The organism is Lacrimispora brassicae, assembly GCF_054772055.1.
On sequence record NZ_BRYH01000020.1, the window covers coordinates 1 to 115,343 of the forward strand.

A 115,343-nucleotide genomic window follows, 5' to 3' on the forward strand; every position below is an offset into this window, starting at 1 on the left:
ATCTGCATTAACGGTTATAACTGTGTGTCTGTGTCAAATCCAATTTTCCCTGTAGTTTTGGGGGTCTCATGAAATTAAAATGTATGTTTCTGTCTCTGCTACTTTCCTTCTGCCTGGTGCTATCTGTTACCTTTCCTTCTCGTGCTGAATCATTACCATACTTTTATGTTCAGGCGATTGCTTCTGATGGTACCTGGGTCTTGTTGCCTTATAATGCTTCTACTGGTCTTTAGGCAACAAATAAATTATCTGGATATAGTGATAAAAAATGGATTCAATTGTCGTTTTCATTTACAAGGGCTGGTATTCCTAAGTCTGGTACATATGGTGTTTGGTTTAATGCTTTTGGTGATTTGTTCTCCTGGTTTAGTGATCGGCTTGGTTTTCTCTCTTTTCCTATTGATCTGCTGGCTCAGCTTGTGGAAATGTTTCTTGGCCTCCTCTTCCACTGATTTTGTTGTCACACTCCCCTCTTTTGAAATCATGGGGGAGCCACTGCTCCAGGAAGCCAGCTTCAACTTTTTGGATTTATAAAGCTCTGTGAACGTAAATGGGAGGAGGTTATGATGAATTGATTATTGAAAGTATTTTAAACTCGTTCTCTTCTGCCCTGAAGCTTATCTTTGGCTGGATTAATCTCCCGGATGTACCTCCTGAAATTGCGGATGTTATTAACCAGTTATTTGGTTATACGCATTCAGGAATTGGTCTTGTATTTCTCTTTGTCCCCATGCCATTGGTTCGGATCCTGTTGCCTTTGGTTGTTGTGGTCGTGAATTATTCAATATACTCTCCCCATTTATTTTTCTTTGTAAACCATTGCGCCGGAAAAAACATAATTTTGATCCTCAGCATGCTGTGTGTCAATTATTTCAAAGGTGGCGATATCAGCGGATAGTTTTTTTCCAGTATAAAATACGTCCATTCCATCCGTAAAATAACCACTCAGGCCAAATTGCTGAAAGGAAAGAGGATGCTCAGAAAGTATTTTTCCCTTGTAATAAACAAAATGCCTGTCCAATGCATAGCCTGTTTCCACAGGGTAAACAATACCGCTGGATTTCTTTATATTTTCATAAAAAATTTGAAGTTGGTAAGCAGAGGGGCTCTGGATACTGCGGTTTGTGTAAAAGTAGACGCGCTTTTCATCGCAAGCATATTCCTCTCCAACGGTTTTAAAAGAGGGCATATCTACATTTTTCAACGGCATAAATACAGGGTATAAGTCTCTGCAACTCTTTTGTTTTTGCACAAAAACATTTTTCTTGTCTGTCAAATAATGACGGTTCAGCACTTTGAATTGACTGAGATCAATAGGATGTATTTCTTCGTTCTTTTTGTTTTTTATGATTTCACCACAACAGTACAAATGATGATCATCGTGGGAGAACATACAGGCAGATAACCATGGATGACGAGCGATGAATGTTGCCTTCCAAGGAACATTTTGAAATATTCCAATATAGGGATTTTCAAAAATACGCTTTTGAATTTTTCTCGAAAAAGATGATATTGTATCTGTTGGACTCATCAACTCATGATATTCTTCTTCAAAAAAATACAAGTGTGATTGCAATTGGTTGTCCAATTTTTCTATCCCGAAAGGTTTTAGATCATATTTGTATTTGGTGAAATATTCATCCAGTACATAAAAGTAATTATATTGTTGAGAATAAAAGTTCCATTCTTGTATACTCAAACCAAGTTGCTTTATGATTTCATAATAATTTTGGCCAGTGTTAGCAAAGAAGTACGCAGATTGCCATAAGGCGTATTGTATTTTAGGTTCCTTCATTTCTATACAAAACCTTTCTATGTGATAGATGAGGTTCATACGATTCTCATACTATACTCGAAATTAAAAACATTTGCCGGGAATTAAGCCACGTTTTTCTTGCCGCGTTTGTTACATAAAGGCATAGCAGAACAATTAATTGTTTCTATATATAACGCAGTTTTCTCTCCGTGGCTAACCTTAACTAACAAAACCTTACATTTTTTCATTCTGCCTAATTACGCAGTAGAAATCGTTTTCCGGTGGTAGCCCAGGCTAGGGCAAGATCAATGCACCAGGGAGCAACTTGATAGGCAACATCCGTAAAAATACCTGAAGTATTCTGTGTATCGATACATTCCAGCTAATACTATGTACTTATTTTTCATAAATATAATACTCCTTTTGATGTTTTCTATGCTTTGGACCGAATGATCACAAAAATAAATATTATCTTCCTGAACAAAATTTGATTTTTATAATACTTCTGCACCCTAATTATATCATAACTTGGTGCCGGTTAATATACTGAATATTCATTTTTAGAATTTCCAGAATTAAAAAAGTAAATTCCACTCCTTCTCAAGCCTTGAATGAAAATCGAGATTCCACCCCATAGCTGGGATGTATTTTCTAGCAGTTATCGCTATTTTAGTGGATTTTAGCCTTCCATTTTCACTTAAAATCATCTATACTTTATTCATACTTGAGCTGTTATGCAGATTTTTTTACATAATAACAAGACATCTGGAAAATCTCTTGATAAAAGTAAATTCCACATGTCTGATTTTACCTTTTCACAAAAATGACACTGTCTGCAAGCTTAAAATCAACTTTTTCTTATTTCAGTAGTTGCGGTTTTAGGATTATTTTATCCGGATGGATGGCTTTTAAATCCAGACCTTCCAATAGTTCCTGAGCATTCAGCAATTGAGCCAGTTCAAATGGATTGCGGCCATTTAAACTGGCTCTTGTTGTACTATTGATATGATTGGTCAGTTCCGTCATATCTTTTTGGATATAGCCCTCCAGGGATCGACCTTTTGGAATCACTTTGCGTATGTATTCATGGTTCTTTTCTAATCGGGCTTTCTGCCAGGATGCCAGCGGTTCACAGTAATAGATTTTAGTCCTATTCTCTCCCAATAGTGTTTTCTCAAGAGCAAGTGGATTTTTGAACTCTGATCCATTATCAGTGAGTATGATCGGAAAGCTTTTTCTGAATCCCTCTACCCCTAAAAATTCTGTTAGACTGTCAAACACTTCAACCACACACTTCTGACTACATTCTTCCAGAAGAAAAATCAACATCAGGCTGCTGTTTCGGAAAAGCATGGTCAGCATTACTTTGCCACTTACCCTATTTCCATGCACAGTATCCATCTCAACCACATTTCCATCACCGAATTCTGCCAAATACATTTGGAAGTCCTTATAGGTTCTTCCTTCACGGTAAGCATAATCAATCCCCGGTTCTTTCCTGCGTCTCTTCCGTGCTTTATATTTCACTTTTATAGTTGGCTACTTCCATGTTACGTCTAAGATCGTATTCTTTTATTGATAATCCTTTTTCTTCAAGATATGAGGCTATCATTACATATTTTAGCTTTTATGGATTTCTATCACATCGTTCAATCCAGTATTCATCAATTATTGGTATTATATTTTCATTGATTTTCTTTGAACGTGCCATGGTTACTACTCCTCTCCTCTTCCCAGTCTTTTACCAATTTCTGCGTATAATAAGATTCGTACTGATTAGTACTGGCTTCTAAACGCATATAAGCTGATTTTACATCTTCTTCATATCCCATGTTTTCCGGTACTTTTCAAGGCTGTTGATAAAAAATGAAGTTCTTTATCTATTTTAGATTTGTAAATATCATCGTTATCCAAAAAGTATGACATATGATTTTTGCGATAATATGAGCAATTATAACAATAACCAATTTCTCCGTTGTTCCCTACTACTTTTTTACAATCAGAGATATCAGAATTGGCAAGTGAAATTAGAGATCCTGTTATTGTGTTTTGGCTATAATCTAAACAAACTGCATACAAAAATCCAGAGAGAACGATTAGATCATTTCCTGTTTGAAGCGAAAACAGCATAGAATTTCTTGCCTAGAAGGGGGAGGCTGTTAAAGTACGCAAAAAATGATGAGAAGCACTGATAAAATCGGTGTACTCGTCATTTTTTTTAGATTAGGGAGCACCGCTCTTAACTAGGGCTTTTTTGCAACACTCCCTCGCGCCGAAACGCAGTCGCTTTAGCGGCCATACTACCTTAGCGCGGAGTGCGTATCCCCCGGAAGGTTTTTGTATCATAGGTCGGAAAATGATGCAAGGGAAATCTGCGGGTTCTGCACTTTCTTCTTTGCGGTACTATGAGCAGCGCTGTCCTACCGCTCCCTATTCTTCTTAAACTGATAAGGAGTAATCCGATAGGCTTCCTTAAATACCTTGATGAAATACTGAGAAGAGCTGTATCCCAGCTGTTCTGCAATCTCTTTTACACTGCAGCCCTCATCCATCAGCTTGATTGCTCTGCTTAGTTTCTGTTCTTTGATATATTCTGCATATCCCTTTCCCATCAGCTGCTTAAACATACGGCTGACAGCATCCGGGCGCATGTGCAGCTCATCTGCAAGATAATCCAGAGAGATGCAGGTTTCCAGGTTCTCATCGATGATTCCGATAATCCTATCCTTTAAGTCTACATCCACCGATTCTTTCTGATGCCTGATATTTCGGATAATGCTTTCACACAGATAATTTGCCCATTGGTGGAACTCATCAATATCAGGAATCTGCTTAGAGTGTTCCCTAATGTCATAACCAAACACCACCCACATATCCAGCTGGTACTGCTGCATCATCTGATTAAGCATGGCAACCAAATCCCGAAGGGTGGAGTTGCAGTAGATAATATCATAGTTTCCGCTCTTAAGAGATACAACCATGCCTTCCATACGGGTTTTAAAATCCAGGAAGTCCTCGTTGGCAATATCCAGTTCCATAATCTCAAACAGCTTCAAATGACTGCCGGAATGCTTGCGGCTTTCCAGATGCAGCATCTCAAAGGACAGGTACAATTCTTCAGGATAGATATAACGGTATTTTGCAGTCTCCACTGCGGTCCGGTAGCTTTCCTTCACACCTTCTTTTTTCATGGAACAGTTTTGGCCTGAAACTATGTGGAAGGTATCCCACCTGGCTTTCATTTCCTTCAGGAAGCTTTTCCGGACTTCTGCCATATCCTGCTCCCAGGCTGTCACAACCCCAATCAGTCCGTCGTTCTCCATGGTAGTGAACAAGACCTCATAGGGCCTGCTTCCATTGGTATATTCTCCCTGCAGGCTTTCCACAGACAGGTGGGCGCCATATTTCTCGGGGAGATAGAAAAAAAACGTACATACACAGTCTCCCTTGAGGTAGGGCTCCAGCTTTTCGTAGCCTATCTCCGGGTTTTTGCTGAGAATAACCGACCGGACAGCACTTTGGAACAACAAGGAGTTCGAAGAGTCTATGGACTGATGAAGGGAACTAATTTCCTTAGCAAGCACCTGCAGCGAACCTTCAAAGCCTTTGGTGTCGTTCTGGATAAGGATTCCGGCTCCCGCCGACACCTGCAGAACCCGCTTCCGGTAAACAGTATTATTATAATAAGTGATGATACCCAATATCAGCAGGTTAAAGCCGATGGATACCAGATAGCCGATAATCAACATCCGTTTTGTCACGTTATAGTCCTGATAAAAATGACCGTCATCCACCCAGTACATATATAACAGTCCTGTACTGCCAGATTTTTTATAAAATAACGTCAGAGGGGTACCTGCCACATCCAGAGACAAAGGCTGCCCGCCCTCGTCAAAGACAACACCTTCTCTTTCTGCTACAGCCAATACGGCAGAGGCCGACATCCTCTCTCCTTCATAGAGAGGCGTATCATAGATAACACCGTCCTCTTTCCCGATAATAGCCAGGGAACCGTCCTTCTCACTGATATATTCTCCAAATGCAGATTCTGCAATATGAATTCCCAGATAGACGGACTGTCCATTCCAATTATACTGAGTCAGCTTTGCCACGTAAGTCATCACCGGCTCATTCACGGAATACACCTTTACGGGCCGGTCTATGAAGCCATTGACCTCTCCGCTCTTTCTCCACACCTCAAACCAAGGCAGATACTGTGCAAACCGTTCTTCGGTATTGGGAAAATGGACCTTGTCAAAGCTGGTCACCACGGTGCCAGTGCCTTCATAATAGATATCTATGCTTCTTACGTAGGGATAAACCTTCTGCATCTGGCGCATCCCCTCTGTCAGCTGCCGGATCTTCTCGGGCGAACCGGAGATGTCCTTTTCCTGAGGATAGAGACGGTCGTCATTCTCCGTCACAGGAGAAAAGTAGTACTGAGGAATATGATAGACGAACATCATAATCTGCTTATCAATATTTCCAAAAGCCAAATCCGTCACCTGCTTGTTGTTCTCAATAAAGCTTTTCAAAAACGCATCATTGCTCATTCTGTGAAATACAAAATAATTAAAAAGAGAGACCACTGCAATGCTGAACAGATTGAGCCATAGAATCACAACAAATACTGACGATTTCAGATACTTCCCTTTGACAGTAAATTTGTGTTTCATAACCCACCTCCGATACAGACACCTGGCGGTCTCCTTTTTTATCTAATACTTAGTATATCATAAATATTTAACCTTTAACAGATCCAACCATCATACCTTTTACAAAATATTTCTGAAGGAATGGATAAGTACACATAATTGGTATCAGTGACAATACCAAAGCAGCCATCTTCATGGTCTCTGTATGCACCAGCACGTCTGCTGCTGCCTCCATATCGGCAGTCTGGCCGTTGGCCAGTATGGTCTGAAGTACATATTGAAGAACATAGAGTCCCTTTTTTGATACATATAACATGTTGTCCATCCATGCGTTCCAGTGCTGTACGCAGTACCACAGTGAAATCGTGGCCATAACCGGAGTGGACAGAGGAAGAAACACCTTGAATAGTACCTGTACATTGGTAGCACCGTCAAGCTTTGCTGATTCCTCCAGCTCTGCTGGAATTCCCATAAAGAAATTCCTTGTGATAATCAGAGCAAAGCCTGTAATCAGGCAGGGCAGGATATACACCAAAAAGTTATTGGTCAGATGCAGTCCCTTAATTAATAAATACTTCGGTATCATACCACCAGAGAAGTACATGGTGAATACTACAAACATCATTAATTGCTTACGGTAAGGCAGATTTGGTTTTGCCAGAGGATAGGCTGTCAGTACCGTCACCAGCACACCAGCCGCTGTACCTGCTGCAGTTCTCAATATGGTAATCAAGTAGCTGTTCCAGAAATTAGGGTCTGTGGAAATCTGCTTATAACCTGAAAAGTTAAACTTGGTTGGGAACAAGTGAAACCCTGTTGCATTTACTACGGATGCCGGACTCATGGATATGGTGATAACCTGCATAAAGGGCAGCAGAATCGATACCATCAGCACAAGGGCTAACCCGTAGGCCAGACCATCTATCAGCCAGTCTTCGGCAGATCTTTTTCTTTTTCCACGCATGGAATTCATTACCTGGCCCCCTTTACCATAAAGCATAATCATTGGTTCTACGTGCAATATAATTCGTCAAAAGCACAAGACCAAAGGATATGATATTTTTAAATAAGTCTACTGCTGTTGTGAAGCTGTACTGCATGTTCTGAATACCCATACGGTATACGAAGGTGGAGATTACATCACCCACCCCATATGTAGTTGGAGTCAGGAAGTTATATACCTGTTCGAAGCTGTCATTTAAGATCTTACCTGATTCCATAATCAGCATAACTGTGACAATCGGTGCCAGGGCAGGAAGAGTAATATGCAGTATCTTCTGAATTCTTCCTGCTCCATCCATATCTGCCGCCTCATACAGTGACAAATCCACGCCTGTAACAGCTGCCAGATATACGATAGAGCCCCAGCCGATTCCCTTCCACATATCGGAAAGAACCAGCACACCACGGAAATACTTTGCGTCTCCTACAAAGAATATGGGATCAAATCCCAGGTTCTGCAGCAGAATGTTCACAGGACCTCTGGATGGAGATAAAAACTCAATGATAATACCGGAAACCACAACCCAGGAAACAAAATGAGGCAGGTATGAAACAGATTGGGCTACCTTTTTAAATTTAACACTTTTAATCTCGTTCAATATCAGACACAGAATAATTGGTGCCGGAAAGCATATAAGTAATTTCAATAAACTAAGGACTAATGTGTTTTTCAACACGGACAGGAAGAATGGATTTGTAAACAAGCTCTTAAAATGCTTTAAACCCACAAATGCACTTCCATCAATTCCTTTTAAAGGATAATAATCCTGAAATGCGATAATGAGACCATACATAGGTCCATAACAGAACACAAGGAAAAATAATATTCCAGGAATCAGCATAATATAATACTCTTTATATTGTGACAGATTGCTCCAAAAGCCTTTTCCTTTGCGGGCCGTTTTTATCTGAGATTCCGCCATAGTTACCTCCCAAATGATTTTTCAGTTATTTCTGTACTGCTGCCAGCTGCTCTGCGTAAGCCTTCTGAATCGCCTGCTCTGCTGCTTCTCCTCCGGCTGCCTTAAAATCTGCCACGAAGGTATCGAAATAATCCAGCGGTTTCGCACCTGTAATCATGTCATAATATGCCTGTTCTGTCAGTGTCTTAAGAGTTGCACTTACATTGGAGAATTCCTCTGTTGCCGGAGCATTAAAGCGGTAGTAACCATTTCCTGTAAGAGCTAATCCATTTTTCACTTTTGCAGCGTTTAAGGTCTGGCCGTAGAGAATTGTATCACCAAAATCGACCTGCATAACGCCCTGCTTACGAAGTTCTACGCCATCACCGATACGAACTCTTGCTTCCCCAACCTTATTAAACTGTTTTCCTTCCAGACCAAAGTTGGATAACTCCATAAAGGCTGGGTCTGAATAATATGCATCGAGAATAGCCAGGAATGCGTCTACCTTTCTTGGATCAGAAGCGCCCTGAGTGGTTAAACAGGTGAAACGGCCTACTTTAGACCATGCTTCTGTACCTGAATCGCCGTTTGGACCTACCGGTGCAGGACCTGCTACGATTTTTGCGTCTGGATCTACAGCCTTCATCTCTTTCAGACAGATTGCCTGGTTGTTCACATCATCCACATCTGTGCTGAAGTTTAAGTAATGATAAGGCATAGCAGATGTCAGACCAATCTGTCCGTTCATAAAGGAATGGGATAACCAGGCATAACCGCCATGATTCTCACCTGTGATAAACTCTTTATCAATAATACCCTTCTGATACCAACGGTTGAGCACTTCCAAAGCCTGCTTTGCTTCCGGACGTATATATGGGAAGAAAGGAACATTATCCTCACCCAGCTGAAGCTCATGAACCAGGAATCCAGGGGTACCGCCTGTCATACAGCGAAGACCAAAAGCACCGAATACTGCACCGATTGCACGTTCTGCCATACCTGCAGTATCCTTTTTACCATTGCCATCTGGATCCTGCTCTACAAAAGCAGTCAGAACCTCTTCGTATTCCTCCAGTGTTTCAGGAACCTCTAAGCCTAATTTATCCAGCCAGTTCTGATTCCAGAACATCGCCATAGGCACTACGCTCATAGGATTGGCAACTCCGTAGTTCTTACCTTTATAAATCATAGAGCTCCACAGTGTACCGTCGTTATTCTCATCTGCACATTTTGCAAAGTTAGGAGCTTTTTCTCTGATCGTTTCAACAGGAAGCTCTGCAATGATACCGCCCTCTACGTATTTTGCCAAGTCAGATGAGGTTCCAACTACCAGAACGTCCGGCATCTCTCCACCGGCAAACTTTACATTTAAATTCTGCTCAAAGTTACTGGAGTCTACATAAAAGCCTTTCAAATCAATATTGAAACGTTCCTCTATCATCTTAACTACTTCTGCATCATCATCTACCTCGGCAGAGGTCTGGCCTGTCAGCCAGGACATCTGAACTGGTTCAGAACCAGCTTCCGTGTTATCTGATACTGTAGTTCCTGCCTGTGTCTGTGTTGTCTCCTTAGAACCGCAGCCTGCCAGTAAGCTTCCTACCATGGCTGTTGCCATCATACAGGCTGTCCATCGTTTCCATCTTCTCATTTCATTGTCCTCCATTAATTGTTTTATGCTTTATCTGTATTCCTGCCAGGTGCCTGTTTGAATCAGTAGGAGGGATACATGAGCTGTAATGAGAGAATAACACAGTTTTTTGCACACAGCAATCTACAATAAATTGTAAAATAACACTTTTTTGTAATAGCAAATCATGTTCTTTTTATTGGCTTTTTAATAGTAAATCAACTGATTTTTTTGTTTTCATGACTATATTTTGCAATAGCAAACAAAAAAATGTTATTTTACAAAAAAAGTATCATTGAAGATGCCGACAGCTTTTCCTATAATGAAACCAAGACTTAAACAGGAGGATTCCCATCTATGATAAACATACCGATAATGGAAACCGATATAACTGATGACGATTTATTTTCTGCCCTCTCACTGGACTACCCCGGGCTGTCTGGTGTACGTGATTCCCTGAAAAAGGGCCATACGGATGTGGCAAAAAAGGAACTGATCCGCTATTTTCAGACGCGGACCAATGTTTCCTATTATTATGATTACCGCAGCCTGCCTTTGCAACCCATTGAGACGGATACCAGCCCCCAGATGTTCCAGTCGGCTATGGGACTGAAGGGAAGTTTAAAGGAGTTTTGTTTGTATGCAGGACAGAAGATGATGGACGGTGTCTATGTCCGTCCGGGAGGAGACGTGGAGATTGCTTTGGGAGATGATTATGAGCATCTTCCTCATTTTAATGTAAAAGAAGATACTGGAAAGAAGCACCGTACGATTTTAGATATCTTTTCACGGGGGCAGTTTTTTGAATATCTTGCTGTGCTCTACCATGAGACGGGAAGTCCTGCCGTAACCGCAAAATTCCAGGAGACGCTTCAGATGTTTTGGGAGCATTACCCCTTGAATCTGGAATTTACCGATGCTGGTATTTCCCACTTCTCTCATACAGAGGACCGGGATGTTATGAGTGCAGGGTTTCTCACCCTGTGTTATCTCAGCTTGTTTTACACAAGACTGCCCTATGAAATTCCTGCCGACATGGCTTTTGAAATCTTAAAACGCATCTGGTTTCTGGGAATTCAGTTCCGAAGATTTGACACAGACACCTACCGGCCCTACAACCATCATATGTGGGAACGCGGGCTGGTACCATTTATACTTGCTACCCTGCTCCCGGAGATTCCGGCATTTGCCCATATGAAAAACAGAGGTATGGAGGTAGTCCGCCGCCATGTTATGGAGGATTTCAACGAAGCGGGAGGCTACAGTGAACATTCGATCGCCTACTGGTCCGGTGCCGCCTTAGGAGAAATGATCAGCAACGGTATCCATCTGGGACACTTAAACAACACAGAGCTGTTGGATGGGGAGAGCAGCGAGCGTATCAAAAAAAGCTACGATATCCTGGCTCAAATCACCCCGCCTCACAGCAATTTCCCGGCTATGGGAGATAACGGAAATCCTCAGGCAAACCGGATCTTATATAACGGCGCTTACCGCACTGGGAATAGAGCCTGCAGGCAGCTGCTGGATTACCGCTTAAAACTGTCCCCCCAGCTTCCCACAGAGCCTCTTGATTACTGCAATGACATCAGCGGATTCTTTTGCTCCCGAAGCAGCTTCTCTGAGGATGCCAACTATGTTCTGATGTCTGCCAAGGTAAATTGTGGTAATACAGGACACAACCATATGGATATGTTATCTCTTTCCGTATCCATGAGAGGCCAGGAGTTGATTGGAGAACCACATTCAAGGCAGCTTTACCACTCTGTAAAGGCAGGCACTCCTCACCGGGGGTATATGTATAATATGACGTCTCACAATACGGTGCTGGTTCATGGAAATCCGGTTCAGGAGGATCGCTTCTATGCTTTGAAATGGGGGGTATACCGTCCTGATTCTCCGGTAGAGCATTACTCATCTCATGAAAACGGCTGCTTTGTCAGTGCATACCATGATGCATATACATTTTGCCGTCATACACGAAAGCTTCTTTCCTGCCGCGAAAAGGGATTTTTGATACATGACTGTATCCGGGGTGGTGACCGTGTTCTGGAACCTCATATACAGCGTTTCCACTTGTATCCTGATGTGAGGTGGAAGCAACTGCATGAACGAAGTGTTCTCCTGGAAAAAAATGGAACAAAAACCCTGCTTTTATGGGGCGGCGAACCTGCGCTGCATATCTGGCAGAAGGAGGATTTGTGCCCGGATATCGTCAAAGACAAGCAGCATCTGTCTACTATCATTGATGCACACTTTGTACCTGCTCTGGACGATGAATCCAGAATTGGTCACGTTATCCAAAATCTTTTGATTCTGGATGTCACAGACAAGCTTCCTGAGCTGTCCCATTGTGATGACCTGTGTGCCAGACTGTTATCCTATGCAGAAGATAATAAGCTGGCAGATGCACTGGATTTATTCAAAGAAATAAAATAGTATGAGTTAAAAACCATTGGAAGCATAAAAAAAGAGCATTCTCACTGAGTACTTTGTGAGAATGCTCTTTTTAGGCTTTGGATAACTTTGCTGCTACTGCTTTTTCTTTCCTTCTTCCCAGATACCTTCCTTATTTAAATAATATTCTCGAACCCAGGTATCTGTAAGCATTGTGCCTTTACTTCCGTTAGACGTTTCGTTTAAATAATACCAAACTCCGTTCCACTTAATCCAGCCTGTGGACATATAACCGTTCTTATCAAAATAATACCATTGATTTGTTCCCAAATAGCTTAATTGGAACCAGCCGTCTTTGGGATAGGATTTGTTGGTATACTGATACCACCAGCCTGTGGCATCCTGAATCCATGCTCCGCTTCCTGCCGGGGCGGTGCCTGGCCGGCTTCCGCCGCCACCGCTGCTGCTTCCGCCACCGCTGCCTGGCTTAGGTGATGAACCGTGCTTGGCAATGCTGAACGTAGAAAAGCTGCTGGTTTCAAACTGTGTTGAATTGTCGGAGCCGTCATAAACGAAATCCAGCCATTCATCAATTCCGTCACCCACATGATGAATCATATAGCCGGGGATTGGGAAAAATTCTGGGGGCAGTTCGATTGTAACTTTTACCGGAACCTTCAAAGCTACGGTGATGTTGTTCACAGCAAGGTCACATTCAAAGGTTACGGCTGCTCCGTCCTGAGGCTGTTTCTGGACTACCCGAAATTCCAGGTTGGTCTCATGTTCTGATTTTGTGGTAATGCCTGCAGCAAGCAAGGCTCCGCTGATTTCAGCCCTCTGTATCTGCTTGTTTCTGGTCATTCCTGATGGAGCACTGATATTCGGAACAGGAACAATTCCGGTTACCGCCTGCAATAGGTCATCCACCTTTTTTATGGTTTCGGTCTTCAGGTTCTTCCGGTCCGCAGAATCCAAGCCTCTGATTTGATTGGCTACTGTGTCAATCAGCTCCGGAGATGAAGTGGAATCAAGTTTTTCCAGAGTGCTTTCTATCTCGTTGACCGTAAGGCTTTTCTCGAATTTCAAGTATTTATAGCTGCTAATGTTCTTTGCCTGATAGTCTGTTGTGGGAGAGCCGCTGGCCTGTTGGCTGGCAGTGACTATAAGGTCGGAATAGCTTTCCGTGTTTGGAGCTTTATTCATGGCTGATCCATATTTGTTGATGGATATCACTGTAGCTGTATCCTGGATTTCAATGGTACCGTTTTGGGCATACAGAGCGGCTTCTGGACTGTCTGCATTGGCTACCACACTTGTTTTTCCACTGATTGTGATACTGTCCTCTGCAGCAATGGAGCCATTGGTAGTTACTGCTGCCGTGTCTCCGATTGTAATGGAACCGTTTTTCCCTTGCAGAGCTGGAGCTGAAGCATTGGCGGAAGCTTCTACTTTGGAAGTTCCATTGATGATGATGCTTTTTGCTGTAATTGGTCCATTTGCTGTCAGTTTAGCATTTTCTGTGGATGTAATCATAAGGTTACCATCCATAGCAATCCCTATGTCTCCGGCATCCGGGGTGATGGCAAGGCTTCTGTTGACTCTGATTGCAGCTGTTTTTACTCCAGGAGCAAATACGATTTGTTTGTTGCCGCGGAACTTATCATTCAAATCCAGGTATGCTCCGTTCCAGTTCCACCCCTGCTCCTTTATACCCCCATTTTCCGTTGAGATTGTCAGGATTCCATCGGATAAGCCAGTTGAGAGTCCACTGCTGCTTCCTTTGGTAAATTTTAAGTATTTATAGCTGCTGATGTTATCTGCCTGATACTTTATTGCAGGAGAACCGCTTGCGTATTCACTCGCGGTGACTGCAAGGTTTTCATAAGTTTCTGTTATGGGCGCAGAACTCATGGCTGCTCCACTTTCGTTTCTTACTGTCACTTCTGCTGTATCTTTTAGTACAATGGAGCCGCTTTTCGCATGTAGTGCTGCGTCTGAAACATCGGCGGCTACTGCTATCTGGAGATTTCCAGTAATTGTAATGTTTTTTGCTGAAATTGGTCCATTTATAATCAGCTTTGGGATCTTTTCGGCTGTGGAGGTAATCGTAAGGTCACCATCCATGGAAATCCCTATGTCTCCAGCATTGGGATCGATGGTGAGACCACTGTTAACTTTGATGGTAGCTTTTTCTATTCCGGGAGCAAATACGATTTGTTTATTTCCGCTGAACTTACCATTTATGTTTAGGATTGCTCCGTTCCAGCCCCAGCCCTCTCCATCTACACTCCTTATTTCCGTTGAAATTGTCAGAATTCCTTCGGATAAGCCGGTTGAGATACTGCCTGAAATACTTCCTTTTTTTGAAAAAACATCTCCAGCTCCCACATAAAGACCCTCTGTGAGCTTGTCTGCTGCAGCAGGAGAGTCTGCGGCGCCTACAGTCACCTGGTCGTTTGAAGCGAGAAGGTTTCCCTGGTCGCTGAGCTTATTAGCCATGCCCTTAACGATAGAGCCATTGCCTAAATATATGCTGCCTCCATCTTCACTGGTGAGTGCACCACCATTGATGATAAGCTGGCTTTCACTTGATGAAAGTTTAATACCAGCGGGATTATCACTCCCGGTTCCAGAAGAGTTAATGGCAATTATACCGCCGGAATTAATTGTTCCCACACTATTAGGTGCATTGTAAATGATTGCGGTATCTTTGAAATTTTTGATTTCAATGCTCCCTCCGTCATTCACATTTAATTTTGAGTTTTTACCTACAGTAATCATTCCGTTGCCTTCAGGGGAATCAATTACAATTTTAGCGCCCTTATTTACATTCAACATATCCGCCCGTACGCATGCACTATGTGATGTCAGATTGACTGTAATTTCATCGTTTTGATTGCCGCCCAAATCTATCTTCCCTCTCAGGGCATCGGTAGCCGCACCAGGAATTGTGACGGTTCCACCTCCTTGAATGGTCAAAATGTACATTTTATTAGTAGTTTTATCATAAGAATTAATGTTCCCGGTAACGGTCAGGATTTTCTCTGTTGGAATACTCAGGGTGTGATTGGCTCCCAGCACAACTGCAGTATCCTTAATTGTAATATCAGACTCTAACAAAATAGTGGATGGAGTGCTATCTGCCAGTGCATTCTTTAGTTTCTCAGCAGTATTGACAGAAGTAGTCCCACTTCCACCATCACTTCCTGCCCTTCTGATAACCACCAGAGAAATATGGTCCATTTCAGCCATTGCCAGGTGTCCGTTTCCTGTGGTTTTTTTCTTTTCCACGGTCTGGTCTTCTTCGTCCATATGATAGATCTGGTAACCAGGTGTATCCATCAGATTCGTATCATCAAGCAGCTCATACATATTTTCAAAGGATATGGTCACATTTCCTTTTTTATTGTCGGGCTGTACTTCCTGTCCGTCTTCGCAAAGGATGGTGACATCAAAGTATGCCAGCTCCTTCTCTGGAATTTCCTCAGCTCCTTCCAGTGCTTCTATCGCCTGCTTAAGAGCCGCTGTGTCCTCATGTCCCATCAGTTCCACAGCTAAGCTTACATCCTCAGGGAAGACCTCTGCATCGGCAGAAACCGTGATCAGATAGTCTCCGGCTTCTGCTGTAAGGGAAATACCCTCTGGCTTCTCCTCGCTCTTCTTATCAGCTTTTAAGAAAGGTTTTGCCTGAGACGGTGTTGCCGGCTCGGGGAGGCGGTCTGGTTTTTCGGCATCTGACGGTGTACTCTCCCTTAATTCCATATCCTCATAATCAGCATCCAGTGATACCTCCTGCTGATTCGCTCTGTCCTTTGCTTCTTCGAAACCAGCCATGGTTTTTTCCGAATAACTATCCACAGCTCCGTAGAGCGGCCCGGTGTTTATGACGGACAACATCAGAACAGCCGACAAGCATACCGATATTTTTTGTTTCCACCATGTTTTGTTATTGTGATTCATCCATATTCTCCCCTCAATTAATCTTTTACTGTAATCTTCTGGATTTTGCTGTTATCTACATAGAAACGGAATCCATCTTCGTCGGTTGCATTTTTCTTGTTCTTAACAATATTTCCGTTCTGATCAATCAGATAATATTTCACCTTAGGCGGCTCATATCTTACGGTCCATACCGTCTCATCCTTTTTTTTATCGTAAATACCGGAATTGCATACCTCGTCCATAAACTCTTCTACATCAATCTTGTGAAGCTCCTTATATTTTACAAGGGACATTCCTACAGTCTCCTCTTTGGATTCCACCTTGACAACCGCATACCGGTGCCCCTCTTCCGGCTTCAGCAGCATACCTGCCTGATATAGCCTGCCATCCTTTTCACCATAGACGCCGCTGCCTTTTAAATAACCACTGTCTTCAAATATAAACTCAAACGTTTCATCCCCCAGCTTTACCGTCTGTTTACCAGTCAGCATCGTGCCGTTTTTCCCACCAAAATAATAGAAACGCATTTTATGACTGTCGAATAAATACCGGTAGCTTTCCACCAGGAAACCCTTGCTGTTGTATCTCTCAAAATCAATTAAGTCGGTGAATTTATTTTCATCTGAAAACTCACGGTCGGTTTTGTCCTGATACCAGGTGGCCTCAATCATGCTGGAGGTTTTTTCATTCTCCATGGTAAGGCATACAAAACCGTTAATCAACCGTCCATAGTTGTCAAAAGCGTACTTTTCACCGTCAATGACACGGATTTCATTGGCATATATGTTTCCGCTTTGGTCGGCATAGTACATATAGGATTCATTGTCTAAATGCTTTGATTCCATCAGGTAACGGCTGGGTCTGGCTCTGAACCAGCCATTGGTGTAGCGCATCCCTGATTCAGGGCTGCCAAAATACATAAATTCCTTTGTATATAGGCGTCCTCCCTGTCGCTGGGTTAAATTTTCCTCAGCACTTACCGTTTTATCATAGGCATTGATGGTAATCAAATCTGGACTGGCATACCAGGAGGATAGCATCCGGCCATATTGATCAAAGCCGTATTTCTGTCCGTTAATGGTCTTTTGAACCAGCCCATCCGGTTTACCTCTTGTTTTTTTACCGGCAGAAGAAAAATAAAACCATCGCTCCTGATCCTCATCTTCCCAGATACCGTCACTTGGCATCATTTCGTCTTCAGGATTTGACTCAATACGGATTCGATCCCAGCCGCGGCGCATTGCTCCATCACCTTCTGGTCCGAAATAGTATTCGCAGTCCTTCCAGGCATCCGCACCCGTCTGGCGTTCTCCCTCAGCGACCCAGCCGTAGAGCATCCTGCCTTCGCTGTCAAAGGAATATTTTTTTTCGCCGATTTCTTTGACAAAGACTGACCCGGAGGATGCATCGTCAGGTCTTTTGTATGCCTTGCCGTTATCCTGAAAGTAGTAAAAATGCTGCTCTGGTTCATCCTCCTGCCCTGCATTTTCATTGTCAACTGAAACCCATTGGTTGCGGGTCATAAGACCGTCCGGATGAAAATAATAATACTGTCCCTGGATTTCTAACAGCTCTCCGGCTGCCTTTTCCCCATCTTCTTCATAATATACCCAGCCATCCTGCTCCTGCATCCAGCCGGTACTTCCAAAGGCAGTCATGGTTATGCCTGCTGACAGTACAGCTGCAGCGGAAAGGCCTACCATTAAATTTGCCTGCTTTTTCATACACAATCTCCATTCTTATATTAATATTTGTTTAGCTGCAAATGATAGGTGCCGGCTGAGCCTGTAAAGTATATGATACCGCCTTCTTTTTTTGCCGTCTTTTTCTGAGAAACACCCTGAGCATCTGTTATCGTCCATTCTCCCTCAGAAATTCCTGCAACGGTCACTGCAACCTGGCCCTCACCCGGAATTGTCACGGAGATATCCTTGGTCAGCCGTTCTTTATTCTTAGCAAACAGGGAAACCTTGTCGAAAATTCTTGCTCCAAGAATATCTTCTGTTTCAATGAGATCTGCCTTGTCTACCGGACTTAAATTATCTGCATCAGATACATACATTACATTTAAGAAGTAATCCGTCTCTGATGGCAGAGAAGGGCTGACTTCGATACGTCCCCACCCGAATTCTGTGCTTGAATAGCTGTCAAAGTTGGTATAGTATTTTCCGCCTATTGGTGGGTAATTCCTGTCCACTACCCAATTTTGCCGTCCGGGACCACCCATCTTTGTAATCTGAGCATTTCTGGGATACAAAGTCTGCATGGTGAGTTTTCCGTTATAACCAATGGTGTCTCTTTTTATTTCTGTCACATTGCCGTCAACCTTTGGTTCCTGAAGGGAATACATCAGGAAGGTTTTCTTAAAGGTTGGTTTCCTGGCAGTGATTTTATCCATAACTACGAAAATTGCCGGTTTCTCTTCTATACCTGTGGGCATAAAGAGCATAGAACGCCTTACCTCTGATACTTTGTCTGAATAGCCCTTTGCTAAATCTCCGCTTATATAGGAATATTCCGGTTCCTTAGGATCTTCGCCGTATTCCATTGAAAGGAGTTCAGCCTTTTGAGATTTCTTATCTGTAAGGTCTGCCAAAACCTTCTGTTCTGCTGCTTCTCTTCGCTGACCTCCAGAGTTTCTGGGAGCCGGTATGGAGGTGGCTGTTGTCATCTTTTCGTCAGGGTCATAAATCAGGAGGGAGTTATGACCTATGGTTTCCTTTGCGAAATTGGAATCGTGAAGACTTCCAAAGCTGTCATAACGTCCGATATCCCAGGCCAGAGGACCTTTATAGTAAATCTGAAAGCTTCCTGAATCCAAATGGGCATGATTTCCCACATAGGTTTCTCCGATTTTAGCCCATGCAATGGCATCGGAAGATTTTACTCCTTCATTTAAACCAGTTCTGGCTACCATAAGGCCATTCGGAGAATCAAAAAGCCTGGTATGAGGCAGCTCTGTTTTAGATTTCGGAACCACATTAGGATCGTTTACAATCAGAAAGTTAACAGGTGTCAGCAATGGATGAAAGCTTATATAAGATAAAAAGTTAAAGTCCTTACTGTAAGTCTTAAATTCACCCTTTAAGTACCCATCATCCCACAGAGAAGAGGCATATAACAGGTGGGGCATATCCTCTCTTACCCAGGTAGGAATCCTTGTTCCAAGAGAATCGCCGTTGGTATCTCCTTCCGGGAAGGAACGGCCATCCGGACGGTTGTTATATAACAGCATATACGGTACTTTTCCCATATCATCACTGTAAACCTTAGTGCCATTCATCCGGTAGAACATGAACTGGGACTGCAGCTCTATACCAAACCTCAAAGCATTGTATCCCAATCCCTGATGATAGGTTCCTGAACGGTACCACCAGTTTTTCGTTTCCACCAGGCCGTTCATAATATATCCGGCTACCAGGTTGTAGATATCAGGGTACTCATCGTAGCTGGCAATGGAAAATGCCAGAAGATCTCTTTGGATATGAGTCTCGGAATTGTGTCCATGAACGGCATAAACCTGGGTCATAGGCCAGCCCCCCATGCCGGTGATGGTAGCTGCCAGGGTTTCGGCATTGTCCACAAACAGCTTCTTGTCTTCCTGTGAAACTAACGGATAGCACCAGTCATAGACCAAGGCAGACAGGTAGATTACCACACCCTTTTCTCGTACAATATCTGATTTCTTTGGATTATATTGGAATGTCTTTACTACATTTCTCGCAGCTTCAACTGCTTTTCTTCCATTTTCAACATTGCCATTCACCGCATAATCAAAGGCATAGGCTTCGATTACTGAAAACGTAGTATAGTCCAGGTTGGAGCCTGTTCCCAGCAGTGTATCTCCTAAGATACCATCCACATCCATTTCCAGCAGCCTTTTTAGCTCTGTCATGGCATAGGCTCCTTCGGAGGTGAGCATATTGGCCCGGATTGCAGGAATGTCCTTTTTGGTAAACATGACCCGGGGATGTGCTCCCTTTACCGGGAATGTTGACGGCATACCAAAGCTTGCAGGAAGTATCTTCCGTTCTGTAGATTCCTCTGCCTCTGTTCCTGCCTCTCTTTGGTTTGTTACATTTGTCGCAAAGCTCGTGTTCGTAGAAGAAATTGTGACAACGGCAATTAATAACAGCGTGCCCACAGCTCTTCCCCATTGTTTTTTCATCTGCGATCCCCTTTCATATATGCAATTTATTTTATCAGCGCAGCAACCCTTTATGATGCTGGTTCAACGCTTAGCTTAGTACGTCTAACTTAACATAGAACATTTCTGATGGCAATTACCATAAAATTGTAAAATAATAACTTTTTGTTTTCGTTATTTTTTCGTTTTTTCTAACATTTTTTTATTTTTACCGTGTATTTTGATGACATGGGCAGAGTGGATTAATCATGAAAAAGCCTGTGAAATACAGAATCTTAGAGCCAAATTCTGAGTGATTGCGAAGAAAGGTAGCAGCCAGATGCTCTATGGTATGCATCTAAGCGGTATTCATCACAGGTTCAAAATTAGGTCGGGTCATACGAATGTCGAAGGTGGTGCGGTGTGCACTGAGCTGGGCGGCAGAATAGAGTGAGTTTAATAGAGAAAACCCATTTTATACATATAAACGGTTGTCCGAAAGGGTAATCTCATATTTTTTTCCTGAAACACAGAAGCTTATCCGTACCGTACCGTCCGCAGATAATGCTTTTGTAATCTCTGTGACCTGCTGCGGTTCCTCTCCTGCTCTTGATGGCATGGCAATGCATACAAAGGCCTGTTGTCCCTCCGATACATGCTCTGCCTCAAAACGGGCAATCACGGTATCATGCCAGACATCGTTTTTCGTAGAGATTTTTGCCGGAACTAAAGATGGCTTTAAATTCTCATCTGAATAAACACTAACGTTTGCCTCCTTGGACAGGGATCTGGCAAAGCAGTTCTCTGTGTTAACCAAAGCCTGCGGCGCATCCATATGGAAGTTTATCTGTACACTGGTGTCCAAAGCAACCTGATCCAGGATATCCAGCACCAGAAGGAATTGCTGATCCACAATGGCAACTGCACGTTTATGCATTGTGGGCATGTAATTGGCATGTTGGGCAATGGAGTAAATCAGGCGGTCTGTGTTTTCCACTGCCAGAATATCTCCGTGCTGCTGTGGACCATACTGCCATGAAGAGATATACTCCCAAGGATTTTCATGATTCAGGGTAAGACAGTTATGCCAATGGGCTGATTTTAAATTCTTTCTATTTTCGTCATCCTTATAATAATAGATGGATGGGTCACCTAACAGGCAGCGGCCGTAAGCAGTGAATTCAAAGCCTGCCGGGTCGATGTGAGCGTGGTTGTTTTGAATTGGGGTACGGCAGGCGAACATGACGTACAGAGCGTCATTTGACCAGTCGGTTCTTAAAAATACCTGCTTTAGCTGTTTCTGCCAGGAAGTCACCGGCAGCTGGGGCATCTTTTTGATATTGGTGATGCGCTCAATCTGGTGATGCAGGTCGTAGAGATCTGGAACCTCCCAGATATGAACTCCCATATCAGCCATCAGCTTTTCCATACTGTAGTAATAATGGGCATTCTCCAGATAGGAAGGATCTTTAAAGACCATATAGTGACAGAAAGCGCCGGCTGCCAGCGTGCTGCTGTAGGTGTGGCTGTCTCCCCAGGAGGAATTACCGCCGCATGGCCGTGTGGCATGTGCCGCATACTCTACCATCCTGCCAAGTCTTTCCTTATATGCCTCAGAGACGGCAAAGCCATATTTCTCCGAAAGGAGCAGAGGAAGACACAGCCAGTAAGCAGAGCCGTTATGGTAAGAAGCACAGCCCTCAATCTGTCCCCCTTCTTCTGTAACCTGTGCCATCATACAGCGGTCCATCTCGTGAAGTGCATGTTTCTGCCACAGCTCTGCATCCTTAAACTCGGGAAACATAGATGCCAGGTATAAGAGTCCGTTATTCTCCATCAGATAGTGGTTATGGTCCGCATCCGGCCAAAGCTTTGGCGCCACCAGATAGAGAATCTGGGCATGCTCATAAGCACTGAGCAAATAGGTTTCCAAAAATTGTTCTGTGATAAAGCCGCCGCTTATCAGATGATGTATCACCAATGGCCAGGTGCGGTACATACGGATTCCCGCTTCCAGAGAACGCCAGATGCCTTGGTTACATGCACAGCCGTCAAAATCTTCTACTGCCAGCTCTCCGTTTTCCCTGTATAGAGGCTGCACTGGGCAGTCGTCAATCCAGTGATAGAATTCAGCAATGATTTTTTCAGCATAACGCCTGTCACCTGTATAAGAATATGCCTCTGCCAGGAAACGCCATTGATCCATACGGTTCAGCTGATATGTATATTCATCATAATCGAAGATGTTTTCATGCCATTTTACCGGTTCTCCGATGAAATGAAGAGAAGAACATCCGGGGAGAATCATCCGGCCCTGAAGGCTATTATCGGCCTGACTGATTTTTTTCTCCACCAGCTGTGGGAAGAGACCTCGGATGATGGTTCCTCTTTCTGCAAATGTCATTCCATTTAAAAATTTCTTTTCCCGCTGTTTCAGATTTCTCAAAACATCACTTACGGTTATCCCGTCTTTTAATATTTCTGTAATATTCATAAATGTTTTTCGGTCTTTCGATTTAAGACCGTCTCCTTTCTACCGGATGTTGAGCCTCCAGCCTGCTTTGTTCTGCAAAAAACATATCATGCCTCTCAGTAAAGTACAATCATCAAATAATTGCAAAATAACAATTTTTTGCAGCCGAGATTTTCCCTTCATTTCCTTGAACTTTATGGGGATTCTGTTTGATGCTCTCTCCCTGCTTTTCAGCATAGGAGCGGCTTTTACAAAAAAATGTTACTTTTCTAAAAACCATCATTGAAGCTTGCTTCACAAGGATTTATAATCCATATAACATAAACGTCAAAGGAGATCTTTATGAAGCTACCAGAAATCTTTAACAGCCTGCCAGAGGCCAGTCCCCAGGAAATCGCAGCAGCACTAGCCACCGCAGCGGCACAGACAAAAAGCTGCCTTCCTGAATTTTCCGGCCAGTTTAAGCATATCTTTTCCAACCAGAATTTCTACTCCCCCGCTCCAAATGATCAATGGACCAACGGCTTTTGGACCGGTGAGCTTTGGCTTGCCTACGAAAATACTGGAGAGGACAGCTTTCGCCAGGCAGCATTAACACAGGTGGACAGTTTTTTAAACAGAATTGAGAAGGGCATCGAAACAGATACTCATGACCTGGGATTCTTGTATTCCCCTTCCTGCGTTGCCGCCTATAAGCTTACGGAAAGTGAAGCAGGAAAAACAGCTGCATTGATGGCTGCAGATAAGCTGGTTTCACGTTTTCACGAAAAAGGACAGTTTCTTCAGGCTTGGGGTTCTATGGATGACCCGAATAACTACCGCTTGATTATTGATTGTCTGCTGAATCTTCCGCTGCTTTACTGGGCCAGCGAGGAAACAAAAAATCCTCATTATGCCCAAATCGCAGACATTCACTTTAAAACTGCTTTAAGTGTTGTCATCCGTCCGGACTACTCTACCTATCATACCTATTATTTTGACAGAGAGACCGGCGCACCACTTCGCGGAGTGACACATCAGGGCTATTCCGCAGATTCAGCCTGGTCCAGAGGACAATCCTGGGGCGTATACGGAATTGCTCTCAGCTACCGGTATACGAAAAATCCTGAATACCTGGATTTGTTTGAACATGTAACCGAATACTTCATCGACCATCTTCCTGAAAATCTGATTCCCTACTGGGATTTTATATTCTCAGACGGAAGCAATGAGCCGAGAGATTCCTCTGCACTGGCAGTTACCGTATGTGGTCTTTTAGAGATGGCAGACTGCCTGCTGGATGGCACACCAGACAGCCAGACACAGGAAAAAGCAGAATACTATATCCATCTGGCCAAACAGCTGGTGAAACCACTGATTGAGCTCTGCGGAGCAAAATCTCCCGACCAGTCCAACGGACAGTTGCTTCACGGGGTATATGGAAGAAAAACACCTTACAATGACTGTATTGACCATGGAATTGATGAATGTAATCTTTGGGGAGATTACTATTATGTAGAAGCACTGACCAGATTGTCCAAGAAATGGAACTCTTACTGGTAAGAGGAGGAAATACTTATGGGAAATTTATTTGCATATGACAGTCCGCTGTGGAGAGGTATGAATCGGGCTGTGCAGTTCTTATGGCTTAGTATTCTGTGGGGAGCTTGCTGTCTCCCCATATTCACAATAGGCGCATCCACTACCGCTTTATATGCTGTCACCTTAAAATGCGTTAAAAATCAGGAAAGCTATTTAACCCCCTCATTTTTCCGTTCATTTAAGCAAAATCTTAAACAGGCAACTATCATTTGGGCTAGATCTCTTTGTCTGGGAATGTTTCTGGGGGTGGGGCTTCTTTACTACTTCCGCCTGGAAGTTTCCGGGACCTTTTTTGTGATAGTAACCACTGCATTTTTCAGCCTGTTTGTATCTTATCTGTTGACGAACCTATTTGTTTACCCGCTGCTGGCGGTTTTTGACAATACCACAAAAAGAACCTTGATAAATGCGGTGATTATGGCCTTAACCCATCTGCCTTCAGGGATTTTAATGCTGTCCCTTTCCCTGATTATACTGGTTGTGGGTGCTTTGCTGTTCCCACCTCTTCTTTTTGTGGCACCGGCTCTGACTGCCTATATAAATTCCCGCTTTTTAACAAAGATATTTGACCCTTATGTTGCCCATGCCAGCGCTGCCTGCGGGGAGGCAGCACTATGAAGAAAACACATGTGATTATGGCAGCCGCAGACTAGCTGCGGTACGACGTGCTGGGAAAGGATATACGCCCAATCTTAATGCGCTGGCGAAAGAAAGCACCTGCTTTTCCGATGCTTACTGTACCAGCCCTCTATGTGTTCCGGCCAGAGGGTCTCTCTTTACAGGTCTGTGCCCAAACTCCACAGGAAGCCTGATTAATCCCTGGGAAAAAGAGGACGAACACGCCGGCTGCGTCAGGGCAGATCTGGATAATCTTTATGAATGATGGAACGAAACGGCTATGAATGTATTCATAGCGGAAAGCAGCACCTATTTACTTCCGGCGAGAAATTGGAACACAGGAAGGCGACAAAGACAACATGGCTCACTACTGAGGAAACTTACCGGGAATTTTTGCAGAAGAACAAGAAACCTTGATGATATAATATAAATCACATATAGAAAAGGACCATATGCTGCTGCGAATGGTCCTTTTCTATATATTTCCATTGACTTATGATATCATTGTGATATCATAATAGTATCTTGATAAAAAGCGGAGGAAACTTAAATGGAAGAAAAAATTTTACTTAATAAAAAAAATGGTATGCTTATGTTGTTTCTATGGTCTTTTCTCTACCTGCTGGGAATCGCTGGTATCATATTTGGCGGGTTCCGGAGCAATGCGGTACTGGTGGTTTCGGGTATTATCTGGACCTGTATTGGCTGGATTCCTTTTTTAGGCTTAAAGGTTTTAAAGCCTCAGGAGGCATTGGTGCTGACGCTGTTCGGCAAATATGTGGGTACTCTGAAGCATGACGGCTTTTATTATGTCAATCCATTCTGCGTTGCTATAAACCCTGCTGCCAAAACAAAGCTAAGTCAAAGCGGTGATGTAGACGCAAGTCTGGGAAAGATGCTGACAGGTTCCACCATGCGTTCCTCCGGTGAACTGGACATAGTGAATAAAAAAATCTCTCTGAAAATTATGACGCTGAATAACAGCCGTCAAAAAGTCAACGACTGTTTAGGAAATCCAGTAGAAATAGGTATTGCAGTTATGTGGCAGGTAACAGACACGGCGAAGGCTGTCTTTACCGTTGATAACTTTAAGGAATATCTCTCCTTACAGTGTGACAGTGCTCTGCGCAACATCGTGCGTATCTACCCCTATGATGTTGCACCTAACGTGGATACTACTGGGGATGGTATGGCTGATGAGGGAAGTCTGCGCGGCTCCAGCGAGGTAGTTGCATCCAGAATTAAAAATGAGATTCAGCAAAAGGTTTCCGAAGCAGGCTTAGAAGTACTTGAGGCACGTATTACCTATCTTGCATACGCTCCCGAGATTGCTGCTGTCATGCTCCAGCGTCAGCAAGCCTCCGCCATCATTGATGCGCGAAAGATGATTGTAGACGGAGCTGTAGGCATGGTGGAGATGGCTCTTGAACGCCTGAACGAAAACAATGTGGTGGAGCTGGATGAAGAACGCAAGGCCTCTATGGTCTCGAACTTGCTAGTAGTCCTCTGCGGCAACCATGATGCTCAGCCTGTTATTAATTCTGGCAGCCTTTACTGATATGGGAGAGCAGTCAAAAAAGCAGGTTCCCCTGAGGATTTCTGCAAAATTATATGATGCAATTACCGGATGGGCAGAGGATGATTTCCGCTCCATCAACGGACAGATTGAATATTTACTTTCCGAATGTGTACGCCAACGGAAAAAGAATGGCAGGTATGTATCAGAGCACCTGGATGAACCTCCGGAATTGGATGTCTGAGAATGAAATTCATGTTATATGCTCGCATCCAAAGCTAGAATGGCTTCCACATAGATCTCAACAGCCCTTATCAGACAATCAACATTCACACAGTAGTCCGGCTGGTGCCCATACCCATATCCCGGAATCCCAGGCCTTGCCTGCCCGGGAATTCCGGGACCATATGCCACCGCACCAGACAGCTTCCGGGTTTCTCTGTAAAGCATGAAGCAGAATTCGTTCTATTTTCTTATTTGCCATATAACTCAACTCCCCCTCCGGATTTCATAGTTTCTATCAGCCATGGATACCACAATTCTGTCTGCATCAATTTCAACCGCCACATCCGGCTCATGCATCTCTGCTTTTTCAGACGCCACCGAAAACCAGGCTGTCATAATATACTCCCCCGGTGGGCAGGGCTTCACGGTCTCATAATAGGGATATCCGGCTATGGGCGCACACAGATGATATCCCGGCTGTATTTCGCGGTAACTAAGTTTTAAATCCAGTTCACTGTATACTTTCATCTGAGATGACAACTGGTCTGATGATACTATGATACTATTTTTCTTTGTCTCTACAGATTTTGAATCATTGTACATGGGAACTGCAAAGCCGCCTTCTCCGATGTAATACTCCTGAGAAAGTGTGATTTTATGAAATCTGATATGCTGTCCCCTTGGCAGAGGAATCATCCAGGTCTTTATGGTTGTCTTCTTATCATTTGCAAAGGGAATCTGTACAGAAGAAAATATCCCCTGGCTTTCACCCGCACTGAGAATTTTATTTTTCGGTGTTTTTCACTGTTTCCAGATACACATGCGTAGACGGAAGTGTATTGCTTTATCTATCTCTCTGCATAAGCACTTCATGCTGCCGATTCGAAAATAGTTTATCCAATCTCTAAATCAACTGGTTCAGCTTTTCTACTTTCATTTTGTTACTAACTCCCCAACTTTGGCTCGTTAGTACTTTCATTTTCATCTTGAACTTCTCCAGCGACTTCATATTTCTCTACTGTAACTTCATTTGTAATAAACCGATATTTAAAACGCACTGCCATATTATCTTTCTCCGTGGTAAAATGTGCCTTATTGCCTGAGCCGCTTCTGGGATATCTGTCTTCCTGATAGGTAGCTGACAACGTTCCGTAAGTCGCTACCGAATAGTCATAAGTACCTGCAAACGGTATCACCACAGACAGTGTATAGGTGTTGCCACCGATGTAATACATCCGGGTCACTTCGCTGTTAGAATCATTCTTCACTGCACCCACATGAGGCTGAAAACTTCCATATACTACAATTTTCTCCGGCAGCTTCATTCCGGTCTTTTCATCATATACTTCTCCGGCTCCATAACGGATGAGCATCTCAGGATTGGCCGTTTTTTTTCTCAATTCATGTCCAGTGTCCCATAACCGCTTCGCTGTCTCCTCCTGACTGAACCCCATGGGGCAATCGGAACTCTTCCGGTTTATCTGATAAAAATTCTTTTTGATATTTTTACATATTGCTTTTCTGCTCAACGAACACCCCCTTGTGCACCAGCAGGCTGGCCAGCGGCTGCTCTCTGCTCCGCCAGCAACAAATCCACCATTCTGCCGTAGCTGGACACACCGTCCGTCTGGTTATTCGCCTTCAGATATATGTCGTTTACAAAGCGGGAAACATTTGAGATTATACCGTCATACCCGGTCCAGAACTGCTCGTGCTGCGCCATGTCGCGCTGCACCCCATGGGACAGGCCGGACATTATCTCTGAGGCCAACTCCGGCTCGACTTCCTCCAGTGCGGCGATGGAATGATAAAACGCTGAAAAAAGCCCGCTGTAAAGCATCATTGGATCATCCGACTGCTTGCATGCCAGATAAGCTATGAAATTCGCCTCATCCTCGCGCATAAAGCCGCACTGATGTGCCAGTTCGTGCGCCATGGTCGAGGGAAGCGCGAAGAAGGGCACGTTGACATTGATATTGGATTCCAAAGTGAGGGGAAAAAACACCCCTCCTATACCTGCATGAGACATCAGCTCCGACATCACCACTGGTTTGGGTGCGGAGTATAGGGACCTGTCCAGCGCGGGATACTGCTCCGCCAGCATTTGCATCGCCAACACTGAGTGCTGCACGTAATAATCCAAGTCCCCCGGCCCTGGAGCGTAAAGGTCAGTATCTTCTCCCAGTTGCTCTCTCACCCGCCCCATGTTGTCGGCGAGGGACGTGCAAAGTTGCTCCAGTTCCTCCACGCTGGACTGTTCCACATCATATCCGGTGTAATATGTAAAGGTATACCGATGATAGTTCAACCCACACAAGGCGGTAAAAACAAAATACACCATGCAGAATATCGCGGCTGCCCCTGCCATGCCACGGTATGCAGTCATGCCACGCCCATCCTTGCTTTTGATGACCTTGCGGACGTAATAAACGATATATCCCAGACAGAACAGCAAAAACAGCACCACCAGCCATTCAGTTACCGAAAAATCCACCAGCGACGGCAAAAATCCTACCGCAGCGGACAGCACCGGATACACTGACCGGCTGTACACCTGTTCTGTCCAGTCAGGATTATACTGTGCATATTTTGTCACTATGTATGCGGTGACTCCAGATAGGATAAACAGCAACCGCTTGAGTAAGAACTTTTTCATATCATGCTCCGCTCCGTATGATAAATTTTTGTGCCCAGTATTCATTATAGACTGAGCCAGGGCGATGTGCGCTCTGGCTTTGCCTCTGTTATTTGTTCTATTTTCTGCATTGCCGTATCAGATAAATAGTCAACGCGGCCCCAGCCAATATGCAGAAGGCCCCTGCGATCAAGTCGGATTTGAATCGCTACGGATTGATCCATGAACTTACCACATCTTTTACAGAATGAATGCCGCAACGATCCGGATAGATTCTATATGCTCCAGCATAGACTGCGCTGGAGAAGATGGAGAAAGTCAGAATTACCAACAGGGAAATTGCAACTATAGACATTTTTTTATGTTCCGCAATTGCTTTAAGCCTATTCTTTATCTGTTTTGCATCGTCGCAGAGCATGAGAGATATTGCATGGTAATTGCTATGCATCCCATTTTCCAGCGAGTTTATTAATGCCGATCCATAGGCTTTTTTTTCGTATTTGTCCAAACGCTTTATTACAGTTTCATCACAAGAAAACTCACAATCCCTGTTTATTACTTTTTGTATTATGTATATTGCTGGGTTAAAAAAGTGCAGACATATTACAATTTGTACCAGCCATTTATAAAGAAAATCCCATCTTTTGTGATGCGCCAATTCATGCAGGAATATAAAACGGAGGTCGTCTATGGAAAGCAACATATTTTCCGGTAATACAATGCAGGGCTTACAGAAACCAATCAAGGAAGGTGAAGTGACTGCTTGAGAGAAATAAAGCTTTGGCGGCTTTTTGACTTTCGCTTCACGGCATGATCGTTGATAAAGATTTATAATGGAATTATCTGTAATGCATCTACATTTAGATTTTATATGGCGGATATAAATATGATAGCTAATGATTTTTTTCAAAAGAAGGACAGCGGCAATGATTAACCAGATACTGTTTATTGCTTCGTTTGTATTTATCAGCGCAAAACCATCTCGAAAGACGTAGTTTATCAAAGTTGCTTCGTGAGCAAAGGGGAACATCATTCTCATAATGACAATACCCCAAATATAATACTGCCACGTTCGTGATAGTTTGGTTTGTATAAACGGTCTGATAGCCAGCAAAGCAAAGGCAATAACGGAACCGGAAACCGACAAGGAAACCATTTTCATTAGCAAGCTGTTCAATAGCAAGCTATTCATTGGGGGTTCCTCCATTCCAGTATCGTCGCAATTCCTCAATATCCTGTGGTTTGATTTTTTTGGTTTCATAAAGAGAAGATATAAGCTGCTTTGCATCACCACCAAACAATTTATCAATCAACTCGTCCGTTTGCTCTTTTGTGTATTCATGCTCCGAGATAAGCGCCGCATAAGAAGATACGGTCTTTTGCTTGTTTTGAAGAAGATACCCCTTTTTTACAAGCCGACTAATCAGCGTGTAAATTGTGGTATCCTCCCAGCCTTTTCTCTGTTTAACCGTTCTCACAATATCCACACTGGTAACAGGCATTACATTCTCCCACACCGTTTTCATTACCTCAAATTCAGCATCAGTTATTTTCTTCTCATTTTTCATACTGATAACTCCTCTACAGTTGTAGCGTACAATTCTATTCTACAACTGTAGAGTGAATATGTCAACTTTTTCCTCGTTCCAACACGGAAGTACCAACGGAAAGTAATCTACATAAGAACCGCTGATCCTACTACTGCCAGCTAATCACTCAAATACCTGGGTTCTTCGCTTTTAGCAGCTTTTTATTTTTTACCTCTGGACCAAAGCAATAAAGAATTTTTAATTCATCAGATTCCTTTAAATCATTTTGAAGCTCCATTTTTCCCACTCCAATAGGGAGAAAATACTGCTCTCCTTTTTGTAATTGCAGCTTATCTGAATCAGTTTTAAATGTGCCGCTTCCGTCAATAACATATAAAATAGCAAATGAATCCTCTTGAATCACATCAAGCCTTTCTTTGATTTCTAGCTCTTCCATCTTAAAGAATGGTGTATCTTGATACGAAATCAGAGAATTAATCTGTCCCCCACTGCTCTCATATAAGCACTTTGTTTGAATAAACCTGCGTTTATATGTTTCATCACGATTCAGTGTTTCATAGTTAAAGCATTCAAACATCCTATCAAATCCTATTCCCTGATGACACATTGAGTCCTCCACCTTAAGTCCTGATGGTGTTATTCGCTCCACTCGTATTGTGTAATCTGTCGGCTCTTGTATTTCTATTAAAAAACAGCCGGATCCAATTGCATGAGGAACGCCGCCGTCAATCAGGACTGTATCCCCGGGTGCTACATCATATCTATGCATACTACTAAGCATACCCTCTATATCCTGTTTTTCAAATAGCTCCTGCCAAAGCTCTCTGGTAACACCTTCTTTAAATCCCACATATATATGAGGAGCCTCTCCATTAATCTCTCGTCCTCCCAAAATGTGCCAGCACTCGGTCTTTCCATAATCAGAATTAAATAGCTTTTTTGCCTGTACTCTATCTGGATGCACCTGTATGCCCAGTCGCTCACTGGAGTCAATTAATTTTACTAAAACACCTAAGGATGCTCCTGCAGCTTCAACATGTGGTTTCCCCAGATATCTTTGCGGATCTGCCTCAATCACATCCTTTAAATATTTTGAAGGATGTGATGCCAGCTTGCTAAGTCCTTCCTCCGTATACTTTTCCCGTCCTGCATTTCGTGCTGCCGTCAAGGATGCTATCCATTCCTCTGGAAAATGTCCATCCTCCTTCCCATTAAAGCCATGCAGCATATCAAGCATACTACCTCCCAGATATGTTCGCCACACTCTCTCATTAGATAGCTTTATAGGCGCTGGATTACTATCCTTCACATTAGCTTCCATATCCGGAAGCTTCCCTTTGTGAATAATATCTGTTAACCTTTTATGCCATTCAGTATCACGCCACATCCCCACAAACTGCGGTCCACAGAAATTACTTGTAGCAATTGCTGCCCATTGACCCGTTTCACTTGCAGCAATAGTCCCTGTTTCACAAAGCTCCTTCACCCATCCCCAGTCAAGAAGTGGCCAGTCTTTATAATCCACAGGTCCCCAGCACTCTGTACTAATAAGCGGCTTATGATTTTTCTTTGCCCATTCAGCCACCATTACAATACCTTCCTTTAATCTTGTATTGAAAAATTCTGTTTTACTTCTGTAATAAGCTTCTCCTTTTTCCGCCAGACGATTAAAGCTGTCTGGAATAAATCTATCGTATTCGTATCCAATTGTTTCATAAAAATCACAAAACTGAACAAACCATAAATGTAATTCAATAAAATCCTGGAAGGAAACATCCTCTCTGTCCAGTCTATAATTTTCAGTTGTTACAATATCTTTATTAATAGATGAATCATATCGCCCGTCACTGGAAACTGTATAGCATAGGCTTGGGTACTTATTTTTAATTATTCCTATAGCTTCTTTCATCCAGCGGAGGCTTTCCTTGTGATACCGGGGAATACTTTTTTCATCCATTCTTTCGTAAAGGAAGCCTGTCCATGGTGGTGCCGGAAATTCATTGCACAAATCCACATATAATATGGTATCCATAAGACCCGCTGACTCCAAAATAGAAATGGTTTTTTCCCATATCAGTGCCAGTTTTGCAGGGCTGTCAATCTCTAAACGAATGTTGTCTGCATCCTCTCTAAACCAGGTTGATAATGCAACATAAATGCCTCTTTCTCTGCACTTATTCATAAACTCTATTAGATTGCCCCTTATATCAGAAATTCTGGTAACTGCCGGTGCACCCCAGGTTTGCTGAGACCATTCGGGATATAGTATCCATTCATCCTGCTCCTCTTTTGTAAGTAAGTGGGGATAGGCATCTATACGTACCGCATCATATCCTCGCCCCTTTAACTCATCAAGTACTAAATCCCAGTCTTCATAACCAGCTCCATCCCAGCGTCGTTCTAGCCAGGAGAAATCCCACATGGTTATGGCCAAAGGTCTTTCAATTTTCAATTTCATATACCGCTCCTTTTGTTTTTAGTCAACCTCTTTTCATTCGCCTTACTCTGCCTGGAGTTTCACCTGTTTGTTTTTTATACAGCCTGTAAAAATAATGCATATTTGATAAACCAATTGCACTGGTAATATCCTCCATGGACAAATCACTATGGCAAAGCAGCATGGTCGCACGTTCAATTCTGATTCGCATAAGATAATCTGAGAAGCTTTCCCCGGTTTCCTTTTTAAACAATTTGCTAAAGTAACTGCTATTCATATTAACAATTTGTGCCATTCCTTCACATGTAATATTTTCTTGCAAATGAGTATTAAGATATCCCTGTACAAAATCAATTTCCTTACGCAGTATCTCCTTTTTCTTACCTGATGTTGCCTCTAAGAAGCAATTAACTGCCTGCTGTGTTAATATACGGTATCCATCATACGTATTTGCTGTCAATAGCTTAGATTCTAATAATTTCATTTCTATTCCCTGCTCCCTAAGCTCTGATTCAAGGAAGTGTACAATATTATGAAAATAGCGAATCATTTTTTCCGGCACCATATGATTAAGATAAAATCCCGAATATATCTTGTCTATTTGCTCCATAATAGCAGAATAATCCAATGCATGAACAGCATCAATGAATTCATAGCTCAGATTACTGTGCTCTTTTGATTTTGCTGATCCCATATTATCCAGATTCCAAATAATACGAGACGCATCAGGATAAAAATAACAAAGCCTCATGTTTAACATACATTCATATATATTCTTAAATTTCCCAATATCTGTATAGCATGAACTTATAACACAGGCGATATCAATCTTTAAAACCTCCAGGATTTTTCTGCGTATTATATCTAATATTTTCATCAAATGCTTTTTTGAAGCATCTTTTTTTAACTGCTGCTTTAATAAAACAACCACCATATCTTCACTTATGGTATATGCCTTTGTCGCATGCTTGCTGAAAGCCTCATCTGCAGATACCAATTCATTAATAATATTCACAACTGCAAACTGTAGTAGCTTCAGATCATTAATAGGAACAATATCTCTAATAATCTCCCAGTTATCAATGCAAAATCCAATTACATGAAATTCACCTAAGGATGATAGTTCGCTCTCCCCCAGTCTTTTTCGAATCAAAAACTCCTCTGAATCTGATGAGCGTATCATATCCTTAAGCAACTGAGTTATCTGAGCTTTTGCATTATTTAGAATAATCCTCTTTTGCTTTTGAATATACTGATTAGCCTGCTGCTCTTTATCCAAAGTATCCTTTATCTTGATAACACATTTTTCAAGCTGTGCCTGATCCAGCATATACTTTACCAGATAATCCTGAACCCCCAGCTCAAGTGCCTCCTGTGCATAGTGAAAGCTTTCGTGACATGTCATAATTATGCTTTTTAAGCTGGTATTTTCTCCCTTTGCGCATCTTACAAGCTCTAAACCTGTAATCCCCGGCATAGTAATATCTGTAATCAGTAAATCAGGTCTTATCTCACCAATCAATTTTAAAGCACTTGCACCATTAGTTGCTGTTGCTCTGACGCAAAATTCCAGCTTTTCCCAATCAAGCAGGTGTTCAATATACTCGAGAATTTCAATATCATCATCTACCAATATTACATTATACATGGTACTCATCACCCCATCCATCCGGTAAATATATAATAACCTGTGTTCCTTTATTAGAAAAATACTGCAAGCTATATTTACTTCCATAATATAACTGAATTCTCTGGGCTACATTACTGACACCAAATCCCGAATCCTTGTCTCCCTTTAGCTCTAAGGGATTTATCACAAAACCACAGCCATTATCGGTTATTGTAATTTTAACTTTTCCATCTTCCTTAACTGCATCAAAAACAATAACTCCTGATTCCTTTGATGCAAATCCATGAACAATAGAGTTTTCAATTAATGGCTGAAAAATTAATTTGGGCACTGGATACTCGTTTAAATCCGGCTCAATATTAGTAATTAGTTCATATGTCTGTGAGCTTCGCATATTTTGAATATACACATAATTCTGAAGATTTTCAATCTCCTGTGATAATGGAATAACCTCATCTATTTTAACAATTGACATTCGCATAAAGCTTGATAATGCCTGCGTCATCTCAACAGCCTTATCGCTGTGTCCATTTTGAATTGCACATCGTATAGACATTAATGTATTAAATAAAAAATGTGGCTTGATCTGAGCCTGAAGAGCAGTCAGCTCTGTTTCTCTTTTGCGCTCCTCAATCTCCTGATTCTGCTTTATCAAGTTAAGTATTTGCACACGCATAATCTCATAGCACTGATAAATCTGACTGATTTCTTTACCACCAAGCTCTGAATTTTTCAACTCGTCCGCAGGCTTTTCCAGCTCTGTATGTGCCATTGTCTCTGCCAGTCTGCGCAGAGGTCTTGAAATATTGCCTGCAATAATGCCTGCAATAAGCAAAAATATCCCTATAAAGGTTAAATTAACCAAAAGAAGCTGCTCGTTGTTTCCCCTAATATCAGCCGCAATCTGCTCATAAGGCTTTACGTCAATAACTATCCAGGGAGAGATTTTAAGCTTCCTGTAAGTAACTAAAACCTCTCCTTGCTTTTCACTGTTAAATACCTGGCTGCCATAATCTTTACCCATGGGAAGATCCTCCAGAATTGAAACAAGCTCTGTATTTAGCACTGCTTTATCATTACTGGATATGATTTCCCCATTTTGATCAACTAAAAAACGCCGATTCTTCAGTTCCTTTCCTGCCAAAAGCTCACTTAATGGTTTTTCCATAATGCTGACCAGCAGGTTTGCACGACGCTCGTTTTTCTCACTAATGTCCATACTCTTTAATAGTGTAATCATAAAAGCATCTTGATTATAGATGGAGTTATCAACATTTTCTGATATTCCCACCCAATCAATTGTCTTTAGTCCAGTTTTCGCCCCTATCATATATTCCGACAATATATATTCGCGCATACGACTGTCATAATTATAGTTTGTAAGAATCATTCCGTTTGATGTAACCAGGGTAACATTACTGCGCATAACAACAGTATTAAATAACAGTCCCTTTAATATTTCCTCCACTCTGTCAGCAAATCTTATATTTAAAATTTTACTTATGTCACTGTCAATGTATTCTAATGGCAGCTCAAGTGTCTCTTGTGCAATTTCCTTAAGCTCTTTATCTTCATATAAAAACAATTGCACAGAGACAATCTTACTTAGTAAGTTTTCAATATTGGAAGCAGCAAGATAAACCGAATCACCGGTTTCTGTCATCACTCGCTCAACAACCATCCGCTCCATGGTTTTGGTAGAATAAATCTGAAAAACCACCATTGGAATAATAACAATCAGAATAGAAGTTCCTAATATTTTCTGGAAAAAAGATGTTTTTCTCAGTCTTTTCATCGCTCATCCTCATTCATTTGCTGTTTCATTTTTAACTTTAGCATTACACCATGATTATATCAAATTTCTCTTATTTATTCCAGATAAGCCTGAAAGCTTTTGTTTCTTTTTCCTTTAAACTGACTTTAAAAGAAATGGCCCTTTCTGCAGCGGATAGCTGCAGCTCCTGATTGCTATACAACTCATATACACGGCAATTTTCACCCTCTATATCCTCCAGGTGAATCGATGTATATGCCTCCTTATTTCCGTAGTTAAATATAAATATAAGCTCTCCATTATCACCCCCGATTCTTCCTGCCTTTATGTCTTTATTATCACTATACTGCTTTCGTAAATGATATTTCTTCTCCAGCATTTCTATTAGAAGCTTGTGGGCTTGTGTATTGCCTGTATCGCAGTGATAGCCGTACCATAAATATGTGGCCATTGAAATAAATTTTCCTTTTCCGTAAGCAGACTCTACTATTGCCGGCATCTGATCATCAAATGTAGCAATTACTTTGGTGATACTGCTGTCCATATTCCAGATTTGCCGCTCATAATAGCCGTTAAGTACAAGATTATCCCAATCATTGTTCATAGAAATAGTGAGATTTCCAGCATCCAAATCAAGGAACTCAATTCCAATTGCCTCATTGCAGGAACCACCCGGTAAATCTGCATAAACATACCCGGTCTCATCCACCATTCCAAATCTTCCATCACAAACAATGCAGCCGCCTTCATCAACAAATTTAAGTATTGCCTGTGACAGCTCTTTTGATAAATAAACCTGACTGGTAATAAAAAGTACTTTATATCCTTTTTTGTTTCCTTCAATTAGATCATTTGCACTTACAAAGTCCGGATAAATTTGTTGTTCCCACAAACAGCGGTATAAACCATCCAGTGAATCTAAATAAATAGAGTCAGACAGCACCTGCCCATGATTTCTTGAATATGCCTTAGTAAAATCGTGATTTAAGGGATCATATAAAATTGCGGCTGATGCTGGTAATGGCTGATACCCGGTAAACTCATTGTTATATTTATTAAGCATATCCGCTATTTCTCCTGCGGCTTTTGCTCTATATGTATAATTTCCCTTTATATCAACTAATCCACGTCCAAGAGTTTGAACTCCTTTTAGGAAGGGATCCCATTTCCAATAAATAATACCTTTAGCTCCCCCTGTGATTGCCTCCATTGTCCACCATCTGATATCCTCAGAGTTAACTGTACTCATAGTATTAAACATGGATACATTATGGCTTTGCAGCTCAGCAATCCAAAAGTTTCCTGTAGGCGATGCACCATGAATTCCGGCAAGCGTCATCCATCTTCGATAAGGAACAAACCCTACAGAATCATTTTTTGGATATAGAGAAATCCCGAATTCATCAACACTGCGTGCAATACTCCAGTCATCCTGTGGCAAATCATAATGCTCATCCTCTGAAACGCTGGAATATACATTATCTGCAATGACAGTGATATTGGGATTTACTTTTTTTATCATTTGCCCCCAATCCTTTAATATAGCAGCCATATGAGCCTTTTTAAATTGATTATAATCCACTACAGGCATAACACTTGCCCACATCCAATGGCAAAATTCAATCTGTGACCAATCATAATATGTACGTTCCCATGCATTATTCAGCTGCTCAATTTTTTTATACTTTTCCTTTAGCCAATCTCTAAAAAAATCCAGTGTATAACTGTCATATGATTCAAATCTCGTCTCATTATAAATATCAAATCCATAAAGTGAATCATATTCCTTATATGCATTGGCTGCATCTGTAAAGCATTTTTCAATTAACCTGCGTACCTGAGGATGGCTGTAATTTATATATTCATAGTTTTTACCCAGATTTTTTTTATTTCCATTTACATCAACCGGATAATATTCCTCCCTCATTAAAAAGTCCGGTGCATATTCTAAACATGTAATTTGCCCTTCCATCTCCATAATCACCTGCATATCAAGCGATTTCGCGTACTCAAGGATTCTTTTTCCAGTTTGAAAAGGATAATCCGGATTAGTACGATCCTCCCACCAATAAACGGCAGGCCATACCACAACCTGGTTCATCCCTAACTTTTTCATAGATGACAGATGCTTATAAATTGTATCTAATGTAAATTCTCGCTGTATTTTTAAAACTGCGCCATATCTAAATTCCTGCTTCATGCCTGCTCTCCCTTATCTTCATAACGCTAAAGGACTGTCGAATAAAAGCTCACAACAGTCCTTTGCAATATTTATATTTTTACATTATTTTTTCATTACTGCATCAGCTCGTTTTATCATGTTATCAATAGCCTCTTCAATCGTCTGACCGCCACTTAGGTACTTATCGCCTTCTTCTTTTAAAATTCCCTGCAGCTCTGCATTACTTGGTGGTGTTGTTACCGCTGTGTGAGAATGTCTCTTATCATATGTGAAATAGTTCATAAGTACTTCTCTGTCAACTAAATCTTCACGATCATTCACAACTATATCTGCAAGCGCCTCATAATCAACATTCTTATATGATGGAAGTGATTTTCTCATAAGCAGACCTTCATTTGTATAAAACTTTATAAACTTATAGGCGGCTTCTTTATTAGCATCACTTGCATTACTATTAATCGCAAGAACCGGGCAGCTGTCTCTTTCCACACCTTCCGGGCTATCCTTCCATCTTGGTGCCATAGTTACAACCGTTTTAAAATCATGAGGATACATCTCTGTGTTTGTAATATATGGCAATGCAAAAATACCGGTTACAAGCATTGCTGAATTTCCATTAAAAAATTCCGCATTATAATTAAGGCTTGAGGTGGTATAGTCAATGTAGGATACTTCTGTTTTATCAATATTCTCTAATTGATTTTTAAATTCCATCCATTCTTTTAAAACAGGATCATCAAAGTTATGTGTATTCTCATCCTTATAAAGCGGATTATCATCCTTACTTTGTGCAACACCTAGATAGTACATAACAGGATCACCCCAAAATGGTGCAACTGATCCATATCTCTTCTTGCCGCCCTCTTCTTTTGTGAGTTTTAGTGCATACTCTCTGTAATCATCCCATGTCCAATTAAGCGGTGGTACTTCAAGTCCCGCCTCATCTAAAGCATCCTTATTGAGGAAGACAATACTTGCGTTGCTTTCTCCAGGCAAACCATAAACATTTCCTTTGTGTGTTGTATCAACTGTATAATCAGAAATAGAAGTACCATCTGCTGCCATAAATTCATCAATTGGCTCAAGCAATCCCTTATCAGCCTTTATTGCATATGAAGCAGGTGACTGACATCCGATAATATCTGTAGTATCTCCTGATAACAATAGCAAATTATACTTTTGCTCGAACTCATCAGATTTATTTGTTGACTGAGCATCAAGTATTACCTCTATATTTGGGTATTGCTCATTAAACTTTGCTACTACCTCGTAGAACTGCTCTTTTGCTACAGTATCATTATCTGCAACCCAATATCCAAAATGTATTGTAACCTTCTCATCCTCACTTGCTTCTGCCTTCTCCACATTAGCCGCCGTATCTGCTGCGCCGCTTTCTTTTACAGGCGCTGCTGTTGTTTCTTGTTTTTGGCTGCTGCCACATCCAGATATGCTTCCTGCTGCAAGAATTAATGCCAAAATAATTCCCATCTTTTGCTTCATTTCAAACATACTTTTACCTCCTGAATTTTTTTATGAATCTAACCCTTCACTGCTCCAACTGCAATTCCGTCAATTACCTGTGTCTGAAACATCATAAATATAACAATCAGCGGAATGGTTGATATAACAGCCCCTGCCATAATCAGCGAATATACAGGTGATAATCCGTCGCTTTGGGCAAACTGCTGAACCGCTAGCTGTACAGTAAATTTATTTGCTGAATTCAGGAACACTAATGGTCCCTGATAATCATTCCATGACCACACTGCTTTTAATATTCCAAGAGTTGCAAATGCGGGTTTTAAAAGCGGAACAACAATCAAGAAAAAGATATGAATATGATTGGCTCCATCTATCTTTGCCGATTCGCAAATTGCATCCGGTATTGAAAGCATAAACTGTCGAAGTAAAAATACTCCATAAATTGACATAGACTCCATAAGTATTAATCCCAGCAATGAATCATAAAGATTCAGCCCCTTGATAATCATAAATCTGGGAATAAGAGTCAGCTGAGTTGGAACCATCATTAAAGACAGGAAAAATAAGAAAATAACATCTCTTCCTTTAAACTTAATCTTACTAAATCCATATGCGCTCATAGAGCACACCATAAAGCTTAGCAAAACAGTTCCGCCTGAATAAATAAAAGAGTTTATATAATTTAAAAAGAACTTATTTTTCAAAAAAACAATAGAATAATTATTTACAGCATTCCATGTTTTTGGAATCCATTGAATCGGATATGTAAATACATCTGCTTCAACCTTAAATGATGCAGAAATCATCCAAAATAGCGGCATAAGCATAAATACAGACAAAAATCCCATGATTACTGTTAATATTATTTTTGTCAGCTTCATTTTCCGAATATAAACTTTTTTCATTGACATCACCCCCTTTCCTTCTGGCAACGCCACTGAATTAATGTTACTGCAAAAATTACAACAAACAGTACCCATGCCATACTACTGGCATATCCCATCTTAAAATACTTAAATGCACTTGTATACATGTAATACACCAATACCGATGAGGATGTTCCCGGTCCGCCTTGAGTAGTTATTGCAATTTGGTCGAAAGCCTTAAACGAACCAATAATACCCATTGTTGTTAAAAAAAACGTAGTTGGAGCTATTGATGGCCACGTGATGTAGCGAAAGTTCTGAATCTCACTTGCTCCGTCAATAGAGGCTGCCTCATAAAGCTCCTCTGGAACACCTTTTAGGCCTGCTATAAAAACAATTACATAATAACCCAGCTCTCGCCATGCTGTAAGTAAAATAACTGCTGCCAGTGACCACTTATAGTCTCCAAACCAGCCTGGAGGATTTTCCATTCCAATAGCACGTAAAAACTGATTTACCGGGCCATAGGTTGGCTGCAGCATAGCTTTAAAAACAATTGAAAGTGCCACTAAGCTCGATATATAGGGAATGAAAAAAGCCACTTTAAAGTACTGTGAAGCAAAAACATATCTATTAATAATAACCGCTATAACCACGCCCAGCCCAATTTGTAAGGCAACAGTAGAGATGGAAAAGATCAATGTATTTTTCAGCGAATCTGTAAAAGCCACATCACTCCACATATCAACATAATTTTTAATACCGATTAAGTTAATATTTTTAAAGCCAGAAATAAAATCCCAATCAGTAAAGCTTAAATACAATGAAAAAACCACTGGTATGACAGAAAACAGCATTATTCCTATCACCTGAGGAAATATAAATAAATATCCCTGAACATTTTCTGATGCATGTCCGCGCTTTTTATTCCCTTTACTCCTTAACATGTTTTACCTCCCGTTCATTTATATGCATAGCTTACTATAACGGGAGGTAAAATTCTTTATCCTATGAGTGCCTTTTTTTTACTTTTCATCGCTTTTTAACATTTCATTCCACTGATTAATCTGCTCTTTGCTGGGATTATCTATGCATAACAGTGGTTCGAGTCCCAGCTTCCTTTCCTTATCCACACCCAAATTATGATATGGCATCAACTGTATATTTATAATATTGGGATATTTTCTCCTTAATGATCTGAGAAATGCAAAATGCTCTTTACTGTCATTTTTAGTAGGAATAATAGGGCAGCGCAATATAATATTCCCATTGCTTTCATATAAATATTGGAGATTTTTAATAATTACATTATTCTCAACTCCTGTTAATTCCTTATGCATTTGTGCCGTGGCTTTAATATCATATAAAAACAGGTCTGTTACCGGCAATATACGTTTAAGCACTTCTTCTGATGTATAGCCGCTTGTTTCAATACAGGTATGAATATCCTCCGCCTTAGCTGATGAGAGCAGCTCATAGAGAAAATCCGGCTGCATAAGCGGTTCTCCCCCCGATACTGTAATGCCGCCACCAGAGGCTTTATAGTATGCCTTATCCAGTCTTACAATTGACATAACCTCCTTGACACTGCAAATGTAACCTACTGTTTTGGTATGATCGATATATTGCTGTATTTCACTGCTTTTTGATTCCGGATTATGGCACCAAATGCATTTAAGCGGACAACCCTTAAAAAAAACCGTTGTTCTTATTCCTGGACCATCGTCAATACATCCTCTTTGAATATCAAATACAATCCCCATAGATCCTCCAGCTAATACATTGTTCGCGACATAATCTCTCGCTGTACATTAGGGCTTAATTCTACAAATCTGGCGCAAAATCCGCCTACTCTAACAATAAGGTTTTTGTACTTTTCTGGTTCCTTTAATGCATTTTCCAAATCCTCACGTCCAAGTACATTCATCATAAGCTGTGAGCCGCCATTTTCAAAGTACACCTTTATCATCATTTTAGTTTTATCATAATAGGTAGTAAACATCTCCTTTGAAAACTTCAAATTCTGAACACTTCCTGCATGAATGTCAGTTCTTAGCTTTACAAGTGAGTTTAACATTGCCGTTAATCCATTAACATCACTTCCGCCTGAAGGATTGTTGGCATTTGCCATTGGTTCCCGTGCCTTTCTTCCATCTGCAGATGCAAGGGTAAATTCTCCTAACTCAGAGTTTGCGGAATTATTAATAATTACCGCCAGGTAGCTATCCAAACCTACCCTTTTAGCCTGTTCTTTAATAAAATTGCATACATGCTCATGAACACGTTTTGCCATAAGGTCTGCTCCGCTATTGTCATTTCCGTATTTGGGAACATTTTTTAGCAGCTCCCATTGCTTCTCATATCCTGCGAAATCATTCCTTATCATCTCAAGTAGTTCTGCTTTGCCAATTTCCTTACGTTCAAAAACCATCTGTTGTATTGCATACAACGAATCTGATGTATTTGTATTCCCGTATAACTCAAGTGTTCCTCCCTTGTATTTGGCTCCACCATCAAAAATTGCTTTTCCTTTTGCAATGCAATCATCAAATAATATACTGCAAAGCAAAAACGGGGAATGCTCCTGTGCCACATTGTACTCAACCATTTGCTGCTCTGCCTCAATGGTGATATAACGCTCCGCCTGTTTACAATAGCTTTCAAAAAAGTCTTCAAAATTATCATATTCTGTAAGCAAACCTGTTTTTAATCCTAATTGCTTTTTACTGACATAATCATAGCCATCAAATAATGTTATCTCCAATGCCTTTAATATGTTTATAATATCACTGGGTGTTCCTACTGATTTATGATAAATCACATATTCACCACACCCAAAAGGCAGGTAGTTTACAGCCTCCTCCTCTGGGATTTGAAATGCCCTTTGCACTGATGAAATATTGATCTCATCATTATATAGCATAGGATATACACACCCTGTCCCAATGGTTTTTAATGCATCTTCCATCAGATGCTCATCCTGGCCACCATAAAACCTAAGAGTAAGCTGCGGCAGTACATCTCGTACTATTGATGCAACCTCTATAATCAACCGTGCACATAAATCGGCATTTCTTTCATTACGCCGGCCTTTCCCCCCAATGATGACTCTGGCATTCCAGGTTGTTTTCCGCTGAATGATCAGGTGCCACAGACAGCACAGTAATTCTTTGGCCTGTGCTCTGGTTATTTTATGTTCTGTTAAGTCATGGGTCAGAAAATCACCTAAATATTCATCCATCCGACCATAATTATAGGTTCCGGATACAATTGCATACAAATACATCAGTTGTACCGCCTCATGGAATGAAAACGGCCGGTTGTCGGCAATATGCGTAAGTACCTCAGTCAGCAGCTTCCTGTGAGGATGATCTGACGCCTGGATCTTGTCACGGTGAAACCGGATCACTGCCTGAAATGCTTTTAATGCCCCAATCATTTCCTGATATAGTTTTATCTTTGAAGCGTCTTTTGTCACCGCTATCTGCTGCTCCAGCTCCGCCGTCAGTCCCGGAATCCCCAGCCTTAGCAGTTTGTCAAAATCAAGCTGGGTACTGCTCATCCGGCACAGCCAAAAGCCCACATTGGACTCCTGTTTAAAGTTGTCATTGGGTATTATGTCCAGAATATGCTTTGGTGTTTTACGGATCAGTTCGGCCCGTCCGGTTTTTGCCTCCCACTGATCCAGATAATCCGTCAGCCGGCTCTTCAAAGGCTCCGCCACATTGGCTAGCACCGCTTTGCACTGTTCCTGATTCTGATAATATCCCATCCCAAAATCCTGCATGGCAAATCCTATCCCGGGTTTCTCATACCGCCCCAGCAAAAGGTCCTGCTTCTCCGGGAATAAAATAGCATACTTATACTGAATTTCCAGACATGCAGCCTCTCTTTCTCCTTTTTCCTTTTCCGGATAACTATAATATCGTTCAAAAAATTCCAACATATAATTGCCTTGTTCTGACAATGTCATTTTCAATTCCTCCTGTTTTTTTAGTTTCTGCGGTGATCTGATTGGATATCAACTTTGATGGATTGTATTTCACTCATGTAGGGTTTTGTGATGAATTCTATTTCAGCAAAATATTCAAAAAGCATGAAGGAATCAGTCCTGTTCTTTTTATAAAAAATTCGCGTTGAAACAGCTTCTCCAATATCTGTTAACCCGTTAGCCAACAGACGGTGGCCGCGCTAAACGCCTGTCCACCGTCTATATCATTCTATTATGACATCAATATAATCTGTTCAGTTCCTTTCTCCAGCCAGACTTTCCTGAATCCAATCAGTTTCCGCCGTTCCTCATTCTCAAACTGCAGCACCGAATACCAGGTATCATAATTGCCGCAATTCATAACCTTCACCGTATTGGAATCCAGCCATTCCTCCTGAATCTCAGAATAAGTCAGCCCATAACCAAACGGATACAGCGGCCGCCCTTCATAAAACCGATAAGTACGGTTTTTCATGGAATAATCTTCAAAAGCAGGAACATCCTCCAGCGTTCGATAAAAGGTGACCGGCAGCCGGGCGCTTGGTGAAACGTCGCCAAACAAAATGTCCGCCAGCGCATTGCCTCCCTCTGCTCCCGGATAGAAGCACTGAATAACGGCTGCACAGTTTTGATCCGGTTCTGACAAATTGATACAGCTGCCCGAGACATTGACAAAAATCACCGGCTTTCCGCATTTCACAATCGCATCCAACAGCTGCTGCTGCGATTTCGGCAATTCGATATCCTTTTTATCACCTCCCCGATCCCCGTTAAAGGCATCGCCTTCCTCCCCCTCCATGGAAGGATTCAGACCCATAAACATAATCACCACGTCACTCCGCCGGGCTGCGAGAACCGCCTCTGCAAGCGGGTGTTCCTCCCAGTCATTTACCTTATCCTTAGAGATATGGCAGCCTTTGGCATAATACACCGCCGCCTCCGTGTGATCCTGAATCCCCTTCAGAAATGTTGTATAGTTGGCTGGGGTGCCATGATAATTACCCAGCAAAACACTCTTATCATCACTATTAGGACCGATGACCGCGATCAATTTGATATCTTTTAACGGCAAAATCCCGTCATTCTTTAATAACACGATGCTTTCCTGAGCCATTTTCCGGTTTAATGCCTGATGCTCCTCGCATTCCACAACGGAATATGGAATCTTGTCATACTCACAATCATCAAACATCCCCAGGCGGAACCGTGCTGTAAACAGGCGCTCCGCTGCTTCTGTAACCGTCTCTTCACCAACCAGCCCCGAACTCACCGCCGTCAGCAGCCAGCGGTAAGCATCGCCGCAGTTTAACTGACATCCGTTATTTAACGCCAGAGCCGCACTTTCCGCTTCATTGTTTGTCACACCATGATTCCGGTTGATATCACAGATTGCACCGCAGTCCGATACCACATAACCGTCAAAACCAAATTCGCCGTATAAAATATCCATCAACAAGGTTTCACTGGCGCAGCAGGGTTCCCCATTGACCCGGTTATAGGCCCCCATCACCGCACTGGGATCTGCGTGTTCGATACAATACCGAAATGCCCACAGATACGTTTCATACAACTCCTTCTCATCCACCCGTGCATCAAAGCTGTGCCGCTCTGCTTCGGGCCCACTGTGAACTGCATAATGCTTGATCGTTGCATCCAGCTTCCGGTGAACGCCATCGCCCTGTAGGCCTTTGATAAATGCCGTCCCAAGAACACCGGTCAGCAAGGGATCTTCGCCATATGTTTCGTGGCCTCGCCCCCATCTGGGATCTCTGAAAATATTGATATTAGGCGACCAGAATGTCAGCCCCTGATACACTTCCGTTTCTCCCATCTTCCTGTACTCATTGTACTTTGCCCGCGCCTCATCTGAGATCGCCTGCGCCACCTCATAAAGCCGGTCTTCATGAAAGGCGGCTGCCATCCCGATCGGCTGGGGAAATACGGTGGCCGCACCAGCTCTGGCAACGCCATGAAGACACTCATTCCACCAATTATAAGCCGGAACCCCCAGCCGTGGAATGGCTGGGGCATCATATTTCAACTGGGCTGTTTTTTCCGCCAATGTCATCTGTGACACCAGCGCCCTGGCCCGCGCTTTAAAATCCAAATCCATATCCATATCTGTCAATTCCCTTTCCACATGTATTGGGTTCACCAAAACAGGAACATTTACCTCCCGTTCGTTTATGCATAGCTTACTATAACGGGAGGTAAAATTCTTTATCCTATGAATGTCTTTTTTTTACTTTTTATTGTTTTATTACATGGGTCATGGCCATATAACCTCGCCATTCTGGTTAATTGTTTTAAGAATTTTCATCAGTTAACTCCTTATCTGTTTTTTAGGATGATTATAAAAAACTTCCTGCCCGGCAGCCTTTTTTCTTTTCTGCTGCCAGGCAGATTAGGATATTCAGAATATTTTTACCGTTATATTTTGTAATGGTATCATTATCTATATCACAAATACGATTTGTGATTTTATCTAAAAAGGCAAAGTCATGTGACACTATCATAAAAGCATTTTCCAATCTTGATAAATAATCGGCAAGCCATGAAATGTGTTCTTTATCCAAAAAGTTTGTTGGTTCATCAAGCAAAAAAACATCGGGTTTTTCCAGAAGTAATTTTGCTAAAATTACCTTGGCACGCTGACCTCCGCTCATTTGCTCAATCGGACGGTCAAGACCAATAGCAAGCAATCCCAATCCGTTTGCTACTTGTTCGATATGTGTATCAATCGAATAAAAATCATGCCTTTCAAGTTCTTCCTGAAGTTTAGCTGCACGTTCCAGGTATCTCATATCGCCGTTTGCGGCCATCTCATATAATACACTCATTTCATTTTCAATTCCATATAGTCTTGAAAAGGCTGATTTCAAAAATTCTTTCATAGTTAAGCTATGGTCTATTTCCGCATACTGGCTGAGATAACCGACAGAGATATTGGACTGCCAGATAATTCGTTAATTTCTAGTAAACTCATGTTAATCAAAATCCTTTCATTTTTGTTGTTAAATTAGCAACCATGTATAAAAACACAAAAAGGCAGAAGACAATACACACAAGTGTATTTGCCTTCTGCCTCTCAGTTCTATATAAACCGATATTTTAAAAGCAAAAGGCTATGGACAAAAACATTGCCTATAGCCTTTTATACGCTAAGTTTACACACGGAAAGAAGCAATAGCATACCAAAATCAGTATGAATATTGCCCTGCTTTCCAATGAAATCTTAATGCGTCATCTATACGCTATACTCTGTACAATGTTTCATCGGTGTGAATTGTACAGAGTTGAGTTTCTTTACAAGTTGATTTGTCAAATAGAAGTTCATATTATTCTCTCCTTTACTGAAACGCAATCGTTATACCACAGCATTTTGGTACTGCCAATTTTCAGTCTGCTAACATCTTTTTTTACGATTTTATTCTATGTCAAATCCAGTTACCCCAAGTCTTTTACACAGCCGCACTGCTATCACTTTACTTGTGCTCTTTTACTCTGCTCTCAATACCGGCATGTATTTATATAAAGCTTCAGCTATTCCATCTTCATCATTCGATGTAGTAACATATTGAGCTATATTTTTCAGTTCCTGGACAGCATTTTCCATTGCAACACCTATTCCAGTGTACTGAATCATAGAGATATCGTTCATTCCATCTCCAAATCCAATCATCTGCTCCTGGACAAATCCCATTGGCTTCAGCACAGTATCCAAAGCCTTGGCTTTATCGATCCCCTTTGCCGTATATTCAAAATAGAAATCTGCTGTAAACATACAACTTAGAGTCTCCTTAAACGGATCCATCATGTCTTTATAATGTTCCTGAAGGTAAGAAGGATCCCCGGCCGTCAATATTTTATTTACTTTATAATCCAGAAATTCAGACAAATCCTCTTTTTCACAAAGCAAATAGCCTCCGCCTCTTGATTCATATTCAATGATGTTAATTAATTTGCCTTTCCATTGTATTGGGTCTGCGTAAACATTATTTACATACATATAATCATCCTTATCTATCATCGGATAAACATTAAATTTCTTTAAGTGTTCTAAAACCGCTTTTCCTTCTGCCAGACTCAATGGTTCATTGAAAAGAGTTTCCATGGTTTCATAATCAATCACTTTGCTGCCATTATAAGCAACAAACAATCCATGGTGCTGATCCATTTCTAACTCTTTTCCTAACCGAAACAATCCTGTTGTGGGTCTTCCGGAAGCAAGAACAAGTTTCACCCCAGCCGACTGTGCCTTTAGTAATGCTTCCTTAGTTTTAACGGTAATCATCTTTTCACTGTTAAATAGTGTTCCATCAACATCCATAATAATTACTTTAATTTCACTCATCCTATTACCCCTCTATTTCGTTTTATGATATAACATAGTAAAAGCGCAAATGAATTACAATAAAAATTGCATATTTCGACATGACAATCGTATTTTATCCAGTAAAAGACGCAATGCATATGACATATATTTGTATACTAAAAAATAAATCCGAATTCGGGAGGCAGGACCTGTAATGCACATCCATATGTCAATAAAATATCAGAAACAGGTAGGCTTATAACCATAAAAATCCGAAAAATAGGGCTGTCATACCACTGATTTTTCATCATTGATGTGACAGCCATTCTCATCATTCTGATTGTTAAAACGTATTTGCATTTGACTGTATCACTTTCTGATACACGGTTTTCTTATTTAAGAAGGATATCCTTCTTATCAAGAATCGCTACTGCAGATGCACAAGCAGGACAATCACAATATTTCGCTCCGGCAGACTTGATTTCCTTTGCATGTGCCGCGATATTCTTAGCAGTGTCCGCTCCGAAAACATGAATTCCAGTATCCGATTCTGCAAAACCGATTAAACCGTCAATCGGTATAATATCTGCCTCCAGTTCATCAATATACTTTTTTGTTTCTGCGGCTTCCTTTTCAGTTCCAATAGCGTCCAACCAGGTTTGGGCTGCTGCTTTTGCCTCACTGCTGCAAGATGACGCATTCATTAATTCGTGTGTTTTTTCAACAGCATAATTTAATACTTCTTTGTCCATAATTGATATACCTTCTTTCTTCTGGAATTTTTCTATATTTTACCATAATCAATCAGACTTTGCAATTTAAAGACACATAACTCTATTTTCATGTACTCAATCATCTATACGAACCACAGTATCAAGCAGTCTGTATTTGGTTTTTCTAACTACCCTCCCAAAGCTTCTCCTTTTACTATCCCACCAATATCTTATCCCCAGAGTACCCCGGCTATTCAGTTCAACCCCCCCCCCGGTCATTAAGTGAAAATAAACTTTATTAATCTCCACTCTCCTGCCCTTTCATGGCTGCTTTATGAACTTTATTCTGCAGGAATGGTTTCATTCATTATGGAGTAAAGTTTATTTTTCAAAATGGTACTAAACCACATAATGCTTATCAATATGCAAAATTGTATTTAAAAGTACATTAGCCCCTTTTAAGCAGTTTTCTACTGGAGTATATTCGATCTCACAATGGCTATGCCCGCCTACACTTGGTACAAATATCATGGTAGTTGGAACCAGATCTATAGCAAACTGCGCATCATGACCAGGACCGCTGTATATTCTCCCATTGGAATAGCCGCATTCCTGTGCACTTATTTCCACATAATCAACCAGTTCGGCAGTAAAGCTCACGGTCTTGCGTGACCATGCTTCCTCATAGGCCACTTTGCATTGCTCCACAACCCTTGGAATTCTTTTAATAACTGCAAGCACCTGTTTGATCACTTCGGGATCCTGATGTCTCGCATCCAGGGTAATTTTTACTTCATCCGGTATTATGGTGTGAATGTTGGGATGGGCAGAAATTTTTCCAGTGGTATAAACCAATTTGCTGTCTAACCGGTCCAGCTCATCATGGAGATATTGAATGGTTTTTACCGCTGCATAAAGAGCATCCTTACGGTATTTCATAGGTGTTGTTCCTGCGTGACCTGCCTGCCCGGTAAATGTAAATTCGAAATTGATCATACCGCAGACACCTTCTACAACTCCAATATCTATTCCTTCTGCTTCCAGTACCGGGCCCTGTTCAATATGAAGTTCCACCAGAGCCTTTGTTTTAGACGGATCCAGCCGGTTTTCTTCCTTTCCTTTAAACCCGCTTTTTTCCAAAGCCTCTCCGAAGGTATACCCTGGAATGTCTTTTGCCTGTGAAGCCAGCATGGTTTCCTTGTTAAATTTTCCACAAATAACACCGGAAGACATCATTGCCGGTTCAAATCTGGCGCCTTCTTCGTTGGTCCATACAATAACCGTAATCGGATGCCTGTGAGGTATTTTTTCTTTTACTATGGTTTCTGCCACTTCCATTGCTGTTAAGACACCCAGAATCCCATCGTAATTCCCGCCCTGCCGTACGGAATCCATATGGGAACCTGAGACAATGGCAGGTAAATCTTCTGTTCCGGCAATGGTTGCATATATATTTGCCATATCGTCTGTTGCGATGGAGGCACCGATTGCCTCCATGCGCTTAACGAATTCTTTTCTTGCGGCTAAAGCTTCTTCCGATAAGGAAAATCTGGTAATTCCACCCTTTCCCGTATCTCCAAACCGGCTGAAAGTTTTAATCTTATCTTCCATTCTTTCATAATTGCACTGAATCATGTTATTTACCTCCTTTTATGTACTTCACAGATTTTATATAACTATATAGAATGCAATCTCGTGCTTCTTTCCAAGTTGATAAGCTGCATAATCTATACTCCGTTTAAAGTTCGGTTTTTCTGCTATTTCAAGATATTTCAGCAAATTAATGAACATGATATACTTCCATTGACAACTTTGAAAAAACCGAAAAAAGTTTCATATTTCATTTGCTCTATTATCTGTTTTTAATTATGAACTCTATTTTCTTTATGCCCACAATTCATAAAGTGCTCATAATATTTTTTAAAGTCATCCCCATATGTTGCCTCTAAATCAGGGTTGTTGTCTTTATATGTCATTACGTCAAAGTCACTACATCCTTTACGTCCTTCTGCCATACCACAAATAACAAAATGCTCCAGTAATTTTTGTTGATCACTTCCCACCGTAGTTTGCACATCCGAATTATTATTATAATAGAATGTTGAATCAAATACCAAATTATAATCTTCAACATTTAAAGATGGCTCTGCTTTCTTTTCCAGTGTTGATGTTGAACCAGAGGTTTGCTTAGAAGAAGATGCTCCATTACCATTTTCATAAGGACACACACCGTTTGAGTGTAAATGAGCTGGATAACCGTGGTGATAATGATAACTGCCCAAACCACTTTTGTTTTTATAATCGTGATGTCCGCCTTGGGAATCTGTTCGTTCCGAATGGGCTTGTGCAATTATAACACCGCCAGAATACCTTGTTTCCGCCGATCCAATTATCAGGATCGCAGCAATAAATAAAGTGATTCTTTTGACTTTCTTTACCCAAAATCCCAGCCTCCTCCTTATAACTTCTGTCTCCATACATTACTTCCCCCGTTTCTATTTTTATAAGTAATATCATAACATAAGGTGGAATATATTACAAATTTTGAATTGAAATTGATTGACCAAAAAGTGTTGGATTCATGTGCTATTCTTTTTTCCTTTACACACTCATTTAATTCCTCTTTATACACGGAAAGCAGAACATAAAATGGGCTGTGGTTTTAAAGAAAGACGGTGAAAAGTACTCAAGAAGCACTCTCCACCGCCACGCTTAAAATAAGCCTTTATTAAATCAATCATCCTATAATCTAATTCCCCGAAAACAATGTGGAGCTCAGTTTCCTGTATTGCCCATAGAACCTGTCATAACATTCATGCTTATTCTCCTCAGGCCTGGCCACACACATCATTCGCCCTTTGAGTTCCTGTTCAAGACAGATTGGGGAGGGAAACACTTCCACTGACATCCCTGCCAAGAGAGCTGCGCCAGCGGCAGCTTGCTGCTCAAACGGGCCAGTATATACAGGAAGCTGTAGGATATCCGCAATTATCTGCATCCAGAACGGACTGGCCGAAGCTCCACCTGAGAGGACTATCATATTACCATCGACTCCCTGTTCCAAAAGCATTTCACGGTACTCTCTGATACGGAAGACAATTCCTTCCAGACAGGCGTGTATTATATCAGCCGCAGTGGTGGTCAGGCGGATTCCATAGAAGTTTCCCTGAAGTTCCTCTCTCCCCCTCTCACCATTCAGAAAAGGAAGGAATGTAACACCGTTGCTGCCTGGTACGGATTTTTCTGCCATATCCGTGAGTGTTCTATAGGGAATCCCGGGATACCAGGTGTTTCTCAACCATTTAAAAACCCCTCCGCCGTTATATCCCGTACCTGTCATGCTGAAATATCCACCCACAGGGTGGGCAAACAGATACAGTTCCCTACAAGAGAATTCAGATGGAACACCCACAACCCCGGATATCTGGCAGGAAGTCCCTATATTCACACTCAGGGTTCCAGGCGAAAATATACCGTTACCCAGTAGCTGCATTCCATGGTCACCGCTCCCGCATATAACCGGTATTCCCTGTTTCAACGTTTCTAACTCCGCCTGCGTGTCTCCGGCAACCTGCTCCGACGGAACTACCGGCGGGAACAGGCCTGCATCAATCCCAAGCCGCTCCAAAAGCTGGAGATCCCATTCCATAGTTTCCAGGTTCAGGGCTCCGCTTCCCACTGCATCTCCTGGTTCCGTACAGAAAACACCTGTCATTTTCCATACCAGATAATCTTTAGGCATCATGACACGGCGTATTCTGTGGAATAGCTCCGGCTGGTTCTGCTTAATCCATAGAAGTGATGCCAGCATGAATCCGCTGGCTGTCCGGTTATATATCCTCCGTCCAAGTTCTTCAATGACAGAACATATTTCATCGGCTTGGGCAGTGCTTCTCTGGTCGCACCAAAGAATAGCCTCATCCAGGACATCCCCATGTTCATCGGCCATCACCAGTCCATGCATCTGCCCTGAAAATCCTACCCCGGCCACCTTGGAGCAATCCAGTCTCCTCAGGCAAGTCTCCATGGTCTTATACCACTCTGCCGGATTCTGTTGAGCAAAGCCTTTTTGAGGAAGATGGATATCATACTCCTCAAGACATTCGTCCACAATCCTCAAACTGCTATCCATTAACGCTGCCTTCATCCCTGAAGTACCAAGGTCAATCCCCAGTGTATACATGTCCGTGCCTCCCATCAATGCCTATAAACCAAACGCCACGGAAAGCGCCGCATAGTATCCGATGGCATTCTTAAGCTTAGCCGGTACAATCTGGCACTGTTCGGCTGAGCGCATCAATGCTTCCTTACGGATAACTACTTCCATCTCCGGGCGGATAAATGCTTCACACCTCTGGAAAATGCTCCCTATTACAATCATTTCCGGGTTCAGTACATCTATTAGAAGTGCCAGCCCCCGTCCCAGATAGTGTGCGCTGGTCTCCAGTATCTCACAGGCCAGAGGATCGCCAGCCTCTGCTGCCAGCCCTATATGCTTTGCAGTCAATTGTTCCAGCCCTCCAGCTTCTTCAAGAAGCTCTGGACGTTCTCCAAGCTGAAGCCTCTCCAGAATTTTTATTTTCCCAAGCTGAAGCAGTCCGCCGCCGCTGCAAAAGCCTTCCAGGGAACCAGACTTGCCGTAACCCACAGGACCGTTCTCTGACATACGGACATGGCCTACTTCACCAGCCATGTCATTGGTTCCGTGATACAGTCTGCCATCCAGAATTAACCCGGCACCCAGCCCTGTTCCGAAGGTAAGGAATATCACATTTCTTTTTCCCCGGGCAGCCCCAAACTTCCACTCTGCCAGGGCGCAGGCATTGGCATCATTCTGAAGATATACAGGCACTTTGAAGCGATTCTTCAATAGCTCCACAATGGGGACCTGATCCCAGCCCACAAGATTAGGCGGACTTAAAATGACTCCCTTCTGATAATCCAGAGGCCCGCCGCAGCTTATTCCGATTCCAATCAGGTTTACAGGTTCTATTCCTCTGTCAGCCAACAGAGTCTCCGTTACGTTTATGATATGATTTATTGTTTCCTGCCAGCTATTGTGGGATTTCGTCTGGAAGCACCGGCGTTCGATAATAAAGTCATCCTCACAGGAATCAGGTATTTCTCCCTTTCCAAGGACAACGGCACATTTAGTGCCCCCGATGTCAATTCCAACTGCGTATCTTTTATCTGTTTTTCTATTCATTCTTATCCCACTCCATGAAATTTACCTTTTTTACCTCACTGCCCTGATCCGCAACATAAAAGCTTTGTATCTCGTAGGGGCTGAATACCAGCTTCTGCGCAAACTTTATCATTGGAATCTCAATCAGTGCTCTGGCCTCCCGGCCCTCTGTCTCATAAAAACGCACCACGGTTCCGCAACCATCCTGGGCCCGTTTAAACGCAGATAATACTACATGGCTGCAGTTGCAGACAATCCCGTTGTAACGCTGTGGGAGATTACCTGGATGACATGACTGGGGAACCAGTGTCATCGGCTGGTTCATCATAAGAGCCTTTCTCACAGCGCTGGACGCCTGCCAATTTTCTTTGTGGGGAGCCATTTCATACGTAAATGTCTGTTTTCCCTGATCCACATAGGATACCTGCTCCCCTTCCTCTATTTGATATGGATGGTGATGTACAAAAGCAGGGCTGCGAAGAACCGTAATATAGTAGCTGGATCCGTCCAGGGCACCACTGCTTTTGCTGTCTGTCAGAAAACACAATCCTGATTCGGTACAGTCCCCCTTCTGTCTTCCGGAAACATCACTCCAAACCAGCATGGGCTGCTCTTCTCCATCGGCTGCCCGTTCCTGAATCCCAAAGGGAACCTGGCAGGTACAGGTGCAGTCCATAAGATTGAGAGGAAACTGCAGCTTCAGGCACTTATTCTGCTCACGCCAGTCCACAGTGCACAGAACCTTCAGGCTGTCACTTCCCTGTTCCAGAGTAAAACGCTGTTCCAGATATGACTTTTCATAACTCCACTGAATGACAAGCGTACTCCGTACCGGTCCGTTTTCCGCATAAAACATCCGGTCTGCATGGTATCTTCCGCACAGATCATCAAATCGAAAGACTCCGTGTCCCCAAGTATCGGATTCATCCGTAAACACAACAGGAGATCCGGCACCGCCTTCCATGTACTCCAAGTTCTGGTTTTTGTCATAAAATGAAACCATGGCGCCTTCCCTGCCGTCAAACACAATGCGCAGCCTGTCATTTTCCAACACAGCCCTTTCCATGCAATTCTCTCCACATACTTTTTTCCACCTGGAAACACCCGGAATTCCCTGCCACTCCCCGCCTTTTTGCACAATACGGTAAGTTTCATAACCAAAAGCCCCCACGGAAGCCTTAAACGCAATCCTGGTCCGGTTGGGAATCTTTGCCTCGGGGTTTATGAACTGATAGTCAGCCAATTCACCTTTGCTGTTTTTTACTTCCAGATACTGATCAAGCGGGTCATTAGAAAAAAATCCGGTTTCAAATTCTACTGTCTGGCAACAGGGAAATGAGTGGGGATTGAACACCACTACAGGAATCATCTTCTCTTCGAAAGGAATATCCACAGCAAAGGATAGCCTTTGGAGCGCCCTGTTCTCATTCCTGGCAGCTATAGAACGGCTTTCACCCAGTTGAATCCACACATCCTCATATGCCCGTTCAATGGCAGAACCTGCCAGGGTGTCATGGAATTGATTGAATAACAGGTTTTTCCATGCCCTGGTAAAATCCTCCTGCCTCGTGGCATCCAGGAGCCCACGTTCCATTTCACAATACTTTTCTGCTCTCAGAAGCTCATGCTCCGTCTTGCGGTTCCATTCCTTCATTTTAGATACCACGCTGTAGCATCCGCTGGCGTGGTGCTGCAATTCACCATGAACCACAGGCCAGTCTTTCTGTTCCTCACGGCATGAATCAAAATAACCCTTGGGGCTGTCAAATACCAGACGTACACGATCTTCATCCTCAGCCTGCTCCATGATGCGGCGGATTGTTTCAATGTTTTCAATCGTAGGACCGCCTCCGTGGTTTCCTACCCCGTAAAAGCATATGCAGTGGTCTGAATAGGAGTCAAATTCTTTTTTACAGTCATCGATATGGCTCTCCAGATTCCCAAAGGTACAGTATGTAAAAGGAATGCGGAATGCCGCCACACGTGATCCATCTTTAGACTCCCATATAAAATTCCTTCCCGGAAGTTCCTTTTCAGAAGGGCCCGGACGCATAAAAACATAGGAATCCATTCCTGCCTGACGCAGCAAGGCCGGCATATTTCCGTTGTGCCCAAAGCTGTCGACATTGTAACCAACCGTGGAGATGGTTCCGAAGCGTGATTTGAAATAATTCTGTGAAATCAAGGCATGGCGGACATAGGACTCACCATCCGGCAGATTACAGTCAGGCTGTACCCACCAGCCTCCACATATGATCCAGCGGCCCTGCTTCACATATTTCCTGATTCGTTCAAACATTTCCGGTTCCATCTCTTCTATCCACTCATAGAACTGTGCTGAACTGGAGGTAAATACCACATCCTCAAATTCCTCCAGACGTTCTATTGCCGAATACAGGGTCGCCATATTTTCATGGCTTCCTTCCCTCCAATCCCAGAGCCATACCGGATCCAAATGGGCATTGCCAATCATGTGCAGTTTCTTCATTTTCGTCCTCCTTAAAACTGTCAATTGTGTTTTAGCCCTTGGCAGCTCCACTCATGGAAAAGCCCTGGGACATATATTTCTGGGACAGCCCATAAAGTATGAATACAGGCATCATATACAATACGGAATAGGCTGCTAACTGGCCATAAACCACTGCACCTCTTTGGCCGAAAAACCGGTAGATATTGACCGCTGCCGGCAGCTTATTATTGGACTGAAGCAGTATAAAAGGAACAAAGAAATTCCCCCAACTGCCAATAAAGGTAAACATGGCAACAGTAAATATTCCCGGAAGCATCAGCGGAATAATTACCTTTACAATACTTGTAATAGCCGAAGCGCCATCCGTCCAGGCTGCTTCTTCCAACTCTATGGGAACATTGTCCAGGAAATTCTTCATCATCCAGATACCGTAGGGAAGAGCGGAGGATGACAGGAATATAATGGCGCCAAGGGTACTGTCTACCAGGCGTATTCCTATGAACAACTGGTACACGGGAACCATCACCGCAGTTATGGGAATGGATGTGAGGAACAGCATGGCCATTGTAATCTTTTGTCCGTGTTTTAACTCATATCTGGACAGAGGATATGCGGCCAGTATAGAACATACAAGCACAATGCATGTCTGTGAAACGGAGATAACCGCACTGTTAAAAAAACTCTGCTGGTTCCTGGTATCCAGAACCACTGCCTTGAAATTCTCAAGGCTGATATGGCCCGGCACCTTAAATGCCTGGGTGGCTGTCAGATCCAGAGAGGCAAACAGAAGCCACAACAGAGGAAGCAGAAAGCATGTCCCTATAAAAATCAATACCAGATAGGGAATCCACTGGTCAATACGTTTCATGATTATCTTCATATGACTTATCCCTCCTTAATTGTTAGCTTTAATCAGCTTTGTGTACACAAGGCTGAAGATTACGCCAATGACAAGAATCAACAGGGCAATTGCCATACCATAGCCAATCTGATACGCACTGAATGCCTTCTGGTACATGTAAATGGATAGTGTGGTACTGGACATGCCCGGCCCGCCTCCTGTCATTCCGAATATAAGGCCAAAAGCCCCCAGGGTAGAAAGGGTTACGATGACAAATGTGGTAGCCATGGTATTCTTGATCATTGGAAGGGTAATCCTCGTTAAAATAGCCCATTTACCTGCCCCATCAATCTTTGCGGCCTCCACCACATCATCTGATATACTGTCAAGGGATGCCTGGAACATCATCATGGAATAGGCGGAACCCTTCCAGATATTTGCAATCACTACGCTGACCATTGGAAAGGAGAACAGCCAAACCACGGGTTTCAGTCCCAATGCCCCAAGCAGATGGTTCGCTGTTCCGCTTTCGTGGAAAAAGGCACTGAACATAAATGCACATACAATTTCCGGAGTAATCCACCCGGCAATTACTGTGAACCCCACAAAGCTGCGGACAAACCTATTTTTCTTTTTCATCAGGTAAGCAATAATAAATCCCAGACATTGCTGCCCGATGATACCGGAAAAAAACAAAAACACGATTGTGTTAAAAAGGATCTTTCCGATTTTTGGGTCCTTGAAAATTTGGGTGAAATTGGAAAATCCAACAAAATGTGTGCTCGCTGCCTGACTTCCGGTCAGTGTCAGATTGGTCATGGAGAACATGACCGTCATAAACATGGGGCCGATAAAAAACATAGCCAGCAGCAAAATCGAAGGGCTGAACATGGCGGCCGCCTTTAACTGCTTTCCCCTGCTTTCCGTTCCTCTCATTTTCCTTGCCATACTTGAAGTCCCTTTCTTCCTGCGCCTCAAAAAGCGCCCTGCATACATTCCGCTATTTTTCAGGGCGGATTTTAATCCGCCCCTCATGCTATCCTTATTTTACAAGAACTTTGTCTTCCCCTACAGTAGCCTTAAGTTGGGTTTCAAAGCTGTTAATGGCATCGTCTACAGACATACCGGTCATAGCCACATTTTCTATCATCTCTGTGTACAGGGGTGTAACAGAAGAATATCCTTCCACTGTGGGGCGAAAATGTCCATACTGCAGCATATCAGTGGTCTCTTTTGGCAGTGCCATCTTCTGGTTCTTGTATTCCTCGCTTTCCAAGACATCCTTCCGGACTGCCAGATCCCCGTTAGTTAAGGAAAATTTGGCCTGCTGTTCCTTGGAGGCGATGAATTTAAGGAATTTCATGGCTCCTTCTTTATTGTTGGCATTTTTCGGAATAGCCCAGGTCCAGCCGCCGCACATGGTAGTGTAGCCCTCCCCGCTTCCAGCCACTGTAGGAAGTTTGGCAAAGCCCAGTTGTTCCAGAGCTTCCGGCCACTCATAATCCTTTCCTTCTCCCCATTTATTCAGGATCCAATGTCCGGAGAAAAGCATTCCCAACTGGTGATTTTTGAACATTTGGCTCTGAAATATGGATTCTACATTGTTGGTAGTCACCAGACTTAAGGAAGGTCCGATCCCGCGCACATGAAACACATCATTTACAAATCCCAGGGTAGTGGTAAGAGCCGTCTTATCAACCACCCACTTTCCTTCTTTCTCATCATAAAGTTCCGCCCCGGTTCCCGAATACAGGCTCTGGAATGTCCTCATAGAAGTTTCTTCCGGTGTTGTTTTAGAAGCATACATAAAAATAGGTGTGATATCATCTCCCAGAGTCTTTATCTTTTCGCCCGCTTCCAGGATTTCGGCCCATGTTTTTGGTTCAAATGGTACAGGAAGTCCTGCCTGCTTAAACAGTTCCTTGTCATACCAGATGCCCTGTGTATCTGTTGAGAATGGCACTGCATACTGTTTTCCGTCACTTCCTTTAGCGCCATCAATAATTGCTTCCTCAAACTGCGACCAATCTTCCCAGTCTTTCAGCCTGTCGTCCAGGGGTTCCAGATAACCGGCCGCCGCATCTGACTTAAGCATAAAACCATCCTCGGAGAAAATGTCCGGAGCTGTCTGGGATGACTGAAGCATCATGGTGATTTTTGTATACATATCTTCACCGCTGGCAATCTCAATCAGCTCCACGTTGGCATCAGGATTAGCCTTTTTGTAATCTGCTACAAGCTGGCTGCCCCAATCCGACCACCAGGCAGGAATAGCAAACTTAACTGTATTCTCCGCAGCCGCCCCTGCGGAGCTATCTTTCTTTGCCCCTCCACATGCAGTCAGACTTGCAGCCATGACTGCCGTACAGGTAAATAACGCCGCTCTTTTTAATAAGTTTCTTCCCTTCATCATCAATATCCTCCTCATTAATATTTGAAAAAATATTCTTCCAGCATCAAACACAGGGTATGGTAAACCGGAAGATGAAGCTCCTGAATCCTATAAGTCTCATTTTCCGGAACAGCCATTGTTACATCAGCCACACGGCTCATAATTCCGCCTTCGCTTCCAGTCATGGCAATGGTTTTCATTCCCTTTGCCTTTGCTACTAACATAGCGTACAGAACGTTAGCTGCATTGCCGGAAGTAGAAATTCCCAGGAAAACATCTTCCCTTTTTCCAAGGACGTAGAGCTGCTGAGCAAACCCCATGGTACCCTCCACATCATTTAAATAGGCTGTTGAAAGGGCAGAGTGCCCTGTAAGCGTCAATGCTGCAAGTCCGCCCTGCAGCCCAGCCGCAAGCTTTTCCCAGTATTCCGGGGCAGCTTCCTTCAACTCCTTCACAAATTCATCTGGTACAGGCCGCCGCTTCACAAACCCTTTCATCAGCTCTCCCACAATGTGTTCACTGTCTGCACAGCTTCCCCCATTTCCGGCTATGAGAAGTTTTCCACCGTTTTCATAGCTGCCTTTTATAGTTGCAAAGGCCGTCAAAAGGGAATCTGTTATATGATCTAACGTCGGATACCTCTCTGCCAATTCCTCAAGATGCTTCAGTACTTCCATTCCATGCCCCCCTTCTTTTATAAAAAGAGTATACCATTCGCCTGTGAGTTGGTCAATTTATTTTACTATCATTTTTTATTTTTGTCATATATCGCTATTTTAAAAATATATTTTTGTGCAATATAGTGTTTTTATACCTGTATTTTAGAGATATAATAAAATCTTTTTATTTTTAAATCTTTTTTTCTGCTTTCTTTTTTCTTTTTTATTTGATATACTAAAAACAATTTACCAATTCATTAAGGCTCTTCCTGCTTTAGTGAATTTGACTATAGAACACAAAAGCACCACGGAAAGGAATAGTCTTATGAAAGCATTTACAGGCACCAGTATTAAAGGCTTGAAAAATAAAAACCGGACACTTATTCTAAAATTAGTGGCAACCTGCTCTCCCATTTCCAGGGTGGAGATTGCCAAGGAGACAGGGCTCACTAAGATGACTGTTGGAAATCTGGTAAATGAGCTGATTGAAAGAGGGTTTATTACAGAATGTGATACCTCCCCGGAAACAGTATCCGTACCAGGAAGGAAACCTTCCATGCTGCGAATCAGTGATCATTCCCCCTGTATCTGCGGGATGTTGATTAAACGTGGATTATGCCAGGTTATACTGGCCGATTTGTCTGGTACCATTATCTCCCAGTCTGAACGGAAGTACCAGCACTCCATTGATGCCGGCTGGCTGGTAGATACCCTGATGGATCTTTTTCTCAACCTGAAACACGGGTTTACCCGGGAAATCCTGGCAATCGGAATTTCCTCCATAGGTCCTCTGAACAGCCATACGGGAACGATCCTGAAGCCGCCTTTTTTTTATCACATTGAAAATCTTCCCCTTACTTCCATTATATCAGAAAAGACAGGACTTCCCTGCTTCTTGATTAATGACGCTAATGCAGGGGCTCTGGCAGAAAAATTGTACGGTCTTGGAAAAAAAAACCCTGATTTTGCCTATCTGCACATCATGAACGGAATAGGCGCAGGGTTTGTATTGGATAATAAGCTGTTTGACGGCCACCGCGGCCAAAGCGGTGAAATCGGCCATACCTCCATCAACTTCAGCGGCCCCAGGTGTGCCTGCGGCAACGTGGGTTGTCTGGAGCTATATGCCAACCTGGATCAGATGCAGCGTCGCATACGGAGCATGTGCTCCTATTTTCCGGGCAGTTCCCTGGCTGCAGCACCGGAATCCGCCACATGGGACGCGATTATCCGGGAAGCAGGAAAAAGAGATCCTCTGGCTCTTGCTGCCATGGAAGAGTTCTGTGATTATATCAGCTATGCCATGATTGATGCACTGAATCTTCTGGATCTCTCTACTGTTATAGTGGGTTATGATGCCCCTGATAATTCCTGGCCAGTGGAACGCTTCCTCTGTGACAAGCTTTCCAATGCCGTAATCGCCGCTCCTTACAGGGAACTTCATATCCTGCACTCCTGCTTTAATGGTAATGCTCCTCTGATTGGAGCTATCGCGGTTGCGGCAGAGCAGATTTTTTCCTTTAACCTGCCTGTATTTGAACCGGAACAAAACGAGAACGAACCCTGCGGCTAATACTGGCCGGCAGGGTTCGTTTGTATATGTTATATTTAATATCCTGATTCTTATTGAATCCATACCCCATTGCTGTCAACCAGCCTGCCATCTGGAGTCACATCATTCATGTATAATGATCCATTGGGGCGGGAATGACCTTCTGGTTTTTTATATTCCCATTTCCCATGATTCAGTGACCAGCCGGAGGGACCTTCTGCCTGCGGGGTTAAATAATACCATTTTTCATCAATGCAGATCCATCCTTGCGCCATTGTCCCGGAAGAATCCAGATAATACCAGCAGCCATCCATCTGATCAAAGATCCAGCCAGTCTGCATGGCTCCGTCCGTACCCAGCCGGAACCATTTTCCGTTGTCGAGAAGCCAGCCGGTTATCTTATTGCCTTTATCATTGAAATAGTACCACTTTCCGTCTGCTTTTTTCCAACCGGAAACTTTTGTGACCGACGTAGAGCTTTCTTCTTCATCCAGGATTATTTTCCGAAATTCACCTGTAATATAAGTATCTTGCTGAAGCAGGAACTCATATTTTCCGGTCTTATCCGGCGACACATTCTTTCCATTAACAGATAGATGTCTCAGATCATACCCAATGTCAGGAACTGCTCTTACAATTACCTTTCTTCCTTTTTTTCCTTCTGAGAGATTTGCAGTAATGCTGCCGCCTTCCAGACTGTCATCAATGGACACTTGAAAGTGCTCTTCTTCTCCTGCGGTGCTGTCCGCTTTTAAAGTCACTGTTCCGTTCTCCGTCATCACAAAAGAAATTTTATCTCCTTTACGATCCGGATATACGGGTATTTGTCTGGATTTTCCATCCAACCCCTTAAATGTCCCAATAATGGAATTCCAGCCTTTTGCCTGATCAGGAATGTCCATCCATACTTTCACCGGAGCATTTAAGGAAATGGGTCTTCTGGTTCCATACTTATCCTCCAACTGAAGCTGAAGATCCAGGGACTTGCTAAATTCTTCTTCTGTTTCCGATACGCTGCCGTCTTTGACCGACATAACTGCCATACGGATTTCCTGATCCTCATCCTCATCTGCAAAGATCCTGAAAGCGGCTGAGGGGGATGCCTTGGCTGCATCGGAGGCAGTCGCTCTGACTGCATTGGAAGGACTTGCAGTGCTTCCTGTGATTTTAATGGGTATGCTTAACGCAGCCCCTGCAATTTCGATACCAGTGATTTCAGTCTCAGTGGTATCAACCATGCTGTCAATAATACAGTCATTTGCGGCCATTGCAGCCTTATACAGTTCTTCTAACGTAATTAGCTGATCCATCATATACTTTGCCAATTCCTCATTGGAAACGGCGGTCAATGCATTAACTGCCGATCTGATGGCTTTCTGTACCTTGTAATTGCTGTAATCATCGTTGTTTAGTGCCTCGGTTACCGCACTTTCAATAAGGGACTGGACTTTTTGAACGTTTTTCGGTAATTCTGTTTCTGCTTTTCCGCCCAAAGAGACAAATGCCTGAAGCGTTGTCCCATTTTCCAGTTCAGCAGTCACTTTTAACCGGCTGTTCTCTTCGTAATCATCAATCTCAAGACAGCCTTCCCCATCGATACCGGTACCTGATTCCAGAGACTTATCTCCTGTTACTTTCCAGGAAATATTCCCTGCATCATTGGTATAATCATTGACTGCAAAGGACATGCTTTGCCCGGGAGCCAGGGTTACGGCCTGGGGATATAAGGAAGCAGCCATCTGCATTGTTGCATAAGAACTGGAACCGTTCGTCCCTTTCGTCTGAATGGTAAGTTTTGCTCCGTATTCTGTCAGTTCTGCCCTTACATTCTCGTCGGATGAAAGAATTTCTGTCACAGGTTTATTTATTTCGATCACAATAGTACCTGTATTTTTCATAGTTGGGTCAGAGGCAGAGACAGTCAGAATTCCATTCTCATCTTCTTTTGCCATCAACGAGGCAGCGCCTTTGACCGATAAGTCTCCAATTTTTGCAGCAGCATCTGTCCAGATATTGGCTCCCAGTATATTTTTAAATCTGCTGTAGACCGCCTGTATCTGGGAAGTGTTGGATAGGACAGTGATTTGTGGTTCCCTGGAATACTGTTCGGTTTCTTCTGAGGTCAGCCCTGGAAGAAGAACATATTCATACGCTGCATTTTCGGGATTTTTTCCATGATCAAACCACATTTCCAGATAATTCTCTTCCGCTTCTCCTTTTGATGTTCCCACCAGTGACCAGTCTCCTGCATTCCTTGCCTTTCTTACGGATATGGTTTGGGAACCGGCAGGGAAATAATAACCAATATCACTTCCGGCCGTATTGCCCTCCAAATGAGCCCAGGAAATATCAGAAAGCGTTGTTCCTGACACATCCACTTTTCCTTCTACAATATCTTCTAAAGATGCGGGCTCTGTCATAAGATCTTTTGTCTTTCCGTTGATGATCAGAGCATTGTCACCTTCCTGTCTCAGACGCCTGTTTTCAATAATGCTTTCCACCGGATATTCTTCATCGGAATTAGAAATGCCGGCGCCAAGACATATGATCTGTTCTCCAAACATAAACCAGGATTTCTTAGCTGACAGATGAGGAGAATAAGTCACGGCAGGTGAACCCTCTCCCTCTTTGACCCGGACTTCTCCGGTTAAGGACATTCCGTTAATTCCGTCATTCTCTATGGAACTGCCTCCGACCCAGGATTCTCTTGAACGGAAATCACCGCCCTGGGCAAAGCCTGAGCTGTCCGGCTGCCCATTACCGATATTCTTGGAAACGAGGGTCGTTCCCGCCAGCCGGAGGGGATTTACAGTATTCCAGAAATTTTCCGTATACTGCATGGTATCCTGATTGTATAAGTAGGTCATACCGCTTCCCTGATGCCAGCCATACCTGTTTTCATGGTTCATGATTTCAGTATTCTGTATACGTTCTGAATACATGGATAATGCCATCAGGAACTTGTCGGTCCGGTGAATCGCCCGGTCCATGAGCGGCAGATTTTTATGTATGGGAGCAATGGAGGAGGTAATGGAATCATCCTCCAGGATTTCCAGGGCTTTTGCCTTTATCATGATATACTCTGCTCCGGTTAGAGTTTCTATAAATCCAGGATCAATTTCCAACCAGGTTTTTAATGAACTCTTTAATTCTTCCTGCACCTCAAGGGAAACCGAGTCCATAAGCTGGATCATAAGAACCATTGCTTCTCTTCCTGCATCCCGGTTACTGCCGGCAGGCCTGGATACAGAACGTCCTTTCAGAGAATCCAGCATCAGACCGTCATACATTCCATTCAAAAACCCTTCTTTCAAATAGAATTCCAGATTTTCCTGGACTTCTCTTGGATATTCCCATGGGGTTCCGGCAAATAGCGGCGGCATTCCTGCTCCGCCTTTAATAAATTCGATTCCATAGGATCCTAAATATGGCACATGGGAATGGTCAAGATAGGAACCATCTTCATAAAAACCGCTGGTATAGCCCTGATCTGCAATTTTGGTACTGTCTTTCAGGCTCTGGATTATGAAAGTCTCCGAAGAAGCTTTTTGAGCCAGGTGAACAAGCTCATTATCTTCTCTGAGAATCCCCAGTCCTAAGGCAATCCTTGAACAGTCAATGATATTGGCTCCCTGGGCCGTCCGGTATCCCTGGGCATGGGTACTTCCGGTTCCAATGATGCCTTCATGATAAGGATCCGGCTGAAAGAAATACAGCCCCTCGGTATAAAGACTGATTTCTTCCTCTGTTAAGTGGTCATATAAAAGGACCAGTATGGGAAGCAGGTCTTTGGGAACGCCGATTTCCCAAGTCCACCAGTTATCTGTCTGGGTCTTTGGTGAGTAACAGCGGGAACAGAGGTAGTTCAGAATCTGCTTCATGTCCTTTAACAGCTCATCATTTTGGTAGTAAAGGTTACCCTTTGCTGCATATGCCTTTGCCATTGCCATCATCTTTTTAAAAGCCGGACGAAACTCTACCGCATCATTCTCATAGGGAACGTCCGGGTTTCCGGCAGCTCCTTCATCCTGGGGCCAGGGGATTCCGGCACAGGAATTCTGTCCTTTATAAGCATATGCTTCCCAGGCAGATTTTGCCTGATCTTCAATATCGCCAAGGATGTCTCCGCCTCCATTAAGTTCAGTTAAATCATTTCCGATGAGGGAATCCTTCCACCGTTTGCGGATTATTTCGTAATCTTCCGGTCCTGCCTGGGGTAGATTTGCCGGATCTTCATATAAGACTGTTACGTTCCACTTTTTTTGTTTTCCGGTTTCATCAGTGGCCAGTACTGTGACAATTCCTTTTTCATTTGCCGTCAGCAGTGCACCTTCACCGGAAAGCTTTCTGACAGAAGCAATGTGGCTTCCATCAGCATCTCCGGCTTTTCTGGTTCCATCGATTTCACCTTCCAGCAATTCCCTCTTGATTTTACTGCTTCCCGCATTGCGTACATAGTTTCCGTCAGCCTTTGGTATTTTCACTTCCCAATTTATGCTGCCGGACAATTCAACCGGTTTTTCGATCCGGCCTTCCTCTCCTCTTACCAAAACAATCTCATCTCCAGTTATTGCTTCAGCAGCCTTTCCTTCAATCGTCAGAACCACAGGCTCTGTTCCCATTTTGGAAGCATCGAATTTAAGGAAAATTTTAGAGTCAAAAGTAGATTCTGACAATGCCATTGGGTTTGAATTTGTTAGTATACCTTTTCCCCGGCTTTCCAATGTCACCTCCAGATAACCATTGTTTTGGCTGTCAGGCTTTGCTATACTTAGGGTTATGTTACCAGTAGAAGGATCTTTTTTTACGGTAAGTGCCATACACTCATTCATTGTTAAAGGCACTACCTGATTATCCAGTCTGATGCTGCCGGAGGACCACTTGTTTACCGATACAATTCCCTCTCCGACGCTGGAAGCAGCCTGTATCTGCGGCGTATTTATGAGTAGTCTTGCATTGGTTCTATAGAGGCTTGAATTTGAATAATCATCGGTTGTTTTACCTGCGACCATGGTATACTGGTATGTCTCCCCGGGAGCAATAAAAAACTCGGCTAACTGAGCTTTATCAGACTCCTTCGTGTTCAGCCGATAGTATACGTTAGAGGCAGACAGATGGGATCCGGTTTCCCCGTCTCCAAATACATAGGACCATTCCAACGCCTTTTTATCTGTCAAGGAAGACGCGCTGAGCCAGTTTCTCTGGGTATGGACGCCTTTTGTCGGTGTATTGATGAGAGGTCCCCATACTACCGGGTTTGCACTTGCTGTCAGTACATTACGGTATCCGTTGCTGGGATTTGTCAAAGCCAGCTTTGTATCATTTGTAACCGGAATATTATCTACAACGGTTATGATTTGCCCCCTGTTTTCTGTTTGTGTCTGGATGCCCGCTCCAGCACAAAGGATTTCGCCACTGAATAAAAACCATGATTTTACGCCGTGAACCTCATTCCCCAGCTTCACTCCTTGTACACCGTAAGTTTTTGAAAGTGACTTCATTGACATTTCTGTTGTGATTTTAGCCCCTTGAAAACGGTTTTCCCCTTCCCAGAACATGGTTGTTCCAGGTATCAGTGCTTCATTCATGGTGTTCCATGGCGAAGTCGTATCACTGTTTTTTGATAGTGACAGGCTTCCCCCTCCCATTGTAGGATTAATGGTTGCAGCGTAATGCCCTGTGTTTACTAATTCTGAGCCGGATATTACCGGTAACGTCTGTCCTGCAGCCGGAACTGTTATGATCATCTGCATTGCCAGACACATACTTGTCACCCGCTTCCACTTGTTCCTAATCTTTTGCTTCACCCCAAATTCCTCCTTTTTATTAAAATAATTATAATAATGATCTTGAACCTGTTGGTAAATCATCCGTGAATTCAGGTTTTTAAAGTGAGGTCCACTTTGCTTGTGGACTCTTTCTGATTTTCTGCCTGTTATCACAGAAAGGTACATATACCATAAAGACAGCCAAAGATATAATATAAAAATTTATTTAAGTATATGGAATTTTTTGACAATAATAAATGAATTATTTTAAAGATAATTGTAATATTTTAATATTTTTAATAATAATAAATTTAATTTTATAATATTTTTGTAAAAGATGTATTATTTGTGGAAAAAGCAAAAGTTTAATATACTTCACAAATCGTATACAACTTTCTATCCCTTATGCTTTTTCGGCGGATCTTCTGGTTGCTTTTTGTTTACTTTATAATTCAAATCGATTAGGGTGATATGATGTTTCAGGAGTAGCTTTTGCCGCTCTTTTAACTGCTTGATTTCTTCCTTGATACTTGTGATCTTTTCAATTTTAGTTTTGGCAATGTGTAAATGCTCCTTTCAGATTTTTATAGTTTTGGTCGTGGAGGTGTGGTATAATTGGGATAGTAAAAATGAATTGACTTTTACGATTGTGTGGGGAAAAGATGAACAATACATTTATTTCTAAAGTTGAACTCTTTGAACGTGAAAAAGGTTGGTACTATGTTTCTGTGCCAATGGAATTAAGCAGACCTCTTGAATATCTTGCAGACCGTGGGTTGATTGCTGTGACAGCCAAAGTGGGTAATTCAATTTGGCAGACATCGTTATTGCCGATGGGTGATGGAACACATTTCATCGCCTTGCCAGCGAAAGTACGTTTAAAAGAAAACATTTCCCTCGGCGCGGATATTAAAGTTTCATTTGAAACAAGGTCGAGAAAAAGTAAATAGAAAATTGGTTTACGCCATTATGAAAGCCGCCATGCTCTTTTCAGCTCTGCGGTGGTCTGATGGGTTGATAGATTGATTTAGCTTGCAACTTTATCAAATTCGTTTTCCTGTGGCTGTATTTCGTAAACTGTGCCTTGCAGTGGTCAGCAGACCTCCATTCTTTAGATGTTATTAAATGATAAGGACACATCGAAAAACATCAATACGTTGCTGTAAAGATAAGCCATCTTGTTTCAGATGGCATCTTTACAGCAACGATTTGGTTTTGTCGGATTCACGATTGTTATTTCATTAACGAGCCTTTTTACATGTTCTGTTCCGTCTTTGCTTATGGAATAATGCATCCATTTTCCTTCTTTACGACCTGACACAATTCCGGAGTTACACAGGATTTTCATATGATGGGACAGAGTTGGTTGTGTAATGTCCATTTTTTCAAGCAATTCGCAGGCACACTTTTCTCCATCCTGAAGCAGTTCCAATATTGCCAGTCTCTTTTCGTCACATAATGCTTTGAACACTCTCGCATTGTCTTTGTGTTTATCCATGATCACTCTCACATTCATTTTTTGATTTATTGTCATGATGTATTCATATTTGAATTTGTCAATATGTCTTTTACAGATGTGATGGATTTTTCTCTTTACTAATATCACAGTTACGCACATATGGTACGGCAAGACATAAAATTGCATCAAATAAGACGATTCCACCTGCAACCAAAAAACATTTTTCAACGCCATAGCTCTCTGCAAAAATTCCGGAAACAGACAACCCTATTGGGCCGCTGATCAATCGTATGCTGCTGGATAGTGACATGATACGTCCTAAATACTTGGCTTCAAAGCTGCTTTGTAATAATGGAGTATACATTCCCCAATAAAATGGGCCGGATATCCCCATGAAACAGGAACACACAACAAACGCCTTAAACCCATTGGGCGGCAAACTCCCGGAGACAAACAAACTGAGACTCATTAGCAGAAAGGAACCGATTATTGTATAGATTCTGTTTTTTGTTCCACCCCATCTGCCTAATATTATAGAGCCTATAAGCAAACCAATAGAAAACACGACTTCAACAATACTTGCATTTGTGCTGGTTCCGTTAAAATATGACATGCTCATTAGTGGAAATAATGCACTGGCCGGCATCAGGGCAAAGGTATAAAGAGAACCAATGAGCACTAAGCCAAGCATCCCTTTATTCGTCCGAAGTATTTGAAAGCCTTCTTTCGCTTCACGTAAAAGCCGTATTTTCCCAGTGTTTTCACTTTGATCTAATTTGGGGATTGCCGTAATTCCTAAAGTAAATACTGCTATTAATGCCCCTATCACATCTAAAAAGATGATTCCGCTTAAACTCCATGACTGATAAAGAACAGCCGCCGCTACCGGACTTAATATTTGTGTAACAGACTCCAGGGCCTGAGAATATCCGGAACATTTGGTTAATTGATCTATTGGTACAATTTGCGGAGTTACTGCCTGTAAACAGGGCGTGTGAAAGGCAGAACCAATTGATCGAATCAGCAAAACCAGCAGAATCAGTTCCGTTGACAGAGTTCCCATCCACCCTGCAATAACCATGATAAAACTGGCCGCTGAAATCAGCAGATCAGAAATTATCATTATTTTCTTTCTGCTGTAGCGATCAATAAATACACCTATTACCGGACCTAAAATTCCCTGTGGCAAGAAGCCCATCAACATGGACGCAGACAATATCAGAGCCGAGCCGGTTTTGTCGGTTAAATACCATATAATCGCAAACTGAAGAACAGAGCTTGAAAAATGGGAAAATGCCTGACCTGTCCATATGATGATAAAATTTTTCTTCCAACTTTCTATACTTCTATCTATGATAATAATCCTCCCCCAATACTTTATAAAATAATATTATATTCGTCATATCGATAAATGTCAATATATAAAAATCAATGCTTAAATATCGTGTATATTAATGATTGGCAGACTAAGGTCTTGTTTTAATGCTTAACAATCTTAATTATTATCCTATTTTACTTTTCTTGTTTTTATGATTGAAGATACAAAGCCCTCTCCACCCTCTGTTTTCAACGGTTTTTGGACCTTTAAAGTTTTGTAGCAAAAAAAACCATTATCCTCCCTTCCTGTCAATCTGCTTTATGAGATAAAGAAATAAAAAAAGAAAAACTGCAGAATATTTCGCTGTCCTGCAGTCTCTCTTATCATAATATCATGATGAAATGATAAATCAAATGACAAAACCTATGAAACACCTATTCAATGCCTGGACCAACTTCTTCTTCAACAGTACCGGGACCGGGCTGGTCCCCCTGATTCCCTTGATCCTCTTTTTCCGGTTTTGTTTCTTTTGGTTTTTCTCCTTGTGTTTCTTTTGTTTCCTTGATAGTGGCGCCCGGACCAACCAGGCTTCCGTCATCGTTGGTAGGCGCTTCCGTACTCTCATGCACGGCTTCGGTGGTCGCCTCTTTCGTGCTTTCTGCAGTGGTCTCTTCCACGGTTGATTCTGTAGAAGGCTCTGTTTGCGCAGGTGCAGTCTCCTTTGGAACAGAAGAATCCCCCTTTTTCTTGCCGCCTGAACCTCCGCCTGATGGAGCATTCTTCCCAGGCTCTGTGATACCGCTTTCCTGAGAGATCTTATCGCTGATTTTTTTTACAGCCGAAGAGGGAGAAAAATCCTCTTTGTTATAAAGAAACTGATGGAGCTGAATAACATTACTCTCCAATGTGGAGGGGATAACACAATCCATTCTTCCGATCTTCATGGTGGTGCGTGAAAATGGGAAACCGGCAGTTTCTCCTATGTGGTATTTGCTGATTCCTTTTGCTATGGACAGGACATCATTCATACCAACACTGGTGGATATTTGGGGAAATACAGTAGAAACCAAGGTGCTGAGGGTACCAAAATCAGCTTTTTTCGCTTTCTCCATAGCAAGGCTCACCACCTTGCGCTGCCGCTCTGTCCGGTTAAAATCCGTATCCATAAGACGGAGTCTGGCATAGGCTACAGCTTGTACCCCATCCAAATGGTTCATCCCGGCCTTCTTTAGCTGATAAGAGCCGATTCCAGTGGAATTCACGGTTTCAGTAATAAAACCATTGATATAAGCAAATTCTGAATCCGTAATTTCCAGATCCACTCCGCCTAGAATATTAATGGCATCAGCAACGGCTTTCCAGTTAAATGTGGCATAATCGTCTATGTTAAGATCCAGATTCTCGTTTAAAGCATCAACAGCCTGTTTATGACCGCCTTTAAAATAGGCCTCGTTGATCTTGTGATAAGTTCCTTTGCTGTTGATCTTTAAATATGTATCCCTGTAAACTGATACCAGTTTTATTTCGCCCGTAGCTTTATCAATGTTGCAGATCATTTCCACATCGGATAAGGAGCCCTTTTCCAGGTTTCCATCTCTGGAATCCACGCCAAAAATTGCAATGGTCCAGAACCCTTTCTCATGGGTGCGCTGCTTTAACAGAAAAAATCCGGCAACCAGCACCAGAGCCAGAATTGCAAGCTCCATGAATATTACCCGCTGCTTGTGCTTGCGTTTCCGCTTTTTATCCGCTTTATGTCGGCCGCTGTTTTGCGGCCCGTTATAACGGACACGCGGGTTCCTTCCGTCACCTGTACTATAATAAGTCCTGTCCCCTTTTGCCGCCTGCTCCGGGTGCTTTCTTGCCGCCGGATGCGCTCTATCTGCGCTCCCTGGTTTTTTGCTTCCCTCCCGCCTTTTGCGGGCCCGCATGCGGTCTAATTCATCCTCATAATCCATGACCGAATAATCAATCCTTTCCAATATTTTCTTTGGCAGATCCTATCTATTCTATCAGAAATCAAACGGTAATGTCTTGCTTTTCTCTTAATATTATCAGTCAATCAGTTTTCTGCAGTATGGCCAGTTTGCATCCATTGTGGAAACCGTAACATTATTGACCAATGCGCTGGACTCGTGTATCACCGTCATGTTTCCGTTGCTTTCCCAGCAGAGAAACATGACCACATGGGCATCATCTCCTGTTTTTAAGATGATATCGCCTGGCTGTAAATCATTTCTCTGGGCAGAGGTTCCACAGGAAACCAGCCCTCCCGTACTCTCCCAGGACAACCGTTTGTTAAGAGCGGACCAGTATACCCAACTGACCCAGCCGGAGCAGTCCAGCCCTTTCATGGATCGGCCTTTTTCATCCGGTGATACCAGGGATCCAAAATAGTTTTTTTCATAGCCGGCAGACCCCGGCTTTCCACCCCAGTAATAGGGAACCCTTCCCACAGAGGAAAGCGCATAATGGATCAGTTTTCTCCGGTCTTCCGAAAGACCTTCAGGAAGCCGGTCCATATAACTGTCAATCTCCTCATAGGAGAGAGGATTCGTAATAAACGAAGGGGAAAGAGTCAGGCCGTAGCATTCCGTCCAGTCCTGTTTTGCCAGTTCCAAAGCATAGATTTTGTTTTCCTCAGTCCACCCCTGCCAGTCTCCTTCTGCCTTTGCCTCATTTCCAAGGGTATCAAGGGCAAATAAGCCCTTTTTGGGATCTGACAGCCCAGAAATCACCGCTTTTACATGAAGATCCACGTGTCCGGGACAGACGGAAGGCAAAGAAGCCTCTGTTTCTGCAGGAGCCTCGGTTTCAGATGCTTCAGCTTCTGCTGCTGCAGCCTCCTGAAGCGCGATGCCAGGACCGATTTCCTTTGAAGGTTCTGTTTCTTTGCTCTTTTCTGTACTACCGGCAGTATCTGTATTGCTTAAGGTGGTCTCCGTAGCTTCAGAGGATTCCGGAATACTCCCTGTTTCTGCCTGGGCCGGTGTGGCTGTCTGTTCTTGTGGGGAGGCGTCCGGCCTCTCTTCCAGAGAGCCGCCGCAATCATAGACCTGGCTGATGGAATACTGGAAGCTGTGAGAACTTTCCCACAGCTTAGCGGCATAATTAATAAAAGCATCGTAATCTTCCGGTGCGGTATAATAAAAATATGTATTGGCCATTGCCATGATTTCCTGAATATTGGACTGTGGAGAAATCTGTTTTCCCTTTTCATCATAAAAGGTGATATCGATTTTATGAAAGGAAAGTCCTTTAAGTGAGTCTGAGGGCAGTCCAAGGCTTTTAGCAACCTGCTCAGGACTTTCATTGGCCAACTGGTAAATGGATGCCAGCCACTCCGAATCCTTGCGTGACAGGGCTTCTGCTGCTTCTGTGCCCAGGCTTTTTTCCTGGCTGTCTCCTTCTCCATAAAGAAATGCAAGATTGAATGCGATAAGAGAAGGAACAAAAGGAGCAGGTGCGTCTGCTGCCACTGCTGCTTCCTCAGAAATTTCCACTGTTTTTGCTATTGCCGGAAGGGTGGTTTCTGCTGCCGGCGAGATCTGAAATCTATCGTAGGGGGAAGGGTAAGATTGGGAATATGTGCAAAGACACACACTCATAAGAGCCATAAATATGGCGGCTAGCATCTGTACTCTGACCGTTTTTTTCAAATTCATGTTATCGTTCCCGTCATTTTTTCTAGAATAGAACTATAGCATAAACCGCAGCCAAAATACAGAGAGAAAGATTTAATAGTTTATTAAGATTGGTGAAAGATTCAACAGATTGCAGCTGCATCAGAAAGGATCAAGGCGTCTATGGCAACAGCAACCCCGTCTTCGTCGTTGCTTCTGGTTATGAGCCGTGCCCTGCGTTTTATCAATTCCGAAGCATTGCCCATGGCAATGGTATATCCTAAGGGAAGGTTAAGCATGGAAAGGTCGTTTTCACTGTCTCCCATGGCAAGGATTTCCCTGGGATGGATTTTGCCATTTACTGCATATTCCATAAGGGCAGCCCCCTTTTGTGCTCCCCTATGGGTCAGCTCTAAATTGGTGGGAGCCGATGAAGCCACAGAGATGCCTTCCTCCTTTTCCAGAGAAAAACGAATCTGTTTTAGGACTTCCGGATTTTCATGAACAACAGACATTTTATAAATATCCCATGAGGAACCCAGAATCACTTCTTCCGTGGCAAAATGAAAACGCGCTGCAATGGTCTCATAAGTATGCTCATCGGAAACCATGGGGAGAAAAATCTTATCTTCAAAACTTTTCCGGAATTCTTCCATGCTTGATGTGGTGTAGCTTCCATTATCTGTCATAAAGTCATAAAGAACCGGAAAGGGACGGCAAATGCTGAGTATGCGTTTTACCTGGCTTTTTAACAGGGGCTGCTTTCGTAAAGGTCTTCCACTGCTGTCAAAAACGGCAGCGCCGTTCATGCAGATGATGTCACAGGAGATTCCGGCTTCCTTTAAAGGCAGGGAAGCATCTGGAAAGCTTCTGCCTGTGCAGACTATAAAATTAATATTTTTCCGCTTAAGAGCCTCAATGGCGGCAATGTTTAGGGAGGATATCTTTCCAAACCGGTTTAAAAGAGTTCCATCCATGTCAGATGCGACTAATCGTATCATGTGATCTTCCTTTCTTATCTACAATTTCTTTTGCAATGTCAGGATAGTTGGTAATTATGGCTTCGATCTCCTGCTCTGCAAAGTATTCCATCATGCCATAGGATCACGGTTCCTTTCTGCATCTCATAAATTCATTTTAATGATCTGATGTAAAATGAAAAAGGAGCTTTTCGTAAAATGATTGTAAATCATGGTATTGACGCACAAACAATCACAGGCTATAATAAACTAGATTTATGAGGGAGGCATAAATGATCATAGCAAAGCTAAGCGCCATGCACCTGTTGATACGATCGTGAACATTTTTCCAATGAAAAATGGTATCAAGGGTTGACGAGGTGAAGGGTTATCGAATTTTCGGCGGATGCCCTTCCATGCCCCTCCGGGCGTGTATCTTACGTGAAATATGCGGGTAACTGCAAAACAAATGCGTTGGAACCGGAGATATAACAGAATGTGATGAAGCAAAAGCTGCCGTTTTTAAAAATTAAAGCCAGACAGCTTCCTTTTTGTTTGCCATTTTTAAGAACAAGTGCAGAAATAAAATGAATATGTAAGGAGATTAGAAAATTATGTGTGGAATTATTGGATATACAGGACCCTTAGATTCTAAGAAAATATTGATTGATGGATTATCCCAGTTGGAATACCGTGGTTACGACAGCGCAGGCATTGCCCTTTTTATGGAGAATTCCCATATCCGTCTGGTCAGACATATAGGAAAAGTATCCAATTTAAGGGAAGAATGCAAAAAGATCACAACAGTATCCCATTGCGGTCTGGGGCACACCAGATGGGCAACCCACGGAGGAGTGACGACCCAGAATACCCATCCCCACCAGGCAGGCCTGATCACACTGGTTCATAACGGCATTATAGAAAATCATCATCAGTTGACCCTGGATTTTCATCTGGAAGGGAAACTTCGCTCTGAAACCGACAGTGAGGTGGCTGCCTGGGTTTTGGAAAGCATTTATCAGGGAGACCCTGTGGAGGCTATTTCAAAGTTTGTCTCCTATTTAAAAGGTTCCTACAGCTTTTGCGTGATGTTTGAAGATCACCCTGGGGAGATCTATGCCATCCGCAACGTCAGCCCCCTGGTAGTGGCTTATACCCGGTCCGGTTCTTTTGTGGCCTCGGACTTAACTGCCCTTATCCCTTATACCAGGCAGTATTTTGTAGTTCCTGAAGATCATATTGTAAAGCTTACCTCCTATAAAGTCCATCTTTATAACCTTAAGCGGCAGGAAGAAGTTCCGGAGCTGATGGAGGTAAACTGGAACATGGATGCTGCCATGAAGAACGGATTTCCTCATTTTATGCTTAAGGAGATCCACGAGCAGCCGGAGGCCCTTAAAAACACCATATTGCCCCGTCTGGTAAAAGGACTTCCGGACTTTGGGGATGACGGCATTCCTGACTCTGTGTTAAAACAGTGCAGCCAGGTTCACATCGTAGCATGCGGGACCGCCATGCACGCGGGGATGGTGGCCAGGGCTCTTATGGAACCCTTACTGAGGATTCCCGTTACGGTTTCCATTGCTTCCGAATTCCGTTATGAGAATCCCCTCATTGATGACAAAACCCTGGTGATCATCATATCCCAGTCAGGGGAAACCATTGATACTCTGGCTGCTTTGCGGCTGGCAAAAGCTTTCGGCGCTTCTACTCTTTCTGTGGTCAATGTAAAAGGCTCTACCATAGCAAGGGAAAGCGACTATGTCCTTTATACCCATGCAGGCCCGGAAATTGCAGTTGCCAGCACCAAGGCATATTCTGTCCAACTGGCTGCCCTTTACATGGTATGCTGCCGGATGGCCTTTGTCCGGGGAAATTATGACCATGAAGAAGCCGAGGATTTCATAAAAAAACTTCTTGATGCCATACCGGCCATGGAAGCCATGATTGAAAAAAAGGATGAAGTAAAGGCTTTGGTAACCCATTTGATCAATAAACCGGACGCCTTTTTTATCGGACGGGGACTGGATTACGCGTTTTCCCTGGAGGGGGCCTTGAAATTAAAGGAGATTTCCTATATCCATGCGGAAGCCTATGCTGCAGGAGAATTGAAACACGGGACCATCGCTCTTATTACGGATCAGGTTCCTGTGATCGCCATCGCAACCCAGGAAAAGATTTTTTCAAAAACCATCTCCAATATCCGGGAAGTGAAGGCAAGAGGTGCATTTGTGATTTTGCTGACAAAGGAACGGGCAAAGGTTGAGCCTGGGATCGCTGATGCCCAGATCAATATCCCGGAAATCGGCGATAAGTTCACCGTATTTCCAATAGCGGTTGTACTGCAGCTCATTGCATATTATGCTTCTGTAGGAAAGGATCTGGATGTGGATCAGCCCAGGAACCTGGCTAAGTCTGTAACGGTTGAGTAATATCATAAGAAAAGAAAAAACATGAGGGGTGCGGCATTGGCCGTTTCTCCTCATGTTTTTTATGGACTTAAGCTTTTTAGCATCAATCTTTTAGAAATGGCAGAAAGGATTCTCCATTTTCCGGAGCATCTGTGTCAAAATAATCACAAACAGTTGCACCTATGTCAGACAGGGTTTTTCTCTTTCCCAGACTTCTTCCTGTAATTCCCTTCTTATAGACCAGAAGGGGGACACATTCCCTGGTATGCTTGCTGTGGCCGATATTGGGGTCATTTCCGTGATCGGCCATGATGACCAGAATGTCCTGGGAAGCCAGCTCCGGTAAAAGCCTGCTGATTCCCTGGTCTGCGATTTCCAGGATCCTTTTATAGGTCATAGTGGACTGGGAATGTCCGGCCAAATCAGTTTCCTGCACATTGGTACACAAAAAGCCATGGTGCAATGCTTTTGTTTTCCGAAGCGTAAGGTCCATCACTTCCTCAGTGGGTACGCAGGAAATGCTTTGCCCCCCATCATTGGCTACAATGTCCGCTACTTTTCCGATCAGGGTACAGTCAAAACCTGCTTTTGTGAGAATCGTGGGTGCCTGCACCTTCTGATCCACTCCGTAGCCCAAGTGTCTGCACTGGTAGCCCTGATCGTAGGATTTGGATTTTGCAGATGCAATACCGATGAAACGGCCCTGCTTTACTTCCTCTGCATTCCAAAGGTCTTCCATGGTATTTCCGGTTCCCCCAAACACAATCACCCGGCCTACGGTTACGACCTCCCGTACCTTTCTGGCGATGGCATATTCCTCTTCAAAGGAGATCACATCCAACGGAGCTGTTACGTTATAGCACATCCCTAAGTCCGCCTCCAGATTATCGGCTACGGTCACATAGTGGTCTACCAGTAAATAGCGCAGTCCCTGCCGTTCTATGAATTGTACCTGATGTCCGTTTGCCTCCAGATGTGCTTTTACTGCGTCTGCTTTTTCCTGAAAGGGATGGACCTCCGGTTCTTTAGGAAGTGTTCCCATAATTTCCTGATGACCCATAAATGTGTCAGCCCCAAAATGCTTAAGCTCACAGCTTCCAAAATTTGCTTCAGGCGAGAATTTCATAAGGGCACTTTCCTCACCATAGGCATTCATAAGCCCCAGCTTTTCCAGCGCCGGAAGCTTTAAATCAGGGTAGTCCCTTAAAATGCTTCTAAGGGTATTGGCCATTTCATCTCCTGGCCTGACAATGGGGGCATCTTCCATGGCTCCGATGCCGAATCCATCCAAAACAATGACAATAAATCTTTTTTTCATTTTTGCCTCCTAATGAATCAAGCAGATATGCGGGCACAGAGTAAAATTTTATGTTTCAATCATTTTCCCCGTGCTGTCATATATTCCAACGATTCGCGGCTTTTTCTTTTTCAACCCTTCCACCAGCACCACATCTGACCGGGTAACAAAGATCTGGTAACGGAATGCCATGACCACAGTATCTCCTACGATTCCTTCTTTTGTCAGACCAAAATGATAATCAATGCTTTCATTGGAAGGGGGAATAACGCCCATTTTTGTGAAATTATCAAAACCGGTTCCAACCAGGGCTGATTTTACGTGGGAGCGCCTGTAATAGCCGCCGCCGAAACAATAGGCCAGCCCTTTGAAATTATGGGATATTTCACTTACATAAGTGACGCATGGGACTTCCGCCAGCACATGGTCTGCATGCATTGGAGTGGTTCCGGTAAGGCCATGGCCCGGTTCGGCGCAGTTTCCTCCCAGCTCCCTGATCTTGCTTAAGGTGTAGGTACAGGATGCAGAAGGCGTATTGATAATGGATAAATCCAACCCCTGCTCCTTTAAAATCGCTGCCGCCCGTTTCACGGTTTCCATGTTTCCGGTAGGGACTAAGTCGCGGGAATCTTCTTCATATAGAAAACAGGGGAAAGAAGTGACACCTGCAATCCTTACACAGGGATACTGTGTTTTGATCCGCTCTGCCAGATCTTTTAATGTTTCAAGATGGAATCCTGCTGTCTGCCCCGAGTAGATTGTATCCAAATCCCCATAAACACGAAGAACGATTTCCTGCAAAAGACCCAGTTTTTTTGCTGCTTCATGAATCTGACGAATCTTTTCTTCAGAATATACTGTGATCATCTGAGGGCGGTATGCTACGATTTCCTCTATCTGGGCAGTAGGAATCTGTACCAGATGTCCTGCGTTTGCAATGGGGATCCGGTGCTCCATCATAACTTTTGCTTCCTTATAATCCACCACAACGGCCCCTTCATAGCCCAGCTCCACCAGCTTCTTTGCCAGATAGGGATTTCTTCCGGCCTGTTTCAGCATAAAAAACAGCCGGATTTCTTTTTCTTTTGCTTCTTTTAACATATAAGATGCATTTTCCAGAAAGGTATCCACGTCTATCACATAAGAATCCGGTTGGATCTGCCCTCTTTGATGAAGGTCAAAGGAGGCTTTGATCAGTTCCGGGTTTCGCTTTATGGTCTGCTCTAAAAACATTTATATCACTCTTTCTATTGATTCTTTAATAATGCGTAAAATGGTATCCGCCCCGGAACGCATGGGGTTGATCCGGATCATGCGGTTTTCCAGTGTGGGATCCGCATTCCGGAAGGTACCGGATATCCGGTAAAACATGGGAACCAGCTCATACTTTGATTCCGCACCCACCGGATTGGGCGCTGCCCCCAGTTTTTCGGCTTCCATAAGTACCTTTTCTGCAATGTTTTCATAAAACTCCACCAAAAGTACCTTTGACTGGGCATTGGCCAGAAATGCCTGTTTCACATGAGGTATTTCGCCTGCATTCAGCCGCTTTACACATTCTTCATTTACCTGGGCCTGGATGGCCAGGGCCACAGGCGCATAAACAAGGCCATGGAGCACATCCAGAGCTTCATGGCCCTGAACCTGCATGCCTCCGGAATAACTTTCCTTCACAAGCTTTTCAATATAGCATGTCTTCCCCACGATAACGCCTACGCCTTCCGGGCCCAGCAGCTTAAATGAGGAAAAACAGGAAAGGTCAGCTCCCCACTGAATACCGATCCTCCTCACTTTCATGGCAGCATAGTTGTCATCGGTCAATATGGGGATTTCCCTGCACTCTTTAATGGTTTTTACCACCTGGGATAAGTCGTAGCTGTCATCCGGCTTTTGCCTGGTGTATTGGATCAGAGCGCCCTTAATATCATTATTTTCCTTCATCACCCGGCGTATATCATCCGGATCATTGTAATCAGCCTCTATTGCCGGAATGTTCAGCATTTCCAAAGATGTGGCAGTGGTGTTGTAAACAGGCGCCTTGTGTACCAGGATCTTTTCGCCTGGCTTTAACATGCTGTGAAGTCCAAACCGTATGGCTCCGCTTCCAGCTCCTCTTACCAGAATACAGGCTTCTCCATCAAATAAATCTGCAATAACCTGCTCGGCTTTTTTTGTGGTTACCGGCTTATTAAGCCCCGGAACAACCCCTAAATCTCCCCGGTTTAAAATTTCACGGCCGCTGAATTCTTTTGTGATACAATCAATTACTTTAAATTGCAGCCTGGCAGCCTCCTCCACGGAGATGCTAGATAAGGGATAAGTCTGCATGTTCCCTTCCTCCTTACTTCAAAATCCGGTCCGGATTGTCAATCAGCAGCATATCAATTTCTTCCTCAGATAAACCATATTCCCGAAGCATGGGAAGAAAGGTTTCAAACAGATAAGCATAACCCAGACCTCCCCATTTTTTCAAATGGGATTTCCTGGTAATATCCATAGATAATACCACCTGTCCCAGATACCCTTCATTTGAGATCCGTTTTAAGGTTTCTGCACGGAACGGGTCAGGACAGTAATTATTTTTTCCCACAGTATCAAATCCAATGTTAACACCTTCCTTCAGAACCGAAAGAATGTAATCCGGATCAAGGGAAAGGTCTAAATGGCCGATGATGATTTTTTCCGGCTTTATCCCGGCTTTTTTTAAATATTGTGCCTGTTCCAGAGCCAGGGTTCCCAGGGTGGTATGGGTGGTGACCACAGCACCGGTACGTACCGCCGCAAGAGCCATGGAATGAAACACCTTTTTTTCCATATCCGTCATGATGCCTTTGCTGGTTCCGAACTCTCCTATGACCTTTGCTTTGATGCCGGAAGCCTCTATTCCTTCCGTCACTTCCTTTTCCACCAGTTCTGCCAGTTCCTTTTCAGACATGGAATACACAAAATCCGGAAGAAACGGCTCTTTGTAAAAACCGGTGGCCTGGAAAATTTGGATTCCGGTAGCTTTCTCCATACGGCTCACGTATTCCGGATTCCTTCCCATACCCATGTTGGTCACATCCAGAATACGCCTGACACCAAGTTGATACAGGCCGCGAAGCTCTTCTTTTGTTTCTTCAAAGCAGTCCAGCCGGCAATCCTGATCTTTTTTGACTCCTGATAAGTCTATAGTAATGTGTTCATGCATCATGGTATAACCTTTTTCCATATTTTGCCTCCCAATGAATCAAGGGGATATGATTGCATATCCAGTTGACGCCCGGTGAAGCGGGGCGCGCTGTTCATAAACTTAAGGTTGAAAGAAAAACGTCTTTCAACCTTTCCTCTTTCTTTTTTCCTGTCAGGAAATTTTATCCCAGGGTGTACAAAAGCTGCACCCCGCTTTTTCTTTCTCTAGAAATACATATCAAAATTCATGAAGTACCGCTGGATCAGCCGTGATCTTTCCCGGGTCAGTGATCTGGCCTTTCGGAACATGGCCTTAATGGCATCTTTTTGACTTTCGCAGATAAGGACGGTACAGCATCCCAGTTCACTGGCTGGAACGGTCAGTGCAGATTTTCCGCACATGTTGACCACCCGCATCAGTCCTTTTCCCGAATGAGCCTGGCACTGTTCTGTTTCCTTATCAAAATGACCGTAAATGCTGTCTCCCATGGCATTCACATCCACAGGCCCTTCCCTTGAAATCAGGATGGTGCCCGGACTTAAGATCCCGTTTAAGTATTGTATCAATGGTCCCCGGCTTCCATAAATATCCGGCTGGCTTCCATTGGGAACCTCTTTCCATTCCCAGCCGGCCTCCCAATCCATGGATTCCTCTGTCATGGTTATTCCAAGCAAGGGGGTTAAAATCTGTTCCAGGGTTTTAAGATCCCTGGTAATGGCCCCAAGGCTGGGAGAAAACAGGATTCCATCCGTGGAAGCCTTTGAATGCTGCCTCATATGATCCTGCTCTATTAAAGGAGAGATGAATCCATAAAGATTGAGGGCAGCGGCAGGTGCCAGGACACTGCCGCCCCCGTCTGTTCCGATTCCCGCATCATTGATCCCATAAAATACATTGAGAGCCGTACCGCTGCTGGAGCCGGTCATCCATTTTCCGGTAATGGGATTGATAAGCTGTAAATCCACGGCTCTTCCGCCCAACGCCATCTTGTCGGCGGTATGAGGCAGAAAGCCATTTTCTTTCAGGCGTTCTTTTAGTATTTCGGGAATGACCGGAGTATCCTTGATTCCGGTATACCAGGCAAACCCATGTTCCTGAAGGGTTGGGGCAACCAGGTCAATGACCCGGGGATCTACTTTGTTTACGGTGCAGTAAGGATTTTTAAGTGCTAAAAAAGTTTTTTTTGCATAATTTTCGATTCGTTCCATAACAGCTCCCGGATTATTTTGGTATCGGGACTGCAATGAGGCCGATTATGAGAAGAAGATTCATCAATACTCCAAAAACGATACATGCTACGGGCCCCACAGCCAGGTCAACAATGGGTTTTTTCGCTTTCTTATTTAAAAGAAAGGCTCCGATTACAAACAGTGCTCCGATTCCGGTGTATCCGGAAGAGGAAGCTGCCATTTTCTCTGCAGCAACAATACCGCCTGCCAGTAATGAAATTTCCAGAACCTTGTTCATGGATGTTCTCACATACTCTCCCATATCCTTGACTCCTGGGAATTTATCCATGTATTTTGCAAAAATGTTAATAAGGAAAATCTCAGCTACCATGACTGCAAATCCCAGCACAAAAGCGAGGAGGGGATTTCCATGGAGGAACAGTCCGACTACAAATACAAAGGTGCAGCCTGCCGCACCGTACACACCTGTAACAATGGCTGTAGTAAATACCAGGGGTATGAAACCAATGGCTCTTGCCAGTGCGGTCAAGCCTGCGTTGCTGTATTCCTGGCTGGCCAAAAGGGCCAGGGAAGCAGGATCACCGGCAATAATAGAAAGGCTGGTTCCGGCTGCAATCAGACCGCCCATAGCGGCAAGTAACAGCCAGTTTTTACGGATGCGTAAAATATTACCCTCAAAGCCTTGAGTCAGTCCCTCATTGGTATGTTCCGTTCCTTTCTGCTGTGCAGCATAAAGAATCATCATAATCATACCAGCCAGCATTGCCATTCCTTCTGCATTTAAAGAAACCTTGCCTGCACCAACAGAAAAAGTACCGAATTTTTTCACAAGAAAATATACCAGTACGGTTACGGCTGCGGCTGTCATGCCCTTTTTAAAACCGTGCTGATAAGCAATGCCCACTGCCGGGAACACAGCAAATGCAACCGTTATATAACCGGAAACGCTTCCTAAGTCACTGGTAAAGTTATATGGCATATAGCTGAACAGTTTTACAACAAACTCCAGACCGGCCAGAATCGCCAAACCATAGACGGCTCCGATGACAGCGGAAAGGATCATTCCGTTCCTGCTGTTATTACAGAAAGAACCGATTATATCCGTAGTAAGCAGCAGACAATGGATCAATATAATGCTTGCTGCGATGGATGTGGGGATGCCAAAACCAATGACCAGGCCAAAACTTATGGCAAAGCTCATGGCTGCCAGTTCTTTCCGGCTGATCTCTCCATTAAAATACTGCCCCACAATTGGCCGGAAACCGTCATTAAATACTGCGATTCCCTGATTGGATAAAACGGAAGCCAGTGCTCCGATTAATGCAATAACTAAGTAGTTCATACCTGTTAAGCCCCCTCTTTCTCAATGATTGCCTGAAGCAGGACCGGAAGGACCTCTTCTTTGTGCTGTGCCGTAAACCCGAATGCTTTTTTGCCCTTATGAACCTCTTCCCTGATAAAATCCCCGCTTTTTATATTTCCTGGCATGGAAATCGTAGAACATAGCCCGGAACCCAGCATGGCCATAGCCATAGCCAGCGCTCCGCCGCCTCCGGTATTACAGGCACCCACATAATAATCATACTTCCCGTTTTTTACGCCCAATGCTGCATCTAAATCCCCCTTGATCTCAATCTCTGCCCTGTCATTCATCTCCAGGGCCACCAGCCTGGCAATTTCTTCCTTGTCAATCTGACCACCAACCACAATCTTCATTGCTGCTATCCTCCTTTTTATCTTTGTATCATTTCTTAATAAAGGCCATTTAGCCCTGATACCCCATTATGAGAGCAGATTGCATAGATGAACGGTCAGGAAATCCCGCTCCACTTCCGGAAACTGGATATCTGTTTCCTTTAGCAGTTCATCTTTTAACGCCTCTGCTCTTTGAAAAACCGGTTCTTTTTTAATTCCATCTAAAAGCGTGTGATCCAAAGGATGTTCCACCACCCCGTCTAAAACCCTTTGCCCTGCCATGGCCAGATGGGTGATGAACATTGCCGCTTTATCCTCTTCTGTGTCAGGCTTTTCTTCCAGGATCCGTTCCACCGCTTTTCTGGAATAATCCGCCACTTTTTTGCAAATCACATGATTTTCCTCCAGAATATCCAGACGCTGGTTTAAAATATCTTTTAATTCCATTGGATTTCCTCCTCCTCAACTCAATATACATTATTTTGTACTTTGATTTAAAAAGATACCCATTAAAAATAGGGCTCTCTTTTCTTCTCTCTTACCTCCCGGATGATATCCACTGCCTTTGGTACACTGACATACTTTTTCAGCAGAGTTTTCAGATACTCATCCTCTTTTCTGATAACCATAACCGCTGTTGAAAACAGATTGTTATAATCAGAATCATCTAAAAATGCTACTTTCAATTGTTCGTGTTTGTGCTCCTGGATATCATCATAGTTCCATACTCCGGCATCAATGATACCATCCATCAAGGCATTGACAGTCTGCTGGGCCCGGATGGGGACCAGGGTAACCTTTTTGCCGTGGATAATATTTCTGGTAATGCAGCTCTGGTCAATGGAGCTGCTGTCATATGCGATCCTCATGCCATCCTGAATGCTGTCATATCCGGGATCTGATAAAAGAAGCACGTGCCTGGAAAGGAAGCTGCCAGGACCAAAGTTTATTGCCGCCTCAATCTGCTTTCCTTCTTTTATGGATTGTTCCGCCGCATACTGGGAACAGACCGCAAAATGATAAGTTCCTGATTCCACCAGTTCAATACGGCCCACTGCGCCTCTGGCGTAAGCCATATTAAAGTTAAGGGGTGCGAACTGAATATACATGGCCGTGGCGAATCCCTCATAAGTCACGGAATAGGGAAGGGGCATAATTCCAAGAATTTCTCTGCGCATACAGTTTTCCTGCAGCTTTTTGTAATCAATCTCTTTGATGCAGGTTCCCTGATGCCCATGATTTTCCAGTGTCACGGCATTGCACTCCTTTAAACAGGCAAATGCGTTCTGAATGGTTCCCCTGGATACTCCGAACTTATCCTGGTACTCTGAGATTGGCAGAATCCGGTCTCCTGCATTCCTGGACATTAGATCCAGTGCCAACAGATTTTTTACCAAGCCTATTTTCTGATATAGGTTTCCGGCCTCTAAACTTTTGTTTTTCATGAAATCACTCGCTTTTACCAATTTACATTATTTTGTATATTCAAACAGTATCACATAACATGTGCAATGTCAACAATATTTTTTTGAATATTGTTATTTTCTGTACAGGAAGTACAAAGACCCAGGCAAAAGACGGACATTTCTTTTATCTCACAGAAATGTCCGTCTTTTCACGATGGGATGAAAATAATATGGTTTTTTAAAGAAAATTCATTTACTGGCGGTTTGCCTTATTCCACTCCATCTTTGCATCTACAAAATTACGGATCAGTTTTACCGTACCATCCACACCTATGGAGCTTCGGTTAATACAAAGATCGTAGCTTCTTACATCTCCCCATTTTTTATTGGAATAGTAATTATAGTAGCTGGAACGCTTTTTATCCGTTTTAACCATAATATCCTTTGCTTTGGGATCATCCACATGATAAAGTTCCTTTAAGGACTTGATCTTGTCTTCTTCATCGGCTGTAATGAACACGGAGACAAGGTTGGGGTAATCTTCCAGCGCATAATCAGCACATCTTCCCACGATCACACAGGACTCTTCATCTGCCAACTGTTTGATGGTATCAAACTGTGCTAAAAAAATCTTATGGTTAATGGGCATATCCATGTAACCAGAGGTGGTAAATCCCATGGAATATGTATCCATTACCAGGGAATACAGAAAACTGTTGGTTGGTTTTTCATCGTGGGTCTGGAATAATTCTTCGCATAACCCGCTTTTTTTTGCTGCAAGTGCCAAAAGCTCCTTGTCATAGCACTTAATACCCAGTTCTTCTGCCAGTTTCTGTCCGATGATCTTTCCAGAACTTCCGCATTGTCTCCCAATCGCAATTACTAAATTTCCACTCATATAGACAGCTCCTTCCAGTGATCTTATAACTACATTATACTTCAAAAATTCTGAAAAATCTATAATTTAATTTTAATTTAACAGTTTTTTAAGAGAAAATCTCTTAGTTGGATTGTTAAGTTGTCCGCAATATTCTTAATAATTCTTCAAAATAATCAGGAAGAGGCGCCGTAAATTCCATGTATTCTCCTGTCCTGGGGTGAATGATTCCCAGAATGCCGGCATGAAGGGTCTGTCCCGTAAGGTGGAAGGGGCATTTTCCAGGGCCATAGACAGAATCGCCTAAAAGGGGATGCCCAATGCTTGCCATATGGACCCGGATCTGATGAGTCCGCCCTGTTTCAAGCTGGCATTCTATATAGGTAAACTGCCTAAACCGTTCCAGGACACGGTAATGGGTCACTGCTTCTCTTCCATTCTTTTCATTGATGCTCATTTTTTTCCGGTCTACGGGATGGCGGCCAATGGGCGCATTGATGGTTCCCTCATCCTCCTTACAGACTCCGTGTACGATTGCCGCGTATTTCCTGGTGATGGAATGCTCCTTTAGCTGTTCAGAAATGGAATTATGAGCCATGTCATTTTTACATACAATAAGAACCCCGGTGGTATCCATATCGATTCGATGGACGATTCCAGGGCGCATAACTCCGTTTATTCCAGATAGCTCACTGCGGCAATGGGACATGAGCCCATTGACCAGGGTTCCGCTGTAATGGCCTGCGGCGGGATGGACTACCATCCCTTTTGGCTTGTTGATAAGAATGACATCCTTATCCTCATAGATGATATCAAGGGGGATTTCCTCCGGCAGGATGTCCGGTTCCGTCATTTCAGGAAGGGACAGGGTGATCCGGTCCCCCGGATTTACTTTATAATTGCTTTTTACTGATTTTTCTTCCACCAGCACGGACTGCTCCTTTAAAAGCTTCTGAAGGTAAGAACGGGAAATGTCCTGGCACCGTTGGGATAAATACAGGTCGATCCGGATTCCGGCTTCTTCCCCAGCCACTACAAACTCTTGCTTCAACCCTGCTCCTCCTTTTTATGAAGAGAAAGACAGGATAAGTCCTCCTCCTTGTAATAAAAAAGAAATAAAAGCATAAAGAGAAACATGGAAACCGTAACATAGCAATCGGCAACATTAAAAATGGGAAAATTGATCAGCTTAAAATAGAGAAAATCCACCACATAGCCTCTGGTAAAGCGGTCGATCATATTCCCAACAGCTCCTGCTGACAGAAACATGGCAACCAGGTGAAGGGGCAGATATTTTCTGTCAGCAGGCATACGGCTGACGGCAAAGGCTGCTCCTGAAAGCACTGCCAAAGCCACCAGCAGGAAAAACACCTGCTTACCCTGAAGCATTCCAAAGGCTGCCCCCCGGTTTTCAGAATAAAAAAATTCAAATACTCCGTCCCAGATTACAAAGGGGGGCCGGTTCATGAGATTCTTAACCGCAAGAAACTTTGTCCATTGATCCAATCCAATGGAAAGAAAAAAGACGATGATCATACCAATGATCAGTTTTATTTTTTGATTCATGAAAGTCTCCTTAAGCTAAGATATGGCGAAGCCCTTCTGTCATTTCAGCTTCGGTAACGGTCTTGTCGACACAGGCTTTTCCGATCTGCTCTAACAGAATAAACCGGACGGTGCCACAATCCATTTTTTTATCACTTTTTGTAGTGAGAACGATATTTTCCGGGGAAAGCCCGCTCACCGTAACAGGCATATCAAACTCCTTCATTACGGTTAAAAGCCTTGGAAGCTCCCCTGACCGGATCATTCCCCGTTTTACGGAAATTGCCATGGCAGCGATGCAGCCAAGCCCTACGCAGTGGCCGTGCACCAGGCGGAAATCCGAAAGCTTTTCAATGGCATGGCCCAGGGTATGTCCCAGATTTAAAAGAGCCCTTTCTCCCTGTTCCGTTGGGTCCTTTTCCACCACATCACGTTTGATCTGGTTGCTTATAAGCACCATTTGGCTTAATGCGGTTAAATCCCTGTTCCGGATTTCAGAGGCGTGTTCCATCAGCCATTCATAATAAGAGGCGTCTTTGATTAATCCATGTTTGATGATCTCTCCCATTCCCGAAGAAAACTGTTCCTCTGAGAGGGTCTTTAAGGAGGCAATATTGGAATAAACCAGCTTGGGCATATGAAAGGCTCCTACCATATTTTTGTAGGAGTCAAAATCAACGCCTGTCTTTCCTCCGATGCTGGAATCTACCTGAGACAGCAATGTGGTAGGTACCTGGATGAAGGATATTCCCCGGAGATAGGTGGCTGCCCCATAGCCGCATAAATCGCCTACTACGCCTCCGCCCAGAGCCAGCAGATAATCATGGCGGTCAAACTGCTTTAAAATAAGGGCCTCATATAGGTTTCTGACTGTATCCAGATTTTTATTTTCTTCGCCTGCAGGAAAGATAAAATGTTCTGTTTTTCTACAGCAGGAAGAAACAATGGTTTCAACTTCCTCAAGGTAAAGGGGGGCCACATTGGAATCCGTAACAATGCAGACCTTGCGCTCTTCCAGATTCAGCTTTTTCAATTCTTCCTTTAGCTTATCAAATCCAGTTTCCATGACAATCTCATAAATTAAGGTACCGTTCATGTGTACCGGAATTCTATTTCCCATGATATTTTCCTCTCTTCTGTCCATGCTTTTTGGACATCAAGGTATGCCCGCAGGGCGTTCCTCTCTTCTGTCCATGCTTTTTGGACATCAAGGTATGCCCGCAGGGCGTTCCTCTTTTCTGTCCATGCTTTTTGGACATCAAGGTATGCCCGCAGAGCGTTCCTCCAACCGATTTATCTATATTCCTATATCATGGAAGAAAGCAAACAATCTTCCTTCCCGTTCCCTCCATTGCAATGCTGCAACGATTTGAGGAAGCGTGTCAAGTGGAAAATCGTCTGCTTGTACCATTCAAAGAAATGTATTGATGTCTTTTACGGAATATCTGTTACAGGCGTAAATTCATTCCGCCCATATCCAGGCTTCCATTATTTAACAGATCCTGAAAATCACCGGAGAGTTCTACGGATTCCGGCGTTGCTATGAATATGTAATTTGATATCTTCTGCAAATTACCATTCATGGAGTAAGTTGCGCCTGAAGTAAAGTCAATGATTCTCTGAGCGACTTCCGTATGAATGCCCTCCATATTAAGGACAACAGCCTTTCCTGCCAGCATATAATCGCAAATTTCCTTTGCATCTTCAATGGAGGTGGGTTTTACCATGGATACTTCCATGGAACGGCTCTGCTTCATAGGTACTACCTTTGGAGAACGGGACAGAAAACGGGGTTTTTGTTCATACTCTTCCTCTTCCTCGTAGTAGTCCTCCTCATTCTTTTTTGAAAAAAGGGCCCTTTTCGCAGGTTTATCGTTTTCATTCTCGTAATCATCGTCTAAATAGTAATCGTCATCATCTGTATCATTTAAGCGCATGCTATCCATCAGTTTGCCTAAAATGCTCATACTTTATTCTCTCCAATCTTATGCCATGATCCCTAAGCCGAAAAAGGCCTTCCCAGGTGTCCTGGCATATATTCTCACTAAATTCATGCCTGATCATGCAAAGCAGGATCTGCTTCGCATCTCTACTCTTGCACTCATTAAGTGTTCATATAATATCTTGTACCGAAAATTCCGGTACCGACTCTTACCAGTGTAGCACCTTCTTCTATAGCGACTTCATAGTCTCCGGTCATACCCATCGAGAGTATATTCATATTAACATTATCAATGTTTTTGCTTTGCATGTCAACATTAAATTGCCTTAATTTTTTAAAAACTGGACGATTTTCTTCAGAATTTTCTACAAAAGGTGCAATAGTCATAAGACCTTTTATCCTTACATGGGGAAGCCTGGCGATTTCATGGATGGCGTTTTCTGCCGCCTCCAGCTTAAATCCGAATTTGCTTTCCTCCTCTGCCACATTCACTTCCAAGAGGATATCCACAACCAGGTTTTTTTTGGCCGCTTCCTCTTCGATCTGCTGGGCCAGCCGGATGGAATCTACGCTGTGGATCAGCACAGCTTTATCAATGACTTGTTTCACTTTATTTCTCTGCAAGTGACCGATCATATGCCACCGGATATCTTCCGGAAGGGCAAGGTGCTTATCCCACAGCTCCTGCACTTTATTTTCTCCAAAATCCCTTATGCCGGCAGAGTATGCCTCTGATATCATGGCAGTGGGTTTTGTTTTGCTTACTGCTATGAGAGTTACTTCTTCCGGATTTCTACCCGCCCTTTTACAGGCGGCTAAAATCCGGTTATTTACTTCTTCCAGATTTTCTTTAATCAAATCAATCACCTCTTATTGATAAATTAATTCCCCTTCACTGACAGCTTCTGCTTTCAAAACGATATGATCGTATACCGCCAGTCCATAGGTCATGTTCTTTTTCACTGTATAATATTCATCATTGGAAGCCAGCACATCAATCTGCTTAAAAACAGCGTACCCTTTGTTTATGTTATATACGCCTTGAAGGGAAGCGCTTGTCCCGATCTGATACCGTTCCGCAGAATTGGGCTTTACAATATAATCTCCGGCTTTAAAGCCGTCCTCCGCTCCCATTTCAATATAGTAATTGTTTCCTTCGGAATAGTAAATCTCCGCAGGAACAAAGACAACGGAGGCTCCGGACTGGGAATACAGTTCCTTGTTGAAACCCGTGGACTGGCTGTCGCCGCCCTGGGTGACATAGTCCATGGGAACCAGATAAAAATCTTTTTTTGTAACTGCTGTTACAGGGATCTTTAATCCGTCTGCCTGATCGGAAACGATTTCAAAATCAACATACCGGTCAGAAGCAAATTGAACCATGTATTTATCAAAATCCAATTTTCCAAAAGGCTTTCCATCGGTACCGGTAAATACGGAAAAGCTTCCGGCGGTCCTTAAATTCCGCCCGGAAAATTCTACGGTAAGACTTGTCTTGTCTCCGTAGGATTTGGTGTCTTCTTCTGTCATGGGGAACACAATTGACCACAAATCAGAAGTGATGATTTTATAAACGGGAGCACCCTTTTCTATGAGTTTTCCGGATTTTGTAATGGTCTTTGTATAACTGCTGCGGTCAAATGCGGTTTCTGAGACCGCTGATTGCTCAAGTCCTTCATAGGAGTCCACTCCATAGGAGACGATGCCAGCCTGGTCCGCTTTTACCTGTTCAAAGCTAATGCCTGCCTTGTCCATCTGATCTCCAAGGTTATCCAGGGCATTAAAATTCATATACTCCATAACTTCGGCTTCCAAAGCGTATTTGGTATCATAGACAGAACGGAACTGGTCGGTGTCATAAGTAAGGCTGAATGAGGTCAACTGCTTTTTCAGCTCAGCAAGATTTTCCGGAGTCAGTGTGACCTTTTCCTCTGAATTCTCTGCAAGAAATGAAGTGAGATTTCCTGTCTCGTCAATGGAATAGACCCGGGTTCCGTTGGAAGCCCGCTTTCCTTCTCTTACATAGTAATTGACATAACCGGAACGGTCTGCATTCTTAACTTGTTCCTGACGGAGGATGATTCCCGTGTAATTCTTGTTATTGACGATGCTGCCTTCCTGCACTTCATAAAACTTTACCTTATCTCTGCGGACATAGGCGGTAACACTGAACACCATATAAACAAAGATCAGCGCAAAGATGATCATGCCGACATTAATATTCAGAGGCCGCCGGTACCGGATGATCTTTTTATTTTTCTTTGGGCGGGCAGCCCGTTTTAATGGCTGCGGTGCCTTTTGTTGTGCCATCCTGGCGCCTCCTTTCATTATTATTGTTCATGCTTTTTGGACATAAAGGTATGCCCGCAGGGCATTCATTATTATTGTCCATGCTTTTTGGACATAAAGGGATCCCCGAAGGGTGTTTTCTTATTCCTGCCCATGCTTTCTGGGCATAAAGGTATGCCCGAAGGGCATTCCTTTCTAGTATTATAAAAGGAAAACCCAAAAAATTCAAGCAAAACAAAGGGGACTGACCGTTCAGTCCCCTTTTCTTTATGTATGATTATAATGAAACAACCACATTGGCCTTGGCATTCTCAGGCATATTCTCTGCATCCATGGAAACGCTGAGAACAAAGGTTACGTGATACTTTTCACCGATTTTTTCCAAAGTTGCAATGGTCTCAGATATGTCTTCCCCTTCCAGGCAAGCCAGCTTCAAAAAGCTGTCAAAAAACATCATTTCCAAATCATGATCCTGAGATATGATACCACAGATAAAACCTATAAATCCTTCACTGGATGTAATCGGATACTCATTGACATTAATGAGGCGGATCTTGTTGCTTAATTCGTACATGTGCTTGGAACTTTTGTCCAGGTAGGCGATAGAACCTGTTGATTCTTTTACAATGGAATTAGCTCTGTCTAACAGATGTTTTGTCTTTCCCTTACCCTTTTTTCCTGCTATTATCTGCACCATAGCAATCTCCTCCTTGAGTTATATAATTTGTATAAAAAGTCTATTCGGATTAATATAATTATAGTACAAATCCATAAGAAAGGCAATGACTATTCTACAATTTTATTTAATATATTTGTCATATTATCGTAGAGACCTGCATGGTTGGGCGCCTTTAAAACTACGGTAACATATTCCCTCTTAGAGGAATCTGAGCTTCCCATGATCAGACAGCTTCCGGCTGCCTTTGTTGTACCTGTTTTTCCGCCCAGGACCGTAAGCCCCTCCGGCATCTGACGCTCTCCTGTCATATACCAGTTGGTGCCTTTCCAGAGTGCATTGACCGGGTTTCCCGCTCCATCCTGATAGGTGGCGGTGTACTCCTTTGTGCCTATGATCTTGCGAAATTCGGGATACTTTAAAGCTTCGTTAAAAATCAGATACAGGTCATAAGCCGTGGTATAGTGATTTTCATCGTTTAAGCCGTGAGGGTTCAGGAAATGAGTGCCTGTAGCCCCGATCCTTGCCGCTTCTTCATTCATCATCTGAGAAAACTGGTCGATTCCTCCGGCCATATGGGTCGCAATAGCAGCCCCGGCATCATTTCCGGAAGGGAGCATCAGGCCATATAGAAGCTGTTCCATGGTAAGCTTGTCTCCTGGCCTTATTCCGCATAAACTGGCTCCGGCTTCCGTAATGACGGCGTCTCCGGTCACTGTGACCTCGTCGGTTAAGTTTCCGTATTTCAAAGCAATAAGAGCCGTCATGGCTTTTGTGATGCTTGCCGGATACAGCCGCTCAAAAGGATTCTTTGCAAACAGGACTTTTTTTTCTGTCAGGTCAAAGACAGCGGCAGCTTCAGCAGTGACCGCATTATCCTGGCTGGAAGTATTCTCTGACACGATACAGAGATCGTGGGCAAAAGGCTCCGACTTGCCGGACACTGCAGCGGACTGGTAAAGGGCGGTCCTTTCTGAAAAAACATAAGGATTATCAAGGCCCTTTAAACCGGCGCAGCCTGTGAGAAATATGGTACATAATGCAATACAGCCTGATTTTACAAAAACTCTTTTCTTCACGGAATCTACCTCTGCTATTTATACATCTCGCGCCATTCCATGTCACCGCGGTCCAGAGATTTGATCAAAAGCTCTGCGGTGGCCAGATTGGTTGCAAGAGGAATGTTGTGCATATCACAGGTACTCATAATATTTACGATATCCGGTTCGTGAGACTTAGGTGTAAGAGGATCTCTTAAAAAGATGACCAAATCAATTTCATTGTGTTCGATCTGGGACCCTAACTGCTGTTCGCCTCCCAGATGTCCGGCCAGATACTTATGAACGTTTAAGTTTGTGACTTCTTCGATCAAACGTCCGGTGGTTCCTGTAGCATATAACATGTGTTTACTTAAAATTCCCCTGTAGGCAATGCAGAAATTCTGCATAAGTTTTTTCTTTGAATCATGTGCAACTAGTCCTATATTCATGACGATATACCTCCTTATTAATTACCGATTTTGCGCTGCAGTCCAACATTAAGCACCAGCCCCATACCCATAAAGATGCTGATGAGCGAACTGACTCCCGAGCTGATAAAGGGGAGAGGAAGGCCTGTATTGGGAAATATCTGTGTTGCCACGGCGATATTGGCAAAGGCCTGGAAGCCGATCAGGGCTGCCATACCAGTACAAATCAGTTTTCCTGACATATCCTTGGATTTGGATGCCAAATAAAGACATTCAAATACAACCAAACCAATAAGAACAATGACGATAACGCTGCCTCGAAATCCCATCTCTTCGCCGATGATGGCAAAAATAAAGTCGGTTTCTCCGGCTGATAAGAAGTTTCCATCTTTCACCGATGCAATGGTTGTATTAAAAAGTCCCTTTCCTTGGAGCTGTCCGGAACTGATTGCCATAATTGAATTTTTTTGCTGATACAGATTTTCTGCATATTGCTCTGCATGAGGGTAAATCCATGCAAGAATACGCCGTGCCTGATAATCGTGGATAAAAGGGATCAGCCCCTTGGTCAGCAAAAATATGAAAAGTGCTCCTGCCGGTATTGTCACGGCAAGGACGCCGCCAATCCAGCGATAGCTGATTCCTGCGGAAAATACCATGCACAGGATGATGATGATGACCACAAGGCTGGTAGACAGATTGGGTTCCGCAAAAATAAGGCCGATGGGAATGGCCGCAAGTAAGGCGGCCAAGCCGATCATAATCGGCGTGTTCAGCCTTTCCTGGTATTTACTCCAATACCAGGAAAAGAACACGATTAATCCGATTTTTACAAATTCAGACGGCTGTATCCGTCCAATCCCCGGAAGGTTGATCCACCTGGTGGCCCCTCCGGCCGTATGTCCCATGACAAGAACAGCACCCAGCAAAAGGATGCAGGCCGCGTAATCGAGAGCATATAGCTTAATAAGTTTATGATAATCTATGATGGAAAGCCCGATAGCCAGGGCAAATCCCACCATTACGCCGATAATCTGTTTTGTCACTGTGCCCGAATCCTGGTTGGAGGCGCTGGCCACCACAAGAATTCCAATGACGGACAGTGACAGCATGTACAAAACTAACCGGTAATTATAGTATTTAAAATTGTAGTCAAAAAGCATAATTAGTATATCCCCTTGTCAGGTACATCGCGAATAGGTATGTTTGCATAAAGCACCGGAATAAAGCGTTCGCAATCCGGCTGTTTCAGCTTTTTCATCTGTATCTCTATTCTGTCCGAATCTATATCCATGTATCTTGAAACAACACGGACCATATCGTCTTTTATCATCTGCATGATCTCAGGAGAACAGTCAGCCTTGTCCGCAACCAGCAAAAGTTTCAGACGATTTCTTGCAATTTCTCCTGAATTCTTCTTACGGAATACAGGAAACAGACTCATATCACACCCTCCTATGCTCTTTTTAAGAGATGGGAGAGTTTAAAGAACAGGCCTTCACGTACTGCCGGATTATGAAGCGGCACGTTTTCCCCGGTAATCCGCCTGCAGACATCCATATAGGCTTGTCCGGCCGGGGTTCCCATGCCAACAAGAGGCTCCCCCTGGTTTGAGGAAATAACGATATCCTCGTCATCCGGCACGGCACCGATAATATCTACGGCAAGGATGTCCATGACATCGTCCAAAGACATCATGTCTCCTCTTTTCACCATATCCGCCCGAATCCGGTTTACGATGAGTTCAATGGTTCCCATGTCGGCAGCCTCTAAAAGCCCGATGATCCGGTCTGCATCCCGGATGGCGGAAACCTCAGGAGTGGTAACAACAATGGCTCTGTCAGCGCCTGCAATGGCGTTTTGAAAGCCCTGCTCAATACCTGCGGGACAATCCAGAAGGATATAATCAAACTCGTCCCTCAAATCATCCACCAGCTTCACCATCTGTCCGGGGGTGACTGCCGTCTTGTCCCTGGTCTGAGCCGAGGGAAGTAAAAATAAATTCGGGTATCTTTTGTCTTTTATCAGGGCCTGCTTCATACGGCAGTTACCTTCTACCACGTCCACTAAATTGTAGACAATGCGGTTTTCCAGACCCATGACAACATCCAGGTTCCGAAGTCCGATATCTGTATCGATCAGGACTACTTTTTTTCCCAGAATTGCCAGTCCGGTACCAACATTGGCAGAGGTTGTCGTTTTACCTACCCCGCCTTTTCCAGAAGTGATTACGATGATTTCGCTCATATCATATCCTCCTGATTTTTAGGTATAATTTACTTTACAAAGGCAAGCGAAGTGCCGCCTGATTTAGTAAATTATCCGTTCGATGAACCAAAGGCAAATCAAACTCCTTTTTATATTCTACCTTAATTTTTGGAATATTTCCACACTTTTTTTCATTGGTTTGATTAAGACTTTGTTATTTTCCATATAAGCCTTCATAGGACCCCGTCCCAGACGCTTGCCTCTTCCGTCAAGACCTGAGGTACAGTCTGCAATACGCAGTTGAATGGGAGCCATGTCCAGGGCTGTGATAAGAGCGCCCCGGTTGCCTGCCACGCCTGCGCATACGGTCCCGGAAAGCTTTCCAAGGACAATTACGTTGCCCTTTGCCAGAACCTTTGCTCCCTTGCATACATCACCGATGATAACAATGCTGGCTTCGGATTCCAAAGTCTCTCCGCTTTGTAGATTTCCTTTGAAGAATTGTCCTGTCTGGCAGGATAGCTCCATCAGTTTCTCATTCAGTGCTTTTTCGCAACGCTCCATACGGTTTACATCCGTATCCACCAGACAAATAATCTCCACATGAGAGTTTTCCGTGATCTGGTTGATGATTGCGAACTCTTCCTCGGAAGTCAGTTCCCGACCCTCCAGAGTCAGGGTCATTTGTACGGATCCCCAGAATTTTGCATGATCCCCGAATTTTTTCCCGATATCAGAAAGAAGCTGAGGGAAGGGGATGTCTGGGTCCAGGATGACAGTCATACCTGCTCTGTTGCTTTTAATTACTACGGTATTATGCATCATATCACCTCTTATCCTAGTTAATCGCGAATGTTGACCTTCGCTGCATCCAGGGCACCGGCATTTATAATGGATTCTAAGTCCGTGTAGCCATAATAATACTTGTAGACGTTCTTCGCAATATTGGCGGCGTTGGATGATGAATAGCCATACGGAATATTCACGGTAACACAGATTTCCGGATTGTCATATGGCGCATAGGAAATAAAGAATGCGTGATTAGGTTTGTTGCGGGCCTCCTGGGCAGTACCGGTCTTACCGGCAATCTCCACTTCAAGATCAGAAAACAGCCTTTTACTTGAACCATTTGTAATCACTTCTCTCATTCCCTGTTGTACAGTATCCCACGTTGAAGCCGCCGCGTCAATATGAGAAGAAATCTCAGGGGTATAATCTTGTATCAGATTGCCTTCAGAATCCGTTGTCTTGTCCAATAAGCTGAGTTCAAACACGGTTCCCTTGTTTGCAATGGCAGATACATATCTGGAAAGCTGGACGTTTGTATAAGCATGGCTTCCCTGTCCCATGGCAGAACGCTCCGGCGCTTCTTTGGAAATCTGAGGGTCAAGCTCTGCGATCTCCACTCCGGATTTGTGATCCAGGCCGAACATGGCGGCGTACTTTCGCAAGACATCAAGTCCTAAGTCAGGAGAATATACTCCGCTGGCATCCATTGATAAACGGTGTCCCAGATCTGCAAAGAAAAAGTTACAGGAATTTTCGATTCCGCCTACGATGTTTAATGGGCCGTGCTGGCCGGAATAGATCCAGCACTTAATAGGCGGCTCCACATCCGTGTAAATACCTGTACAGTTAATGGTTTCGTCTGTTGTAACTGCATGCTCTTCCAGAGCGGCTACCGCAGTAATGGGCTTAAACGTAGAACCGGGTGCTTTTCTTGTCTGGGTCGCATTGTTATACAGCGGCAGGGACAAATCTGCCTGCAACTGGCTGAAATAGGTGCCGTCGCCGATCCGGTTGTTGTCATATCCCGGGTAAGATACTAAGGCAAGCACCTCTCCTGTTTTATCATTTGTGACCACCACCCCTGCATTACAGGGCGATAATGCCAACTGGGCAGGTGTGATTTCCAGGGTGGACAGCTTTTTGATCAGAAAGGCGTAGGCATCACCAGTGGCTCTCAGTTCTGCAACATCCTGTCCATTGTCCTGCAATACTCCCTGGTCGTATAAAGCAAGGCACAGTTCCTGTCCAGTGATGACATCGTCATTGATCAGATACCGGTATATTTTTTTGGTAAAGTTCCGGTCATCCTTTAAATTGTCCAGTACATACCCTATAAGGGCCTTAAACGTGTCATCTGCGCTTGAATATTTGGAGCCGGTTTCCAGCTTGGTGGTGTCCACCCAGCCATTGGCTATTCCATAATACAAATAGTCCCTTAAGCTGATTTCATCTGCTTTCCATGCCTGGTATTCCCCGCTGGAGGTATCAATGGCGTCTTCCTTGATGATTCCCACCGTAGGGCCGGAAAGATAGGTATATATATAAAACATATAGGCTTTCATATCTTCCGAAAGATCCTTCATGGCTGTGGCGTGAGTGCTCATCAGCTCATTGTTCAGATTGTTAAAAATCTGCTGTTGAGAGGACATGTATTTGCGGTATATGTTTTTTTCGGTTTCAGAGGCGTCTTCCCCTTCCATTTCCTTCAGGGAAAGAACGTTGTTGTTGATCAGTTGATAATAGGCATCTTTAACAGGGATCTTCATATTGGAACCGTCGGTGGTACTGCCCGCCTGATAATCACCGTTTACAATGGTCTTAATGAGAACTCCGGCTAAAGACTGTTCGATCAGGTGGTAAATGCCTTTCTGAAGATCGCCATCCAGGGTCAGAAATACATCGTTCCCTGCGGAAGAATCGGTCTCATCCTTTGTTTCCCGTATCCTTCCTACACTGTCCTTGTATATGGTTTTTCTCCCTTTTGTACCTTGAAGCTCATGCTCCATGGTATATTCAATACCTGTCCGTCCTACGATGTCATTGATGTCGTAATCATCCTTCTTCTTCTGCAGGCCCTCTAGCTGCTCCTCAGGAACCTTTCCGGTATAGCCGATGACAGGAGCAAAAGAGATGCTGTCATTGTAGGCCCTAATGGTGGTTTCTTCCACATTTACTCCCTGCATCTCCCCAATATGTTCCAGAATATCCGCCACAGTTTCATCAGATACCTGGCTGGCCACTGTAGTGGCTTCATATTTGCGGTAGGACATGAGGCGAAGGGCATATTTAATATTGATGATGTCCAGAGCTTCCTGGTCTGTCAGGGTAATGGCTTTTCCATCCGGGTCTTTCATATCCCCAAGACCGTTGTCTTTACAGGCCCTGTCAAACAACTCCTTTGCGCTTAAATTGGAGGGATAGGTGCCCTTTTCATCATCTAAGTCTTCCACTTTCTTCAGGCCGTAATAGTCCCGGAGAAACCGTTTTCTGGAGGATTCGGAGGAGGAAGTGTAAACCATATCGCCGTTGGGATCAATGGCCACCTCAAACTTTCCCTGTATGGTTTCCCCGTGTTTTTCAAGGATCTGCACCAATCTTAAGTACATGGTGTTTCTGGAGGAAGAATTCTTATAAACCCCCGTATCCTGTACGGTTACGGAATAGGCCAGCTTATTATAAGCCAGGACTTTGCCGTTCCGGTCATAGATATTGCCTCTTGTTCCTGCGGTTGTAATGGTCTGTTCCGTAAGCTGCAAATATTCGTTAAGAGCCTCCTCGCCATTGACGATCTGCATACTGAAAAGTTTATTTATCAAACCTGCGTACATGAAAAAGCAGATGATTCCAAGTATAAAAAGCCGTGAAGATACTGCTTTTTTAAAAAAATCCTTTATAATGTCTAACAAATCTCTAAACAATTGCCGAATCACCTCTTTTTCCTATCTCTTCCAAATGCCGGTTCAAAATCAGGAATACCCGATAAAGAAGCAAGGTTGTTACAACGGTAAAAATGATTTCCGGAAGCATCAGATTAATAAAATAATACCCCACCCTGAGTTTCTGGCGGATAAGGAACCGGAAAACATATATATACAGGTTGTAAGCCAATTCGTTGAGTACGCTTAGGATCAGAGGCAGCGTAATGTAATCTTCATAATAATATTTTGTGCAGATTCCGTTGATATAGCCCACATAGACGAAAATCAGGGTGTAAAAGCCAAAGGGTCCGCTGTAAAATAAATCCATGAGAAGCCCAGCCAAAAGCCCATAATACATCCCCGCCTCTTTTCCATGCATAAAGCCAAAGGAAAAGGTGAGGATCAAAAGCAGGTTGGGAGACGCCGATAAAAACGGCATCAACGGAAATATGCAGTTTTGAATGGTAAATGCCAGGATAATCATCAGCACGTTAAAAAGTATCCGTCTCATGCTACTCCCTTTCTTAAATATTGTTCATGGTCTCCGGACAGAGCCACCCCGTTTTATCGGGTGTAAAGGTATATCCGAAGGATATTTCTCCTACTGGGCAATGCTTTCCGCTGTTTCTGCCTCAGAGGAAGCTGTCTCTGCCGGAGCTGTCTCCTCCTGAGAGGAAGAGTCCTCTTCCTTCATCATGTCAGATTTCAGTTTTGTGATAACAAGAACTTCCTGCAGACTGTCAAACTTTGCGGCAGGAATCAAATATCCTGATTTGGTGACGTTGTTGGTATCATTGGTGATACCGGAAGCATATCCGATCAGGATGCCGGGAAGAAATACGGAGCTGATGTTGGAGGTCACGACTTTATCTCCGTCCTTTAGATCGCTTTCCTTTAACACATTGGTGATCCGGAGTCTTCCTTCCTTAAACAGGGTTAAGTCACCGGCAACGATACAACTGTTTCCGGACTGCATGGCCATGCCGCTGACGCGGCTGGAATCATCGATAATGGAGCGGACGGTTGCATAATTGGCACCCACATCCGTGACAATGCCTACCAGGCCGCCTCCTGCCACTACATTCATATCCGGGGCAATGCCATCCTTTGAGCCCTTGTCAATACGGAACACCTGGAACCAGTTGCTGGAGTCATTGGCAATGACTCTGGCGCCCACTTTCGGATACTGGCCGTATTCCTGGTCCAGGCTGTAAAGCTGGCGAAGCCGTTTTAATTCAAGTTCTGCTGCCTGAAGCCTGGTATTCTCCTCCGTCAACTGGTTGATGATATCCTTCATTTCCTTATTTTCATCCAGTGCATCATGAAGCTTTGCATAATCCATAATTTCATCATAAATGGCCGACCCAGCCGCATTGACTCCCGATTGCACCGGAATCAGGAAATATCCCACCCCGGTCCGAAGGGGCGTCAGCCATTCGTCATGAATGGAGGTCAGCCCGATCAACAGGACACAAAATACTGTTAAAGCAATAAGAACATATTTGCTGCGCTTTGATTCCATCTATAAGATTCCCCGTTCCTTTAAACTGATATAGGAATTGTCTCCTATAATAATGTGGTCCAACAGTCGGATTCCAACCAGATCCCCCGCTTCTTTTACCCTGCGGGTGAAGCTTAGGTCTTCCCTGCTGGGAGACGGATCTCCGCTTGGATGGTTATGGACCAGTACAAGACTTACTGCATGATATTTCATAGCCTCAATGAAAATCTCCCTGGGAGAAACAGCAGAAGCATTTACCGTTCCCTGAGAGATCATAATGTCCCTGATAAGGGCTCCTTTTGTATTCAGGAGGGCAATATAAACCAGCTCCTGTTCCTTATGACGCATGTCTTCTACAAAGTAATTTACAATATCAAGCGGCCTGGAAAAGGATGTCCCTTGGGAAAGAGCTGTCCTTTTCCAGATGCGTCTGGAAAGCTCTCCCACACATAAAAGCTGGGCGCCCTTGACGGCTCCGATTCCCTTGACTGACATAAGTTCCGGCATTGAAAGATGCAAAAGCCCTAAAATACCCTCTTTGGGATAATTTAAGGCCAGTATCTTCTGTGCCAGCGCCAGGGAATTGCTCTCCCTGGAACCTGTGCGGATGATAATAGATAAAAGCTCCGCATCGCTTAAGCCTTCCGGCCCTTCCTTTAAACACTTTTCATAGGGCCTTTCATCCGCAGGGATGTCTTTCATCGTTATTCGTTTCATATGCCTCCTGACGTTACTCTCCAGGCACGTAAAAAAGGACATATGTGGGATTATATAAACCGATACGTAATGAGGGCTGCCGCCACTCCTATGATGCCGGCCATGGTAATTTTAATGTTGATGCCAAAGGTAATTACCAGAATGCCGAAATTAACCACCAGGGGGGTATCAAATCCAAAGGATTGTCCCGCATTCAGCCAGGACAGCCAGGAAATACCCCTGGCCAGGTCTCCGACAAAGCCTCCGAGAACCACACCGGCCAGCATAAGAAGAAGCAGTACCCAGCAGTTTTTGTATTTCATCTGCTTTCTTACCTCTTTTGTTTTTATGACAGGAATATCCATACCTATCGAATTATTCTAACATAGTTTTCCGGTTGTGTATACCGTTTTTTTACAATTTAGCGCCAAGGGGCAAGCACAAGAGCTTGTTCTTGTATTTCCCCCACAGACACTGATGTAAAATAAATTTTTCACACCTGGATCAAACCGGCTTCCAAAAGCTTTTGTACTGACATTAAAATTCCCAGCTTTGCATGGTACCAGGTAAGACCTCCCTGAAAATAAACCGCATAAGGCGGTTTGATAGGGCCGTCGGCGCTCAGTTCAATGGATGAGCCTTGTACAAAGGCACCGGCAGCCATGATAACGGGAGCGTCATAGCCCGGCATATCCCATGGTTCCGGGGTGACAAAGCTGTCCACAGGAGCCGCTGCCTGGATTCCCCGGCAGAATGCAATGACTCCTTCCGGCTTCCCGAAGGTAACGGCCTGGATGATGTCGTGGCGGGACTGGGAACCGTCCGGCACCACAGAAAAGCCCAGCTTTTCATAGACATTGGCAGCGAAAACTGCTCCCTTTAAGGCTCCTGCCACTACGGTAGGAGCTAAAAATAATCCCTGAAAAAAGGACTGGTTAAGACCAAGTGTTGCACCTACTTCTTTTCCAAGGCCAGGTGCTGTCAGCCGGTAGGAAGCCCGGTCAATGCAATCAGCTCTTCCGGCAATGTATCCGCCGATGGGGGCAATGCCGCCGCCTGGATTCTTTATGAGAGAGCCTACCACCATGTCTGCCCCCACGTCGGACGGCTCAATCCTTTCTACGAATTCTCCGTAACAATTATCTACCATACAGATGACATCCGGTTTCAGCTTTTTTATGAAGGAAATCAACTCTCCGATCTGGGAAACCGAAAAGGTAGGACGGGTATCGTAGCCTTTGGAACGCTGGATGGTGACAAGCTTTGTTTTTTCATTTACTGCTTTTTCTATGGATTCGTAATCAAAGGCTCCCTGGTCAAGAAGGTCCACCTGCCGGTATATCACTCCATATTCTTTTAAGGAACCTACACTGTCCCTGATGCCGATCACTTCCTCCAGGGTATCATAGGGTTTTCCCACCGGTGAGAGAAGTTCATCACCGGGGCGGAGATTCCCGGAAAGTGCAACGGTCAGGGCATGAGTTCCGCTGATCAGGTTCGGCCTTACCAGCGCGCTTTCCGTATGGAACACGCTGGCATAAACCGCTTCCAACGTGTCCCGGCCCAGGTCATTGTAGCCATAGCCAGTGGTTGCAGCAAAGTGGATGTCGCTGACCCGGTTTTCCTGCATGGCCTTGATGACCTTCATCTGATTATATTCGGCCGTTTCATCAATTTCTTTAAAACGCTGGATTAAAGTTTCTTCGGTTTCTTTCCCCAAATCCATTACCCGGCTGCTGATTCCCAGGCTTTCATACATTGCATTTATGTTCATTGTTAATTATTCTCCAATCCGTACATCTCATGGGTGTCCTGTAAAATCCTTAAAAGCACCTGATCCAGGTCATTATTAAAGTCAGGAAGATTCAGCCATCTTACGTCCTGTTCCCGTTTAAACCAGGTGATCTGCCGCTTGGCAAAATGCCTGGTATCCCGCTTCAGCACATAGACGGCCTCTTCCAGCGTATATATTCCCTGCAAATAATCCAGGATTTCCTTATAGCCAAGCCCCTGCATGGAAACCATGTCCCTGGTTAAGCCCATGTCCTTTAAATGCATGACCTCTTCCACAAGTCCCTGCTCAAGCATTAAGTCCACCCGCCGGTCAATCCGCTCATAAAGGCTGGTCCGGTCTGTATTTACTACATAATAGAGGAAATCATAGGGAGACTTTTTCTGCCTTTCCCGTTTGTTATGTTCCGAAATCCGCTCTCCGGTCTGCCGGTAATATTCAATGGCCCGGATCACCCGTTTCATGTTGTTCTCATGGATCTCAGCCGCTGAATCCGGGTCAACATCCTCAAGGAGGCGGTGGAGAACCCCTGCTCCCCTCTCCTGTCCCAGCGTTTCTAACTCCCTGCGTATGGAGTTATCTTCTCCATTTTCTGTAAAATCAATGTCATATAAAAGGGCCTGGATGTAAAAACCGGTACCGCCGGTCACAATAGGGATATGACCATGGGAATAGATTTCTTCCATGGCTTCCATGGCCATTTTTTGAAAAACCGTTACATTGAATTCCTCATCAGGGTCAAGGACATCAATCAGGTAATGGGGAACGCCTTCCATTTCTTCCCTTGTGATCTTTGCAGAACCGATATCCATATGGCGGTATACCTGCATGGAATCAGCGCTTATAATCTCGCCTCCGATTGCCTTTGCAAGCCGGATGGACAGGGCGGTCTTCCCCACTGCCGTCGGCCCGGTTAAAATAATCAGCGGTTTCATCATACGATCCTCTTAAATTTCTTCTCTAATTCATATTTGCTCATGGAAATGATCGTTGGCCTTCCATGCGGGCAGGCATAGGGATTTTCCAGGTTTAAAAGCTGGTCAATGAGTTCATTTGCTTCCGCCGCGGATAAGCTGTGCCCTCCCTTTACCGCTGCCTTACAGGATAAGGAGGCGACCCGTTCGTAAATGATATCCGGGTTATGGGAGGTACCCTCCTCTGACAATCCATCGATCATTTCGATCAAAAGTTCTTTTTTTGCGATGGAGAACAAGTTGGCAGGAACCCCTCTGACTGCATATTCCCTGCCGCCAAAAGGCTCAATTTCAAAGCCTATATCTGTAAAATATTTTAGATGGCGTTTTAATAAAACTTCTTCATTCTGGTTTAAGGTCAGGATGATAGGAGGGCTTACCAACTGGGAAATGTATTCCATACTCTTAAGTGTTCCCATTGTTTTTTCATATAAAACCTTTTCATGGGCAGCATGCTGGTCAATAATATAAAGCTGTTCATTAAATTCCACCAGCCAGTAGGTATCGAACAACTGTCCGATGAGTTTATGCATGGACCTGGCCTTTGGTGCCAGAAGTTTTCCGTCAAACAGATCCAATTGCTCAGGCTTTTCTTCCCGTTTTGGGACCAGAGGTTCTGAGGGAGCCGCCTTGGGCCTGTCAAAGGTTTGGGCCTGAGGCTTTAACCAGTTGTCCGACAGTTCATCCCTTTCCTTTAAAAGGGCTGGCTGGGGAGGAGTCAGTCTTTTGGGGAAGGGGCTGGCCGGCTCCATTTTTTCTACTGCTGCAGCCTGCTGCTCTATGGCCATAAGCCGGCGCTTTTCAAAAGGCTCCGGGCTGGGCTCATGTTTTTTCCCTGCAAACCCCTGCTTTTCCTCTGTCTTTTTCTCCAGCGCCACTTCAGGGATCAGTTCCTTGTGGGCCAAAGCGTTTGATACTGCCTGATATACCATATGATAAATCATTTCCCCATCCCGGAACCGAAGTTCCATCTTGGTGGGATGGACGTTCACATCAAGAATTTCCGGTTCAATGGAGAAATGAAGCATGGTAAAGGGATATTTATGCTGCATCATAAACGGCTTGTAGGCTTCTTCAATCGCCCTGGAAATAATGCTGCTTTTAATGTACCTGCCGTTGATGAAATAGTTTTCGTAATTCCGGTTGCCTCTGGAGATCACCGGCTTTCCAATGTAGCCGTGAATGGAAACTTCAGCCTTTTTTACCGAAACCTCCAGAAGGTTTGCTGCGATTTCCCGGCCAAAGACAGTGTATACAATATCCTTTAAATTATGGTTTCCCGAGGTGTGAAGCTTGTTCTGGTTGTTCTGGATAAATCGGATGGAAACCTCGGGATGAGACAGGGCCAGCTTTTCCACCAGTTCTGCCACATGAGCTCCTTCTGTCATGGGAGTTTTTAAAAACTTCTTTCTAGCCGGAGTGTTGAAAAATAAATTCCTGGCAATAAATGTGGTCCCTTCAGGCGCCCCGATCTCTTCCATGGACCGTTCTTCCCCTCCGTCGATCTGATATCTGGTTCCGGTAAGCCCTATGCTGGTTTTTGTAATGAGTTCCACTTGGGAAACAGCAGCAATGCTTGCAAGGGCCTCCCCACGGAACCCAAGAGAGGAAACAGTAAATAAGTCCTCTATGGATTTGATCTTGCTTGTAGAATGGCGCAGAAAGGCCAGAGAAACCTCCTCCTTTGGAATCCCGCAGCCATTGTCGGTCACCCGGATCAAAGAGGTTCCCCCCTCCTTGATTTCCACAGTGACTGCGGTGGCTTTGGCATCAATGGCATTTTCCAAAAGCTCCTTTACAACAGAGGCCGGACGTTCTACGACTTCTCCTGCAGCTATTTTGTTGATGGTGTTTTGATCCAGTACAGTTATATTCGGCATGGCATCTGCTCCTTTCTACTTGTTTGCCCATGCTTTCTGGGCATAAAGGTATGCCCGGCAGGGTGTTTCCACTTGTCTGCCCACGCTTTCTGGGCATAAAGGTATGCCCGCAGGGAGGGGGCCTACTGCCAACGGTTCTTTAGTTTTGTCTGCAGACGGTATAGGATGTTGAGCGCATCAATGGGAGTCATGTTTCCCAGTTCCAGATCCCCCAATTCCTTGATGATATCATCATCCTTTACGGTATCAAACAGGGACATCTGCTGTAAATCCACTTCATCAGGCTTGGGAATTGCCTTTCTCTGGGTAATATTGGCACTGATCCCGGCAATTTCCCTGGCCTTGGTCGTGATGTCCGCATCGCTTAATTCTGCCAGCAGCTCCTTGGCCCTGGCAATGACGGAGTCCGGTACGCCAGCCAGCTTTGCCACCTGGATGCCGTAGCTTTTATCGGCCCCGCCCTTTATGATCTTTCTTAAGAAAACAATGTCATCGCCCTGTTCCTTTACGGCAATGCAGTAATTATTCACCCCGCCCATGGTTCCTTCCAGCTCGGTCAGCTCATGGTAGTGGGTGGCAAACAGGGTTTTTGCTCCCAGGATTTTGGGATTGCTGATGTGTTCCACCACAGCCCAGGCAATGCTGAGTCCGTCAAAGGTGCTGGTGCCCCGGCCGATCTCATCTAAGACGATCAGGCTGTTTTTTGTGGCATTCCGAAGAATGTTGGCCACCTCTGTCATTTCCACCATGAAGGTACTCTGACCGGAAGCCAGGTCATCGGAAGCACCAACACGGGTGAAAATACGGTCGCAGATGCCGATGCTCGCTTCCTCTGCGGGAACAAAGCTTCCGATCTGGGCCATGAGAACGATCAGGGCGGTCTGACGCATGTAGGTAGATTTTCCCGCCATGTTGGGGCCGGTGATAATGGAAACCCGGTTTTTCCCGTTGTCCAGATATGTATCGTTGGAAACAAACAGATCATCCCGCATCATCTTTTCCACCACCGGATGGCGTCCGTTTTTAATGTCGATCAATCCCTTTTCATTAATCTGGGGTTTGATGTAATTGTTCCTTGTGGCAACAGCGGATAAGGAGGTGAGAACATCGATCCCCGCTATGGCCCTGGCGGTCTTTTGGATCCGGAGAACCTGGTCTGCCACAGAATCCCGGACCTGGCAGAATAAGCTGTATTCCATGGAAAACAGCTTGTCCTCAGCCCCCAGTATCACATTTTCAAGTTCCTTTAACTGGTCGGTAGTGTAACGCTCGGCATTGGCAAGGGTCTGCTTGCGGATGAAATAATCCGGTACAAGGTCTTTGAAGGAATTGGTCACTTCAAAATAGTAGCCGAATACTTTATTGAATTTCACCTTCAGATTTTTGATCCCGGTTTTTTCTTTTTCCTGCGATTCCAGATCAGCCAACCAGTTCTTGCCCTCAGTTTTGGCACTGCGCAGCTTGTCTGCTTCCTCATTGAAGCCGTCCTTAATGATCCCGCCGTCTCTTAAGGTCACAGGCGGATCGTCAATAATGGCGCGGCCGATCAATTCACTGACATCCTCTAAGGGATCCATCTCCCCCCATAAGTCTTTCAGCATATCGCTGGTAAATTCATTTAAAAGATTTTTGATGTGGGGAAGCATTTCCAGAGAGCTTTTAAATGCAATTAAATCTCTTGGATTGGCAGTCTTGTAGCTGATACGCCCGATCAGACGTTCCAGGTCATAGATCGGGTTTAAATATTCGCAGATCTCCTCCCTTGATATGAAATTCATGTTCAGCTCTTCAATGGCGTTCTGGCGTTTTATGATCTCTGACTTATGAATCAAAGGCTGTTCAATATAGGTACGCAGCATTCTTGCGCCCATGGCTGTTTTCGTCCGGTCCAGGACCCAGAGAAGGCTTCCCATTTTCTGTTTTTCCCTCAAGGTCTCCAAAAGCTCCAGATTCCGTCTGGTAGAAGTGTCAATGATCATGTACTGCCCGGTGGAATAAGGGGTAATGGTGGTTATATGGGAAAGGCTGTTTTTCTGAGTTTCGTACATATACTCCATAACGGCTCCGGCAGCTATGACACCGGTGTCATAATCTTCCAACCCCAGCCCCGTAAGTGCGCCTACCTTGAAGTGTTCTTTTAGAATTTTCCGGCAGACTTCATCGGAAAAGAAATGATGATCCAGAGATGAAATGACCGCATGATGGCGGTTCTTTATTTCCTCAATATCCACACCTGAAACATTAAATGCTTCATTGCAGATGATTTCGGAGGGGGTAAACTTATTGATCTCATCTATCAGCTCCCGCTCCGATTCCACCTCGGTCACAAGAAAATCGCCGGTGCTGATATCTGCGACTGCGATCCCAAAGGTTTCCCCGATGTAGACAATTCCCATAAGGTAATTGTTTTTTGTTTCATCAAGAGCCTGGGCACTTGTGATGGTTCCGGGTGTTACCACGCGGATGACCTCCCTCTTTACCAGTCCCTTGGCAAGCCTGGGGTCCTCCATCTGCTCGGCAATGGCAACTTTGTAGCCTTTTTGGACAAGACGGTTTAAATATGTATCAACGGCATGGTAAGGAACGCCGCACATAGGTGCCCGCTCCTCCAGACCGCATTCTTTTCCTGTTAAGGTAATTTCCAGCTCTTTTGATACGGTGACCGCATCTTGGAAAAACATTTCATAGAAGTCCCCCAGCCTGTAAAAAAGGATACAGTCCGGGTATTCCTTCTTTGTTTCAACGTAATGAGTCATCATTGGTGACAATCCAGCCATGCTTTTTTACTTCCTCTTTTCTTTAACTGCCCACGCTTTTTTGGCAGAGCCACCCGCTTTACCGGGTGTAAAGATATGCCTGCAGGGCGTTTCCTCTGTTTATGGTCTTAAAGTTCCCATGTAGTAAAATCCTCTGGATTCATCCAGATATACGTCCACGATTTTTCCGATAAGAGAAGAATCTCCTTTAAAATGAACGGTAGTGTTATTGCCCATGCGGCCGGTCAAAAGACCTTCCTCATGATCATTTACGTCTTCTGCCAGTACCCTCTGAACGGTGTGTTCATCTCTTCCGCAGACCTCAGAGGAGATTTTCTGGACTTCAGCCAGCAGACGGTCGAAACGGTTCTTTATCGCTTCTTCCGGAACCTGCTCTTCCATCTTTGCCGCCGGTGTTCCCGTACGTTTGGAGTAAATAAAGGTAAAGGCACTGTCAAAACGCACCTTTTTCACCACGTCAAGGGTTTCGTTAAAATCTTCTTCCGTCTCCCCTGGAAAGCCTACGATGATATCTGTGGTAAGGGAGATATCCGGCATGGCTGTCCGGATCTTTTCCACAAGCTCCAGATACTGTTCCCTGGTGTATTTCCGGTTCATGGCCTTCAAAATCCGGCTGCTGCCGGACTGAAGAGGCAGGTGAAGATGTCTGCACACCTTTTTTGAATTCTTCATGGCTTCGATCAGCTCGTCTGACAAATCCTTTGGATGGGAAGTCATAAAACGGATCCGTTCCAGGCCTTCCACCTGATCGATCTGAGTCAGAAGCTCTGCAAAACTTACAGGTGTTTCCAGGTTCTTTCCATATGAGTTAACATTCTGCCCCAAAAGCATGATCTCCACGACACCGTCATCTGCAAGCTGTTTTACCTCTTCCAGAATGTCTTGGGAACTGCGGCTCCGCTCCCTGCCCCGCACATAGGGCACAATGCAGTAGCTGCAGAAATTGTTGCAGCCAAACATAATATTAACGCCGGATTTAAAGGAATACTTCCGGTCCGTAGGGAGATCCTCCACAATCCGGTCCGTTCCTTCCCAGATGTCTACAACCATCTTTTTCTCTTCCAGGCGTTCATACATAAGTTCTGCCAGTTTAAAAATGTTGTGAGTGCCGAAAATAATATCCACAAAGCGGTAGCTTTTCTTGATTTTTGCAACCACTGTCTCCTCCTGCATCATGCATCCGCAAAGAGCGATCATCATATGAGGATTTTTCTTTTTTAAGCTGTTTAAATATCCCAGACGCCCATAGACTCTGTCATTGGCATTTTCTCTGACCGTACAGGTGTTATAAAGAACAAAGTCCGCCTCTTCCGTATCAGTTTCCACAAAGCCGATTGCTTCTAAAATACCTTGAAGCTTTTCAGAATCTCTGGAATTCATCTGGCATCCAAAGGTAGCGATATGAAAAGTAAATTGTTCTTTTCCTGATGATTCCTTTAATTTTTCCAGAACCTCCCCATAACGCTCTATAAAATAGTACTGTCTTGCAGGCTCTTCTTTTGGCGCCTGGCTGAGGGATTCCTCATAAGTCATATTTATATAATCCATTTACATAACCTCTTAATTTTTATTCGGTTTTCCAATTATATCATAAATACTTTTTATTGCAAATATCAAAATCTGATTTTCCAATGGAAATGCCCCTTAAGTATACCTCTTCATCAAGTAAATCGTGGCGGGTTTTGCCGGAAATAGGTGGCAGTAATATGGAAAAGAGCCGCTGCTCCATAGGTGATTCCTTACCTGTTTTGCAGTGGCTCTTCTAGGAGATTCATTGGAAAATTTACTTTTATTTGATGGAAGCAAGTACTCATTTGTCCTGTTGCAGCGCTGATCAGGTCAACCTCTCTTATTCCCTGTTATCATGAATCTCCATCACCCCGGTTGCCACTCTCCCGGTAAATGCCTCGTCATGTTCCACAAGCAGCATGGTGGGCTGGAATTTAAGGATCAGGTCCTCGATCTGGATTCTGGAATATACATCAATGAAATTAAGGGGCTCATCCCATATATACAGGTGTGCCTGTTCACAGAGGCTGCGGGCGATAAGGACCTTTTTCTTCTGCCCTTCACTATAGGATTCCATGGGTTTATCAAACTGTTCCCTGGAAAAGTCCAGCTTGCGCAAAAGAGCTTTAAACAGGGGATCATCGATGCCGCTTTCCCGGGCGTATTCCGTCAGACCTCCCTTTAAAAAGGAAGTATCCTGGGATACATAGGAAATTTTAAGACCGCTGGATACTTCCTTATCCCCTTCATAAGAAAGGCTCTCCCCCGTAACATCCCTGCCCAGGATCAGCTTCAGTATGCTGGATTTCCCGCAGCCGTTTTTTCCCTGCAGGGATATCCTCTGTCCCTGTTCTAAGGTAAAGCTGACAGGTTCACAGACAGGGGATTCATAATATGGGACCACATCTTTTAAGGTGAGAATCCTTGATGAGCGGTATTTTAAAGGATAAAGCTTAAGATCTTCGGCCTCTTCTATATTTTTAAGCAGGCCCTTTTTATCCTCAATGGCACTATCCTGCCTGTGTTCCAGATTCTTTCTGCGCATCTGCATCCGCCTGGATTTTTCACCGATATAGGCCCGTGTGTCAATGGATTTTTCCTGCATCATGGATTTTTTTCCGATCTTTGTTGATTCTACCTGATCCGCCCATTCCCCGGATTGCCTTGCGGCTGCCTCCAGATGCCGGATATCCTTTTTTAAACGGTCATTTTCTGACCGTTCGAACTGATCCTGCCTTTGCTTGTTTTCATACCAGGAGGAAAAATTGCCTTTCTGGACCTGGACGTCGGTTTTGTTTATGGACAGGATATGGTCCACGGATGCATCCAGGAATTTCCGGTCATGGGACACCAGGATAAATCCCTTTTTGCTGTTTAAATACCGGCTTACCAGTTCTCTGGCTTCCCGGTCCAGATGGTTGGTCGGTTCGTCGATCAGAAGAAAGTGGCCTTCCCTTAAGAACAGGGCTGCTAAGAGTATTTTGGTCCTCTCTCCGTTTGAAAGGGTGGAAAAAGGGCGGTATAGTACATCCTCCGAAACTTTTAATTTGGACAGCTCTCTTTTAAGCTCCCAGAAGGGATACTCTCCAAGGATGGAGTCCAGAATTTCCAAAGTGTCCAGTTCCTCATCCGGAACAGAAAACGGAAAGTAATCAAACACCACATTGGAAATAATGGTTCCTGTATATTTATAACGGTTCATCA

At 43.6% G+C, this 115,343-nt stretch carries 87 protein-coding genes and 3 pseudogenes (1 of these 90 running past the window's edge); 10 read left to right on the forward strand and 80 right to left on the reverse strand.

Going from position 1 to position 115,343, the window contains the following annotated elements:
• Nucleotides 1–799: 799 nt before the first annotated feature.
• The 6 genes from ACYVD3_RS09280 to ACYVD3_RS09305 form a co-directional block, all read right to left on the reverse strand.
• Nucleotides 800–1,834, reverse strand: coding sequence for a DKNYY domain-containing protein (locus ACYVD3_RS09280; RefSeq protein WP_460642230.1), 1,035 nt, complete (start codon nt 1,832–1,834; stop codon nt 800–802).
• A 780-nt stretch (nt 1,835–2,614) separates the two neighbouring features.
• Nucleotides 2,615–3,196: a transposase gene (locus ACYVD3_RS09285; RefSeq protein WP_460642231.1), complete on the reverse strand. Its 582-nt coding sequence runs from the start codon at nt 3,194–3,196 to the stop codon at nt 2,615–2,617.
• Nucleotides 3,197–4,176: 980 nt separating this feature from the next.
• The gene (locus ACYVD3_RS09290) at nt 4,177–6,432 is read right to left on the reverse strand and encodes a helix-turn-helix transcriptional regulator (protein WP_460642232.1); all 2,256 of its coding nucleotides are present in this window, start codon (nt 6,430–6,432) and stop codon (nt 4,177–4,179) included.
• 67 nt (nt 6,433–6,499) lie between these two features.
• Nucleotides 6,500–7,384, reverse strand: coding sequence for a carbohydrate ABC transporter permease (locus ACYVD3_RS09295; RefSeq protein ID WP_460642233.1), 885 nt, complete (start codon nt 7,382–7,384; stop codon nt 6,500–6,502).
• A gap of 13 nt (nt 7,385–7,397) precedes the next feature.
• Nucleotides 7,398–8,336 (reverse strand): ABC transporter permease, encoded by a 939-nt coding sequence (locus ACYVD3_RS09300; RefSeq protein ID WP_460642234.1) that lies wholly within the window; start codon nt 8,334–8,336, stop codon nt 7,398–7,400.
• 25 nt (nt 8,337–8,361) lie between these two features.
• Nucleotides 8,362–9,969, reverse strand: coding sequence for an extracellular solute-binding protein (locus ACYVD3_RS09305; protein WP_460642235.1), 1,608 nt, complete (start codon nt 9,967–9,969; stop codon nt 8,362–8,364).
• Between the two features lie 336 nt (nt 9,970–10,305).
• On the opposite strand from ACYVD3_RS09305, the gene ACYVD3_RS09310 reads away from it, so the two are divergent.
• Nucleotides 10,306–12,387: a heparinase II/III domain-containing protein gene (locus ACYVD3_RS09310; protein WP_460642236.1), complete on the forward strand. Its 2,082-nt coding sequence runs from the start codon at nt 10,306–10,308 to the stop codon at nt 12,385–12,387.
• 93 nt (nt 12,388–12,480) lie between these two features.
• Here the strand turns inward: ACYVD3_RS09310 and ACYVD3_RS09315 are convergent, their stop codons facing one another.
• From ACYVD3_RS09315 to ACYVD3_RS09335, 5 genes and pseudogenes are all read right to left on the reverse strand, one after another.
• Complete coding sequence (locus ACYVD3_RS09315) at nt 12,481–16,305, reverse strand: autotransporter outer membrane beta-barrel domain-containing protein (protein WP_460642237.1); 3,825 nt, start codon at nt 16,303–16,305, stop codon at nt 12,481–12,483.
• 17 nt (nt 16,306–16,322) lie between these two features.
• The gene (locus ACYVD3_RS09320) at nt 16,323–18,011 is read right to left on the reverse strand and encodes a cell wall-binding protein (RefSeq protein ID WP_460642238.1); all 1,689 of its coding nucleotides are present in this window, start codon (nt 18,009–18,011) and stop codon (nt 16,323–16,325) included.
• Between the two features lie 20 nt (nt 18,012–18,031).
• Nucleotides 18,032–20,455 carry a heparinase II/III domain-containing protein gene (locus ACYVD3_RS09325; RefSeq protein WP_460642239.1) on the reverse strand — a complete coding sequence of 808 codons (2,424 nt, stop codon included), beginning with the start codon at nt 20,453–20,455 and terminating at the stop codon, nt 18,032–18,034.
• 223 nt (nt 20,456–20,678) lie between these two features.
• Nucleotides 20,679–20,831, reverse strand: a pseudogene (locus ACYVD3_RS09330) (S-ribosylhomocysteine lyase); the annotation flags it as partial.
• Nucleotides 20,832–20,888: 57 nt separating this feature from the next.
• Complete coding sequence (locus ACYVD3_RS09335) at nt 20,889–22,907, reverse strand: heparinase II/III family protein (RefSeq protein WP_460642240.1); 2,019 nt, start codon at nt 22,905–22,907, stop codon at nt 20,889–20,891.
• 321 nt (nt 22,908–23,228) lie between these two features.
• Here ACYVD3_RS09335 and ACYVD3_RS09340 point away from each other — a divergent pair, with 321 nt between their 5' ends.
• From ACYVD3_RS09340 to ACYVD3_RS09360, 5 genes are all read left to right on the forward strand, one after another.
• Nucleotides 23,229–24,428 carry a glycoside hydrolase family 88 protein gene (locus tag ACYVD3_RS09340; protein WP_460642241.1) on the forward strand — a complete coding sequence of 400 codons (1,200 nt, stop codon included), beginning with the start codon at nt 23,229–23,231 and terminating at the stop codon, nt 24,426–24,428.
• 15 nt (nt 24,429–24,443) lie between these two features.
• The gene (locus ACYVD3_RS09345; protein WP_460642242.1) at nt 24,444–25,085 is read left to right on the forward strand and encodes a YesL family protein; all 642 of its coding nucleotides are present in this window, start codon (nt 24,444–24,446) and stop codon (nt 25,083–25,085) included.
• Entirely contained in the window at nt 25,051–25,350 is a 300-nt protein-coding gene (locus ACYVD3_RS09350) for a sulfatase-like hydrolase/transferase (RefSeq protein WP_460642387.1), read from the forward strand. Before ACYVD3_RS09345 ends, ACYVD3_RS09350 begins: the two co-directional genes overlap by 35 nt.
• Nucleotides 25,351–25,635: 285 nt before the next feature.
• Nucleotides 25,636–26,643: an SPFH domain-containing protein gene (locus ACYVD3_RS09355; protein ID WP_460642243.1), complete on the forward strand. Its 1,008-nt coding sequence runs from the start codon at nt 25,636–25,638 to the stop codon at nt 26,641–26,643.
• 1 nt (nt 26,644) lies between these two features.
• Nucleotides 26,645–26,845, forward strand: a complete 201-nt coding sequence (locus ACYVD3_RS09360) for a type II toxin-antitoxin system antitoxin (protein ID WP_460642244.1) — start codon at nt 26,645–26,647, stop codon at nt 26,843–26,845.
• A 14-nt stretch (nt 26,846–26,859) separates the two neighbouring features.
• On the opposite strand, the gene ACYVD3_RS09365 is transcribed toward ACYVD3_RS09360, so the two are convergent.
• The 16 genes and pseudogenes from ACYVD3_RS09365 to ACYVD3_RS09440 all read right to left on the reverse strand — a co-directional run bounded on the left by ACYVD3_RS09365 (nt 26,860) and on the right by ACYVD3_RS09440 (nt 45,355).
• A complete protein-coding gene (locus ACYVD3_RS09365; protein ID WP_460642245.1) occupies nt 26,860–27,051 on the reverse strand; it encodes a hypothetical protein in 192 nt (63 codons plus the stop codon).
• Between the two features lie 39 nt (nt 27,052–27,090).
• The gene (locus tag ACYVD3_RS09370; RefSeq protein WP_460642246.1) at nt 27,091–27,429 is read right to left on the reverse strand and encodes a hypothetical protein; all 339 of its coding nucleotides are present in this window, start codon (nt 27,427–27,429) and stop codon (nt 27,091–27,093) included.
• 201 nt (nt 27,430–27,630) lie between these two features.
• Nucleotides 27,631–27,832: pseudogene (locus tag ACYVD3_RS09375) on the reverse strand (group II intron maturase-specific domain-containing protein); the annotation flags it as partial.
• The gene (locus ACYVD3_RS09380) at nt 27,771–28,280 is read right to left on the reverse strand and encodes a pullulanase X25 domain-containing protein (RefSeq protein ID WP_460642388.1); all 510 of its coding nucleotides are present in this window, start codon (nt 28,278–28,280) and stop codon (nt 27,771–27,773) included. The pseudogene ACYVD3_RS09375 and the gene ACYVD3_RS09380, both read right to left, overlap by 62 nt.
• Before the next feature lie 71 nt (nt 28,281–28,351).
• Entirely contained in the window at nt 28,352–29,482 is a 1,131-nt protein-coding gene (locus tag ACYVD3_RS09385) for a DUF3810 domain-containing protein (protein ID WP_460642247.1), read from the reverse strand.
• 187 nt (nt 29,483–29,669) lie between these two features.
• Complete coding sequence (locus ACYVD3_RS09390) at nt 29,670–30,653, reverse strand: M56 family metallopeptidase (protein WP_460642248.1); 984 nt, start codon at nt 30,651–30,653, stop codon at nt 29,670–29,672.
• Nucleotides 30,646–31,029, reverse strand: coding sequence for a BlaI/MecI/CopY family transcriptional regulator (locus ACYVD3_RS09395; protein WP_460642249.1), 384 nt, complete (start codon nt 31,027–31,029; stop codon nt 30,646–30,648). Before ACYVD3_RS09395 ends, ACYVD3_RS09390 begins: the two co-directional genes overlap by 8 nt.
• A 148-nt stretch (nt 31,030–31,177) precedes the next feature.
• Complete coding sequence (locus tag ACYVD3_RS09400; protein ID WP_460642250.1) at nt 31,178–33,469, reverse strand: type I phosphomannose isomerase catalytic subunit; 2,292 nt, start codon at nt 33,467–33,469, stop codon at nt 31,178–31,180.
• Between the two features lie 22 nt (nt 33,470–33,491).
• A complete protein-coding gene (locus ACYVD3_RS09405; RefSeq protein ID WP_460642251.1) occupies nt 33,492–35,096 on the reverse strand; it encodes a response regulator in 1,605 nt (534 codons plus the stop codon).
• Nucleotides 35,089–36,873 (reverse strand): sensor histidine kinase, encoded by a 1,785-nt coding sequence (locus tag ACYVD3_RS09410; RefSeq protein ID WP_460642252.1) that lies wholly within the window; start codon nt 36,871–36,873, stop codon nt 35,089–35,091. Before ACYVD3_RS09410 ends, ACYVD3_RS09405 begins: the two co-directional genes overlap by 8 nt.
• Before the next feature lie 70 nt (nt 36,874–36,943).
• On the reverse strand, nt 36,944–39,052 hold the full coding sequence (locus ACYVD3_RS09415; protein WP_460642253.1) for a beta-galactosidase: 2,109 nt from the start codon (nt 39,050–39,052) through the stop codon (nt 36,944–36,946).
• Nucleotides 39,053–39,136: 84 nt separating this feature from the next.
• Nucleotides 39,137–40,543 (reverse strand): ABC transporter substrate-binding protein, encoded by a 1,407-nt coding sequence (locus ACYVD3_RS09420; protein ID WP_460642254.1) that lies wholly within the window; start codon nt 40,541–40,543, stop codon nt 39,137–39,139.
• 29 nt (nt 40,544–40,572) lie between these two features.
• Nucleotides 40,573–41,421, reverse strand: a complete 849-nt coding sequence (locus ACYVD3_RS09425; protein ID WP_460642255.1) for a carbohydrate ABC transporter permease — start codon at nt 41,419–41,421, stop codon at nt 40,573–40,575.
• Nucleotides 41,422–41,426: 5 nt separating this feature from the next.
• On the reverse strand, nt 41,427–42,329 hold the full coding sequence (locus ACYVD3_RS09430; protein WP_460642256.1) for a carbohydrate ABC transporter permease: 903 nt from the start codon (nt 42,327–42,329) through the stop codon (nt 41,427–41,429).
• Nucleotides 42,330–42,407: 78 nt separating this feature from the next.
• Nucleotides 42,408–43,145 (reverse strand): glycyl-radical enzyme activating protein, encoded by a 738-nt coding sequence (locus ACYVD3_RS09435; RefSeq protein ID WP_460642257.1) that lies wholly within the window; start codon nt 43,143–43,145, stop codon nt 42,408–42,410.
• Between the two features lie 11 nt (nt 43,146–43,156).
• Nucleotides 43,157–45,355, reverse strand: coding sequence for a pyruvate formate lyase family protein (locus ACYVD3_RS09440; RefSeq protein WP_460642258.1), 2,199 nt, complete (start codon nt 45,353–45,355; stop codon nt 43,157–43,159).
• A 62-nt stretch (nt 45,356–45,417) separates the two neighbouring features.
• Here ACYVD3_RS09440 and ACYVD3_RS09445 point away from each other — a divergent pair, with 62 nt between their 5' ends.
• On the forward strand, nt 45,418–45,522 hold the full coding sequence (locus ACYVD3_RS09445) for an AraC family transcriptional regulator (RefSeq protein ID WP_460642389.1): 105 nt from the start codon (nt 45,418–45,420) through the stop codon (nt 45,520–45,522).
• 83 nt (nt 45,523–45,605) lie between these two features.
• Here ACYVD3_RS09445 and ACYVD3_RS09450 read toward each other — a convergent pair whose 3' ends face one another.
• From ACYVD3_RS09450 to ACYVD3_RS09510, 13 genes and pseudogenes are all read right to left on the reverse strand, one after another.
• Nucleotides 45,606–47,528, reverse strand: coding sequence for a glycoside hydrolase family 3 C-terminal domain-containing protein (locus ACYVD3_RS09450; RefSeq protein ID WP_460642390.1), 1,923 nt, complete (start codon nt 47,526–47,528; stop codon nt 45,606–45,608).
• A 271-nt stretch (nt 47,529–47,799) separates the two neighbouring features.
• Nucleotides 47,800–48,336 (reverse strand): annotated as a pseudogene (locus ACYVD3_RS09455) (ATP-binding cassette domain-containing protein); the annotation flags it as partial.
• Nucleotides 48,337–48,872: 536 nt separating this feature from the next.
• Nucleotides 48,873–49,727 (reverse strand): Cof-type HAD-IIB family hydrolase, encoded by an 855-nt coding sequence (locus ACYVD3_RS09460; RefSeq protein ID WP_460642259.1) that lies wholly within the window; start codon nt 49,725–49,727, stop codon nt 48,873–48,875.
• A 353-nt stretch (nt 49,728–50,080) separates the two neighbouring features.
• On the reverse strand, nt 50,081–50,440 hold the full coding sequence (locus ACYVD3_RS09465) for a molecular chaperone Hsp90 (protein WP_460642260.1): 360 nt from the start codon (nt 50,438–50,440) through the stop codon (nt 50,081–50,083).
• 360 nt (nt 50,441–50,800) lie between these two features.
• On the reverse strand, nt 50,801–52,036 hold the full coding sequence (locus tag ACYVD3_RS09470; protein WP_460642261.1) for an allantoate amidohydrolase: 1,236 nt from the start codon (nt 52,034–52,036) through the stop codon (nt 50,801–50,803).
• Nucleotides 52,037–52,263: 227 nt separating this feature from the next.
• Nucleotides 52,264–52,878 (reverse strand): hypothetical protein, encoded by a 615-nt coding sequence (locus ACYVD3_RS09475; protein WP_460642262.1) that lies wholly within the window; start codon nt 52,876–52,878, stop codon nt 52,264–52,266.
• A gap of 272 nt (nt 52,879–53,150) precedes the next feature.
• The gene (locus ACYVD3_RS09480; protein ID WP_460642263.1) at nt 53,151–54,584 is read right to left on the reverse strand and encodes a xylulokinase; all 1,434 of its coding nucleotides are present in this window, start codon (nt 54,582–54,584) and stop codon (nt 53,151–53,153) included.
• A 21-nt stretch (nt 54,585–54,605) separates the two neighbouring features.
• Entirely contained in the window at nt 54,606–55,607 is a 1,002-nt protein-coding gene (locus ACYVD3_RS09485; protein WP_460642264.1) for an ROK family protein, read from the reverse strand.
• Nucleotides 55,600–58,074 (reverse strand): alpha-mannosidase, encoded by a 2,475-nt coding sequence (locus ACYVD3_RS09490; RefSeq protein WP_460642265.1) that lies wholly within the window; start codon nt 58,072–58,074, stop codon nt 55,600–55,602. The genes ACYVD3_RS09485 and ACYVD3_RS09490 overlap by 8 nt, the downstream gene beginning before the upstream one ends.
• Before the next feature lie 31 nt (nt 58,075–58,105).
• Nucleotides 58,106–58,936 (reverse strand): carbohydrate ABC transporter permease, encoded by an 831-nt coding sequence (locus tag ACYVD3_RS09495; RefSeq protein WP_460642266.1) that lies wholly within the window; start codon nt 58,934–58,936, stop codon nt 58,106–58,108.
• Between the two features lie 15 nt (nt 58,937–58,951).
• On the reverse strand, nt 58,952–59,845 hold the full coding sequence (locus ACYVD3_RS09500) for a carbohydrate ABC transporter permease (protein WP_460642267.1): 894 nt from the start codon (nt 59,843–59,845) through the stop codon (nt 58,952–58,954).
• Nucleotides 59,846–59,939: 94 nt separating this feature from the next.
• Nucleotides 59,940–61,310, reverse strand: a complete 1,371-nt coding sequence (locus tag ACYVD3_RS09505) for an extracellular solute-binding protein (RefSeq protein WP_460642268.1) — start codon at nt 61,308–61,310, stop codon at nt 59,940–59,942.
• Between the two features lie 14 nt (nt 61,311–61,324).
• Nucleotides 61,325–61,966, reverse strand: coding sequence for a D-sedoheptulose-7-phosphate isomerase (locus ACYVD3_RS09510; protein ID WP_460642269.1), 642 nt, complete (start codon nt 61,964–61,966; stop codon nt 61,325–61,327).
• Between the two features lie 307 nt (nt 61,967–62,273).
• Here ACYVD3_RS09510 and ACYVD3_RS09515 point away from each other — a divergent pair, with 307 nt between their 5' ends.
• A complete protein-coding gene (locus ACYVD3_RS09515) occupies nt 62,274–63,521 on the forward strand; it encodes an ROK family transcriptional regulator (RefSeq protein ID WP_460642270.1) in 1,248 nt (415 codons plus the stop codon).
• A gap of 50 nt (nt 63,522–63,571) precedes the next feature.
• On the opposite strand, the gene ACYVD3_RS09520 is transcribed toward ACYVD3_RS09515, so the two are convergent.
• Complete coding sequence (locus ACYVD3_RS09520) at nt 63,572–69,307, reverse strand: polysaccharide lyase family 8 super-sandwich domain-containing protein (RefSeq protein ID WP_460642271.1); 5,736 nt, start codon at nt 69,305–69,307, stop codon at nt 63,572–63,574.
• A 623-nt stretch (nt 69,308–69,930) separates the two neighbouring features.
• Here ACYVD3_RS09520 and ACYVD3_RS09525 point away from each other — a divergent pair.
• A complete protein-coding gene (locus tag ACYVD3_RS09525; RefSeq protein WP_460642272.1) occupies nt 69,931–70,218 on the forward strand; it encodes a DUF1905 domain-containing protein in 288 nt (95 codons plus the stop codon).
• Nucleotides 70,219–70,451: 233 nt separating this feature from the next.
• Here the strand turns inward: ACYVD3_RS09525 and ACYVD3_RS09530 are convergent, their stop codons facing one another.
• The 5 genes from ACYVD3_RS09530 to ACYVD3_RS09550 all read right to left on the reverse strand — a co-directional run bounded on the left by ACYVD3_RS09530 (nt 70,452) and on the right by ACYVD3_RS09550 (nt 76,669).
• Nucleotides 70,452–70,766, reverse strand: a complete 315-nt coding sequence (locus ACYVD3_RS09530) for an ArsR/SmtB family transcription factor (protein ID WP_460642273.1) — start codon at nt 70,764–70,766, stop codon at nt 70,452–70,454.
• Between the two features lie 70 nt (nt 70,767–70,836).
• Nucleotides 70,837–72,081 carry an MFS transporter gene (locus ACYVD3_RS09535; RefSeq protein ID WP_460642391.1) on the reverse strand — a complete coding sequence of 415 codons (1,245 nt, stop codon included), beginning with the start codon at nt 72,079–72,081 and terminating at the stop codon, nt 70,837–70,839.
• 398 nt (nt 72,082–72,479) lie between these two features.
• Entirely contained in the window at nt 72,480–74,003 is a 1,524-nt protein-coding gene (locus ACYVD3_RS09540) for an LCP family protein (RefSeq protein WP_460642392.1), read from the reverse strand.
• A gap of 96 nt (nt 74,004–74,099) precedes the next feature.
• A complete protein-coding gene (locus ACYVD3_RS09545; RefSeq protein WP_460642274.1) occupies nt 74,100–75,710 on the reverse strand; it encodes an NlpC/P60 family protein in 1,611 nt (536 codons plus the stop codon).
• A 101-nt stretch (nt 75,711–75,811) separates the two neighbouring features.
• Nucleotides 75,812–76,669 (reverse strand): Cof-type HAD-IIB family hydrolase, encoded by an 858-nt coding sequence (locus tag ACYVD3_RS09550; RefSeq protein ID WP_460642275.1) that lies wholly within the window; start codon nt 76,667–76,669, stop codon nt 75,812–75,814.
• A gap of 572 nt (nt 76,670–77,241) precedes the next feature.
• On the opposite strand from ACYVD3_RS09550, the gene glmS reads away from it, so the two are divergent.
• Nucleotides 77,242–79,059: a glutamine--fructose-6-phosphate transaminase (isomerizing) gene (gene glmS, locus ACYVD3_RS09555; protein ID WP_460642276.1), complete on the forward strand. Its 1,818-nt coding sequence runs from the start codon at nt 77,242–77,244 to the stop codon at nt 79,057–79,059.
• Nucleotides 79,060–79,141: 82 nt separating this feature from the next.
• On the opposite strand, the gene ACYVD3_RS09560 is transcribed toward glmS, so the two are convergent.
• The 34 genes from ACYVD3_RS09560 to abc-f form a co-directional block, all read right to left on the reverse strand.
• A complete protein-coding gene (locus ACYVD3_RS09560) occupies nt 79,142–80,356 on the reverse strand; it encodes a phosphopentomutase (protein WP_460642277.1) in 1,215 nt (404 codons plus the stop codon).
• 48 nt (nt 80,357–80,404) lie between these two features.
• A complete protein-coding gene (locus ACYVD3_RS09565) occupies nt 80,405–81,568 on the reverse strand; it encodes a YhfX family PLP-dependent enzyme (RefSeq protein WP_460642278.1) in 1,164 nt (387 codons plus the stop codon).
• The gene (locus ACYVD3_RS09570; protein ID WP_460642279.1) at nt 81,569–82,663 is read right to left on the reverse strand and encodes an aminotransferase class V-fold PLP-dependent enzyme; all 1,095 of its coding nucleotides are present in this window, start codon (nt 82,661–82,663) and stop codon (nt 81,569–81,571) included.
• Nucleotides 82,664–82,676: 13 nt separating this feature from the next.
• Nucleotides 82,677–83,546, reverse strand: a complete 870-nt coding sequence (locus ACYVD3_RS09575; RefSeq protein WP_460642280.1) for a phosphotriesterase family protein — start codon at nt 83,544–83,546, stop codon at nt 82,677–82,679.
• Between the two features lie 185 nt (nt 83,547–83,731).
• Nucleotides 83,732–84,715 carry an amidase family protein gene (locus ACYVD3_RS09580; protein WP_460642281.1) on the reverse strand — a complete coding sequence of 328 codons (984 nt, stop codon included), beginning with the start codon at nt 84,713–84,715 and terminating at the stop codon, nt 83,732–83,734.
• A gap of 13 nt (nt 84,716–84,728) precedes the next feature.
• Nucleotides 84,729–86,039, reverse strand: coding sequence for a YhfT family protein (locus ACYVD3_RS09585; protein ID WP_460642282.1), 1,311 nt, complete (start codon nt 86,037–86,039; stop codon nt 84,729–84,731).
• A 5-nt stretch (nt 86,040–86,044) separates the two neighbouring features.
• Complete coding sequence (locus ACYVD3_RS09590) at nt 86,045–86,413, reverse strand: DUF2620 domain-containing protein (RefSeq protein WP_460642283.1); 369 nt, start codon at nt 86,411–86,413, stop codon at nt 86,045–86,047.
• A 66-nt stretch (nt 86,414–86,479) separates the two neighbouring features.
• Nucleotides 86,480–86,839 carry a PRD domain-containing protein gene (locus ACYVD3_RS09595; RefSeq protein WP_460642284.1) on the reverse strand — a complete coding sequence of 120 codons (360 nt, stop codon included), beginning with the start codon at nt 86,837–86,839 and terminating at the stop codon, nt 86,480–86,482.
• A 62-nt stretch (nt 86,840–86,901) separates the two neighbouring features.
• Nucleotides 86,902–87,837: a GntR family transcriptional regulator YhfZ gene (gene yhfZ, locus ACYVD3_RS09600; protein WP_460642285.1), complete on the reverse strand. Its 936-nt coding sequence runs from the start codon at nt 87,835–87,837 to the stop codon at nt 86,902–86,904.
• Nucleotides 87,838–88,051: 214 nt separating this feature from the next.
• The gene (locus tag ACYVD3_RS09605; protein WP_460642286.1) at nt 88,052–88,696 is read right to left on the reverse strand and encodes a cytidylate kinase-like family protein; all 645 of its coding nucleotides are present in this window, start codon (nt 88,694–88,696) and stop codon (nt 88,052–88,054) included.
• A gap of 115 nt (nt 88,697–88,811) precedes the next feature.
• Complete coding sequence (locus tag ACYVD3_RS09610) at nt 88,812–89,726, reverse strand: RluA family pseudouridine synthase (RefSeq protein WP_460642287.1); 915 nt, start codon at nt 89,724–89,726, stop codon at nt 88,812–88,814.
• Nucleotides 89,723–90,241, reverse strand: coding sequence for a signal peptidase II (lspA, locus tag ACYVD3_RS09615; protein ID WP_460642288.1), 519 nt, complete (start codon nt 90,239–90,241; stop codon nt 89,723–89,725). Before lspA ends, ACYVD3_RS09610 begins: the two co-directional genes overlap by 4 nt.
• A gap of 10 nt (nt 90,242–90,251) precedes the next feature.
• Nucleotides 90,252–91,340 (reverse strand): 3-dehydroquinate synthase, encoded by a 1,089-nt coding sequence (gene aroB, locus ACYVD3_RS09620; RefSeq protein ID WP_460642289.1) that lies wholly within the window; start codon nt 91,338–91,340, stop codon nt 90,252–90,254.
• 328 nt (nt 91,341–91,668) lie between these two features.
• Nucleotides 91,669–92,187: a cell division protein SepF gene (locus ACYVD3_RS09625; protein ID WP_460642290.1), complete on the reverse strand. Its 519-nt coding sequence runs from the start codon at nt 92,185–92,187 to the stop codon at nt 91,669–91,671.
• 137 nt (nt 92,188–92,324) lie between these two features.
• Nucleotides 92,325–93,020: a YggS family pyridoxal phosphate-dependent enzyme gene (locus ACYVD3_RS09630; RefSeq protein ID WP_460642291.1), complete on the reverse strand. Its 696-nt coding sequence runs from the start codon at nt 93,018–93,020 to the stop codon at nt 92,325–92,327.
• A gap of 12 nt (nt 93,021–93,032) precedes the next feature.
• Complete coding sequence (locus ACYVD3_RS09635; protein WP_460642292.1) at nt 93,033–94,472, reverse strand: HlyD family efflux transporter periplasmic adaptor subunit; 1,440 nt, start codon at nt 94,470–94,472, stop codon at nt 93,033–93,035.
• Nucleotides 94,473–94,728: 256 nt separating this feature from the next.
• Nucleotides 94,729–95,148: a twitching motility protein PilT gene (locus ACYVD3_RS09640; protein WP_158414640.1), complete on the reverse strand. Its 420-nt coding sequence runs from the start codon at nt 95,146–95,148 to the stop codon at nt 94,729–94,731.
• An 89-nt stretch (nt 95,149–95,237) separates the two neighbouring features.
• Nucleotides 95,238–96,206 (reverse strand): D-alanyl-D-alanine carboxypeptidase family protein, encoded by a 969-nt coding sequence (locus tag ACYVD3_RS09645; RefSeq protein ID WP_460642293.1) that lies wholly within the window; start codon nt 96,204–96,206, stop codon nt 95,238–95,240.
• Between the two features lie 14 nt (nt 96,207–96,220).
• Complete coding sequence (mgsA, locus tag ACYVD3_RS09650) at nt 96,221–96,616, reverse strand: methylglyoxal synthase (RefSeq protein WP_158414642.1); 396 nt, start codon at nt 96,614–96,616, stop codon at nt 96,221–96,223.
• A 17-nt stretch (nt 96,617–96,633) separates the two neighbouring features.
• Nucleotides 96,634–97,758: an FtsW/RodA/SpoVE family cell cycle protein gene (locus ACYVD3_RS09655; RefSeq protein ID WP_460642294.1), complete on the reverse strand. Its 1,125-nt coding sequence runs from the start codon at nt 97,756–97,758 to the stop codon at nt 96,634–96,636.
• A gap of 2 nt (nt 97,759–97,760) precedes the next feature.
• A complete protein-coding gene (gene minE, locus ACYVD3_RS09660) occupies nt 97,761–98,039 on the reverse strand; it encodes a cell division topological specificity factor MinE (protein WP_100304638.1) in 279 nt (92 codons plus the stop codon).
• An 11-nt stretch (nt 98,040–98,050) separates the two neighbouring features.
• Nucleotides 98,051–98,842, reverse strand: a complete 792-nt coding sequence (gene minD / locus ACYVD3_RS09665; protein WP_460642295.1) for a septum site-determining protein MinD — start codon at nt 98,840–98,842, stop codon at nt 98,051–98,053.
• A 117-nt stretch (nt 98,843–98,959) separates the two neighbouring features.
• A complete protein-coding gene (locus ACYVD3_RS09670) occupies nt 98,960–99,625 on the reverse strand; it encodes a septum site-determining protein MinC (protein WP_460642393.1) in 666 nt (221 codons plus the stop codon).
• Nucleotides 99,626–99,645: 20 nt separating this feature from the next.
• Nucleotides 99,646–102,510, reverse strand: coding sequence for a penicillin-binding transpeptidase domain-containing protein (locus tag ACYVD3_RS09675; protein WP_460642296.1), 2,865 nt, complete (start codon nt 102,508–102,510; stop codon nt 99,646–99,648).
• Nucleotides 102,503–103,021 (reverse strand): rod shape-determining protein MreD, encoded by a 519-nt coding sequence (mreD, locus tag ACYVD3_RS09680; protein ID WP_460642297.1) that lies wholly within the window; start codon nt 103,019–103,021, stop codon nt 102,503–102,505. The genes ACYVD3_RS09675 and mreD overlap by 8 nt, the downstream gene beginning before the upstream one ends.
• A 90-nt stretch (nt 103,022–103,111) precedes the next feature.
• A complete protein-coding gene (gene mreC, locus ACYVD3_RS09685; protein ID WP_460642298.1) occupies nt 103,112–104,032 on the reverse strand; it encodes a rod shape-determining protein MreC in 921 nt (306 codons plus the stop codon).
• Complete coding sequence (gene radC, locus ACYVD3_RS09690) at nt 104,033–104,728, reverse strand: RadC family protein (protein WP_460642299.1); 696 nt, start codon at nt 104,726–104,728, stop codon at nt 104,033–104,035. It lies immediately after the preceding gene.
• Nucleotides 104,729–104,778: 50 nt separating this feature from the next.
• Nucleotides 104,779–105,030 carry a DUF4321 domain-containing protein gene (locus ACYVD3_RS09695; protein ID WP_460642300.1) on the reverse strand — a complete coding sequence of 84 codons (252 nt, stop codon included), beginning with the start codon at nt 105,028–105,030 and terminating at the stop codon, nt 104,779–104,781.
• A 170-nt stretch (nt 105,031–105,200) separates the two neighbouring features.
• A complete protein-coding gene (locus ACYVD3_RS09700) occupies nt 105,201–106,481 on the reverse strand; it encodes a methionine gamma-lyase family protein (protein ID WP_460642301.1) in 1,281 nt (426 codons plus the stop codon).
• Between the two features lie 2 nt (nt 106,482–106,483).
• A complete protein-coding gene (gene miaA, locus ACYVD3_RS09705; protein ID WP_460642302.1) occupies nt 106,484–107,437 on the reverse strand; it encodes a tRNA (adenosine(37)-N6)-dimethylallyltransferase MiaA in 954 nt (317 codons plus the stop codon).
• Nucleotides 107,434–109,353, reverse strand: a complete 1,920-nt coding sequence (mutL, locus tag ACYVD3_RS09710; protein WP_460642303.1) for a DNA mismatch repair endonuclease MutL — start codon at nt 109,351–109,353, stop codon at nt 107,434–107,436. The genes miaA and mutL overlap by 4 nt, the downstream gene beginning before the upstream one ends.
• 122 nt (nt 109,354–109,475) lie before the next feature.
• On the reverse strand, nt 109,476–112,130 hold the full coding sequence (mutS, locus tag ACYVD3_RS09715; RefSeq protein ID WP_460642304.1) for a DNA mismatch repair protein MutS: 2,655 nt from the start codon (nt 112,128–112,130) through the stop codon (nt 109,476–109,478).
• A gap of 99 nt (nt 112,131–112,229) precedes the next feature.
• Nucleotides 112,230–113,678 (reverse strand): tRNA (N6-isopentenyl adenosine(37)-C2)-methylthiotransferase MiaB, encoded by a 1,449-nt coding sequence (miaB, locus tag ACYVD3_RS09720; protein ID WP_460642305.1) that lies wholly within the window; start codon nt 113,676–113,678, stop codon nt 112,230–112,232.
• Between the two features lie 301 nt (nt 113,679–113,979).
• On the reverse strand, nt 113,980–115,343 hold the 3' portion of the coding sequence (gene abc-f, locus ACYVD3_RS09725) for a ribosomal protection-like ABC-F family protein (RefSeq protein WP_460642306.1). It continues 151 nt past the right edge of the window; only the last 1,364 of its 1,515 coding nucleotides appear in the window; its start codon lies off the right edge, out of view; the stop codon is at nt 113,980–113,982.

Bases quoted from the DNA above. Each gene is read 5' to 3' on its own strand.
- ACYVD3_RS09280 (WP_460642230.1), bottom strand. From the start codon at position 1,834: ATGAACCTCATCTATCACATAGAAAGGTTTTGTATAGAAATGAAGGAA.
- ACYVD3_RS09285 (WP_460642231.1), bottom strand. From the start codon at position 3,196: ATGTATTTGGCAGAATTCGGTGATGGAAATGTGGTTGAGATGGATACT.
- ACYVD3_RS09290 (WP_460642232.1), bottom strand. From the start codon at position 6,432: ATGAAACACAAATTTACTGTCAAAGGGAAGTATCTGAAATCGTCAGTA.
- ACYVD3_RS09295 (WP_460642233.1), bottom strand. From the start codon at position 7,384: ATGAATTCCATGCGTGGAAAAAGAAAAAGATCTGCCGAAGACTGGCTG.
- ACYVD3_RS09300 (WP_460642234.1), bottom strand. From the start codon at position 8,336: ATGGCGGAATCTCAGATAAAAACGGCCCGCAAAGGAAAAGGCTTTTGG.
- ACYVD3_RS09305 (WP_460642235.1), bottom strand. From the start codon at position 9,969: ATGAGAAGATGGAAACGATGGACAGCCTGTATGATGGCAACAGCCATG.
- ACYVD3_RS09310 (WP_460642236.1), top strand. From the start codon at position 10,306: ATGATAAACATACCGATAATGGAAACCGATATAACTGATGACGATTTA.
- ACYVD3_RS09315 (WP_460642237.1), bottom strand. From the start codon at position 16,305: ATGAATCACAATAACAAAACATGGTGGAAACAAAAAATATCGGTATGC.
- ACYVD3_RS09320 (WP_460642238.1), bottom strand. From the start codon at position 18,011: ATGAAAAAGCAGGCAAATTTAATGGTAGGCCTTTCCGCTGCAGCTGTA.
- ACYVD3_RS09325 (WP_460642239.1), bottom strand. From the start codon at position 20,455: ATGAAAAAACAATGGGGAAGAGCTGTGGGCACGCTGTTATTAATTGCC.
- ACYVD3_RS09335 (WP_460642240.1), bottom strand. From the start codon at position 22,907: ATGAATATTACAGAAATATTAAAAGACGGGATAACCGTAAGTGATGTT.
- ACYVD3_RS09340 (WP_460642241.1), top strand. From the start codon at position 23,229: ATGAAGCTACCAGAAATCTTTAACAGCCTGCCAGAGGCCAGTCCCCAG.
- ACYVD3_RS09345 (WP_460642242.1), top strand. From the start codon at position 24,444: ATGGGAAATTTATTTGCATATGACAGTCCGCTGTGGAGAGGTATGAAT.
- ACYVD3_RS09350 (WP_460642387.1), top strand. From the start codon at position 25,051: ATGCCAGCGCTGCCTGCGGGGAGGCAGCACTATGAAGAAAACACATGT.
- ACYVD3_RS09355 (WP_460642243.1), top strand. From the start codon at position 25,636: ATGGAAGAAAAAATTTTACTTAATAAAAAAAATGGTATGCTTATGTTG.
- ACYVD3_RS09360 (WP_460642244.1), top strand. From the start codon at position 26,645: ATGGGAGAGCAGTCAAAAAAGCAGGTTCCCCTGAGGATTTCTGCAAAA.
- ACYVD3_RS09365 (WP_460642245.1), bottom strand. From the start codon at position 27,051: ATGCTTTACAGAGAAACCCGGAAGCTGTCTGGTGCGGTGGCATATGGT.
- ACYVD3_RS09370 (WP_460642246.1), bottom strand. From the start codon at position 27,429: ATGTACAATGATTCAAAATCTGTAGAGACAAAGAAAAATAGTATCATA.
- ACYVD3_RS09380 (WP_460642388.1), bottom strand. From the start codon at position 28,280: ATGGGGTTCAGTCAGGAGGAGACAGCGAAGCGGTTATGGGACACTGGA.
- ACYVD3_RS09385 (WP_460642247.1), bottom strand. From the start codon at position 29,482: ATGAAAAAGTTCTTACTCAAGCGGTTGCTGTTTATCCTATCTGGAGTC.
- ACYVD3_RS09390 (WP_460642248.1), bottom strand. From the start codon at position 30,653: ATGAATAGCTTGCTATTGAACAGCTTGCTAATGAAAATGGTTTCCTTG.
- ACYVD3_RS09395 (WP_460642249.1), bottom strand. From the start codon at position 31,029: ATGAAAAATGAGAAGAAAATAACTGATGCTGAATTTGAGGTAATGAAA.
- ACYVD3_RS09400 (WP_460642250.1), bottom strand. From the start codon at position 33,469: ATGAAATTGAAAATTGAAAGACCTTTGGCCATAACCATGTGGGATTTC.
- ACYVD3_RS09405 (WP_460642251.1), bottom strand. From the start codon at position 35,096: ATGTATAATGTAATATTGGTAGATGATGATATTGAAATTCTCGAGTAT.
- ACYVD3_RS09410 (WP_460642252.1), bottom strand. From the start codon at position 36,873: ATGAAAAGACTGAGAAAAACATCTTTTTTCCAGAAAATATTAGGAACT.
- ACYVD3_RS09415 (WP_460642253.1), bottom strand. From the start codon at position 39,052: ATGAAGCAGGAATTTAGATATGGCGCAGTTTTAAAAATACAGCGAGAA.
- ACYVD3_RS09420 (WP_460642254.1), bottom strand. From the start codon at position 40,543: ATGTTTGAAATGAAGCAAAAGATGGGAATTATTTTGGCATTAATTCTT.
- ACYVD3_RS09425 (WP_460642255.1), bottom strand. From the start codon at position 41,421: ATGAAAAAAGTTTATATTCGGAAAATGAAGCTGACAAAAATAATATTA.
- ACYVD3_RS09430 (WP_460642256.1), bottom strand. From the start codon at position 42,329: ATGTTAAGGAGTAAAGGGAATAAAAAGCGCGGACATGCATCAGAAAAT.
- ACYVD3_RS09435 (WP_460642257.1), bottom strand. From the start codon at position 43,145: ATGGGGATTGTATTTGATATTCAAAGAGGATGTATTGACGATGGTCCA.
- ACYVD3_RS09440 (WP_460642258.1), bottom strand. From the start codon at position 45,355: ATGACATTGTCAGAACAAGGCAATTATATGTTGGAATTTTTTGAACGA.
- ACYVD3_RS09460 (WP_460642259.1), bottom strand. From the start codon at position 49,727: ATGAGTGAAATTAAAGTAATTATTATGGATGTTGATGGAACACTATTT.
- ACYVD3_RS09465 (WP_460642260.1), bottom strand. From the start codon at position 50,440: ATGGACAAAGAAGTATTAAATTATGCTGTTGAAAAAACACACGAATTA.
- ACYVD3_RS09470 (WP_460642261.1), bottom strand. From the start codon at position 52,036: ATGATTCAGTGCAATTATGAAAGAATGGAAGATAAGATTAAAACTTTC.
- ACYVD3_RS09475 (WP_460642262.1), bottom strand. From the start codon at position 52,878: ATGGAGACAGAAGTTATAAGGAGGAGGCTGGGATTTTGGGTAAAGAAA.
- ACYVD3_RS09480 (WP_460642263.1), bottom strand. From the start codon at position 54,584: ATGTATACACTGGGGATTGACCTTGGTACTTCAGGGATGAAGGCAGCG.
- ACYVD3_RS09485 (WP_460642264.1), bottom strand. From the start codon at position 55,607: ATGAATAGAAAAACAGATAAAAGATACGCAGTTGGAATTGACATCGGG.
- ACYVD3_RS09490 (WP_460642265.1), bottom strand. From the start codon at position 58,074: ATGAAGAAACTGCACATGATTGGCAATGCCCATTTGGATCCGGTATGG.
- ACYVD3_RS09495 (WP_460642266.1), bottom strand. From the start codon at position 58,936: ATGAAGATAATCATGAAACGTATTGACCAGTGGATTCCCTATCTGGTA.
- ACYVD3_RS09500 (WP_460642267.1), bottom strand. From the start codon at position 59,845: ATGGCAAGGAAAATGAGAGGAACGGAAAGCAGGGGAAAGCAGTTAAAG.
- ACYVD3_RS09505 (WP_460642268.1), bottom strand. From the start codon at position 61,310: ATGATGAAGGGAAGAAACTTATTAAAAAGAGCGGCGTTATTTACCTGT.
- ACYVD3_RS09510 (WP_460642269.1), bottom strand. From the start codon at position 61,966: ATGGAAGTACTGAAGCATCTTGAGGAATTGGCAGAGAGGTATCCGACG.
- ACYVD3_RS09515 (WP_460642270.1), top strand. From the start codon at position 62,274: ATGAAAGCATTTACAGGCACCAGTATTAAAGGCTTGAAAAATAAAAAC.
- ACYVD3_RS09525 (WP_460642272.1), top strand. From the start codon at position 69,931: ATGAACAATACATTTATTTCTAAAGTTGAACTCTTTGAACGTGAAAAA.
- ACYVD3_RS09530 (WP_460642273.1), bottom strand. From the start codon at position 70,766: ATGGATAAACACAAAGACAATGCGAGAGTGTTCAAAGCATTATGTGAC.
- ACYVD3_RS09540 (WP_460642392.1), bottom strand. From the start codon at position 74,003: ATGGATTATGAGGATGAATTAGACCGCATGCGGGCCCGCAAAAGGCGG.
- ACYVD3_RS09545 (WP_460642274.1), bottom strand. From the start codon at position 75,710: ATGAATTTGAAAAAAACGGTCAGAGTACAGATGCTAGCCGCCATATTT.
- ACYVD3_RS09550 (WP_460642275.1), bottom strand. From the start codon at position 76,669: ATGATACGATTAGTCGCATCTGACATGGATGGAACTCTTTTAAACCGG.
- glmS (WP_460642276.1), top strand. From the start codon at position 77,242: ATGTGTGGAATTATTGGATATACAGGACCCTTAGATTCTAAGAAAATA.
- ACYVD3_RS09560 (WP_460642277.1), bottom strand. From the start codon at position 80,356: ATGAAAAAAAGATTTATTGTCATTGTTTTGGATGGATTCGGCATCGGA.
- ACYVD3_RS09565 (WP_460642278.1), bottom strand. From the start codon at position 81,568: ATGTTTTTAGAGCAGACCATAAAGCGAAACCCGGAACTGATCAAAGCC.
- ACYVD3_RS09570 (WP_460642279.1), bottom strand. From the start codon at position 82,663: ATGCAGACTTATCCCTTATCTAGCATCTCCGTGGAGGAGGCTGCCAGG.
- ACYVD3_RS09575 (WP_460642280.1), bottom strand. From the start codon at position 83,546: ATGGAAAAAGGTTATACCATGATGCATGAACACATTACTATAGACTTA.
- ACYVD3_RS09580 (WP_460642281.1), bottom strand. From the start codon at position 84,715: ATGGAACGAATCGAAAATTATGCAAAAAAAACTTTTTTAGCACTTAAA.
- ACYVD3_RS09585 (WP_460642282.1), bottom strand. From the start codon at position 86,039: ATGAACTACTTAGTTATTGCATTAATCGGAGCACTGGCTTCCGTTTTA.
- ACYVD3_RS09590 (WP_460642283.1), bottom strand. From the start codon at position 86,413: ATGAAGATTGTGGTTGGTGGTCAGATTGACAAGGAAGAAATTGCCAGG.
- ACYVD3_RS09595 (WP_460642284.1), bottom strand. From the start codon at position 86,839: ATGGAATTAAAAGATATTTTAAACCAGCGTCTGGATATTCTGGAGGAA.
- yhfZ (WP_460642285.1), bottom strand. From the start codon at position 87,837: ATGAAAAACAAAAGTTTAGAGGCCGGAAACCTATATCAGAAAATAGGC.
- ACYVD3_RS09605 (WP_460642286.1), bottom strand. From the start codon at position 88,696: ATGAGTGGAAATTTAGTAATTGCGATTGGGAGACAATGCGGAAGTTCT.
- lspA (WP_460642288.1), bottom strand. From the start codon at position 90,241: ATGAATCAAAAAATAAAACTGATCATTGGTATGATCATCGTCTTTTTT.
- aroB (WP_460642289.1), bottom strand. From the start codon at position 91,340: ATGGGAAATAGAATTCCGGTACACATGAACGGTACCTTAATTTATGAG.
- ACYVD3_RS09625 (WP_460642290.1), bottom strand. From the start codon at position 92,187: ATGAGCATTTTAGGCAAACTGATGGATAGCATGCGCTTAAATGATACA.
- ACYVD3_RS09635 (WP_460642292.1), bottom strand. From the start codon at position 94,472: ATGGCACAACAAAAGGCACCGCAGCCATTAAAACGGGCTGCCCGCCCA.
- ACYVD3_RS09640 (WP_158414640.1), bottom strand. From the start codon at position 95,148: ATGGTGCAGATAATAGCAGGAAAAAAGGGTAAGGGAAAGACAAAACAT.
- mgsA (WP_158414642.1), bottom strand. From the start codon at position 96,616: ATGAATATAGGACTAGTTGCACATGATTCAAAGAAAAAACTTATGCAG.
- ACYVD3_RS09655 (WP_460642294.1), bottom strand. From the start codon at position 97,758: ATGCTTTTTGACTACAATTTTAAATACTATAATTACCGGTTAGTTTTG.
- minE (WP_100304638.1), bottom strand. From the start codon at position 98,039: ATGAGTCTGTTTCCTGTATTCCGTAAGAAGAATTCAGGAGAAATTGCA.
- minD (WP_460642295.1), bottom strand. From the start codon at position 98,842: ATGAGCGAAATCATCGTAATCACTTCTGGAAAAGGCGGGGTAGGTAAA.
- ACYVD3_RS09670 (WP_460642393.1), bottom strand. From the start codon at position 99,625: ATGCATAATACCGTAGTAATTAAAAGCAACAGAGCAGGTATGACTGTC.
- mreD (WP_460642297.1), bottom strand. From the start codon at position 103,021: ATGAGACGGATACTTTTTAACGTGCTGATGATTATCCTGGCATTTACC.
- mreC (WP_460642298.1), bottom strand. From the start codon at position 104,032: ATGGAATCAAAGCGCAGCAAATATGTTCTTATTGCTTTAACAGTATTT.
- radC (WP_460642299.1), bottom strand. From the start codon at position 104,728: ATGAAACGAATAACGATGAAAGACATCCCTGCGGATGAAAGGCCCTAT.
- ACYVD3_RS09695 (WP_460642300.1), bottom strand. From the start codon at position 105,030: ATGAAATACAAAAACTGCTGGGTACTGCTTCTTCTTATGCTGGCCGGT.
- ACYVD3_RS09700 (WP_460642301.1), bottom strand. From the start codon at position 106,481: ATGAACATAAATGCAATGTATGAAAGCCTGGGAATCAGCAGCCGGGTA.
- miaA (WP_460642302.1), bottom strand. From the start codon at position 107,437: ATGATGAAACCGCTGATTATTTTAACCGGGCCGACGGCAGTGGGGAAG.
- mutL (WP_460642303.1), bottom strand. From the start codon at position 109,353: ATGCCGAATATAACTGTACTGGATCAAAACACCATCAACAAAATAGCT.
- mutS (WP_460642304.1), bottom strand. From the start codon at position 112,130: ATGGCTGGATTGTCACCAATGATGACTCATTACGTTGAAACAAAGAAG.
- miaB (WP_460642305.1), bottom strand. From the start codon at position 113,678: ATGGATTATATAAATATGACTTATGAGGAATCCCTCAGCCAGGCGCCA.